This is a genomic window from Brevibacillus sp. AG (genome assembly GCF_028369215.1).
Taxonomy (GTDB): Bacteria; Bacillota; Bacilli; order Brevibacillales; family Brevibacillaceae; genus Brevibacillus; species Brevibacillus porteri.
Window position 1 is genome coordinate 57,672 of sequence record NZ_JAQMYO010000001.1, and the last position, 115,343, is coordinate 173,014.

General features: G+C 47.5%; 72 protein-coding genes and 3 tRNA genes (1 of these 75 only partly in view). 66 read left to right on the plus strand and 9 right to left on the minus strand.

Annotated elements, in window-relative coordinates; genetic code table 11:
- The 10 genes from POF51_RS00275 to POF51_RS00320 all read left to right on the plus strand — a co-directional run.
- A protein-coding gene (locus POF51_RS00275; RefSeq protein ID WP_271753133.1) for a non-ribosomal peptide synthetase crosses the window boundary here: on the plus strand, nt 1–7,923 show its 3' portion. 7,638 nt of this gene lie to the left of the window's left edge; 7,923 of the gene's 15,561 nt are visible here — the last part of the coding sequence; its start codon lies beyond the left edge, outside the window; its stop codon occupies nt 7,921–7,923.
- Between the two features lie 16 nt (nt 7,924–7,939).
- Nucleotides 7,940–12,664, plus strand: coding sequence for a non-ribosomal peptide synthetase (locus POF51_RS00280; protein ID WP_271753135.1), 4,725 nt, complete (start codon nt 7,940–7,942; stop codon nt 12,662–12,664).
- 138 nt (nt 12,665–12,802) lie between these two features.
- Entirely contained in the window at nt 12,803–14,086 is a 1,284-nt protein-coding gene (locus POF51_RS00285) for an MFS transporter (protein ID WP_069844759.1), read from the plus strand.
- Nucleotides 14,087–14,177: 91 nt separating this feature from the next.
- Nucleotides 14,178–15,383, plus strand: a complete 1,206-nt coding sequence (locus tag POF51_RS00290) for an efflux RND transporter periplasmic adaptor subunit (RefSeq protein WP_244521689.1) — start codon at nt 14,178–14,180, stop codon at nt 15,381–15,383.
- Between the two features lie 3 nt (nt 15,384–15,386).
- The gene (locus POF51_RS00295) at nt 15,387–18,428 is read left to right on the plus strand and encodes an efflux RND transporter permease subunit (RefSeq protein ID WP_069844761.1); all 3,042 of its coding nucleotides are present in this window, start codon (nt 15,387–15,389) and stop codon (nt 18,426–18,428) included.
- Nucleotides 18,429–18,877: 449 nt separating this feature from the next.
- Nucleotides 18,878–19,081: a hypothetical protein gene (locus POF51_RS00300; RefSeq protein WP_026043127.1), complete on the plus strand. Its 204-nt coding sequence runs from the start codon at nt 18,878–18,880 to the stop codon at nt 19,079–19,081.
- Nucleotides 19,082–19,211: 130 nt separating this feature from the next.
- Entirely contained in the window at nt 19,212–19,679 is a 468-nt protein-coding gene (locus POF51_RS00305; protein ID WP_069844762.1) for a MarR family transcriptional regulator, read from the plus strand.
- 85 nt (nt 19,680–19,764) lie between these two features.
- Nucleotides 19,765–20,949, plus strand: a complete 1,185-nt coding sequence (locus tag POF51_RS00310; protein WP_069844763.1) for an MFS transporter — start codon at nt 19,765–19,767, stop codon at nt 20,947–20,949.
- 79 nt (nt 20,950–21,028) lie between these two features.
- The gene (locus POF51_RS00315; protein ID WP_069844764.1) at nt 21,029–23,431 is read left to right on the plus strand and encodes an AAA family ATPase; all 2,403 of its coding nucleotides are present in this window, start codon (nt 21,029–21,031) and stop codon (nt 23,429–23,431) included.
- Nucleotides 23,432–23,525: 94 nt separating this feature from the next.
- Nucleotides 23,526–25,799: a S8 family serine peptidase gene (locus tag POF51_RS00320; protein WP_069844765.1), complete on the plus strand. Its 2,274-nt coding sequence runs from the start codon at nt 23,526–23,528 to the stop codon at nt 25,797–25,799.
- A gap of 51 nt (nt 25,800–25,850) precedes the next feature.
- On the opposite strand, the gene POF51_RS00325 is transcribed toward POF51_RS00320, so the two are convergent.
- Nucleotides 25,851–27,488 (minus strand): PucR family transcriptional regulator, encoded by a 1,638-nt coding sequence (locus POF51_RS00325; RefSeq protein ID WP_069844766.1) that lies wholly within the window; start codon nt 27,486–27,488, stop codon nt 25,851–25,853.
- Between the two features lie 132 nt (nt 27,489–27,620).
- Between POF51_RS00325 and POF51_RS00330 the strand changes: the two genes are divergently transcribed.
- A complete protein-coding gene (locus POF51_RS00330; protein ID WP_069844767.1) occupies nt 27,621–29,129 on the plus strand; it encodes a CoA-acylating methylmalonate-semialdehyde dehydrogenase in 1,509 nt (502 codons plus the stop codon).
- A 31-nt stretch (nt 29,130–29,160) separates the two neighbouring features.
- A complete protein-coding gene (locus tag POF51_RS00335; protein WP_069844768.1) occupies nt 29,161–30,525 on the plus strand; it encodes an aspartate aminotransferase family protein in 1,365 nt (454 codons plus the stop codon).
- Nucleotides 30,526–30,688: 163 nt separating this feature from the next.
- Here POF51_RS00335 and POF51_RS00340 read toward each other — a convergent pair whose 3' ends face one another.
- Nucleotides 30,689–31,018, minus strand: coding sequence for a MazG nucleotide pyrophosphohydrolase domain-containing protein (locus POF51_RS00340; RefSeq protein ID WP_069844769.1), 330 nt, complete (start codon nt 31,016–31,018; stop codon nt 30,689–30,691).
- Between the two features lie 95 nt (nt 31,019–31,113).
- Here POF51_RS00340 and POF51_RS00345 point away from each other — a divergent pair, with 95 nt between their 5' ends.
- From POF51_RS00345 to POF51_RS00355, 3 genes are all read left to right on the plus strand, one after another.
- The gene (locus POF51_RS00345; protein ID WP_017249115.1) at nt 31,114–31,695 is read left to right on the plus strand and encodes a TIGR00730 family Rossman fold protein; all 582 of its coding nucleotides are present in this window, start codon (nt 31,114–31,116) and stop codon (nt 31,693–31,695) included.
- Between the two features lie 166 nt (nt 31,696–31,861).
- Nucleotides 31,862–33,163: a hypothetical protein gene (locus POF51_RS00350; protein WP_069844770.1), complete on the plus strand. Its 1,302-nt coding sequence runs from the start codon at nt 31,862–31,864 to the stop codon at nt 33,161–33,163.
- Between the two features lie 186 nt (nt 33,164–33,349).
- A complete protein-coding gene (locus POF51_RS00355; protein WP_083261504.1) occupies nt 33,350–34,609 on the plus strand; it encodes a hypothetical protein in 1,260 nt (419 codons plus the stop codon).
- A gap of 10 nt (nt 34,610–34,619) precedes the next feature.
- Here the strand turns inward: POF51_RS00355 and POF51_RS00360 are convergent, their stop codons facing one another.
- Together POF51_RS00360 and POF51_RS00365 are read right to left on the minus strand one after the other, a co-directional pair.
- The gene (locus tag POF51_RS00360) at nt 34,620–35,048 is read right to left on the minus strand and encodes a hypothetical protein (protein WP_017249112.1); all 429 of its coding nucleotides are present in this window, start codon (nt 35,046–35,048) and stop codon (nt 34,620–34,622) included.
- A 9-nt stretch (nt 35,049–35,057) separates the two neighbouring features.
- Nucleotides 35,058–35,540 carry a hypothetical protein gene (locus POF51_RS00365; RefSeq protein WP_244521664.1) on the minus strand — a complete coding sequence of 161 codons (483 nt, stop codon included), beginning with the start codon at nt 35,538–35,540 and terminating at the stop codon, nt 35,058–35,060.
- A 216-nt stretch (nt 35,541–35,756) separates the two neighbouring features.
- On the opposite strand from POF51_RS00365, the gene POF51_RS00370 reads away from it, so the two are divergent.
- The 6 genes from POF51_RS00370 to POF51_RS00395 all read left to right on the plus strand — a co-directional run bounded on the left by POF51_RS00370 (nt 35,757) and on the right by POF51_RS00395 (nt 43,218).
- Nucleotides 35,757–37,103: an NAD(P)-dependent oxidoreductase gene (locus POF51_RS00370; RefSeq protein ID WP_069844772.1), complete on the plus strand. Its 1,347-nt coding sequence runs from the start codon at nt 35,757–35,759 to the stop codon at nt 37,101–37,103.
- Between the two features lie 15 nt (nt 37,104–37,118).
- A complete protein-coding gene (preA, locus tag POF51_RS00375; RefSeq protein WP_069844773.1) occupies nt 37,119–38,396 on the plus strand; it encodes an NAD-dependent dihydropyrimidine dehydrogenase subunit PreA in 1,278 nt (425 codons plus the stop codon).
- Nucleotides 38,397–38,486: 90 nt separating this feature from the next.
- Nucleotides 38,487–39,872 carry a dihydropyrimidinase gene (gene hydA, locus POF51_RS00380; RefSeq protein ID WP_069844774.1) on the plus strand — a complete coding sequence of 462 codons (1,386 nt, stop codon included), beginning with the start codon at nt 38,487–38,489 and terminating at the stop codon, nt 39,870–39,872.
- A 34-nt stretch (nt 39,873–39,906) separates the two neighbouring features.
- Nucleotides 39,907–40,797, plus strand: coding sequence for a nitrilase-related carbon-nitrogen hydrolase (locus POF51_RS00385; protein ID WP_271753157.1), 891 nt, complete (start codon nt 39,907–39,909; stop codon nt 40,795–40,797).
- Between the two features lie 89 nt (nt 40,798–40,886).
- Nucleotides 40,887–41,399: a hypothetical protein gene (locus POF51_RS00390; protein WP_017249106.1), complete on the plus strand. Its 513-nt coding sequence runs from the start codon at nt 40,887–40,889 to the stop codon at nt 41,397–41,399.
- A 106-nt stretch (nt 41,400–41,505) separates the two neighbouring features.
- Entirely contained in the window at nt 41,506–43,218 is a 1,713-nt protein-coding gene (locus POF51_RS00395; RefSeq protein WP_271753160.1) for a methyl-accepting chemotaxis protein, read from the plus strand.
- 66 nt (nt 43,219–43,284) lie between these two features.
- Here the strand turns inward: POF51_RS00395 and POF51_RS00400 are convergent, their stop codons facing one another.
- The gene (locus tag POF51_RS00400; RefSeq protein ID WP_106833262.1) at nt 43,285–44,775 is read right to left on the minus strand and encodes an NCS1 family nucleobase:cation symporter-1; all 1,491 of its coding nucleotides are present in this window, start codon (nt 44,773–44,775) and stop codon (nt 43,285–43,287) included.
- Nucleotides 44,776–44,998: 223 nt separating this feature from the next.
- Here POF51_RS00400 and POF51_RS00405 point away from each other — a divergent pair, with 223 nt between their 5' ends.
- The 15 genes from POF51_RS00405 to POF51_RS00475 all read left to right on the plus strand — a co-directional run bounded on the left by POF51_RS00405 (nt 44,999) and on the right by POF51_RS00475 (nt 57,637).
- The gene (locus POF51_RS00405; RefSeq protein WP_271753163.1) at nt 44,999–46,609 is read left to right on the plus strand and encodes an ATP-binding protein; all 1,611 of its coding nucleotides are present in this window, start codon (nt 44,999–45,001) and stop codon (nt 46,607–46,609) included.
- Nucleotides 46,610–46,641: 32 nt separating this feature from the next.
- Entirely contained in the window at nt 46,642–47,295 is a 654-nt protein-coding gene (locus POF51_RS00410) for a response regulator (RefSeq protein ID WP_442869501.1), read from the plus strand.
- Nucleotides 47,296–47,442: 147 nt separating this feature from the next.
- Nucleotides 47,443–48,501 (plus strand): tripartite tricarboxylate transporter substrate binding protein, encoded by a 1,059-nt coding sequence (locus POF51_RS00415; protein WP_271753167.1) that lies wholly within the window; start codon nt 47,443–47,445, stop codon nt 48,499–48,501.
- A gap of 47 nt (nt 48,502–48,548) precedes the next feature.
- The gene (locus POF51_RS00420) at nt 48,549–49,016 is read left to right on the plus strand and encodes a tripartite tricarboxylate transporter TctB family protein (RefSeq protein ID WP_017249100.1); all 468 of its coding nucleotides are present in this window, start codon (nt 48,549–48,551) and stop codon (nt 49,014–49,016) included.
- A 17-nt stretch (nt 49,017–49,033) separates the two neighbouring features.
- A complete protein-coding gene (locus tag POF51_RS00425) occupies nt 49,034–50,560 on the plus strand; it encodes a tripartite tricarboxylate transporter permease (RefSeq protein WP_106833259.1) in 1,527 nt (508 codons plus the stop codon).
- A 109-nt stretch (nt 50,561–50,669) separates the two neighbouring features.
- Entirely contained in the window at nt 50,670–51,260 is a 591-nt protein-coding gene (locus POF51_RS00430; protein ID WP_271753171.1) for a GNAT family N-acetyltransferase, read from the plus strand.
- A gap of 94 nt (nt 51,261–51,354) precedes the next feature.
- Nucleotides 51,355–51,771, plus strand: coding sequence for a DUF3054 domain-containing protein (locus POF51_RS00435; protein WP_271753174.1), 417 nt, complete (start codon nt 51,355–51,357; stop codon nt 51,769–51,771).
- A gap of 55 nt (nt 51,772–51,826) precedes the next feature.
- On the plus strand, nt 51,827–51,958 hold the full coding sequence (locus tag POF51_RS00440) for a hypothetical protein (protein WP_017249096.1): 132 nt from the start codon (nt 51,827–51,829) through the stop codon (nt 51,956–51,958).
- An 83-nt stretch (nt 51,959–52,041) separates the two neighbouring features.
- On the plus strand, nt 52,042–52,404 hold the full coding sequence (locus tag POF51_RS00445; protein WP_017249095.1) for a hypothetical protein: 363 nt from the start codon (nt 52,042–52,044) through the stop codon (nt 52,402–52,404).
- A complete protein-coding gene (locus tag POF51_RS00450; RefSeq protein ID WP_069844783.1) occupies nt 52,388–53,011 on the plus strand; it encodes a thiamine phosphate synthase in 624 nt (207 codons plus the stop codon). Before POF51_RS00445 ends, POF51_RS00450 begins: the two co-directional genes overlap by 17 nt.
- 3 nt (nt 53,012–53,014) lie before the next feature.
- Nucleotides 53,015–53,677 carry a thiamine phosphate synthase gene (thiE, locus tag POF51_RS00455; protein WP_069844784.1) on the plus strand — a complete coding sequence of 221 codons (663 nt, stop codon included), beginning with the start codon at nt 53,015–53,017 and terminating at the stop codon, nt 53,675–53,677.
- Between the two features lie 87 nt (nt 53,678–53,764).
- Nucleotides 53,765–54,673 (plus strand): hypothetical protein, encoded by a 909-nt coding sequence (locus tag POF51_RS00460; RefSeq protein WP_069844785.1) that lies wholly within the window; start codon nt 53,765–53,767, stop codon nt 54,671–54,673.
- An 86-nt stretch (nt 54,674–54,759) separates the two neighbouring features.
- Nucleotides 54,760–55,050: an antibiotic biosynthesis monooxygenase family protein gene (locus tag POF51_RS00465; protein ID WP_007727197.1), complete on the plus strand. Its 291-nt coding sequence runs from the start codon at nt 54,760–54,762 to the stop codon at nt 55,048–55,050.
- A gap of 359 nt (nt 55,051–55,409) precedes the next feature.
- Nucleotides 55,410–56,936 carry a two-component system sensor histidine kinase NtrB gene (locus tag POF51_RS00470; RefSeq protein ID WP_069844786.1) on the plus strand — a complete coding sequence of 509 codons (1,527 nt, stop codon included), beginning with the start codon at nt 55,410–55,412 and terminating at the stop codon, nt 56,934–56,936.
- 191 nt (nt 56,937–57,127) lie between these two features.
- On the plus strand, nt 57,128–57,637 hold the full coding sequence (locus tag POF51_RS00475) for a hypothetical protein (protein WP_017249089.1): 510 nt from the start codon (nt 57,128–57,130) through the stop codon (nt 57,635–57,637).
- Nucleotides 57,638–57,648: 11 nt separating this feature from the next.
- On the opposite strand, the gene POF51_RS00480 is transcribed toward POF51_RS00475, so the two are convergent.
- Nucleotides 57,649–58,335, minus strand: a complete 687-nt coding sequence (locus POF51_RS00480) for a response regulator (protein ID WP_017249088.1) — start codon at nt 58,333–58,335, stop codon at nt 57,649–57,651.
- A complete protein-coding gene (locus POF51_RS00485; RefSeq protein WP_069844787.1) occupies nt 58,332–59,567 on the minus strand; it encodes a sensor histidine kinase in 1,236 nt (411 codons plus the stop codon). The genes POF51_RS00480 and POF51_RS00485 overlap by 4 nt, the downstream gene beginning before the upstream one ends.
- A gap of 173 nt (nt 59,568–59,740) precedes the next feature.
- Here POF51_RS00485 and POF51_RS00490 point away from each other — a divergent pair, with 173 nt between their 5' ends.
- The 12 genes from POF51_RS00490 (at nt 59,741) to POF51_RS00545 (ending at nt 69,010) form a co-directional block, all read left to right on the plus strand.
- Entirely contained in the window at nt 59,741–60,073 is a 333-nt protein-coding gene (locus tag POF51_RS00490) for a MarR family winged helix-turn-helix transcriptional regulator (protein WP_007727206.1), read from the plus strand.
- Between the two features lie 128 nt (nt 60,074–60,201).
- The gene (locus POF51_RS00495) at nt 60,202–63,339 is read left to right on the plus strand and encodes an efflux RND transporter permease subunit (protein WP_271753195.1); all 3,138 of its coding nucleotides are present in this window, start codon (nt 60,202–60,204) and stop codon (nt 63,337–63,339) included.
- Between the two features lie 28 nt (nt 63,340–63,367).
- Nucleotides 63,368–64,594 (plus strand): efflux RND transporter periplasmic adaptor subunit, encoded by a 1,227-nt coding sequence (locus POF51_RS00500; protein WP_069844789.1) that lies wholly within the window; start codon nt 63,368–63,370, stop codon nt 64,592–64,594.
- 96 nt (nt 64,595–64,690) lie between these two features.
- Nucleotides 64,691–65,221 carry a DinB family protein gene (locus tag POF51_RS00505; RefSeq protein ID WP_069844790.1) on the plus strand — a complete coding sequence of 177 codons (531 nt, stop codon included), beginning with the start codon at nt 64,691–64,693 and terminating at the stop codon, nt 65,219–65,221.
- Between the two features lie 189 nt (nt 65,222–65,410).
- A complete protein-coding gene (locus tag POF51_RS00510) occupies nt 65,411–66,121 on the plus strand; it encodes a cytochrome c biogenesis CcdA family protein (RefSeq protein ID WP_017249082.1) in 711 nt (236 codons plus the stop codon).
- Between the two features lie 23 nt (nt 66,122–66,144).
- A complete protein-coding gene (locus POF51_RS00515; protein ID WP_069844791.1) occupies nt 66,145–66,678 on the plus strand; it encodes a TlpA family protein disulfide reductase in 534 nt (177 codons plus the stop codon).
- A 172-nt stretch (nt 66,679–66,850) separates the two neighbouring features.
- Nucleotides 66,851–67,048: a hypothetical protein gene (locus POF51_RS00520; protein WP_069844792.1), complete on the plus strand. Its 198-nt coding sequence runs from the start codon at nt 66,851–66,853 to the stop codon at nt 67,046–67,048.
- A 510-nt stretch (nt 67,049–67,558) separates the two neighbouring features.
- Nucleotides 67,559–67,729: a YycC family protein gene (locus tag POF51_RS00525; protein WP_015891498.1), complete on the plus strand. Its 171-nt coding sequence runs from the start codon at nt 67,559–67,561 to the stop codon at nt 67,727–67,729.
- Nucleotides 67,730–67,756: 27 nt separating this feature from the next.
- Complete coding sequence (locus POF51_RS00530) at nt 67,757–68,323, plus strand: thioredoxin family protein (protein ID WP_069844793.1); 567 nt, start codon at nt 67,757–67,759, stop codon at nt 68,321–68,323.
- Between the two features lie 66 nt (nt 68,324–68,389).
- Nucleotides 68,390–68,707, plus strand: coding sequence for a hypothetical protein (locus tag POF51_RS00535; protein WP_069844794.1), 318 nt, complete (start codon nt 68,390–68,392; stop codon nt 68,705–68,707).
- A gap of 92 nt (nt 68,708–68,799) precedes the next feature.
- Nucleotides 68,800–68,884 (plus strand) — tRNA-Tyr (locus POF51_RS00540).
- A gap of 44 nt (nt 68,885–68,928) precedes the next feature.
- Nucleotides 68,929–69,010: transfer RNA gene (locus tag POF51_RS00545), tRNA-Leu, on the plus strand.
- 159 nt (nt 69,011–69,169) lie between these two features.
- Here POF51_RS00545 and edeQ read toward each other — a convergent pair.
- Nucleotides 69,170–69,607 (minus strand): edeine self-resistance N-acetyltransferase EdeQ, encoded by a 438-nt coding sequence (gene edeQ / locus POF51_RS00550; RefSeq protein WP_069844795.1) that lies wholly within the window; start codon nt 69,605–69,607, stop codon nt 69,170–69,172.
- Nucleotides 69,608–69,907: 300 nt separating this feature from the next.
- Here edeQ and edeP point away from each other — a divergent pair, with 300 nt between their 5' ends.
- The 18 genes from edeP to POF51_RS00640 all read left to right on the plus strand — a co-directional run bounded on the left by edeP (nt 69,908) and on the right by POF51_RS00640 (nt 114,473).
- Nucleotides 69,908–74,413, plus strand: coding sequence for an edeine non-ribosomal peptide synthetase EdeP (gene edeP, locus POF51_RS00555; protein WP_271753209.1), 4,506 nt, complete (start codon nt 69,908–69,910; stop codon nt 74,411–74,413).
- A gap of 78 nt (nt 74,414–74,491) precedes the next feature.
- The gene (locus tag POF51_RS00560) at nt 74,492–75,739 is read left to right on the plus strand and encodes a lysine 2,3-aminomutase (protein WP_017249074.1); all 1,248 of its coding nucleotides are present in this window, start codon (nt 74,492–74,494) and stop codon (nt 75,737–75,739) included.
- Between the two features lie 24 nt (nt 75,740–75,763).
- On the plus strand, nt 75,764–82,279 hold the full coding sequence (gene edeN, locus POF51_RS00565) for an edeine non-ribosomal peptide synthetase EdeN (protein WP_271754157.1): 6,516 nt from the start codon (nt 75,764–75,766) through the stop codon (nt 82,277–82,279).
- A gap of 15 nt (nt 82,280–82,294) precedes the next feature.
- A complete protein-coding gene (locus POF51_RS00570; RefSeq protein WP_017249072.1) occupies nt 82,295–83,458 on the plus strand; it encodes a pyridoxal phosphate-dependent aminotransferase in 1,164 nt (387 codons plus the stop codon).
- Between the two features lie 17 nt (nt 83,459–83,475).
- The gene (gene edeL, locus POF51_RS00575; protein ID WP_069844798.1) at nt 83,476–86,766 is read left to right on the plus strand and encodes an edeine non-ribosomal peptide synthetase EdeL; all 3,291 of its coding nucleotides are present in this window, start codon (nt 83,476–83,478) and stop codon (nt 86,764–86,766) included.
- 33 nt (nt 86,767–86,799) lie between these two features.
- Nucleotides 86,800–90,783, plus strand: coding sequence for an edeine non-ribosomal peptide synthetase EdeK (gene edeK / locus POF51_RS00580; RefSeq protein ID WP_271753219.1), 3,984 nt, complete (start codon nt 86,800–86,802; stop codon nt 90,781–90,783).
- A gap of 30 nt (nt 90,784–90,813) precedes the next feature.
- The gene (edeJ, locus tag POF51_RS00585; protein WP_069844800.1) at nt 90,814–93,501 is read left to right on the plus strand and encodes an edeine non-ribosomal peptide synthetase EdeJ; all 2,688 of its coding nucleotides are present in this window, start codon (nt 90,814–90,816) and stop codon (nt 93,499–93,501) included.
- A gap of 1 nt (nt 93,502) precedes the next feature.
- Nucleotides 93,503–102,157, plus strand: coding sequence for an edeine biosynthesis hybrid PKS-NRPS EdeI (gene edeI, locus POF51_RS00590; RefSeq protein ID WP_069844801.1), 8,655 nt, complete (start codon nt 93,503–93,505; stop codon nt 102,155–102,157).
- A 16-nt stretch (nt 102,158–102,173) separates the two neighbouring features.
- Nucleotides 102,174–103,442: an ACP S-malonyltransferase gene (gene fabD / locus POF51_RS00595; RefSeq protein WP_271753222.1), complete on the plus strand. Its 1,269-nt coding sequence runs from the start codon at nt 102,174–102,176 to the stop codon at nt 103,440–103,442.
- A gap of 41 nt (nt 103,443–103,483) precedes the next feature.
- Nucleotides 103,484–106,849, plus strand: a complete 3,366-nt coding sequence (gene edeG, locus POF51_RS00600) for an edeine polyketide synthase EdeG (protein ID WP_271753224.1) — start codon at nt 103,484–103,486, stop codon at nt 106,847–106,849.
- A 43-nt stretch (nt 106,850–106,892) separates the two neighbouring features.
- Nucleotides 106,893–107,936 carry a BtrH N-terminal domain-containing protein gene (locus POF51_RS00605; protein ID WP_271753226.1) on the plus strand — a complete coding sequence of 348 codons (1,044 nt, stop codon included), beginning with the start codon at nt 106,893–106,895 and terminating at the stop codon, nt 107,934–107,936.
- Between the two features lie 25 nt (nt 107,937–107,961).
- A complete protein-coding gene (locus tag POF51_RS00610) occupies nt 107,962–108,198 on the plus strand; it encodes a phosphopantetheine-binding protein (protein ID WP_017249063.1) in 237 nt (78 codons plus the stop codon).
- Between the two features lie 66 nt (nt 108,199–108,264).
- Nucleotides 108,265–109,233, plus strand: a complete 969-nt coding sequence (gene sbnA, locus POF51_RS00615; RefSeq protein WP_271753229.1) for a 2,3-diaminopropionate biosynthesis protein SbnA — start codon at nt 108,265–108,267, stop codon at nt 109,231–109,233.
- Nucleotides 109,234–109,279: 46 nt separating this feature from the next.
- Nucleotides 109,280–110,248 carry a 2,3-diaminopropionate biosynthesis protein SbnB gene (gene sbnB / locus POF51_RS00620; RefSeq protein WP_069844806.1) on the plus strand — a complete coding sequence of 323 codons (969 nt, stop codon included), beginning with the start codon at nt 109,280–109,282 and terminating at the stop codon, nt 110,246–110,248.
- Nucleotides 110,249–110,272: 24 nt separating this feature from the next.
- Entirely contained in the window at nt 110,273–111,034 is a 762-nt protein-coding gene (locus POF51_RS00625) for a ParB N-terminal domain-containing protein (RefSeq protein ID WP_244521691.1), read from the plus strand.
- Between the two features lie 154 nt (nt 111,035–111,188).
- The gene (gene edeA / locus POF51_RS00630; RefSeq protein WP_170831545.1) at nt 111,189–114,248 is read left to right on the plus strand and encodes a cyclic peptide edeine export ABC transporter EdeA; all 3,060 of its coding nucleotides are present in this window, start codon (nt 111,189–111,191) and stop codon (nt 114,246–114,248) included.
- Nucleotides 114,235–114,384 carry a hypothetical protein gene (locus tag POF51_RS00635; protein ID WP_173623567.1) on the plus strand — a complete coding sequence of 50 codons (150 nt, stop codon included), beginning with the start codon at nt 114,235–114,237 and terminating at the stop codon, nt 114,382–114,384. Before edeA ends, POF51_RS00635 begins: the two co-directional genes overlap by 14 nt.
- A gap of 15 nt (nt 114,385–114,399) precedes the next feature.
- Nucleotides 114,400–114,473, plus strand: a tRNA-Gly gene (locus tag POF51_RS00640).
- A gap of 107 nt (nt 114,474–114,580) precedes the next feature.
- Here the strand turns inward: POF51_RS00640 and POF51_RS00645 are convergent.
- On the minus strand, nt 114,581–115,339 hold the full coding sequence (locus POF51_RS00645) for an alpha/beta fold hydrolase (protein WP_069844809.1): 759 nt from the start codon (nt 115,337–115,339) through the stop codon (nt 114,581–114,583).
- Nucleotides 115,340–115,343 lie beyond the last annotated feature (4 nt).

Genomic DNA, 115,343 nt, shown 5'->3' on the forward strand with positions numbered 1-115,343 from the left:
CAGGCTGGTACGGCGACCGAAGAGACCATCAGAGTCATTTGGCAAGAAATCTTGGGAAGCTCCCCGATGTATCTGGATGATAATTTTTTTGAACAAGGCGGGAACTCCTTACAAGCGACTGTCATGCTCAGCAGAATCTACAAGGAATGCCACGTGCAAATTCCTTTGCATCAAATTTTTCAATCGCAGACGATACGTGAATTAGCCAAATATGTAGACTCGTCCAAGCATCAAGCTTTTACACCCATTCGCTCATGCGAGTTGCAGCCATACTATAAGTCTTCTTCTGCACAGAAAAGAATGTACATCCTCCAAGGTCTGGATGGAGGAACCGCCTATAACCTATCCGGCTACTTACAATTGGATGGGGAACTGGAACTCGATCGTCTGATTCACTCTTTGCAGCAGGTTGTACAAAGGCACGAGTCTTTCCGAACCAACTTTGTGATTAGAGATAATGAAGTCGTTCAAGTTTTACATGACGATCTGCCATTGGATATTGAGGTCGAGCAATTGGCCGAAGAGGATGTAAATGAGGCGATTCGCACCTTTATCCAGCCATTTGATCTCAGCAAAGCACCGCTTATTCGGACGAAAATCTTCCAAGTGTCAGCCAAACGCTTCATTGTGGCTGTGGACATGCATCACATTATTTCGGACGGCTATTCGGTCTCTCTGTTTATCCGTGAGCTGCTCCATACGTATAGAGGAGAATCACTGCCTGAGCTCGGTGTGACGTATAAAGATTTCGTGGCATGGGAGCAAGAGAGGGAGCAGTCAGAACAGCTCTTGGCTCAAAAGGAGTACTGGCTTGAGCAATTTAGCCTAGGAGAACTTCCGGTATTGAAGCTACCGATTGATTACCAAAGACCGCCGGTTCAATCCTTTGAAGGTGACCGCTTGACGATGGGGATCGGTGAGGAAGTCAGGAAGCAGTTACTCCAATTGGCTAGGGAAACTGACACGACCTTGTACATGGTATTGCTTGCTGCTTACAATGTACTGCTTTATCGATACACAGGGCAGGAGGAGCTGATTGTCGGTTCTGCTGTGGCGGGAAGACAACACCCTGATTTGGAACGAATGATGGGCATGTTTGTAAATACGTTGGCCATCCGAAACTATCCGACAGGAAGCAAGACCTTTATGGATTTCCTGAAAGAAGTGAAAAATCAAGCCATACGTGCCTTTGAAAATCAGGAGTACCCGTTTGAAAAACTGGTTGATGCTCTTCAATTAAACAAAGATTTGAGCCGCAATCCTCTATTTGATACCATGTTTGATTACCATTATGAATCCTTTGACGACGTGGCCTCAGATGATTTCAACGTCACGACGTATGAATATCCAAAAGGTGTGTCCCTCTTTGATCTCAGTCTTGATGTCCATGACGATGGGACGACGCTCACTTGCCAATTTGATTACAGCACTCATCTGTTTAAACGCGATACGGTTGAGCGAATGGCCAATCACTTTGCCAAGATTCTTCACTCCATTCTGCAGTCTAATGAGAGTTGCCTAGCTGATTTGGAGTACTTGTCCAGCGAGGACGTCAAGCAGGTTGTTGCCGACTTTAATCAAGCGAGAAAGCAAATACCCGCTCCTCTCTATCCAACGTTTTATGAATGGTTTGAGGCAGAAGCAATACGCCATGCAGAGCAAGTCGCTGTCTCTTACGGGGAAGAGCAGATCAGCTATCAGGAACTCAATGCGAAAGCAAACCGCTTGGCACGGACTCTGCGTGATCAGGGTGTAAAGCCAAACAGCTCCGTTGCGATTTTGGCAGAACGCTCGATTAACATGGTCGTCGCTGTTCTGGCTGTCATGAAGGCGGGTGGAGCCTATGTTCCGATTGATCCTCAGTATCCAAAGGACCGCATTTCGTTCATGCTGGAAGACAGTCAGGCAAAGGTCATGCTGGTCAATCAAAATGGACAGAGCGGACTAGACTTCAGCGGCGCTATTATCGATCTGGACGCAGAGGCCAGTTACAGGGAGGATTCGTCCAATCTCGACGCCATCTCCGGACCGAGCGATCTCGCTTATATCATTTATACGTCCGGCACTACTGGCAAACCCAAAGGGGTCATGATCGAGCATCGCAATCTGGTGAGTGTAGCCAATACATGGCGCTATGAGTACGAACTAGAACAGATGAATGTGAATCTCTTGCAGATGGCGAGTTTCTCTTTTGACGTGTTTGCAGGGGATTTGTGCAGAGCCCTGCTGCATGGTGGACATTTGGTGATTTGTCCAAGTGATGTAAGGATTGATCTTCCGGCACTATATCAGTGGTTGACCCGGTATGAAATTTCCTTGTTTGAATCAACACCTGCTCTTGTTCTTCCTTTTATGGAGTACATTTATCAAAATGGATTGTCGCTCACTCATCTGAAACTGCTGATTCTTGGTTCAGATACATGCCAAAGTGAAGCGTTTGTCCGCTTGGTCGAGCGTTTCGGGCAGATCAAAATCATCAATAGCTATGGAGTCACAGAGGCTGCTATTGATTCCAGCTACTTCGAAATGGCTGGCGATACCGAAATGACAACCGGAAATGTTCCGATCGGAAAACCGCTGCAAAACACAGAATTTTATGTGTTGGATTCCCAATGGCGGTCACAGCCGGTGGGCGTGTACGGAGAACTATATATCGGAGGAGCAGGTGTTGCGCGTGGTTATCTGAACCGAGAGGAATTAACCCGCGAGCGCTTCATCCAAAACCCTTTCCGTCCTGGCGAGACCATGTATAAGACCGGCGATATTGTGCGCTGGCTGGCAGATGGAAATATGGAGTTTGTTGGTCGTTCGGACTACCAATTGAAGATTCGTGGATTCCGTGTGGAGCTGGGCGAAGTCGAAAATCAACTGTTACGGCATGAAAAGGTTCGCAATGCCATGGTGCTCCCGAAGACAAGGGGAGATGAATCCGTTGTATTGTGCGCTTATTACACGACGGATGAGGAAGTAAGTACATCCGAAATCAAGGGCTTTTTAGCCGATTCCCTGCCTGAGTTCATGGTGCCAACCTTTATCGTCCAATTGGAAGAGTTGCCTGTGACGCCAAACGGCAAAATCGATCGTAATGCTTTGCCTGAACCCGATCTTTCTAAGCTAATATCCGAGGAATACGTAGAGCCAGCGACAGAAAATGAAAGAAAACTTGCAGGAATATGGCAAGAGGTCTTGGGGATCGAGCGAGTCGGCGCTCTGGATCGATTCTTTGAAATCGGTGGACATTCGCTGCATGCCGCCATTCTTCTTGCCAAAGTGAACAAGGAGTGGCAGGTAGAAATTCCGCTGCGAGCCGTTTTCCAAAATCCTACTGTCAGAAGTTTTGCCCACGTCATTTCTGAATCGACACTGACCGAAAAGCCTTTGATTCAGTTGGTTGGAAAACAAGAGAATTATGAGCTCTCTCCTTCGCAAAAAAGGATTTTCACGGTTCAATCACTCGATGAAACGAGTGTTGCCTATAACATGGCAGGCGCTCTGATTCTTTCCGGGCAGCTGGATTCTGCGGCATTGGAAAACGCATTCCAGTCCCTCATTCAAAGGCATGAGGCGTTCCGTACGTCCTTCGACTACGTAAATGGTGAGCCGAAACAATTTGTCCATGACTCTGTCCGTTTTGCCATCGATCAGGCTCACGCAGAGGACAGTCCTGAGAGTATAGAAAATCTCATACGGACGTTCATTCAACCATTCGAACTGAGCCAGGCACCATTATTGCGAGTCAAGCTGGTCAAACTGGTTGAGGACAAGCATTTGCTCCTGATCGACATGCACCACATCATAGCAGATGGAACATCGGTGAGCATTGTGATTGATGAGTTGAATCAACTGTATAACGGACGAAATCCAGAACCATTCACCGTTCAGTACAAGGATTATTCGGCTTGGTTGAAACAGCTCAAGGCGACGGGGCAGTCCCATAAGCAGGAGAAGTTCTGGGTAGATGAATTCAGCGGGGAGCTACCTGTCATGAATCTACCTACGGACTATCAGCGACCGCAGTTTCAAAGCTTTGAAGGGGGTACGGTCGAAAGCGAGATAGAGGCAGATGTATCCCGTAGCTTGCATGACTTGGCGAAGGAAGCGAATGTCACAGTCTTTTCGATTCTATTGGCGGCGTACAACGTTTTGCTGTCCAAATATACCGGGCAAGAGGACATTGTCGTAGGGACTCCAGTGGCAGGACGTAACCACACCGACGTTCAAAATGTAGTGGGAATGTTTGTAAATACGCTTGCACTGCGAAATTATCCAGCAGGCACCAAAACGTTCCGCGAGTTTGTCCAAGAGCTAAGTGAGAAGTCACTACTGGCGTTTGAACATCAGGATTATCCATTGGAAGACTTGGTAGAAAAGCTTCAAGTTCGACGTGACCCAAGCAGAAATCCGTTGTTTGACACCATGTTCTCCTATGACAATGTGGCAGATACGGCCTTTGATTGGAACAGGGTAGAGGTCAAACTTTATCCATTCCAAACGAAAATATCCAAGTTAGACATCGTCATGAATGTCGAGACGAGAAATGAAAGCTTTTTTGTGGAGTGCGAATATAGCACCAGTTTATTTAAGCCTGAGACGATGGAGCGTTTTATCAGCCATTTTACCAACGTACTGCGGCAGGTAGCTGCTAACATGGATATTCTTGTGGGCGAGATTGACCTCATGTCTCCGGAAGAAGTGCAGTTTATGGAGAAGCTCAGTAATGATACGAAGCGAGATTATCCTGTGGTACAACCGATCCATGTTGCCATCGAGGAATCAGCCAGCCTTTATCCGAATCGCATTGCCGTTTCCTATCAAGGCTCGACAATCACGTACCAACAATTGAACGAGAAAGCCAATGCAGTCGCTTCTGATCTGCTGAACCGCGGTATAGGAAAGGGCAAGTATGTACCTGTGCTGATGGAAAGAAGTCTGGAATTGGTCGTATCGTTATTAGGTGTAATGAAGTCGGGAGCAGCGTTTTCACCATTGGACATTCAGTGGCCTGTCGATCGACTCCAGTCTGTTATTGCCGAGCTGGGTAGCGAGTTCGTATTCGTAGAATCTGACCATTCCTTTACGGAGACGGATTTGGGAGCGAATTTGGTTGCGATTGATCTGGGGCACCTGACAACAGAAACCGAAAATCCTAATTTATCCGTATCGCCGGAAGACCCCATCTATGTCATTTTTACTTCTGGCTCAACAGGCAAACCAAAAGGAGTCGTCGTACCGCATAGAGGGATCGTCAACCGCTTTCTCTGGATGGATGACTACTTTGGACAAGACGCAGCGCAATCTGTCCTTCAGACCACCAACCATGTATACGACAGTGCCATTTGGCAATTCTTCTGGCCGCTGACGAATGGCGGAAAAACGGTCTTGCCTACTACGGGGATGACAGTCTCGGCTGATTACATGGCTGGAATCATAGAAGACGAACAAATTACCTTAACTGATTTCGTCCCATCTGTCTTTAATGTGATCGTAAATCAGTTAGCTGAAAATCTCGAACTGCAGGGCAAATTACAATCGCTCAAAAAGATCATTATCGGCGGCGAGGAAATCGTTCCGTCCGCAGTTTCCAAATTCCTGAAAATATTCCAGTATGTATCACCGACGAATTTGTATGGCCCGACAGAAGCAAGTATCGGATGCATTGCCTATCAAATTACGGGAGAGGAAGATCGCATCCCGATTGGAAAACCGATATTCAACACGAAAATCCTTCTACTCGATGCGTACGGAAAACGAGTGCCGATAGGTGTCCCTGGAGAAATTTACATTTCAGGCATGCCGCTTGGACTAGGTTATCTGCATAATGAGGAGCTAACGAGTCAGAGCTTTGTTGATAATCCATACGCGGAACCCGGCTATGAAAAAATGTATAAGACAGGGGATTTGGCTGTCTATTTACCGGATGGAAACATCCATTTCCTGGGCAGAAGGGATTTCCAGATTAAAATCAGGGGATATCGAATCGAGCCAGGGGAAATTGAAAGCAAGCTGCTTTCGCTGGAACAGGTAAAAGAAGCAATCGTTATCGCTAGAGAAGAAGAAAATGGGAGCAAGTACTTATGCGCGTATATTGTGACAGAGCATGAGCTTGCCGCTGACGAGTGGAGAGACCTGCTCGCGAAAGATTTGCCCGATTACATGATCCCGTCTTTCTTCGTTCGACTAGACGCTATGCCGATTACCGCTGTTGGAAAAGTGGATCGGAAAAAACTCCCTCTTCCTGATCGCTCCCTCTTGGTGGAGGAACACATCGTCGAGCCGTCCGATGAACAGGAGCAGATCATGGTCTCCATCTGGAAGGATGTGCTGGGGCTTGCGCAAGTAAGTGTGACCCACAACTTCTTTGAGCTTGGGGGAGACTCTATTAAAGCTCTTCAGATGATAGCGAGATTGAGGAATCATGGGTATGAGCTCCGATTGAAAGACTTGTTCCAAAACCCACGTATTCGCAGTGCAGCAAGATATCTCCAGACGCTGACCAGACAAATTGATCAAGGGCCTGTAATGGGAGCAGTAGCGTTGACACCGATCCAGATGAACTTCTTTGAACAAAACCATCAGAACCCGCATCATTACAATCAATCTGTCATGTTGTTCAGTGAAGCTGGCTTTGATCCAGAGCTGGTTCAACAAGCATTTATGAAGCTGATTGAGCATCATGATGCTTTGCGAATGAAATTCCAATTGAACGAGTCAGACATTGTGCAGGAACATCGGGAACTATACGAGTGCCAGGTCCCCATTCTGATCAGAGAGTTCCCGGCTCAATCCGTAGAGGATATGGAGCAGGCTGCGCAGCTCATACAGGAAGGAATCCATTTGTCGGATACTGCGTTGGTAAATCTCGGCCTTTTCCGAACAGAAGCAGGAGATCACTTGTTAATCGTGATTCATCATCTCGTAGTCGATGGTGTCTCATGGCGGATTCTTCTAGAAGATTTCCATACGGTGTATGACTCCTTGCAGCAGCAAGAAGAGCCTACTTTGCCTATGAAAACCGATTCCTATCAAACATGGTCAGAAGAATTGCAAAAATATGCGCAAGGAAGCGAGATTCAACAGGAAATCGCATATTGGAAGCAGGTCGAGGGAATGCCATTCTCTCCTCTGGCAAAGGCGGAAACGATTGGGGCACCGCTTATGCGAGATACAACAGATGTCACCATCGAGCTTGATGAAGCCTATACAGAAATGCTACTGAAGCAGAGCCACCAGGCTTATAACACGGAAGTAAATGATTTGTTGCTTACGGCGTTAGGTTTGGCGGTAAATGAGTGGGCGTCGATAGATCATGTGCTCGTCAATCTGGAGGGACATGGCAGAGAAGAGATCGTGAAGGGCATGGATATTTCACGCACGGTCGGATGGTTTACAGCCCAGTATCCATTCGTACTTGATATGAGCCGATCGGAATCCGTTGGCTACCAGATCAAAATGGTGAAAGACAGCCTGCGACGTGTGCCGAACAAAGGTATTGGATACAGTATTTTACAGTATCTGTCTGCGAGACAAACCGAAGTTCCGTTAACGTTCCAGGTAAAGCCCGAGATCAGTTTTAACTATTTGGGACAGTTCGATACAGACTTGGAATCTGGCAGCATAACGACTTCCTCTCTTTCACCGGGCCGAGAAATCAGTCCGTCCGCCATTCGATCCTTTGCGCTTGATGTGAATGGAATGGTGGTGAATCGCAAGCTGACACTTACTTTTACGTATCATCGTGAAGAGTTTGAAGAAGGAACCATTCAGCGCCTCGTGGATGCCTACCGAGAAAAGATCGTAGAAATCATTACGCACTGCTTATCGAAAGAGTCAGTCGAGCAAAGCCCAACAGATTTCACATACGATGAGCTGTCCATTGAGGAATTAGATCATCTTTCCCAACTGCTGGGTGAAAAAATTCAATGATAGATGGTGATGAGGTTTGAATGGTGTTCAGATTAAAAATATATACCGCTTGACACCTATGCAGGAAGGCATGCTGTATCACTTTATCCTTCATCCTGAATCAGAGGTTCACTTCGAACAAACGGTGATTACGATGGAGGAGTCGTTGCGGCTTGATCTCCTTGATCAGAGCTTTCGCGACCTCGTTGAAAGATTCGATATCCTGCGAACAGTCTTTCACTATAAAGAAAGTAAAAAGCCTCTGCAGATCGTGTTGAAGCAAAGAGAAGCAGCTATTCAGATCGAGGACATCTCTGACCTGACTCAGGATGAACAAGAAGCATTTGTGGAGCAATTTCTTGTAAGGGATCGGGGCAAGAGATTTGATCTGGAAAAAGATCTGTTGTTTCGGATTACCGTTATGAAATTGAGCGAATCAAAATACAAGATGGTGTGGAGCTTCCACCATATTATTATGGATGGCTGGTGCCTGGGGATTGTCGCAAAAGACTTTTTCCATATCTATCGCTCTTATCTTCAAAATAAGAAGGCTGAGCTGGCTCCACCGTATTCTTTCAGTACCTATGTCACTTGGCTTGGCAAGCAAAACAAACAAGAGGGACTCTCGTTCTGGCGAGATAGCTTGGATGGATTTGATCAGCAATCTCCTTTACCGGTTGAAACGATTTCAACCGGTAAGGGGTACCAACGAGAATCGATCGTATTTCGCATGGATCGGGAAACGACTGCCCGTTTGGAGCAGTTAGCGAGATCAAATGATGTAACACTGAGCATCGTCTTTCATTCCCTCTGGGGATTGTTGTTGCAACGATACAATTATGCCAATGATGTTGTCTTCGGATCAGTCGTTTCGGGACGTCCTTCTGAGCTCGTTGGCGTAGAAGAAATGGTTGGATTGTTTGTCAATACGATCCCAATGCGAATTCGCAGTGAAGGCAAACAGACATTTTCAGAGTTGCTTCGGCAGGTGCAACAGTTTTTCACTGCTACAAGCAGCTACCAATACTTGTCTCTGGCGGATATTCAGTCCGAAACCGCATTAAAACAAAACCTGATTCAGCATCTCATGGTCTTTGAAAACTATCCATTGACGGAAGAGGCATTCGACGAAGATGGAAAAGGTGGTTTATTCGGAATCACGGATGTCCAAGGATATGAGCAAACCAGCTACGACTTCAACTTGTGCATTATTCCCGGAACGGAATTAGAAATTCACTTTATCTATAATGCATTTGCTTACAGCGATACCTATATGCAAAAAGTACGAGCGCACATGAATCAGTTGATTCAAAGTATCGTCCGTAATCCTGATCAGCCGATTGCAAAAATGCAAATGGTCACAGACGAGGAGCAGGCTCTCATTCTGCAACAATGGAATGACACGGAGATGTTGGTTGATCAAACGCTAACCATTGACCAGCTATTTAAGGAACAGGTCAAAAAGGGGCCGGATTACATTGCCGTGGTCGATCAGGAAGGCACATACACGTATCAGGAATTAGATGACAAATCCGATGCGCTGGCCCACGTGCTGCGTGAGAAAGGGGTAAAACCAGGCAGCATTGTTGCTGTGATGGTAGATCGCTCTACTGCATACAGCCTCGCCATCTTGGCCGTTTTAAAAGCGGGCGGTGCCTTTCTTCCAATTAGTACCGACCATCCGAGCGAACGTATCAGCTATATGATCGAAGATAGCGGGGCCAGTATTGTTTTGGTCCATGATCCGACGGTATCGTATGCAGAGCGTATTCTCCCAGCAGCAACATTGATCAATCTTGATGATAGGAGCGTATACATCGGCGTTACATCTGATGTACAGACCCTTCATCGTTCCAGTGACCTTGCCTACGTCATTTATACATCCGGGTCAACGGGGAAGCCAAAGGGGGTAAGGCTGCACCACGTCGGAATCGCCAACCTCCAGCAGTTTTTCATCAACGATCTCGGGATCACCCAAAAGGACAAGGTGTTGCAGTTTGCCAGCATCTCTTTTGATGCCTCTGTCTGGGAGTTTACGATGGGGGTATTGACGGGGGCGAGATTGGTCATTGTTTCAAAGGATGTCGTACTCGATCCGCAGGCTTTCAGTGAGTATCTGCTACGGCATGAAGTAACAGTCGCGACGCTTCCACCTACCTTTGTTACGTATTTGGAGCCGGAAAATTTCCCGAAATTGAAAACGTTAATCACCGCAGGCTCCGCGGCAAACTGGGAGCTTGTCCATAAATGGAGCGGGCATTGCCGATACATCAATGCATACGGTCCAACCGAAACAACGATTTGTGCGACGACTTGGACGTATGAAGGGCAAGAGAGGCTGCCGCAGCAAGTGCCAATCGGAAAGCCCATTGCCAACACAAAAGTATACGTGTTAGATGCGCACGGTCATTTGCAGCCCCAGGGAATTCCTGGTGAGCTGGCAATCGCGGGTATTAGTGTCGCTGATGGCTACATCAATCGCGAGGAATTGACGAACGAGAAATTTGTGGCAGATCCGTTTATGGCCGGTTCGAGGCTCTACAAGACGGGAGATATGGTGAAATGGCTTGCGGATGGAAGTCTGGAATATTTGGGGCGAATGGACAACCAGGTCAAGATACGTGGTTTTCGTATCGAGCTTGATGAGGTTGAAAACGTGATCCTATCCCAGACAGGAGTGAAGGAAGCGGTCGTGTTGGCCAAAAAAGAGCAGGGAGGAGATGCCTGCTTGATCGCTTATCTGGTCTGGGAACAGCCTGATTGGAACAGAGATTTGCGTCAGGAGCTTTTGGCCACCCTTCCGGCCTATATGGTACCAACGTATATCCACGTCCTTGAGAGAATGCCTATAACACCAAACGGAAAAATAGATCGGAAAGCATTACCTGAGCCTGCCATGATCAGGGAGGCAAGTAAGCAGATGAATCCACCTGTTACAGAGCTGGAGATTAGGCTGTCGGAAATTTGGAAAGAAGTGCTCGACCTACAGGAAATCAGTGTGGATGACCATTTTTATGATCTGGGCGGGCATTCTATCAAAGCGATCCAACTGGTAGCGCGACTTCATAAGGAAGGAATAGAAGTAAAGATTCAAACGATCTTCCAATATGACACAGTCAGAGCGCTAGCAGGATATGTAGATACAGTAAACCGAGTTCGCACCACAAAAGCGCAAGATAATAAAGAGCTGGAAACCTTGATTTACGCTCATTTTCAAGTACGAAGCAATTATGTAGAGTTGCCCTTCGGCAACAAGCATCGAGCTGTTCTGTACGTGGAGGAAAATGCGCGGGACAAACACCAAGAAATACTGTCCGTATTGCGTAAGTCTTGTGATCCTGCAATTCAGCCGCACGCCATTCAATATCTGGATCTCTCGCAAAAAGCATGGGAAAAAGAGAGGAATGATATCCAAGAGGCTGCACTAGATGAGAATGAATCGTTGCCATGGCAGGAGCGACTCGTCAACGACCTCGATCAGAAGCTCCTCCGTTATTCGGAGGCGATCGTCACTCCGCAGATTTTTATCAGACAGCCGCTGTCACCTTCACAGCGCTATCATGTACAGGAAAAGGACATTTCTGGAACAGTGATTCGCTTTGAACGGATGATCGATCCTAAGACACTGGAAAAGGCATTTCGTAAAGTCCTGGAGCGGCATCATTTACTGCGATGCACGTTGGCTTTTGAGGAAGAAGAGCCATATTGGAAAGAATATCCTTGCCCTAGTGAGGTTGCGCTCCCTGTTGTTGATGTATCGAGCGACTCGGATGACAGAAAAGAAGCGGTGCGCCATCTTTTACTGAGCGAATATTTTTACAAGCAGCATGATTCGATCGGTTCTTTGTCTTACAAAGTGATCTTGCTGAAAGAGAGCGAGAAAGAGTACTCGTTCCTATTCCCGGCATCGCATCTCATTTTTGATTTTATTAGCAGTGAGGTTCTGCAAAACGACATGAACCTGAATTACGAAGCGTTGGAGAATGGTACAGAGCTCTCGGAAAATGATCGGAATACGTATTGGGATTTCGTCCAGCAAATTACCAAAGGTCCAATCGGAATCGAAGATCAACAGCTCATGGAGGAATTTGAACTTCACGCATTTGAGAATAGTCTTTTGTCCATAGAAAGACAGCTCGCATCTTCATCCGCTTTGGACGGCTACACGATTGTTACCTGCGAACTGGATATGGACAACCCGCAGGAGACAGAAAATGCACGGATTCCGATTGCTCTTTTAGCCAGATTTTGCGAAAGAAGTTATGCAGTCCAAAAGGCACCCATCTTCCTCATGAACTTTGGCAGATCCTTTATGGGGAACCATTTCTTCGATGTGCTTGGCGAGTGCATCGATCATATTCCGCTTCATATTGATCCAGCGTCGAGTCTGGATGAGTTGGAAACGTATGTGAAAGCTCGGTTGGATCTCGCAAAGGAGAGGAACATTCATTTCACCAATCTCGTGCAAAATCATGATGTAACGGAAAACTATCCTCTTTCTAATCACTCACTCATCCAATCCATGCAGATGACGCCTATTATTTGTAACTTTCTGGGTGAGCAGAACAAGAGTCAACCAAGTGAATACGATCACCTGTTTATAAAAGGAAAGAAACGTATTCTCTTTGAGGCTTCCTATGCATCCATGGGCAAAATGACTATTTTTATGGCTTTGCCATATCGCGAGGATGAAAGGAAGCTGCGAGCAATCTTGGAGGAGGAAGCGAAAAAATTGATAGGATCGCCTCTAGTCATACGCTAAGAATCGCCTAGGAATCGTATTGGAAATCGGCAGATGGATTCCGCTCTATTCCGGATTTATTGTCCGTGGGGTATAGCGGGTTCATCTTGCCGAAATATAGATCTTCACCTAGAGGGATTACTATTCAGGGAGGTTAAGATGGGCAACCAATCATACGGATACGGATTAAATATTTTTCTCTTTTCTTTTACTCGTTTTATCACAGAATTAGGTAGCGGTGTCTACAAATTTGCTCTTGCTCTGTACATTGCGGATGTGACGGGTTCTTCCGCTGCATTTGCAACTGTTTTGGGCTTTTCGTACTTGCCAGGGGTGCTGATTAATATTTTTGCAGGCGCCTATATTGATAGACACAACAAGAAAAAAATCATGGTTGTCACCGAGCTGCTAAGCGGTGCGCTCGTTCTCTTGTTTTTACTGTTTTTCCTTCAGTTTCCCACGAATCTATGGCTGTTTGTCGGATACGCCTTCGTGATCAGTACCATTCAGGCCTTTACGTATCTCGCTTTGCAAGCATCCATTCCTGAGCTGGTAGACGAAGAAAGAGTAGGAAGTATGAACTCTATTTATCAAGCGATCAGTGCCATTCTCAATGTAGCGGGTCCTTTGGTAGGGGCGGTTGCCTATGGGTTAGTCGGGATGGAAATGATTTTGCTGATTGATGGCCTTTCTTTTATCGGAGCAGGGATCATGCAGATGTTCCTCCGTTTCCGCAAGACCGAGGTTGTACAGGAGACAACGCAAAGCTATATAGAAACAATCAAGGAAGTCTTCCAATATATCCGTGAACAGGTCGTCATCAAGTACTTGTTCCTGATTTTCCTTGTGCTCAACTTTATTTTCCCTCCGCTCATGTATGTAGGGCTGCTGCATATTGCCTATCGAGTCGAAAAAGTATCGATGGAGCAATTCTCCTTTATTCAGTCCTCCTGGTTTATCGGGATCATTATCGGAGCGGCTATTGTCTCTATGAAAAAGGTGAGCAAATACGTTGAGAATAAAATCTTCCTTTTGATTCAAGTGCAAGGGATTCTCTTGATGACGTGGATCTTTCCGATTTTTGTTCCGGAAACGAGTAACGCCTCGTGGATCATTACGGGCGTGTTTGTCGGGATTTTATTGGTCTCCGCCATCTTCAACTCCATGGGGAACATCCCGATCTTTACCTTTGTTCAATTGAACACGCCTGAGCATTTGCGTGCCAGCATGTTTGGCGTGGTCGGGACTTTTACCGGAGTGGCCGTACCGTTTGGGATCTGGTTGTACGGTATTTTACTGGAGGCCGTTTATTGGCCGTATCTCTTGTTGGCCTCAGGTGCCGTCATTTTCGTGATCGCCTTGATCGCTCATCTGAACAAACAAGTGAGTCAATACTTTAAGAAAAAAGAAGAACAGGTGGTTGCGACAGACAAGTCTGCTTGAGCAAGGTCACGATAACGAGAGAGAGAATATGATGTCAGCTTCATTCAAAAAGACAATGACAAAACTACTTGGAGGACTCTACGTGAAGAGTATGCACTATGTCGTTTTGACCGTTGTACTGATGTTCATCACGGGGTGTGGAGTGGAAACGAAACAGGAAACGGAGCAAACCAAACAAAAGAACGTGCAAGTGCACACCGTAAAACAGACGGATTCCTTGCCGATACCACTTACTGCTTTCGTTGAATACAAACAGGAGAGCCATTTAGCCTTTGGGGCTTCTGGTACGATTGAACGAATGAACGTAACAAAAGGGGCAAAGGTGACACAGGGCCAGGTATTAAGTTCATTAAATACGAACTATTATCAAAAAGGGCTGGAAGCGGCACAAAGCCAGGTTCAAAGCGCATCTGCGTTGCGTTCAAAAACGTTGCAAGGAGCAAGCGCCGATCTCATCAGCAAACAACGCTTGGCAGTGGACAGCCAGGAAAAGCGCATGAAGGATGCGCAACGGAAATGGGAGACAGCCCAAGAGCTGTTTAAGGGCGGCGCTATTTCGCAGAGTGAGCTGGACAGTGTACAGTCGGAAAAAGAGCAAAACGAGATTTCGCTACAAGAGGCGAGAATTACGTTGGATAAGTTGCTAAAGGGTGCGGAAGTCAACGAGATTGCCAGTGCAGATGCCGATTTGAAACAAGCGGCCAGTGAAGTAGAGCTCGCAAAGAAAACCCTTCAAGAAACGCAACTCGTCGCGCCATTTAGCGGAACGGTCATCGATGTGACCCAAAAGGCAGGTAGTCTTGCCCAGCCAGGTGAAAGTATCATTCACCTGGTTGATAGCTCGGAAGTGAAGCTGAAGGTCGATGTCCCATTAGATGTGATGGAAAACTACAAGCAAGGGGACACGGTGCCTGTGGCAGTGGAGGGAAAGGGCAAAAGTAAAGGGACCATTACATTTATCTCACCTGTACTTAACCAGGAAACGGGAAAGTATCTTGTAGAGATAGCTGTTTCCAATAAAGACAACGTGTTGATAGAGGGGATGGTCGCGACTGTAGAGATGTCACGCAAAGTGAATGGAATGCTCGTTCCTGTCCAAAGCGTTGGGATTAAGGAAACACAGCGCTTCGTCATGGTTGTCGAGAATGGTGTAATCAAGAGACGCGACGTGGAAGTTGGGCAAATTTTTGGAAATAACGTCGAGATTCTATCAGGTCTTCAGTCAGGCAATCAAATCCTAATCTCCGGCATAACGTACTACGCCGAAGGAGAAGTCGTTACGGTGAAAGGGGAGTAACCGATGGACAAGGTCATTCTCTTTTTGCTGAAACGAAAAGTGATCCTCTATTTGTGCACATTCCTCATCGTGCTTACCGGAATCGGTGCTCTCTTTTCCTTCCACGTGGAGCTCGTGCCGAAAACGAATTTGCCTTGGATTGAAGTGAATATTTCAGGAGGAGCGCTGCCACCTGAAGAGATGGTGGAAAAGGTCACGAAAAAAATAGAGCAGGAATTGAAATCTGTGGCTGGCATTAAAAATTTCTCATCGAAAACAGGGACGGGGTTTTCTGGCATCTCGATCCTTGCAGAGGATGGGGAAGGTGAAAAGGTCAAACAAGAGACACAAAATATTGTGAATCGGCTGCGCAACGAGTTTCCCAAAGTAGTGGATACCGTAACGGTTACGCAAACGAATTTAGGTGATGAGGACTTAATCGACTACGCAATGGTGGGTACCGATACACAGACCATGCTCACCTTGCTGAAGACGACCATTAAGGATCGAATAGAATCCGTCCCGGGTGTGAAGGAAGTGGTCATATCCGAGGACGGTTTTGAAAATAAGGTTGCGATAACATTTCTTCCTGAACGGCTTACTGCCTATCGAACGACAGCAGCGGATGTTGTTGGTCAGCTTCAGAGTGCCAATTGGAAAAAAGCAGTGGGGATATTGGAGAATCCGGGGTTCGACACCGTTGTGATGATTGACAACAGCTTAAAAAATGTAGAAGAGTTCAAAAACATTTTGATCAAGACACCCAAGGGCAAGGTTGCACTCGAACAATTGGCAACGGTGAGTGACCTACGCGGAAGCGTGAAGGACGCAATTTCCATGACAGAAGGAAACCTCTTTGTACAAATCAGTGTAAAGCGTGCTGCGGGGAGTGACCTGATCACTACACAGAAAAAAGTCGAGGAAGTTGTGAGGCAAATCAATAATGAGGCGGGCGGAAACTACGAGCTGAGAGTCATGTTTGAATCCGTCTCCTTTATTAAAAAAGCGATCACCAATTTGAGTCGAGATGTTGTCATTGGGGGAATATTGGCAATCCTCGTGCTCTGGGTATTCCTGCGAAATTGGCGTGTGACGATGGTCATTGCAACGACGCTGCCTCTCTCCATCCTGATGACTTTCATCGCTTTGAAAGCTGCCGGATATAACATTGACATGGTGGTATTGATATCACTGAGTTTATCAATCGGATTGATTGTTGACGCCGCGATCGTTGTTCTGGAGAGTATTTATCATTTGAGAGAAAAGGGAATGCAGCTGAAACAGGCCATCGTTCAGGGCTCAAAAGAAGTCATAGCACCTGTTTTTGCTTCCCAATTAACTTTGATTATTGTGTTTTTACCGCTTGTGGTCGCGGATTTTGAACAGTGGCTGAAGCCTATTCTTCATACCATTGCGTTTACCGTTACCTCTACCATTCTTGCGTCAACGATTGCAGCTTTTCTGTTTGTTCCAATTTTTTCCGAGCGTTTTCTTCAACATGATAAACAGTTGCAGTCCCCTAGCGAAAAAGGGAAAAATCGGATTGTTTCTCTCTTTCAGCGATTACTGCTGGTAACCCTTCGTCATCGAATTCTCACATTGCTGGTGGCTCTTGCGGTGTTTGTAGGGGCATTGGGTCTCTTCCCATTGATAAAAATAGGAAATGGCTTGAATGCCAATGAGAATCAAATTTTTGCCACGCTCACGATGCCCGATGGCACTAGCTTGGAACAGGCCCGAACAGCGGCAGTTGAAGCGGAAAAAGCGTTGAGAGAGTTGTCCGACGTCAATCAAGTCTTTTTTACGGCAAAGAAAGAGACCGTCGAGTTAAATATTACATTAGTGACCAAGTCGCAACGAACACAAGAGAAAGAAGAATTTATGCAAGAAGTAAACGGGCGCTTGAATGCCATTGACGGAGTGGAACGGACGAGTTTGACATTTGGCTTCTCAGGTGAATCAGCACCTATTGAGTTGCAGGTCGCGGGCGAAGATTTAGAGGTTTCCCGGTCGGTTTCCACAAAAGTAGAAGAAATGCTGGGGAGCATCCCTGGTGTAGTCAACATTCGGAATGACTTTGAAAGAGGGAAGGAAAAAGTAACGCTGACACCGAATCAGGAGGCAATGTCGCAATTACAGGTTGACTCAGATTCATTGGACAGCCAAATCAGCATGCTGCTTGGGGAGCAATCCCTATCCACAATCAGTCAAAATGGTATCGAAACCTCTATTGTTGCCAGATTTCCAGAGACATGGGTGACACATCCTGATCAACTCCAACACACGATGATTCGAACCGAAACAGGCGCACAGGTGCCGTTACACGAGTTGGTCGATTTTCATTTCAGCAAATCTCCGATCACAATCAAGCATGAAAAAGGAGAACAAATCATCACCGTGTCAGCAGAACTGTTGGGCACGGACATTGGTACGGCGGGCAGACAAATCAATGAGAAGCTGGGCACTGTGGAATTGCCCGCTGGATACAAGATCGAGATCGCTGGAGATTTGAAGGAACAGAATAACACCTTTACCCAGGGAATCATCGTCTTGGTAGCAGTCGTCTCCCTCATCTATGTGATTATGGTGGCGCAGTTTGGGAGATTATCTCAGCCGTTTATTATCATGCTGTCGCTGCCTATGGCCTTGGTGGGAGTCATTCTCGGATTCGTGATCACGCAGCGAACCTTTGGTGAGATGGCGATGATTGGGCTCGTCATGCTGGTGGGAATTGTTGTTTCCAATGCGATTCTGTTAATTGACAGAATCAATCTGCTCCGCTCACGGGGGATGGGGTTGGAAGAAGCGATTGTACAGGGCACGCGCGATCGTGTTCGTCCGGTGATTATGACCAAGCTGACAGCGATACTCGGTATGCTGCCGATGGGACTCGCAGTTGCGGAAGGAGCGGAACTAGAGGCGCCGCTTGCTACCGGGGTAATTGCAGGGTTGATTTTTCACACACTCGTAACGCTAGTTTTGGTTCCCGTTCTTTATTCGATCTTTGAGGGAATTCGTGAAAAGAGAGTAGCTCGAAAAAAAGCGCATCGCATTGCTGATTTGTAAAAAGGGAAACGGGGCACAGTGCTGTTGAACCAGCGTTGTGCCCTCTAACAACTTCCTAGAGCGAATAACTTTTACGACAGGTGAGTCTGTCAAGGGTTCAACACAAAGGAGGAGCAATCATGAGCATAAAAGTAGGGATTATTGGCTGCGGTTTCATTGCAAACGAACGGCTAATCCGGATCGTGCACAGAAGCTGGTTGCAAAGTACGGGGGTACGGTAGCGGCTAGCTGGCAGGAGGTCGTTCATCATCCTGAGGTTCAAGCGATCAGCGACTGCTCGACGAACGAAATGCATCATATCATCACGACAGAGGAAAAGATGGGCTTATCGCTCTTTTGATTATCGAAGCGGCCATGGAGTCAGCTGCAACGGGAAAAACGATTTCCTTGCAACAAAATATTGGATGATTGCCATGTTGCTTGGTCACACTAAGGTGGGAGGTGTAACCATGGAACGAACCATTCAGGTCAATGGTGAAGATTATCATTTCGAGTCAACGTATGATGGAGATTCACAGTATAATGTTCAAGTACGATGCGGCAAGAAAGTAGTATCGAGCTTTAAAATCTCGGCCGGATCGGAAAGTGAAGTGTTTGAGGCTGCTCGTGCTCATTTCAGTGCGGACAAGGAATTGGGCAATCTAAATGGATAGAGACTGGTCTCGGAACGCAGCTTGCGAATGCAGGGCTGCGGTTTTTTCTTGCGCAAAAGGAAATCTCATGATAAGGTTACTTTGTTTCCTTGGAAACAAAGTTCGAAATAGATGAGGAGCTGATGCTGCATTGGACCCGAAAAAGAAGCTTTGGAATCGATGGATCACCTTTCTACATAAACAGGAGGAGCGCAGCAAGCTACGTGAAGAAATGCTATTGCGCGATATCAAAAGCAGCGTACCTGATTACGATAAAGTTGGTAGGCTATCCGTAACAGAGCTCCACGTCCTTCAAGAGGTAGGGGGAAAAGATCGAGTCAATGTTACGACAATTGCACAGCATATTGGGGTAACAAAGAGTGCGATATCCAAAATAACAGTCAAGCTTTTGAAAAAAGGATTACTCGAGCGCTATCAGCTCGAAGACAATCAGAAGGAAGTTTTTTTTCGGCTGACATCAGTAGGAGAAATGGTAAACGAGATTCACGAACACTACCATCAACGACTGGAGATGGACATGTACCGATTTTTGGATAGATATTCTCCAGCTGAATTGGCATTTTTGGATGAGGTCATAAGAGAAGCAACAGAAGATTAGGGGAATTATACAACTGGTGTTCATTATTTTTTTACGAAAATTGTTTCCAAGGACACAATATTTAAGAGATAAGAGGAGAGAAACCATGAATCCAAAAAAAGTACTGTACCTACTTGGGATAACGCTAATGCTAGGTATGTTCGCGCAAAATTTGTTCATGCCTATTTTACCAGCCATGCAAAAAGAGTTTCAGACGAGTGCAACCATGATAAATTGGACCATTTCAATCTTTACCGTCATGCTCGCGATTATGCAAATCATCTACGGACCATTTATCGATCGGTTCGGCCGAAAACGTGTCATGATACCTGCCCTGATCCTATTTACGATCGCGTCAATCGGATGCTATCTGGTCGATTCTATTTATGGGCTACTATTATTCCGGGCTTTACAAGGGGCGGGGTTTGCTGCCATTCCGATCGTAGCCGCAACGATCATTGGTGACATATTTACAGGAATCCAACGTGCATCTGCGATGGGTACTTATCAGATGCTGCTTGCGCTCAGTCCGGCACTTGGTCCACTGTTAGGAGGCTGGATTGGCGGCATCGGCGGACATTCTGCGGTCTTTTTGTTTTTGGCGATCTGTGCAGTCTTTCTCGTCGTCATCAATGCTATATTGTTACCCGAAACGAAAAAGGCTCAAGCTACATCATCAGGCGGTTTTACACTAGGGTCTTTCCGTAATATTTTGCTCCACCCAGTTGGTGCATCTGTCATTTTGATCGGTTTTAGCCAAATGTATGCCTATTATTGCTTCCTGCTGTTTCTCCCTGTGCAATTGACGAACCATTACGCAGTCTCCGTTGAAATAATCGGATTGGTTTTCTTGCTCGTGTCAGTCGTCTTTATTATCAGTAGCAAGCTGTCTGCTGTATTGCAAAATCGATGGGGAGCACGTAAAACATTACTGGTGACGACCGGTTTAAATGCTATGGCGATGTTTCTTTTTATGACTGCTGCTGATGTTTCTTTTCTCCTGCTTGTGGTAACAAGTACGCTGTTTGCCTTAACCTTAGGTGTAGGTATGCCTGCACACACGATTTTGCTATCCGAAGTATTTGAAGCAGAGCGTGCAACGTCCATTGGTGTGTACAATTTCATCCGCTATACGGGGATGGCTGCAGGTCCGGTTGTAGGTGCGATGCTGTTAGAATGGGGCGGGGTCTGGCTTGAATTTGGTATGGCCGGTATCCTCATCACTTGGGCGACCTTGTTCGCGCGTCAAAAGGTGAAAAAAACCGCATCGAGCATGCAAGGGGAGTTCTAATGTTCGGACAGACTTTTCATGTTCGGCTAAATATGCTACAACAGGGATGAAACAATGGAGCGGGAGGAGCAATCAAAAGATGCAGCATCAAGAAGAACGGGACCCGAGGGTACTGATTGCAGGTTTTAGCGAAAATCCGTCCAGCATCCAGTCACTATCCGAAGGCGAATGCCTGACATTCCTGCAAATGCTCGAACAGCATCGCCAAGAACATCCAGGCGAAGAGCTTGATTTGATGGAAGCGATGGTGTTGACGCGAATGTCTGCTTTGCGGATGCACAAAACAGGAGGCCATACGCTGGCAGCTGAATGGGTAGATCGTGCGCTTCAACTAGCCCCTGATTTTCGCTACGCTGGGGAAGTTAAGCTCGAGCTGTACTTTTCACAGTTGCGATCCCATGCCTTTCTCACTGAATTCAAGTCCGTGCGTGAAACGGATAACGTCGTCATGCGCAGGAGAACAGTTGAGGTGCTGGAAGAGCAGGCAACTAATGAGTTGGCTGAAATTACGAAGTGGCGCTCTCTTGCTGAAGAGACGCTACAGGCAGCGCAAAAATGGAACGATGCGGAGGCGGAAGCTACGGCTGCTGGCCTCGTGCTGTTATACACGGAACGACAAAATTTATTAATTCATTTGCAAGAACGTGTTCAAGCGTATGGAGCGTCTTTATCCGGGGTCTTTTACTCCAGTGAAATGCTCGTCCAATTGCAAGAGACGATTCGCGCTTTAACTCACCAGCAAGAACAGAAGGAAAAGCTCCTGCCGCAAAGGAACGAAAAGGTAGAAGATCGCGAAAAAGCGCCTCAACAAGATTTGAGTGCATTAGAGCAATTGGAGCGGTTGATCGGCCTGGACGAGATCAAACATCGGGTTCGGCAGCTAGCGCAATTTCTACAGTATCGCCAGCTTCGCGAAGAAAAGGGCTGGCATATGAAAGACCAGCTCCCTCTTCATCTCGTGCTGATGGGGAACCCAGGAACGGGGAAGACGACCTTGGCTCGCTTGATCGCCAAGCTGTATCAGGAGCTCGGATTGTTGGCAAAAGGACAGCTCATCGAAGTGGATCGTTCTCAGTTGGTCGGCGCTTACGTGGGACAGACAGAACAGCGCGTCATGGAAGCGATCAAGCAGGCAGACGGCGGCGTCTTGTTTATCGATGAGGCATACAGCTTGAAGCGCCCAGATAGCTCCGGCAGTGATTACGGACAAGTGGCGATTGACACGCTTGTATCCGCTATGACGAGTGGCGAGTATGCAGGACGCTTTGTCGTGATGCTGGCGGGCTATCCCGAAGAAATGCGTCATTTTTTGTACGCCAATCCTGGGCTGAATAGCCGTTTTCCAGAGACGGGCCACTTTTTACTGCCGGACTATCAGGCGGACGAACTGGTGCAAATCGCAGAAGAAGTAGCCGTACGGAACGATTTTACTCTGACAGAGGCGGCAAAAATTACGCTGCGCCAGCGCATTGAAAAAGCGCAAGTAGACGAGACGTTTGGCAATGCACGGGCAGTTACAAATATCGTGCTCGATGCAATCTTTGCCAAAGGACGCGAGACAGATGGTAAGGAACTGAAATGGGATGACTTTACGATTCTGAAACCCGAGGATGTCCGTGGCTTCGATCCGCCGCAAAAAGAAAGGAATGCAGAAGCTAGACTGCAAGCGTTGATTGGTCTTGCTCAAGTGAAAACGGAGCTGAAAAAAATCGCTGCGTATGTGTCCGTCCAGCAAGAACGTGCAGCAAGAGGCCTGCCGAAAAGTCCGATTGAGCTGCATGCCGTCTTTACTGGGAATCCAGGCACAGGGAAGACGACGGTTGCCCAACTGTATGCGCAGATTTTGCAAGAAATCGGCTATTTGAAACGTGGTCATCTTGTTACGGCGAGTAGAGCCGACTTGGTAGCGGGGTATGTCGGTCAGACCGCAGCGCTTACTCGCAGAAAAATTCGAGAAGCTTTGGGCGGCGTTTTGTTTATCGATGAAGCGTATTCGCTGCTCGGTGGAGGAGAGCGGGATTTTGGGCAGGAAGCGGTTGACACGCTCGTAGAAGAGATGACCAAACACGAAGAGAATCTGGTCGTGGTCCTCGCAGGCTACCCACTCGAAATGAATTCATTATTGATGAGCAACCCTGGCCTTTTGTCGCGGTTTAAAAAATATATTGCGTTCCCCGACTACACGGTGAAGGAACTCGTGCACATTCTTGAACAGGCTGCATGCGATGTAGGGTATGCGATTGAGAAGAACGTGCTGGAAATGATCTCGCAGTCGTTGGATAAAGCAGTCAGTGATCATCGATTGAATGGCAATGGTCGTTTTAGCCATAATCTATTGCAAGAGGCGATCCAGAACCAGGCTGTGCGACTGATGGATATTCCGAAGCAAGAATGGAATCAAGAAATGCTGATGCAGTTGGCATGGGCCGATTTTCAACCGCTATTACAGTGGACGGTAGAAGAGGATGGGGCAAAAAATTAGTTTTTGTCCCATCTCTATGCCTTCTTACTCTTTTGACAATTCACCCTTTCTCTTATAATGGATAGAAATGGTTACATTACGCCATGGGGGAAGGGTGTTTGGTTTGCGAAAAAAATGGCAGGCAGCTTTATGCACGACACTTGTTCTGACACTTTCGCTGGAAGGCATTCCAGCGGATGCCAAGCAAGAGGGAGAGCGTCGGGGCAATATCCAGATCGAAGTCGATAAGGGTCTTGCACTGGACAAGCTTACGTCGAAAAAGAGAGAGTCCGAGCTCGTCGTTATTCAGTTATCTGGTCCTGTTCGTGAGGAGTGGAAAGAAGAACTGGAAGATATCGGCGTCACGCTTGGTGATTACATACCGGATTATGCCTTCATCGCGAAAATTGAGGATGAACAGGTAAGAAGGGAAGTCGAGGAGCTGTCCTTTGTCGAAGACGTCATGGCGTTTACACCGAAGTCCAAAGTATCGTCAGAGCTTCGCTTTTCAGGAGGCAATAGAGAGCGGGTCGAGGTTGCCGTCATCGGTTTCAATCAACGGGTGGACATGTTTCGAGCGATGACGGAAATGACGGAGGATCAAGATATACGAGACATTCAAACGCCGGAAGATGCTCCGCATATATCTATCGCAAAGATGGATCAGCAAACGATTGAACAAGTGGTCGAATCAGATGATGTTATTGCTGTCGTCCCTGTGCCAGAAAACAAGCTACACAATGATGTGGCAGCTACCATCATTCGTTCGGACAAGCTGACCTCGACAGGGTACACAGGCAAGGGACAAATTGTCGGAGTCGCCGATACCGGACTGGATACAGGGAAGCTTCAAACGATGCATCCAGATTTTAAAGGCCAGATTGGGAAGCTCATTTCAATTGGCCGACCGAATGATGCGAGTGACGTCCACGGTCATGGTACGCATGTTGCTGGCTCCATTGTGGGCACAGGAGAAGCATCAAATGGACAGTATAAAGGAACGGCACCGGGTGCGAAGCTCGTTTTTCATTCGATAGAGAATGCGAAAGGGAAGCTCAACACGGATGTCGAGACGATTTTGCAGGAAGCATACGAAGAGGGAGCCCGCATTCACTCCAATTCGTGGGGAACGAATGATAAGGGAGCGTACAGCCTGTCATCGCTTCTGTTTGATCGCTTTTTATGGGAGCATCCAAATATGACGGTGCTAATTGCGGCTGGAAACGATGGCGAGAAAGGCTATAAAACGATTGGGAGCCCAGCCACTGCTAAAAACGTCATCGCCGTTGGCGCCACGGAAAATATTCGGCCCAACTTGGGGAAGAGCTCCGATAAAGCGGACGACGTGTGGGTATCGAGCAGTCGCGGCTTAACGGACGACGGACGTTTGAAGCCTGATATTGTCGCGCCTGGTTCAGCGATCTTGTCCACGCGCTCTTCACTGGCACCGAGCAAAAATTTCTACAAGCGTTTTAATGAGCATTACGCGTATATGAACGGCACGAGCATGGCTACGCCGATTTTAGCGGGCGGTGTGGCACAAATCCGGGAATTTTTACAGGACGAAGGGGAAAAAAATCCGAGTGGTGCATTAGTAAAAGCCATGCTGTTGACGAGTGCAGACAACTTGGATGAAGACATGCGAGAGCAAGGCTTCGGCCGAGCCAATCTGGAGCAGGCGATTGAAACGAATTACAAGGACGAGAAGGACGGCATTCGCACCCGTGAAAAAGTTACATATAAGGTCAAGGTCTCGGATGATTCCAAGCCTTTGGCAATTACACTTGCGTGGACGGATTATCCTGCTGCCATTGTCGCAAAGCGTGCGCTCGTCAACGATTTGAATCTGAAGGTGACGACACCGAGTGGAGAAAAACTGAACGGCAACGACTTTTTTGAGGCCCCGTACAACGACGAAGTGGACAACCTCAACAACGTCGAGCAAGTATGGATTACCGAGCCGGAAGAGGGAACCTACACCGTGACGGTCGAAGGCTATAACATACCGAAAGGACCTCAGCCGTATGCGCTAGCAACAACGGGAAAATGGCAAAAGGCCGATGACGAGGAAGAGGAAAAGCCGCCAGTTGTAGACAAAGAACCTGCGCGAACAGGGAAACTGACGAAGAAGCAGAAAAGCATGGAGTATTTGATCCGTGTTAATGAGCCTGGTGATTTGGAATTATCCGTAGAGTGGGAAGAGGATGCAAATATTGATTTGTACGTGTATAACAGTCGTTCACAAGAGCTTGCTGCTGCAACAAGCACCGACAAACCAGAACAACTATCGGTGAATCTTGAAAAATCCGGTCTGTACAATATTCGAGTTGTGTTGACGGATGGAAAAGAAGCAAAGTATCGCCTATATATGAAAAAGCCAGGAAAATAAATAACAGACACAACCTTCGTCTTTTGATCGGATGAAAGGTTGTGTCTTTTTTTACTGATGTTGCTCTTCTTTCCTTAACCATTCCCGCGCTCGCAGAGCGATTTCCAGGCAAATCCTGTTTTGCGTTGCCATGTAATCCTCACCGAGAATTTCTTCGATTTTTTCCAAGCGATGATAGAGCGTTTGTCGATGAATGAACAGTTTTTCCGCAGCCTCCTGCTTGGACAGGTTGACATCTAAATAGACACGCAGCGTATGAACGAGCGAGGAGCCGTGTGCTTGGTCATGGGCTAACAGCGGGCCTAGGTAATCGCTTATGAAGGTTTTTAACACAGGCTCACTAGGTACGTGGAACAGGAGTCGGAACAATCCGAGATCAGCGAAAAACGGACTGGATGATTCCTGGCAAAAAGCCAGTGCCTGTTCCGCCTCTGCGAGGTGTCGTCCAGCGTCAGATAACCGTTTTCCGGTTCGACTGACCCCCATCCATATTTGTACATCCGTTCCTAGCATTTGCGTCATGATTCTTTTGACGTCGCGAAAGGCTTTTTCCAGGGTACGACGGGAATCTGCAAGCGGCTGCTGCTCGATTAGCAAAAAGTAAAAGCGATGGCCCATGCAACGTATGAAAGGACGAAAGCGATGACGAGCCAATAGGGAACGGAAGATAGCTGTCAGATCGTGCGGCGGAAGGGAGTCCTCGGCCAGGTTCTTCGGCTTCTCAAACGATAAAAGAATCATGTGATAGGCCGATGCTTTACCGCTGCCTGTGATACCGAGTAAGGAACGCATTTGTTCCTCAGGTATGGAGCGGTTGGCAATCAAATCATCAAACAGCCGGTTTTCGGTAGCAAGCGCCTGTTCCTCCACAAACATTTTCCTCATTAAAATTTGGGCCATCGCGCTGACTGTATTGTCTAAGGTCAGGAGCAAATACTCATCCGGACTGCGTTCATACAAAACAATGCCGACATAAGCGAGCACGTGACCCATTGCCATCACTGGTTGATAGGCAAGCTGCCTGGTCGCAGAGAGAGAAAGGAAGCGGACGCCAGCTTCACTACTATCCAGTTCGGAAAAATGAGACCGCATCAAATCGCTCATCTCCACTGCAACATCATGCGGTACCACCGGGGCAAATTGTGTGGAGCCATCTGGTGCGTAATAGAAGACCTGCGTCTGAACTGCCACCTGAAAATGCTGCAATAGCTTGGGTATGCCCGCAGCCTGCAGGCTGAGCTGTTGCAAACTGCGAGAGTATGCTTCGAGATTGCGAAGTGCTTGCATCTGCGCATGGATCAAATACTCGTGCAAATCTTGCGTGATGTCCACAAAGCGGACGGGCTGATGAAAGACGAGCAACGGAAGCTGGTGGTGGTTCGCCAACTCTAGCATATCTTCAGGGATGGAGGGAATGTAACGTCCCAGCTCGATGCACAGCCCGACTGCTTTTCGCCGAATGAGCTCTGTTAAATACGCAAGTCGCTTTTCCTTTTCTTCGCCAAATCCTAGCCCGGTAGATAGGATCAGCTCTCCGCCATTTAAAAACTGTCCCGTATCGGCAGTCTCCAGGACGTGAACCCAGCGAACAGGTCGGGACAGGCCGCGATGCCCCGCCACCACTTGAGCATGTTGAAACAATGGACGCTTGATGATTTCTGCAATGGTCAGGCGCAAATCGTTGCTCATCAGGATCACCTCTTCCATTTACACTCTGTATGATTAACCCTACGTAATGCGTTACGCTTTGTCTAGTGCTGACAGGCATTGTTTTTGGATAAAATGGAATTGTCAATGAATTGAACGTGAGGAGTTGAAGAGATGAACACAGCTATCGTAGGAAATCCGTTGAAAAACTACATTGGGGGGCAGTGGATAGATTCACTGACGACACGCTTTGAGGATATACCCAATCCAGCAACAGGAGAATTGTTGTCACGCGTGCCACTATCGACGAGAGAAGACGTGGACAAGGCTGTTGCTGCTGCAAAGGAAGCGTTTGTGAGCTGGAGTGCTACGCCTGTCGTGGATCGTGCGCGCATTATGTTTCGTTTTCATAGTCTTCTCGTAAAACACGAGGATGAACTCGCCCGGATGATCACCATGGAGAACGGCAAAAATCTGCCTGAGGCACAGGCAGAGCTATTGCGTGGGCTGGAAATGGTAGAGTTCGCTTGTGGGATGCCGACACTGATGATGGGAGAAACATTGCCCAATATCGCAAACAGCATCGACAGTCAGGTGATTCGTTTTCCTTTGGGGGTAGTCGGCGGGATTACACCATTTAACTTCCCTGTGATGGTCCCGATGTGGATGTACCCGATTGCGATTACCGCAGGAAATACATTTGTCTTGAAGCCCTCAGAGCGTACGCCGCTGTCTTCGATTCGAATTGCTGAACTGCTAAAGGAAGCAGGGCTGCCAGACGGTGTATTCAATGTCGTAAACGGAGCGCATGATGTCGTCAATGGTTTGTTGGAGCATCCGGACGTAAAAGCGATCTCATTCGTCGGTTCGCAGCCGGTTGCGGAATACGTGTACAAGACAGCAGCGGTGAACGGGAAGCGTGTGCAAGCACTGGCTGGGGCGAAAAATCACCATTTGGTCATGCCTGACACGGATTTGAAGCGCGCGGCAAAAACAATTACGAGCTCAGCATTCGGCTGTGCAGGAGAGCGGTGTATGGCAGCCAGTGCTGTAGTAGCTGTTGAAGAGATTGCCGATGAGCTGATAACGCATCTGATCGAGGAAGCCAATGCTCTCGCAATGGGGAATGGTTTGGAGGTGGGCATCGATCTCGGGCCAGTCATCCGTGATTCGCACTTGTCCAAAGTACATGACTACATTGAAAAAGGTGTTGCGTCTGGCGCCGCGCTGGTACGGGATGGTCGCGAGGATGCGAAAAGGCTGCCAGATGGTTACTTCCTCGGGCCAACGATTTTTGACAAGGCAGATGCCGAGATGGTCATTGTCCGAGACGAGATTTTCGCGCCTGTCTTGAGTGTCATGCGTGTGAAAGACTTTGAAGAGGGCTTGGAGACGATTAGTCGATCGCGTTTTGGCAATGGGGCGACCATCTATACGAACAATGGAAAATGGGGAAGAGAATTCGTTCAGCAGGTGGAAGCGGGGATGGTCGGTGTCAATGTAGGAGTGCCTGCTCCGATGGGTTTCTTTGCTTTCTCAGGCTGGAAGCAGTCCTTTTACGGTGATTTACATGCAAATGGAAAGGATGGCGTCCTCTTTTTCACGAAGAAAAAAACGGTCACATCCAGATGGTTCGAAGATGGAGATACCAACATCGGCTCGCAAAAAGTTTTTGTAAAATAACCGCTTACGAAAAAATAAGGAGGATTGCGCGATGGAGCAAGGACAAGTGACGAAAGATTTTGATAAAGAGAGCTTGCTGAATGCCGACCGTTCGCATATGTGGCACCATATGTCCCCCTACAATCCCAATCCGATGATCGTAACGGAAGCGAGCGGGTCGTGGATCACGGATATCGATGGGAATCGGTACCTGGATGGAATGTCTGGCTTGTGGTGTGTCAACGTTGGCTATGGCCGACAGGAGCTCGCAGACGCCGCTTACGAGCAGTTGAAGCAATTGGCTTATTTTCCACTCACACAAAGCCACGTCCCTGCTATTCGTCTATCCGAGAAGATCAGCGAATGGCTTGGCGAGGAGTATCGCGTTTTCTTTTCCAATAGCGGCTCTGAAGCGAACGAGGTCGCATTCAAGATTGCCCGTCAATACCATCACCAGAACGGGGAGTCGGGTCGTTACAAATTCATTTCGCGACATCGGGCTTACCACGGAAATACGATGGGGGCTCTTGCTGCAACGGGTCAATCCATACGCAAGGAAAAATACGAGCCATTAGCACCAGGCTTCCTTCATGTACCGCCGCCTTACTGCTATCGCTGTCCGGCTGGAAAATCGTACGGCAAATGCAATCTGGAGTGCGCCGAATATTACGATCAAGTGATCAATTGGGAAGGCGAAAAGACAGTGGCAGCGGTCATCATGGAGCCGACCATTACCGGGGGAGGCGTCCTCGTTCCTTCGCCCGAATACATGCCAAAAGTGCGGGAAATCTGCGATAAGTACGGCGTGTTGATGATCGTAGACGAGGTCATCTGCGGATTTGGTCGCTCAGGTCAAAAGTTCGGCCACCAAAACTTCGGAGTCAAGCCTGACATCGTGACCATGGCCAAAGGTATTACGAGTGCCTACCTGCCACTTTCCGCAACGGCTGTGCGGGCAGAAATCGCAGACAAATTCAATGAGCAGGGGAATAATCTGCATTTCCGTCATGTCAATACGTTCGGCGGCAATCCGGCGGCATGCGCGCTTGCCCTGAAAAATCTCGAAATTTTAGAAGAGGAAAAACTGGTGGCGAGAGCGGAGGAGCTCGGTGCAGAATTGCGTGCCAAGCTGGCGTTTCTCGCAGATCATCCATACGTTGGAGACATTCGGAGCTTTGGCTTCCTGATGGGGATTGAGATGGTAGAGGATCGCAAAACGAAGGAACCCGCGGCGCCAGCGAAATTAACACAGGTGATTGCCGAGTGCAAGAAGCGTGGGCTAATCATCGGTCGCAATGGCGACACCATTCCGAGCTTCAATAATGTGCTGACACTCTCGCCCCCGTTTACCACGACGAGTGATGATATCGATTTTATTGCACAGGTTATGAAAGAAGCCTTTGATACATTGGAGTAGGAGTAGCTTGGACGAAAAGACGAAAGCAGCGGCAGACTAGGAGATGCGAAAAACCTAGGCTGCCGCTGTATTCATTCAACGATGAAGCTGGAAATGAAAAACAAGATGCTCCATAGCTATCAAGTAGCTGATTCCATCTCGGTCATAATCCTCCTGCATGTTCTTACGCAGTCTCCGATTTTTGATAGCGCTTTTGCAGCTTTGCTCGATGTGCTTCCAATATCTCTTCAAAAGGAACCTCGTATTGGTTTGCCAGCAAGATTAAATTCCCGAGTACATCGCCCAGCTCTTCCACCAGCTCCTGCCGAGCTTCCTCTGCGGGTTTTTCCCCTTCATCAGGACGATCTCGGCCAATTTCAATGGCGCGTACAGCTCTTGCCAACTCGCCAGCTTCTTCCATCAAAAATCCCACACGAATAAACGGACCATACCCAGTCCAACCACGTTCTTGATAAAAATCTCCGACCCATTTTTGAAACTCAGTTATATTCATATGTATCTGTCCCTTCCTGATTTTAGTATAATTATATTACACGCAAAGAAATTCTGGAAAAGCCATTCTACTTCAACAAGTTTTGGGAGGATGACATGAAACGTATTTGTGTTTATGCAGGTTCCAATCCGGGTGTAAATCCACTTTTTGAGCGGTACGCACAGGAGTTGGGAAAAGAACTGGTCGCTCGTGATCTTGAATTGGTCTATGGTGGTTCTAGCATGGGACTGATGGGACGCGTTGCAAATGCAGTTCTGGAAGGTGAAGGCAGGGCAATCGGCGTCATGCCTACCGGATTATTCCGTGGAGAAATCGTACATAAAGGGCTGACAGAATTGCATGAGGTCCTGACGATGCACGAGCGCAAAGCGAAAATGATCGATTTGTCTGATGGCTTCATTGCTTTGCCGGGCGGATTGGGTACCTTTGAAGAAATTTTTGAAGTGGTGAGCTGGGGTCAAATTGGCATTCACCAAAAACCAATCGGACTGTTGAACGTGGATGGCTACTATACGCCGTTGATGCAAATGGTGGAGCATGCGACTGAAGCCGGATTTATTCCCGCTATGCAGGGCGAATTGATCCTGTGCGAGAGTGATCCCGCTATTTTGCTAGATCGTATGCGAGATTACACACCGCCAGTGAAAGTAAACAAATGGTCGGAACTGGAAAAATAAGAACGAGTAAAAAATAACCCGAAGCCTCCAATTGTGGGAGGATTTCGGGTTATTCTAGTTATTGACAGGATGAATGTAGGAGTGTTAATGTAGTTGATTATATACCTAGTAAACACATAGGAATAATATTAATATGATTCGTCTTCATACGTCAGGAGGATTCTTCATGAACAGATCAGCGAAATGGCTACAACTCTCCACTTCAGCTGCTGTACTATCAGCGGCGCTCGTTTTTCCAACTGCAGTTGGTGCAACAACGAAAACAACGGTAGAAGCACACGTAGAGTGGAACAGCTTTTTGCAGCAGCAATACGGTGTGACTTTTGACAAGACGGTAACTCGCGAGCAATTTGAGAAAGCGTTGCTCAAGATTGTATCTACTACTACAAGTATATCGGAAAAAGACTTGTCAGCCAAAACTTTCTTGCCTGAATCCAAAGATGCCTCCAAGCTGGTTGTATGGGAAGCGGTAAGTGCTGCTGCAAAAGCTGCTGAGTTAAAAGAACTCGGGTATACATATAGCGAGGAAAAAGTAGCGGCTGCCTTGAAAAAAGCAGGGATTTCGTATAAAAAAGGCGGCACGCTTACCTTGCAGGCGGCACAAGAGCTGGCTGTAGCTATTGACACGGGGCTTGTGTCCGCCAATGCTTTGAAGTCAGCTTCTGTAGAAGGGGCAGTATCCGCAGAGCTTGCGAGTCAATTGCTAGCAAAAGTAGCAGAGTTCCATGGCTCTGCCAAAAACTATCTGGGCACAATCGCCGATGAAGAGATTTTTGGCAAGCTCGCACAGGCGTGGAACGAATCGCAAATCATTAAAGCCGGTGAATTGCAAGAGCTTGTAGACAAAGGCTTGAAGCAAAACCTGATTACTGGCTACAATCTGAAGGATGCCGCATTCAATCCTCACTTCGATCCACAGCGCACGATTACGTATGGACATAGTGATATCGCTCACGCTATTCAATTAATCGGCCTGTTAAAAAGTGAAGGCGTCAATGCCAAGGTTCAATTTGAGCCGAAAACATCTGCCTTCATTTACTTGAAGGAATGGGGAGAGCCCGTTCAAACAGCCGATTATCAAGTGGTTCAGATTGAAAACGGCAACTACATTGCGTACGCCAAGGAGTACGATCTCAGCCTGGAATTCGACAGTGTAAAAGAAAAAGAGAAGTTCCAGCCACTTGTCTTGAAATATGCCAAACGGGATCAAGAGGACATGAACGGATTGCTTAAGGCTTCTTGGTGGCAGCCGCTTTATCATTCCCGCACGGAGCTGGCAGATTATGCTGTCATTACGAACAACGTGTTAAAAGATGGTCGTTATGTCGTGCAGTCTTTCTCCCTGAATGAAGAATCACCAAAAGTCGTGGAAGGCTTCCAAAAGCTGAATGACAAAGTAAAGGTAGAGACATACAAATTTTGGGTAGATCAACCGTTCTTTCATTATCTCAACGGCGAATCGAAGTAAATATCGTGCATCGAAAAGCGTCCTTCCCTTCACAAAGTCGGGGAAAGGACGCTTTATTCTATTACATGGATAATGGATTGAAAAATCCATTTAGCGGATCTTGTCTATTTCTGGTATAATTTAGGGATAACCGTTGTTTTATGGCGATGGTTGTATAGTCATGCTGATAGTTTGGGAGGGAATGAAGTGAAAAAGAAAGCGATAATGCTACTGTTGTCCAGCTGTTTGTTTGCTTCGACAGCATTCGCAGCAAGCGCATCAACGACATTGCCAAGCACGCCGCAAAGCGGTACGGGAAAATCCGTGCAGGCACCAGCAGATTTGTCAAAAGGGCTGCTCGTGAATACCTTCACTTCCCATCAGTGGAAACAAGATTCGCTTACGAAGCTACTGGGGAAATCCGTGAAAGAATTTGATGATTATGTGTATTATTCACAAGGAATCAGCATGAAGTGGGACGAAAACAAGCAAGCGTTTGCCGTTCTCGTTGAACCTTCCTATAAAGGCGAAGTTGTAAAAGGTATTACGACCGCTACTAGAAAAGACGAGATCGTCCGAGTCTTGGGTAAGCCGCATTTTTCCGATGAAAAGCTTGAGTTGATTGGTTATGCGGAACAGGGCTATCACTTGTTTTTCACGTTTGCTCAGGATAAAGTAAAAGCCATTTCGATTTATCGTCGTGATCAAATCGCTGATACAAAAGTACTTGTTGATATGGCTAAAAATTTGCAAGACTATGGTGAAAAGTTAGGGGCACCCACTCAATATGCTGATTTTTCTATCTTTGGTGCATGGGGTAAGCCGGATTTTTCGTACCACCTCAGAGGAATCGGTACATACGCGTGGGAGTATCCATCCAGAGGGATTGCCTACGATGGCATGCCAGATGATGCAACGCTAACCATCTACAGTAATTTTCCGAGCAAAGACAAGCTCGCTGATTTGAAAAACGTAAAAAACATTGTCTTTTCCAAAGAAGATTCCCTGTTCTTGATCGAAAAACTGAGAATCGAAACGGAAAAAGAAAAAACCGAATTGGCGAAAAAAGCTGGAATCCCATCACCAGACAAGAAAAAAATCGCGGTGATTGATTCAGACAATTTGTACAATACCGCGAATATTCGCTTCTATCAGCCAGACTACACACCGCAAGCCCAACTATTTCCAGGTTATTTTATCGATGAAGTAACATGGCTGGACAACAACTGGATCTTGTATCAGACAATGATGGGTGTGGGAGTTTATCATGTTACTACCCATGAAAAGATAGAAATTGTAGGAATGGAGAAAAAGGCAAACGAGCCGTTTGATATGTTGGATGTCAATACAGTCAAGCCTGATCTGACAAAAAAAGCAATTGTGTTTGAAGTCAGCCTCAAAGAGAAGAATCAGACTTACACGGTTCGCTATCAAATCAAGGGCGACAAAATCACGTTTACCTGGTAGAGAGCAGGGACTATCGTTCTTTTTTAGCGATGATGGGCGTGCTGGCTGCTTCCTTTTCGGCCAGATACGACCGCATGCCTCGAACGAACAACTCACGAAGGACTTCCTGCTGCGTTTTGCTGCTGACGAGAGAGCGAATGAGCTCCAGCTCAGCGACCAATTCTGAATCAAGGTGAACGTTGACAGTCTTCCCTTTGGTTCGCGGGTGCAGCTCGTAGTACTCCGCTGATTTTTTTACGATTCCTTCGATGACAACAGCTTCGTTCAACCATTCCTGGTCGGGGAAATACAAGCATGGTGCTTCTAAAATAATATGGGTCAGTTCTTCGCTAAATCGTATGGCGAGGGTCTGGCCCTTTTTTTTATGCAAGTCGCGGATTTGTCGTGATCTCTCTTGATTGGCAACTGTATTTTCCAGCGTGATTACGGCCAGTTCCATAGTGCCTCCTTACGGGATGAGCAGTTCTTCTTCTGATACCGACAACAATACTTCTCCCGTTATTTCCAATTGGACTTGGTAGGTGAAGTGCTGATCGCTTCGCTCGACGGAGGTAATGATTCCCCAGCAGCATGTGCTATCTCTTGTGAGCTGGACACGATCCAAAACCTCGTAGCTCGGGCGAAGATACCCTTTTTTATATAGATAAGTGAGCACGGATTCTCGAGGAAAAAGATATCGTTTGTTTCCTTGTTTACTGACCAAAAGGGGGAAGGTCTCCCGTTCGTCTATCCAATCCCCTAAATAGCCTTGATCTGCCCAGCGTTTGACGGTAGCCATACTGCCAGCACGACCAGCTTTGGTCTCCAGGATGTCTAGTATTTCACGTGAAGAGAGAAACGCTTTGCGCCTTTCGAGTTGTGTCAGGTAGTTTTTGCGCTCGGTTTCCAATTGGTTGAGAAGCGCATGTGCATCCGCGATTTTTTGTTTCACTAGCCTGATCTCCAGGTCGTAATCCTTCATACGGGACGGCCCTTTCTTCCTTGTTTGTTTTTATCCTATTCGAACATGAAATCATTCATGTCAATCCAAGCAGATTGATTTCGTTTCCTTGCTAGGCAAATACGAAATGTAACAATCATAAAAAAACGATTTCGCACATTGATTAATAGCAAGCATGTTTAGATCTGGTGAGGAGGTTGTGGACAGATGAGCATTCCCAATGAGCTCGCGAAAAATTTCGCAGAAGTCGTGCCTGCCCTAAAACCGATGGAAGCCATCCATGAGGCAAATCGCTGCTTGTATTGCTACGACGCACCCTGTATTAAGGCTTGTCCCACGTCGATTAACATCCCTTCCTTCATCAAAAAAATTGCGACCGGGAATTTGTTCGGATCAGCCCGGACTATCATGGAATCGAATCCTGTCGGGGCGAGCTGTGCGCGCGTATGTCCAACCGAGGAGCTGTGTGAAGGTGCCTGTGTACTAAATTCAGCTTCCAAGCCCATCATGATCGGTCTTCTCCAGCGTCACGCGACAGACTGGGCAATCCAAAATCAAGCAACGCTTTTTTCAAAAGGCGAAGCAAATGGAAAACGGGTAGCCATCGTCGGAGCGGGCCCAGCCGGATTATCAGCAGCACGTGAGCTTGCGCGTCTTGGCTACGCGGTTACGGTATTTGAGGCAAAGGAAAAGGCGGGAGGATTGAACACGTACGGCATCGTTTCTTTCCGTCTGCCGCAGGAAATATCGCTATGGGAAGTAGAGCAAGTAGAGACATTGGGGGTAGAGATACGTACCAATACGCGAATCGGTGTGGATGTAGCGCCAGAAGAGTTATTGGACCAGTATGATTCCGTCCTTTTGGCAACTGGTATGGGCAATGTCCCTCAGTTGCATATCCCGGGAGAAGAACTGAAAGGTGTCCTCGATGCGATCGCACTCGTGGAGGACACCAAGACCAAGGCACTATCAGACGAAATGCTTGGTAAAAAAGTCGTCATCATCGGTGCGGGGAATACGGCGATTGACGCTGCCACCTGTTCGAAACGGCTGGGTGCAGACAATGTTCAGATTTTGTACCGACGGACAGTTCAGGAGATGTCCTGTTATCAGTTTGAGTACGAATTCGCCAAGCAGGATGGCGTAGAATTCCGCTGGCTCGTTGTCCCAACGCGTGTATTGGAGGAAAACGGCCGAGTGAAGGGATTGGAACTAGTGCGAATGGAGCTAGGTGAGCCGGACGAGAAAGGAAGAAAGCGTCCAGTAGAAATTCCAGGCAGTCATTTTGTCATTGAAGTCGATTATGTCGTCAAAGCGATCGGACAAAACAGATATCTGTCATTGATTGAATCATTTGGGCTCCAACACCGAAATGGGATTGTCGAGGTCGAGGAAGGCACCTATCGAACCTCCCATGTCAAAGTTTATGCGGCGGGCGATGTCATTTTTGGTGGAGGCAAGACAGATGCGATGGTAGTCGACGCAGCCAATCATGGGAAACGAGCGGCTCATGCTATCCATCAATCGCTCAGTGATCAAAAACAGCCAGTATAAAGGAGGAGACCTATCATGGCAGATCTCAGCATTAATCTGGCGGGAATCCAATCCCCGAATCCATTCTGGTTGGCCTCTGCGCCGCCGACCAATTCAGGCTACCAAGTACAGCGTGCCTTTGAAGCGGGCTGGGGTGGCGCGGTCTGGAAGACACTCGGAGAGCCGATCATCAACGTCACCTCCCGCTTTGCAGGACTGAACTTCGGGGGACAGCGCGTCTTTGGTTTCAACAACATTGAATTGATTACGGACAAACCGCTTGAGGTCAATTTGAAGGAAATGGATGAAACGAAGCGCCGTTTTCCGAAGCACACGTTGATTGCGTCGCTCATGGTTGAACATAAACAGGAAGCATGGCACGAGATTGTCAAAAAGGTGGAAGCAATAGGCGTAGACGGTCTGGAACTAAATTTTGGCTGTCCGCACGGAATGGCAGAACGCGGGATGGGCTCTGCGGTCGGTCAGCATCCAGATTTAATCCGGCAACAGGTCGAATGGGTAAAAGAAGTCGCCCAAACCCCTGTCATCGTCAAGCTTACCCCAAACATTACGGACATTCGCTTTACAGCGCGGGCCGCCAGCCAGGGGGGGGCCGATGCCATTAGTATGATCAACACCATAAACAGCTTGATGGGGGTTGATCTCGACAAATGGCTGCCGATCCCACATGTAGATGGAAAAGGGGCGCACGGCGGTTATTGTGGACCAGCAGTCAAACCAATCGCCCTGAACATGGTCGCAGAATGTGCACGCGATCCCAAGGTTGGTATCCCGATCTCAGGTATTGGCGGAATCTCTGATTGGCGGGATACCGCTGAATTTTTGCTGATGGGAGCAACGGGTGTTCAAGTATGTACGGCTGCCATGCATCATGGATTCCGGATCGTCGAAGATATGATTGATGGGCTTAACAATTACCTGGATCAGCGTGGAATTGCGTCCGTGATGGATATTGTCGGCAAAGCGGTACAGACGTACTCGGATTGGGGCCATCTGAATCTGAATTACAAGGTCGTGGCGCGCATCCATGAAGAGACTTGTATCAATTGCAATAAGTGTCATATCGCTTGTGAGGACACTTCCCATCAATGCATTGACATTGTTGCTGATGCAGCGACGGGCAAAGAGCGCTTAGTCGTACGAGAAGAAGATTGTGTAGGCTGTAATTTGTGCTCCATCGTTTGTCCAGTGGAAGGAACGATCGAGATGGTCGAGATTCCGAGCGACAAAGCCCCTCTCAGCTGGAATCAGCGGCAGGCTGCTTTGGCTGCGGGTGGCAGCTGCGAGCTGTAAAGCAAGTCATGTTTTCGGCGTGGGGGGCATAGCGTGTACAAGGAAAGGCATGTCTACTCGGTGACGGGTTGAAGGGGAGATGATCAGCGGATGAAAAAATGGATTCGAAATGGCACAGTCGTGACAGCGTCAGACACGTATCAGGCGGACATTTTGATCGAAGGGGAAAAGGTAGTCGCAATCGGCTCCAATCTGGATGGGAAAGATGCCGAAGTCATCGATGCTACCGGATACTATGTTTTCCCAGGTGGGATTGACCCACATACCCATCTCGATATGCCTTTTGGCGGAACGGTTACTTCCGATAACTTTTATACAGGCACGAAGGCAGCAGCATTTGGCGGGACGACGAGCATCATCGATTTTTGCCTGACGAATAAAGGGGAACCATTGCATTCATCCATTTCGACCTGGCACGAAAAAGCAAGGGGCAAAGCGGTCATTGACTACGGATTTCACCTGATGGTTTCCGATGCGAACGATCAAGTGCTCGAGGAATTAGGAGCAGTCGTACGAAATGAAGGGATTACTTCGCTCAAAGTATTCATGGCCTACAAAAATGTGCTGATGGCCGATGATGAGACGCTATTTAAAACGTTGGTTCGGGCGAAGGAACTAGGTGCCCTTGTACAGGTCCATGCGGAGAATGGAGACGTTCTGGATTATATGATCAAGCAGGCGCTTGCAAAAGGGCAGACTGACCCCGTGTACCACGCTTACACCCGCCCACCTGAAGCAGAAGGAGAAGCGACGGGACGTGCGATTGCACTGACTGCACTGGCAGATGCCCAGCTGTATGTCGTGCATGTATCGTGTGCTGAAGCTGTGCGCCGAATCGCAGAGGCTCGCGAAAAAGGATGGAATGTGTACGGGGAGACGTGCCCGCAATATTTGGTACTCGATATTACGGATCTACAGAAGCCGGGCTTTGAAGGAGCGAAGTACGTCTGGTCCCCTCCGCTTCGGGAAAAGTGGAATCAGGACGTCCTGTGGAGCGCGTTGAAAAATGGCATTTTGCAAACGATTGGCTCCGATCATTGTTCCTTTAATTTCTCTGGCCAAAAAGAGCTGGGGCTAGAGGATTTCACGAAAATCCCGAATGGTGGACCAATCATTGAGGACCGGATGCGTCTCCTCTTCTCGGAAGGGGTAGCAAAGGACAAGATCAGCCTTAATCAGTTCGTCGATATGACCTCTACAAAAGTAGCCAAACTGTTCGGGATGTTCCCGCAAAAAGGAACGATCGCAGTAGGCTCGGACGCGGATATCGTATTGTTTGATCCAATGGTGAAGCGCACGATCTCCGTTGAAACTCACCATATGAATGTCGACTACAATCCATTTGAAGGAATGGTGGTGAATGGCGATATCATCTCGGTGCTTTCGCGCGGGTCATTTGTCATTCGCGATCAGCAATTCGTCGGTCAAGCCGGGGCTGGACGCTTTGTAAAAAGATCGACCTTTGCAAAACCGTAATCAATGAGAGCGTAAAAAGGCGAGGAGGGCAACTATGGCAGATATCATTCGCATCGGCTTGATTCAGGCGAAAAACGATATCCATGGAGACGAACCGGTTCATTTGCACAAAGAAAAAGCCATTGAGAAGCATGAGAGGATGGTGCGGGAGGCGGCAGCCAAGGGGGCACAAATCATCTGTCTGCAAGAGATCTTTTATGGCCCGTATTTTTGTGCCGAACAGCAACCGAAATGGTATGAATCAGCGGAACAAGTCCCAAATGGACCAACCGTGCAACTTTTCTCTTCCCTTGCCCACGAGTTAGGAACCGTACTCATTTTACCTGTGTACGAGAGCGTGGGGATCGGTACGTATTACAACACTGCCGCTGTGATTGACGCGGATGGCACGTATTTGGGCAAATATCGCAAGCAGCATATTCCGCATGTCGGAGTGGGCAGTAGCGGGTGCGGATTCTGGGAGAAATATTACTTTAAGCCCGGCAATCTTGGGTATCCCGTTTTTGAAACCGCTTTTGCCAAGGTCGGGGTGTATATATGCTATGACCGCCATTTTCCGGAAGGCGCACGACTGCTGGGCTTGAATGGGGCGGAAATTGTATTCAATCCGTCTGCGACTGTCGCCGGCTTATCTGAATACTTGTGGAAGCTCGAGCAGCCTGCTCATGCCGTTGCCAACGGTTATTATGTGGCAGCGATCAATCGGGTAGGGACAGAAGCACCTTGGAACATGGGAGAGTTTTACGGACAATCGTACTTGGTCGATCCGCGAGGGCAATTTGTTGCCTTGGGGAGTCGGGATCAGGATGAGGTCATTCTCGCTGAAATGGACCGTAACAAAATTTATGAGGTGCGGGATACGTGGCAATTTTACCGGGATCGCAGACCGGAGACTTACGAAGATATGGTAAAGCTATTACCTTAATACAAGAGTGAGGGAGGTGCCGGATACGCGCCTTCCTCCTTTTCACATCATTGGAAGGATTCCATCAGAGTCAAAAGGAGCGTTCAGGGATGAGGCAGATTGTATATCGAGGGGTCGAATACGGTGAGGGACTACGCGTCGTCAAAGCGCAAAAGTATGAGAGGGCAGAACGTCGCCATTTTACAAACGGTGCGAGTGCAAAGGCAGTGTTTGGCGCTGGTGTTTACTTGGTGAGCAATCCGGAAATCGCCGCACAGTATGCGATTTGTCATGCAGAGACCAATGGGGAGAAGGCAGTTGTGTTGAGCCAGCAGCTACATTTGCAGGGTCTCGTTTGTTTGGACGAGCGCTATGGGGAAAATGAACTACGCATTGATGCATTGCGCGCTGCTTATTCAGAAGAGGAACTCGAACAGAGACAGAACGATATGGGCTATGAAGAGTGGCTGGAATGGACAGGCGATAAGGTGCGTGCATATTTGATTGACTGTGGATACCGGGGGATTCGGTATCGGATCAGCCCGGAGCTAACGTATTATATTTGCTATGAGCCTGACGTTCAAATTGAAGAGATTGTGATTCTATCTGTGCTCGATGTGTGAGTAAGCGACTACGACTATCGACTTATTCGACAAACTTTGGTAAGATTAGACAATATTCGCGCTTTTTCTAGCTTACCTATTTGACAGAGGAAGGATTGCCGCAACGATGAGTCTATTACGTAACCTCAGCACCCGAGCCAAACTATTTAGCTTGATTGTGATGATGGCCGTCTTTTTGTGTGCTGTCGGATTCACCGGATTTTTTCATGTGCAAGTCTCAGGTGAACGCATGCAGGCCATGTATGAAGAGCAGCTTCTTCCCGTTAAGTGGATTAACGATTGGAGACAAGAAATCCGCGCGATTGACGGATTGGTCTATAAAATGATTCTCGATCCATCTCCTGCGGTCTTTGCTGAATACAAAACGGAACTGGACTTACGGATGGAAACAGCAGACAAATCGTTCCAATATCTCCAAAACGCGAAGCTGGATGCCCAAGAACAAGAAAGAGTGACGATGCTAAAGGAGCTTATCGAGCAATATCGCAAAGACCAGGGCGAGGTCTTGAAAATGATCCAGGAGGGGAAAGCGGATCAAGCCTATTCGTTTTATCGTGCAACGGATAAGACGCTGAATTGGATTAATCAGGAACAGCTCGAATGGGCGAATTACAAATCTGAGCAGGCAGTCGCCATGCAAAAGGAAAACCAAGATGAGACTCAAGAAGCGATTACATTCCTGATCGTCGTAGGCGTACTGTCGATCTTGATCGGTAGTGTACTGGGGTGGATCATCTCCCGCATGATCGCTGATCCCCTTCGAGTTGTTTCAAGCCGCATGCAGCAATTGGCAAGCGGGAATATGGCGGTTGCTCCCGTCACCTACGTGACTCGTGACGAGGTAGGTACACTTGGTACTGCGTTCAATGAATTGGTAACGAATTTCCGTTCATTGATTGAACAAGTAAAAGTGGCGGGTGAGCAAGTGGCTGCTTCCTCTGAGGAATTGTCTGCGAGTGCGGAGCAGTCCGCTTATGCAACAGAACAATCGATCAGCAGTGTGCAGCAAATTGCCTCTGCCTCCGAAGTACAGACGCAACGTACGCAAGAAAGTGTTCGTGTCATGGAAGAAATGTCGATTGCCATCCAGCGGATTGCCGATACGTCCGGAGCCGTTTCTGAATCATCGGCGCAGGCAGCAGAGGATGCGGAGCAAGGAAGCATTCATATTCAGCAAGCCGTTGATCAGATGAATACGATCTCCGACTCGGTGAATCACGCAGCGGATCTCGTGCAACTGCTCGGCGTACGGTCAGAAGCCATCGGCCAAATTGTTGATGTGATTACTGGAATTGCTTCCCAAACGAATCTGCTGGCGCTCAACGCAGCGATTGAGGCGGCGCGTGCAGGAGAACACGGCAGGGGATTTGCTGTCGTAGCGGATGAGGTTCGTAAACTCGCAGAACAGTCAGAGGAATCTGCGCGCGAGATTGCGAGACTGATTGGGGAAATTCAGCAAGAAACCACGCAAGTCGTGCATGTCATGATGGATGGAACCCAAGAGGCGAAAAAAGGTGCAGAAGTTGTTCAAGAAGCGGGTGTCACCTTCCAACGTATCGTAGCGTCTTCTCAGGAGGTTGCGGGTCAAATTCAGGACGTGTCCGCTGCTACCGAGCAAATGTCGGCAAGCATACAGCAAGTCGCATCTGCTATGGATGAAATGAATCGCCTCGCACAGGAAGCAGCCGTACATACCCAAGGAGTATCGGCAGGGGCAGGTGAACAGCTTGCCAGCATGCAAGAAATCGCCCGTTCCAGCGCGAACCTGAATGAGCTTTCTCAAGAGCTGCAAGAGTCCATCAGTCAATTCAAATGGTAGAGTAAGTAATGAAACGAAAGACTGGCAAACCCAATGGGGCAGCCAGTCTTTTTTTGTAGCTTGCTATTAGGAAGCAATCGTTTGTTTATTGTTTGCTGTAATTTTTTCATAATCCTTGGCACTCAAAATCGAAGCGTCGTTTTTCATCATCCACGTGTAAAGTACGAGTGAAATCAGTAGCCCGATAGTCCAAGCGTTGTCCCAAATAATGGATAATCCCGGAATGTATTTACTTATAAAAGGAATCGCAATCCCGATTAGCATCGCCCAGATGGCTCTGCCATTAAAGCCCGTTTTGTAGGCGTAGATTCCGTTTGTTTTATACAATTCTGTTAAATGAATGCGCCGCTTGCGCACGAGCCAATAGTCGGCAATGGCTATTCCGTCGATCGGGCCTAACAAGGCACCGTACGTTCCGAGCCATAAAAAGATGTAGTTGCCGAAGTTCTCTAGAATGTACCAAGGCTGCATCAAGAGAGACACGACCCCGGCGATGATAGCGCCGGTTTCATACGAGAAACGGCGAGGGGCCAGATTTTCCACTGCTCGGGCGGGAGCAACGATATTGGCCGCTACGTTGGTCGTCAATGTGGCAAGAATAATTCCAATCGTTCCAAGGAAAATGGCGAAAGGCGAGAATTTAGCCAACACGGCAGCAGGGTCCCACAACGCTTCTCCGTAAATCACGACGGTAGCAGAAGCGACAGCAACTCCGATGAACGAGAAGAAACCCATCGTGGTTGGTAACGAAGAGGATTGTCCGATGATTTGTGCTTTTTGACTTTTGGCATACCGACAGAAATCCGGTATGTTGAGGGCCATTGTTGCCCAAAAAGCAATGGCTCCCGTCAATGCTGGGAAGAAGACCTTCAAGAATTCTGCGTTGGTAGTGAATTTCGAAGGTGCTGAGAGCATCGGTCCCCATCCGCCGGCTTTCGTAAGCGCCCAGACGAGGAGAGCCAAACTCATGATGATCAGGATGGGAGCAGCCCAAGCCTCCATTTTTTTGATGGCTTCGGGACCGCGATAAGCGACCCATACGTTTAACAGCCAAAAGCCAAAGAAGGATATCCAGAGATGTCCGGGAACATTCGCCCAGCCTGTCATCGACATTAAGAGTGTATCGATGGCAGCACCTCCGAACCAACAGTTGATGCCAAACCAGCCAGCACCAATCAAACCGCGTGCGACAGCAGGGATGTGCGCTCCTTTGGAGCCGAACCATAGGCGCGCAAAAACTGGATACGGAATGCCAAATTTCGTCCCGGCATGAGAGTTGAGAAGAATGGGAATAAGGACAATACAGTTACCGAGAATGATCGTCAAAATGGCCTGCCACCAGTTCATACCCAAGGAAATTAACCCTGCCGCCATAGCATACGTCGGCAAACAGATCGACATTCCGATCCACAAGCTGGCGAAGTTGTAAGATGTCCAGTTGTGCTCTGCCGTCCTCGTTGGCCGAAGACCTTCATTATAAAGCGGACTGTTCTTGATTGCCTCTTCGCCTTCTTTCGTCAGGGTAACAATTCCATTTGATACCGTCTGCGTCTTCATTTCTTTCCCTCCTTTGCTTTTCAAGATGTCTCGTATTCGGACAAACGCCCTAGTTTGTCTTGAATACAAGTTGTAACATTATATTGGGGGAAAGAAGGCCTAATACCTGATTTTTCGTCGTAAAAAGACAACCTGCAACGACAAGCTTCGCCATTGACAATGGGAATGATTCTACCTTTTTTCCTAATTGGGATGGTAAGATGAAACAAGGGGTGAGCGAGCTGTGACGACAAGCAAAATCCAAATGTCTTTGCAAACGAGAATGATCTTATTGATTACTATTGTAATTATTCTGATTGTTTCGTCAGTTAGCGCGGTATTTTCTTCCATTGTTGCGTCTTCGATCGAAGAGCAGGTGGGCAAAAAAGCATTGAGTGTGGCGAAAATTGTTGCCAGCGATCCTGAACTGCGTAGTGCTTTTTCAAGCGATTACCCTCCTGCGCTCATTCAACCCATTGCTGAAAACGTCCGGATGCAAACCGGAGCAGAGTTTGTGGTCGTGGGGAATCATGAGGGAATTCGGTATGCGCATCCGATTCTGGAGCGGATTGGAAAGGAAATGGTGGGAGGAGATAACGAGCCAGGACTCTCGCATGGTCAATCTTACATATCGAAGGCGGTCGGCAGCATGGGACCATCATTGAGAGGGAAGGTGCCGATCAAAAATGAAAAAGGGGACATCATCGGAATCGTATCCGTTGGGTTCCTGCTGGAAGATATCGAGGAGGCCATTGACCTCTACCAAGACCGCATCCTGATCCTGACTCTTCTCGCCTTGTTGTGTGGTGTGGCTGGTGCGATTGCACTCAGTCGCTATTTAAAGCGCTTAATTTTGGGATTGGAGCCAGAGGAAATCGCATCCTTGTACGTAGAGAGAAATGCTGTACTGGAGTCAGTCCGCGAAGGCATCGTGGCGATTGACCGCAATAAGCGCGTCACGATGATGAACAAGGCTGCCATTCGTATTCTGAACCTACCGGAAGAAGAGTTTCATCGCAAAGATATCGTGGAAGTGCTACCAGACAGTCGTATGCCAGAAGTTCTGGAATCAGGTGAGCATCAATTAGATCGCGAGTCCATTATGAGCGGAAAAGAAATCATTGTGAATCGACTTCCGATCAAGTTCGGAGGGAAGGTCGTAGGAGTAGTCAGCAGTTTTCGTCCCAAATCGGAAATTGACCAGCTAGCTTCTGAGTTGTCCCAAGCGAGGCGTTATGCGGATGTTCTTCGCGCCCAAACACATGAATTTCACAATTTGTTGTATACCATTTCTGGTTTATTACAGCTTGGCTCGATTCAAGAAGCGGTCGAGCTGATTACGAGTGAAACGTCCGCACAGCAAGAGATGATTTTGTTTTTGGCGAAGCAAATTCCAGATCCGTTAATAGGGGCATTGCTGTTAGGCATGCACAACCGGGCCAAGGAGTTGAAAATTCAATTCGTCATCCATCACGACAGTCACTTGAAGGAGCTCCCACCGACGATCAACCGACAGCAGATCGTGGTTTTATTGGGGACACTGATCCAAAATGCGTTGGAAGCGGTCAATGAGCCAAGCGTCGAGTACAAACGAGTGGAGTGTTACTTATCTGACACGGGCGATGAGATCATGTTCGAAATCGAGGACTCGGGACCGGGAGTTGTGGAAGAATTGCGAGAAAAAATATTCGAGCACGGTTTCTCAACGAAAAAAGGCGAAGATCGCGGAATTGGTCTGGCCAAGGCGCATGGAATTATTAACGAATTGGACGGCTATATTCTCATTGGCAAAAGCGAGCTAGGAGGTGCACTTTTCACAGTATCCCTACGCAAAAGAATGGAGGTGGCGTCTTGAGAAAGCTGGAGGTTCTCATCGTAGAAGACGATATGCGGATTATCGATATCAACAAACGATTTGTCAGCAAGATTGAAGGTTTTGAAGTTATTGCTACAGCAACGAATGGGACGGATGCTAAAGAATTGCTTTCTTATACCCGCCCTCAACTCGTTTTGTTGGATGTGTACTTGCCTGACATGCTGGGAACAGAGCTGGTCTGGTTTATTCGGCAACATTACCGCGAAGTAGACGTGATCATGATCACCGCAGCCAAGGAAATGGAAATGGTACAGGAAGCGCTACGTGGCGGAGTATTCGATTACATCGTCAAGCCGCTGGTTTTCGAGCGTTTTCGTGAACGGTTAGAAAGCTATCGGGAGCACGTCATTCGGACGAGAGAAGCTGTCGAGGTGGACCAGGAAGTTATTGACCAAATGCTGACCAGAAGGCTGGTCGCCCCGAAAAATCGAGATGCGTTTGCACCAAAAGGAATTGACCTTTTAACTTTGGAAAAAGTGATCGAGGCGATCAGACAGACGGGAGACAAGGGGGTCTCGGCGGAGGAAATTGGCCGCGAGATTGGAACCAGCCGAACAACGGCACGACGGTATTTAGAATACTTGGTCCTTGAAAAAAAGGCGTGTGCTGAATTGATTTATGGCACAGTTGGCAGACCGGAAAGAAAATATCGCTATCTTCCATAATGTTCCATGAACAATATGAACAAAAAGTGATTAATTTTCAAAATAGACCTTATGCACGAAAACTATTCCCCTAGAGACCGCGGTGGTACATTATGTTCAAGCGTGATAGCGCTTACAAATAAGCGGGTTGAGGGGGATATTTGTTTGATGAAAAGAAAAAAAGTGCTAATCACAGTGTCCACTTTTCTTACACTAGCATTGGCTGCTTGTGGTGGAGGTACTGGAAATACGGGAACAGCAAGTCCAGGAGCACAACCAGCGCAAGCGCCGCAGCCTACCGCAGAGGCATCCAAATACCCAGAAAAGCCGATCGTGTATGTAGCTCCATCCGGTGCAGGTGGGGGCTGGGATAAGACAGCTCGCTCGGTCGCAAAGGTGTTGGCGGAAAGCAAGCTGGTTACGGAAACCATCACGGTAGAAAACAAGCCGGGTGGTGGGGGAACCGTGTTCTTGGCTGAGTATGTAAGCAAAGACAAAGGCAATCCTTATAAATTATTCGTTAGCTCTCCTCCTATCTTGATTAACAATAACAAAAAAGAGGGGAACAGCCCATTTGGCTACAAAAATGTCACACCATTGGCGCAAATGACGAAAGATTTCGGCACCCTCGTTGTGAAAGCGGATTCACCTCACAAGGACATCAAGAGCATGTTGGACGCGATCAAGGCTGACCCCAGCAAAATTACACTGGCAGGGGGCTCTGCTCCAGGATCGATGGATCATCTGATCGGGGTATTGCCAGCAGCCAAATATGGAATTGATCCGAAAAGCGTCAAATACGTATCGTATGATGGCGGCGGAGAAGCAATGGCAGCCTTGTTAGGAGGTAATGCAGATATCATTGCAACAGATGCTTCCAGCGTGGGTGAATATCTGAAAGCAGGTAAAATCCGCGTACTGGGCGTTACTTCTGATGAACGTCTCGGCGGCCAATTGAAAGATATCCCGACGTTAAAAGAGCAAGGCATTGATGCGACGTTCACGATTTGGCGCGGTGTCTTCGGTCCGGCTGATATGCCAGTAGACGCAAAAGCTTACTGGGATGCAAAGCTGAAAGAACTTTCCACGCATGAGACATGGACAAAAGAATTGGCTGCAAACGGTTGGGAAAGTGAGTACAAGGACGCTGCTGCTTTCTCAGCATTCCTGGACGAACAAGATAAGCAGGTCAAAGAACTGTTGACATCACTTGGTATGTCGAAGTAGGGAGAGGAGGGGTATCCCCTCCTTTTTCCACACCGTAGGAGGTATACATGAACCTGATGTTTGATCGTATCGGCAGCTTGTTTTTTGCGCTAGTAGGTGCACTCTTTATTGCTGAAAGTCGCAATATTTCGTCTAGTGCTTACGGAAGTCAGGTCGGACCGAATATGTTTCCATTTGGGCTTGGCGTCATCTTGATCTTGTTGAGCTTGCGACTGTTGTGGGAGACCTACAAGAAGGGCGTGGCAGCTTCCTCATCCGAGTCACAGAGTCCACTGCGATACAAGCGGTTCTTATTCATTTTGGCAGCGACAGTCTTGTATGTATTGGTGTTGGAGCAACTCGGTTATGTCATCTCAAGCTTCGCTTTCCTTCTGTACGCCTTCACTATGATGGGAAGTAAAAACATTCTTAAATCAGGAATCGTTTCCTTACTGTTTTCAGTAGGCGTTTATGTCATCTATGTGCATTTGCTAAAAGGTACGCTTCCAGGACTACCTGCCTGGCTAGGCGTCTAGGGAGGGGATAGATTAGCATGAGTGCATTGCAATTTTTGGCGGATGGTTTTCTCGTTGCCTTACAGTGGCATAATCTTGTCTTTGCCTTTATTGGCGTCCTTATCGGAACTGCGGTAGGGGTCCTTCCTGGCATCGGTCCAATGAGCGGAGTGGCGTTATTGATGCCCGTTACGGCTTCTTTGACTTCTGGCTTACCTCCTGAAAGTGCGGCGGCTAGCGCACTGATTTTGTTGGCAGGCGTTTACTATGGCGCGATGTACGGTGGTTCCACAACATCCATTTTGTTAAATACGCCGGGTGAATCCTCTTCAGTCGTTACGACATTGGACGGCTATCAGATGGCCAAACAGGGACGTGCTGGCGCAGCGTTGTCGATTGCAGCGATTGGTTCTTTTGTCGCAGGGCTCGTGGCGTTGATTGCTCTTGTGTTTTTGGCTGATCCATTATCCGATCTTGCTTTGAAATTCGGCCCTGCTGAATATTTCTCCCTCATGCTTCTCGGCTTGTGTGCGGTCAGCGGACTGGGGGGGAAATCGATGACCAAAGCCCTTATTATGACAGTCACGGGACTCTTGCTTGCGACAATTGGGATGGATACCGTTTCGGGTGTGGCGCGGTTTACCTACGATATTCCCGATTTGTACCAAGGCTTGGAGTTCCTCACGATAGCAGTTGGGTTGTTTGCCCTTGGAGAAGTGTTCAAGACGATTATCGAAGACGATCAATCCACAAAGGAAATTATTAAAGTGGGGCGGGTACTGCCTTCCAAACAAGACCTAAAAGAAAGTGCCGGACCGATTACACGCGGCTCATTGCTTGGGTTTTTCATTGGTGTTTTGCCTGGTGCTGGTGCTACCCTCGCATCCTTCTTCTCGTATATTTTTGAGAAAAAGCTGAGCAAAGATCCTAGCCGCTTTGGAAAAGGAGCGATTGCAGGTGTAGCAGCACCGGAGTCTGCAAACAATGCTGCTTCTGGCGGTGCGATGATTCCACTATTGACGTTGGGTATTCCAGGGTCCGGTACCACTGCTATTTTAATGGGTGCATTATTGATGTATAACGTACAACCGGGTCCGCTATTATTCAGTGATCATCCGCAGATTGCCTGGGGCTTGATTGCCAGTATGTTTATCGGAAATGTCATGCTGTTGATTTTGAACATGCCATTAGTGAAAGTGTTTGCCAAAATCATTGAAACACCGTCCCATTTCCTGATTCCGCTCATTATCGCGATTTCCGTTTTCGGTGTGTACGCTGTGCAAATCAGTACGTTTGATTTGATTTTGCTCGTGATTTGTGGGGTAGCTGGCTATTTCCTGACGAAAAACGATTTTCCACTGGCGCCGCTCGTCCTCGGCCTTGTGTTGGGACCGATGATTGAAAATAACATGAGAAGAGCGTTGACCACCTCGAATGGCGACTTCTCGATCTTCTTCACGAAGCCGCTTTCCGCTGCTTTTCTGGTTTGTGCGCTTCTGTGGTTGCTGATCCCTCTCTTCTTAAAGCGCAGAGGGAAGCAAGTCATTATCAGTGAAGAAGCGTAACACCCTACTATTTGTCTTGACAGTGTCCTCGCGAGCCCGTATCATTGGAAAAATTTCGGGAAACTGTTCTGCTTGATGGATGAAGCAGAACAGTAGAGGAGAGACAGACATGTTAAACATTGAACCTGTTATCTTAGAAGGCAAGCTGGTCCGATTGGAGCCGCTCAGAATGACACATGTGGATGGAATCTGGGAAGCAGGCGCATACAAAGAGATTTGGCCGCATATGTCCGTTACCATTCGAACGAGAGAAGATGCTCAGGCTTTTATTCTGCAAGCTTTAGAAAATGAACATGCCCAAACAGAATTACCATTCGTCATCATTCGCCAAGCAGATGAGCAGATCATCGGGAGCACGAGATTTTTAGGGATAGCGAAAAAGGATCGCGGATTGGAAATCGGGTTTACATGGCTGACCCCATCCGTCTGGAAAACGGGCGTCAATACAGAATGTAAATGGCTTCTCCTGCGCCACTGCTTCGAACAACTGGGGTGTATACGCGTACAGCTCAAAACAGATTCGCGCAATTTGAATTCGCAACGTGCCATTGCCCGAATCGGTGGCATTCGAGAAGGAGTCCTGCGCAATCATATGGTGTTGCCAGATGGATACATTCGCGACTCGGTATACTTCAGCATACTTGACTGTGAATGGCCAGAAGCCAAGCAAAAGCTGCAATTGTTGCTGTTTGGTGAATAAAGGCTTGGATTGATTGAAGGGCGTTCAGCGCATGTGTACAATAGGGGTGAACCAAGAGGGTTTACTCTGACAAGACCCGGAAAAGAGGGTATACATGAGACTGCGTTTGTCGCCACCGGGCTATTTATTGTTGCTCGGGGATCTGATCGCCTTTGTGCTGTTTGTTTATTACGGAAAAATCATTCATAACTACCCTGTTACGGTCATGGGGATTATCGAAACATTAGCCCCTTTCCTGGTGGGATGGATCATCGCGATTCTGCTTTTCAAGAGCTACGGACAGCGAACGTATGAATCTGCGGTTCGACAATTGTTATCTACACTGATTACGTGGACAGTAGCTGCACCAATTGGCTTACTGATCCGTTCCTGGTGGACAGGTGTACCGACTACGCTTATTTTTGCAGGTGTGACTTATTTCATTACGTTGGCCTTTTTGCTCGGGTGGCGTGTACCGTTCGCCATCGGATACGCGATCTACAAACGCAAGAGACTACTCGCAACCAGCTAATAAAGTGACCCGAATTGGTTACGCTATCCTATGAACGACTTAGGAGGTGAATCAATTGGGAAAGAACAACAACAGCAAGGACCTCGGAAAAAACCGTGGCAAAACGCTGGATGAAAAAGATCGCAACACGAATTTACGACAATCGAACCATAATGATCGAAATGAAGGAACTTCAAAAGACCGCTGAGCAATCAGCGGTTTTCTTCATTGATACAGGTCATGATGTGATATAATAGATTTTGTTTTTTTCTAGTGAGTGGAGGGAAACGTATGACGGAACCGATGCAGAATGTACAGCCGGTGACCTTGTCGTCACAGGCGTTTTTACTTTTGTGCAGACTATATGATGGCTGCTATGACGATTTGAAGCAAAATGAGCAGGTTCACGAACTCGTGGAGTCCATCGGTGATATTTTGCTGGCGGGTGTGGAGACATTGGAGAAACAGGAAACCAAACCGAAAAATATTACCTTTCCACTTACCGTGCAGCAGGCATTTTTCTTGCGTCGGCTCGTGGTTGAGCTGTTGGCTCAGTCGCCGACGGACAAAGAAGACCGAACGACGCAATGGCTACAGGAGTGTGTGACAGCACTCGCTGGAGGCGGTGTCCAACCTGATGTCGAGCATTCGTGAGCTGCATGTGATTACGAGCGGTCGGCATTCGCTTGATGAGGCATTGCGAATGGCAGAAGCTGCTTATGCAGGTGGTATGAACTTTTTACACATACGGGAAAAGCAGCGTACCGCAAAGGAATGCATGGACTGGGTAAAGGCATTGGCGAATGTCATCCCCCTTTCGGCCTTGATCGTGAATGATCGGGTGGACGTGGTTGCTGCGTCAGGTTGTGCCGGTGCTCACCTGGCATACCATAGTCTGTCTCCTGCGGAAGCGAGAATGGTGCTGAAGAAAGGTCAAAAAATAGGGCGTTCCGTCCATTCCGTGGAGGAAACACAGCAAGCCATTGCCGCACAAGTCGATTATTTGCTCTACGGGCATATTTTTGCGAGTGGTTCGAAGCCAGGTCTAGCGCCAAGAGGAACAACAGAACTTGCGCAGATAACAGCACGATGGGATACACCGATCATCGGACTCGGTGGCGTCACACCGGATCGGACGGCGCAAGTTTTGAAAGCAGGGTGTGCGGGCATTGCTGTCTTATCGGGGATCACCGATGCAACTGATGCCAAGTCAGCAGCCAGCGCTTATCGAGAGGCATTGGATCGTTGGGAGGGAAAATAAAGCATGCGAGATATACAAAGACTTCGGGAAAAGATGGGTGTCTACTTTGTCGTTGGTACGCAGGACTGCGGGTATTCCAGCGAGAAGACCGTGCAAATTGTGGAAGCAGCATTGCGCGGAGGAGTAGGCACGCTTCAGTTGCGTGATAAAGGAAGCAAGCTGACCGCTGAGGAACAATATGAGCTGGGCAGACAACTGCAACAGCTATGCCGTGACCATGATTCCGTATTTTTTGTGAATGACGATGTAGATCTGGCGATTCGCTTGGAGGCAGACGGCGTTCATGTCGGGCAAGATGACATGGCGTTGTCGGAGGTACGGGCTAAAGTCGGCTCCGAGATGTACATCGGTGTTTCGGCAGGTACGGTCGAAGAGGCGCTCACTGCCCAGAACGGTGGCGTTGATTGTATTGGTGTAGGAGCGATGTTCGCTACCCGTTCCAAGGCAGATGCTGGCGAGCCTATCGGACCAGATGGGCTAGAGGAGATCCGTAAGGCAGTCGGTCATGACTTGCCTATCGTCGGGATTGGTGGCATTACCTTGGAAAATGCTACTGAAGTGCTTGCTGCCGGGGCCGATGGAGTCGCGATTATCAGTGCGATCAGCCAGGCCGATTCACCTGAAGAAGCAGCGCAAGCGCTACAGCGAATTGTACGATCTCGTTAGCACGGACAAAGCGACGATTACATATGGTAGGGTAATAGAAACAAACCAGGATGATGCAATATTGGCGATCAAAAGGAGGTGAAGCCGATGAAAAATCGGATTTACCGTATCGGATATGAATGGGTGAGCAAACGGGAATTGCTCGAGCGATTGTTCATGACCGATTGCATTCTTATTGAACACAAGCGAATGCATCCCCCACCGGAGGATCAAGATACGGAATTGCCACCAGAAAAGGAAGTTCATGCTGTTTTGGTTCGCAGCCAGCGCCGCCCGGGTGAATGGGTGACGTTTAACGGGCTATACGAAATACAGTCGAGAGAGCCCATCCCCTGGATAGATTCACCGCTGGAGTACCATCAATTCGGAGTAGAGTTGATTCCTGGCAATATTCGCAGGGAAAAGGCACCTCAAGGCAGGATACCCGCAAGAACCAAGCTGCAGATCGCAGCAGTGCGACAAGATACGGTATTTGTCACTGTTCCTGGGCATCCATCTCGGCGCTACGAAATGTCAATGGCTCACGCGCGTTTTGCCAAGGATAACCCGACAGAAATGGAAATGAAGCTGCAAGTATACGCTTTTCCTCCACGCAATGATATTTTTGTGGATTGGTTATTGAAAGAAGGGCGTAAAACAGGAATCATTACGCGCCCCAATCAGGAAAGGGTAGAGAAATCAGCTTTTCAGGTGTGGGAGGATCTACGCCAAGAATACGGCATTAGTGTCAGTGCGGCATTGATTGCGATTAAACAGGCACTCATTGTTCTGGATCGTGCTGGTGTCGAGACTGACTTCCCATACCCGGCCCAAGAACGATCGGATTTATCTTTGTTCAGCGAATCGGAGCGAGATGCCTTTTATTCCTACCAATCCGTTCGATGCGCGATGGCCGCTGTCGCTGCGCTTCTGACGCTAGACCCCAAAGATCCATTGCAAGATACACTCTTGATGGATATCATGCTCGAGCAACAAATCAACCGCAGGCGCGAATAGCGTTTGCGGTTATTAGGTTTTTTACCAAAAGTAGTAGTATAATGGGAGCTGGTAGATGAACCCAATGAAAAGGATGTGTGACCATCATGTATGTATCCATGAACAGACTGACTGTACCAGCAGACTACCAATCCCATTTGGAACGCGCATTTGGTAATGGGGGAGAACGGATGAAGGAGGTTCCGGGTTTTTTGGAGTTCCTTTTCCTGGCACCAACGGAAGGTGACGAATACATCGTTTTTACGAAATGGACAGATGAGGAATCGTTTAAAAATTGGACAGAAAGCGAAGCTTTCAAGCGCGCGCATACAGGAACCAACCCAAATAGCCCGGTAAAATCGGATTTGCGCAATTACGCTGTCAAATCCCATTCATAAAGCGAAAGCATTTGTCTCTGCGGGGGCAAATGCTTTTTGGATAATTGAATAATAAACATCCTTTACCATTTTATGCTCGATCGTGATATGATAGAAAATGTTGGGAAAGCGTTTTCAGTCAAACGTGATCAGGAGGTGAAGGGTCCGAAAAAGGCAATAGATAACGCGCGATAATAGGATGCTAGCCGAGATTGTTTGTCTGTAAGGATAAGAAGAGAACCAGATTGGATGGTGTCATTCTCTGCACGAGGATATCATCAAGCCGCTTTACATCTTGTCTCATTTACGTCCATAATAGAGCCTATACATACTTGGAAAAATAGCCTCAATGAAGCACGGAGAAAAGGAGCCAGAGTGTTTTGAAAAATCGAATAAGTAAGTATCTTACTCATTTGGTCCCTGCGGCGGTGGCCAAGACGTTTTCCTTTCTTTCAGATCATCATTACTCTGCTTTGCTTCTAGAAGACCGCGAAAATACAGAGGCTTTGTTTGTTCAGCAAATCACGAAATGGATTGAAGTAGTAAAAGTAATCGACACGTATGCATTCGAACGAGAATTGAGCGAAATTGCGTATAAATTTTCGTTACTCGGAATGAATCTTACGTATTTACAGCAATTTTTGCGCAAGTGTCGAGACGTTATTATGGAAGAAATGAATATCAACTCATTTTCTCTTGCCACGACGGAAATGGAGCGAGTAGAGCTTTTGCAAGGACAGATTCGTCTCTATCAATCGATGGACTACATTTTGCATCAAATGGACGATGTCTTCAACAAAAATTCGCATCAATTTCCAGTTGAAAAAACACAAACTTCTCCTGCAACTTCGGCCAAAGGAGAAGATGTTACAATGCTCGCTGAACAGGAGCTTGTTCAATTGGTTCTGCAATCCAGCGATATTGCCGTCTTGATGATCGATCGCCAGTTAAGAGTCATTGAAGCGAATTACGCTGTCTGTCATTTGTTTGGCGTAGATCGGAATCAACTCATTGGTCAAAACATTGATCATGCCCTCCGCCCGCATATAAGCGAGCGTTTTGTTCAGTGGGTAATTGAACGCGCGCAGTCCGGCCATTATGTTGCGGAATACAGAGGCAAATGGACGACAGTGAGTACGAGCCCCATTTATTACGGTGGAGAGATGTGGGGAGCGATCGCCGTTCTTCGGAATGTTACGGAAAGCAAAAAGTACGAAGAAGAATTGAGCAAGCGAGAAGCGCTGGCAGCCGTTGGGCAGCTGGCTGCTGGGATGGCGCATGAGATTCGGAATCCACTGACAGCCATCAAGGGCTTCATTCAGTTGTTGCGGGAGCAAGGGGAAGCAAATCGTAGTGAATCTTATTTTTCAGTCATCTTAACGGAAATTGAACGCATTGATGGGCTATTGAACGATGTCCTGGTTTTGGCCCGGTACAGGGATGATAAAATCGTATCGGAACGTTTCTTAGTGATGGATGAGTTACATGGAGTCATTCGTTTACTGGAGCCAGAAGCAAATCGAAGAGGAATCAAGCTAGAGCTGGACATTGCACAAGGCGAGTGGCATGTGTTTGGTCATCGTTCGCGAATCAAGCAAGCCATCTTGAACATCTTGAAAAATGCCCTTGAAGCTTTGATGACCCAAGGCAACCTCGTTCAAGTGAAAGTGTACTCATCGCTCAATCAAGTCATCATTGTTGTGGAAGACAACGGACCCGGTCTATCAGATTCTTGCCTCCAAAATTTATTCGTTCCTTTTTATACGACCAAACAAGAGGGAACGGGGTTAGGATTGTCTACGACACAACGAATCATCGCGGATCACGGTGGCGAACTCTATGCGGAAAACTCTCCGAAACTAAAAGGAGCTCGTTTTGAGATTCGTTTACCTCTTTCCATTTCCTAAAAAAACAAAAAGAATTGTGACTGTAGACGGATCGGATATCCGTCTTTTTTTATGTTCGATTAAGCAGATGGTCCTATTCGCGAAAAAGTTGCAAGTCTTTCGAATCAATCTTTTTGTAAGTTGTTGTCAAGGCGTGTCGATCAGTGGAATAATTTACAAAACGGTTACAATTTGAACGGAGTTGAACAACGGTGATTCGGATGCTGAAAAGAAACGAAACGAGGTGGAGCTACTGGGAAGTTTGGTATGAGGAAACGGAGCATCTTTACACCGTTCATTACGGAAATGTAGGGGAAATTGGCGACTATTTTGCTGTAGTAGCGGAGCAGATTGAGGGAAGGCCTGACGAAGTTTTGCAGAACTGGGCAGAAGAGATGAAAGAACAAGGATATCAGGTCATGAAAGAGAACGATTTCCATCCGATGATCATTCGCTTTCCCCATTTGTGTGAGTCAGAGATTGAGATGCGCTATTTGATCGAACAGCTGTTGGACGAATGCTTGGGAAAGACTGGGAATGGCCACAGCGACGGTGGGGAAGACAGCGAGAGGACGTTGGCAGTCATTTGCCGGGTGATCGATACGAAGAAAGCGGCTGCTGCTGTATTTGAAGCGATGTCCAGCGCACAGCTGGTCGGAGGGTTTTCTATCAGCATAAAGCAGGAGGATGGAAACTTGATTCCACTTAGTCCTCCTGCCTAAAATTGTCTGATTTATTTCACGATTTTGTGCCGTAGAGCTTTGGCCACTGCCTGGGTACGATCCTCGACACCCATTTTTTGCAAAATCCGATGCACGTGTGTTTTTACAGTGCCTTCTGATATAAACAAGTTTTGCGCAATCTGATCATTTCGATAGCCATCTGCGATCTGTTGAAGTACATCTAACTCTCGATCCGTCAATTCATCTAGCAAGACTGATTGGGAAGAGGTAGTCGAATCAGGTGTCTCACGTTGACCTAGCAGAGCTTCGGCAAGGGCTTTTGCAGCTGTCACGGTGTGGAAGAGGGCTTCTCCCTGGTGGGCTCTGCGAATGAGGTCAAGCATTTCCTGAGAGTCGGCATCCTTTAGCATATAACCGACGGCTCCAGCACGAATCCCTTCCACCACATAATTGTGATTGTCAAAGGTGGTAAGAATCAATACCTTTGTGCGAGGATGCTGCTGCATGATTTCTTTTGTGGCCTCAATGCCAGATTTGTTAGGCATCTGAACATCCATCAAAACGACATCAGGTGCGAGGGCGCCAATCAGTTCAACAGCTTCCACGCCATCGGAAGCTTCCCCAATTACTTCCATATCAGATTGCATTTGAATGACATAACCCAACCCTTGGCGAATCATGGTTTGGTCATCTACTAGGACCACGCGAATGGCTCCTTCTTTTTGTTTACCGGTCATGTTCGCATGCTCCTTTCAGGTTCAGTCTGGCGAATCGGAAAGCTGAAATCGAGTTGGAATCCGTGAGGCTCTCGAATGCGATACGCGAGAGTTCCGTTCAATAACTGAATTCGTTCAGATATGCCAGTTAGGCCAAAACCAGGTTTGATTTTTTGGTCGCTCGTGATGCTTCCATCGTCTCGAATGGACAACAAAAGGATGTCCTTCTTTTGTTCAATGATGACGAGAATTTCTTTTGCGTCAGAATGACGTAGTGAATTGGTGATCGCTTCTTGCAAAATTCGATAAAACGTTATCGTCATTTCTTGAGAGAGCGGAATGTCCAGATCGGAGCATATCAACTCCATTTTTATTCCTGTATGCTTTTGAGCCTGCGACAAGAGAGCTCGCAGAGGTGTAAGCCCCAATGAGGTTTTATCCAGGGCCAATGTATGGACAGACGTGCGAATATCCTCCAGACTTTGCTTGGCAACACCAAGCATGTTGCGCACGGCTTCTTGTGCGTTGTCAGGTCCATCTTGCAACATATACTTCAAGGCATGTAGCTGGACAATGAGTGAAGTCAAACTATGGCCCAATGCATCGTGAATATCACGGGCAATTCTCGTTCGTTCCTCCAGAACCGCTACTTGAAGGGAATGAAGTGCTGCTTCTTGAAGTTGTAAGTGCGCCTCTTGCAACTCTGTATGTGCTTTTTGCAGCTGCTCCAGGTGCTGTTGGTTGGTTTCGTACGCTTCAGTTTGAATCCGATAGCCACGTGCGCCGATATAGCAACCCACATACGTAAGGATATAAGAGATGATGTGCGTGAATTTCAGGCTTTCTTCAAAATATAAAAAAAGCGTACTGCACGTACCAAAAAAAGTAGCATAAGCCAATGCACGGCGTCCATGAATGTGAAAACCGATAAAAACAGCGAGTGGGAGCATCAAGCCGAAGCCCTCTCCACCCAAGATGAGGGATTTTAGTAACGAGACAATTCCAAGCACGACTGTCACTAATTCGAATTGGAAAGGCTTCCATTTTTTCTTGGAAGTCCAAAATACCACAAGGTAACAAATAAATAGTACAATGGTAAGAGAAAATTGCAACGGAGTTTCCCGTTTAAATGAATCAGGAAGCAAAGCTAATACAATTAAGATGGAAAACCACATGATTAGTAAACGTTTTTGTATGGCTTTCATCATTATCTTCAACAATGAGAAGTCCTTCTTTCTCTGCCGAATAATCACTTAACTTCATTCTAGCATGCGTTGTCGTCTATCTCCAGATAGATAAATCCCTGTCAGAAATCTACCCCTGGGTAGACTTCACTACATATACATTTCAGTAGAATTATTTTTGGGAAATAAACGATTAGTTATGGGTGTGAAGTGGTTAAGTAAGGATGGCAAGGGAGGTTCTCATGAAAGAACTGATTCAGTTGGCAAAACTCCTGCAAGAAGCCAGTGTTTTGTTTACCACGATTTCTGAGCAAGAGCTGGATACAAGCGATGTAACTTGGCAACAGGTCTTGATTCTGGAGCAGCTTGGAAATGGGCCAAAAACGATGGGGGACATAAGTAAGACTGTCGGTCTTTCATACAGCACAACTTCCGGTCTCATTAACCGGTTGGAGCAGGAAAACCTGGTACGCAGGTTCCGAGACCAATCAGATCGACGAGTTGTGTGGGTGTCACTGACAGAGCGTGTATACCAACAGCGAGATGTGAAATGGGGAAATTCACAAACCGTTTAAAAATGGTTTGTTTCATCCCTTGATATTTCGTTAAACGAAATGCTACTACGAGGTTCACCTTATTCATTTCGTCATGCGAACTATTACTCACAAAGAATTAGCAGATATATAAAGAAGAGGTGAGTGGATTGAATCTTTCTGAACTATCGATTAAACGCCCGGTCACCATGATTATGTTGACTCTGGCCATGATGATTTTTGGTTTCGTTTCACTGCCTCGCTTGTCGATTGATCTCATGCCGGATCTTAACTTCCCGGTTGCTGTCGTGGTTACATCCGTTGACGGCGGATCTCCGAGTGAGGTAGAAAAACTGGTAACGAAACCGATCGAAGACGCACTTGCAACGGTATCCGATTTAGATAGTATACAATCGGTATCGATGGAAGGCGCTTCGCAGGTTATCCTCATGTTTAACTGGGGGACAGACCTTGATCAGGCGACTCTCGACATGCGGGAGAAGGTAGATCAGGTTCGTGGCTCTTTGCCTGACTCAGCTAGAGCGCCACGCGTACTGCGCATTGACCCGAACAGTACACCGATCATTGAGTTTGCGGTGACGGGTGAGCAAGATATCAACAAATTGAAAAAGATGGCAGAGGATATGATCCAATCACGCCTGGAGCGTATTGATGGGGTCGCATCTGCTTCCATCAGCGGCGGACAAAGCCGGATCATCGATGTTACAGTCGACCCAGCCAAACTAGCGGCGTACGGACTGTCACTTGACCAAGTTCAGCAAGCCCTCCAGACCAGCAACATGTCAGGTTCCGGTGGAGCGGTACGCGAGGGTGACGCCAAGCTCAACATCCGTGTACAAGGTGAGTTTGCTGATGTCGAACAAATCGCGCTGACACCAATCTCTGTGGGAGGAAACTCCATCAGGCTCAGCGATATTGCCGAAGTAAAAGACACGCATCAAGATGTAACGCAAATGAGTTACGTTAATGGAACACCTAGCTTGGGTATTAAAGTGACAAAAGCTTCTGGCGGAAATACCATTGAGGTAGCAGATGATGTAAAAGCTGAGCTGGAGAAAATCAAAAGCGAGCTGCCAGAAGGCGTAGAAATCATTACGACTCTGGATACATCCATCTACATTAAGGATTCCGTTTACACCACCGCTGAACATGCCCTGTTGGGTGGCGGTATCGGTATGATCTTGCTGTTCTTCTTCTTGGGGAGCTTGCGATCCATGGTCATTGCGGTTATCGTTCTTCCTGTATCGATCGTTGCTACGTTCTTGCTGATGTACATGACTGGACAGACGATCAACCTGATTTCCCTCTCCGGTTTGACATTGGGATTGGGATCATTGATTGACTTTGCAGTTGTTATGCTCGAGAATGTTTTCCGCCATCGAGAACAGGGAAAAGGCATGATGGAAGCCGCCTTGGATGGTTCCAAAGAAGTAGGTACGGCAGTTATGGCTTCTGCTTTGGCGCAAATTTGCGTATTCTTGCCGATTGCCCTCACAGAAGGTATTGCCTCTGAGTTGTTTGGACCACTTGCATTGACGGTTGTTTACTCACATATTGCGGCGCTTGTATTCTCTATTTTGCTCGTGCCGATGCTGAGTTCGAGAATTTTGAACAAAATTCCGTCGCATACACATCATGAGAACTATCGTGGAATCAATCCTGTTACGTGGTTTAACATTGGATTTAGCAAAGTAGAAAAAGGCTACCAAAGATTGTTAAAATGGTCATTGGGCCATCGTAAAACGGTCATGATTTCTTCGGTCGTCATGATGGTGGGCTCTCTCGCATTGACCCCATTGATCGGGGCAGAGTTTATCCCGGCCATGGACCAAGGTCAAGTAAATGTCTCCATCAAAATGCCAAATGGTACCGTTCTGGCTGAAACAGAAAAAGTTACCCGACAAGTAGAAGAAATTGTCAACACGGTTCCGGAGAAGAAAATTGTAGCGACTTCGGTTGGTAGCAATGCATCACCGATAGCGAGCACCTTGTCATCCAATCAGGGAACGATCAGTCTGATGCTGGTAGACCTCGACCAGCGCACACGTTCCTCCAATGAAGTTGTGATGGATCTCCAGGAAAAGCTGAAAGATATTGCTGGACCTGAAATCAAGGTAAGCGCACCATCTGGTATGACTACGGGTTCCCCAATCCAACTGAAGGTTAGCGGGGATGATCTGGACGTATTGAAAGACATTAGTGGTATCATTAAAGGTGAAATTGAGAAGGTACCTGGTACGAGTAACGTAACAACCAGCTTGGAAGAATCAAGACAAGAGCTGGAAGTGAAGATCGATGCTGGGAAAGCGAGCTTGTACGGCTTGACGACCGGACAAATTCTCTCCAGTGTTCGCACTTCCTTCCAAGGTCAAACGGTAACGTATTATCGTACAGGTGATGACGAGATTGACGTCAACCTCAAGCTGCCGAAAGAGTTTCAGGAAGATATAAACTTCTTGAACAATATGCGTATTTCCGCTCCAGGTGGAGCACAGATCGCGCTGACCTCAGTTGCGACTATCAGTAAGGTAGATGTGCCGGTTTCGATTAACCGTGCCAACTCCAGCCGTGAAGTTCAAGTAACGAGCGATTTGGCGGGGCGCGACCTGAGCTCTGTCACACGGGAAGTTCAAGAAAAAATCTCGAAACTGAATCTCCCGGACGGCTACACAGTCGATTTTGGCGGGCAAAGTGAAGAAATGATGGAATCATTCACTAGCCTTGCTCTCGCGATTGTACTGTCAGTTGTGCTTCTCTATATGGTAATGGCAGCGCAGTTTGAATCGCTCTACACCCCATTTATCATCATGTTCTCCGTGCCACCGACGGTTACAGGCGTTCTGCTTGGACTATTGGCGACAGGCACAACGATCAGCGTTGGGGTTTTGATCGGGTACATTTTGTTGATCGGTCTGGTCGTGAACAACGCGATTGTATTGATCGACTACGTGAACCAATTGCGTGCAAAAGGCATGGAGCTGTATGATGCGATCCTGCATGCAGGACCGATTCGTCTACGTCCGATTTTGATGACGACACTCACCACGATTCTGGCGATTGGACCGCTCGCATTCTCTGGCGGTGCCGGATCTGAGACGAATGCACCAATGGCCGTGACGGTTATTTTCGGTCTCGGATTCTCTACATTGATTACACTGGTTCTGGTTCCTGTCGTTGCTTCCTGGTTTGATGATTTAGGGAAAAAGAGACGCTTGAAGAAAAAGTTGAAACTCGAAAAGAAACTTGCTAAGAAACAAAAGACAATCAATCCCGCTTTGGAATCGTAAGACGTTTGTGGGAAGAGGAGGGACATACATGAAACTAAATAAAAAACCCGTCATTTTGGCACTGCTGGCCATCTCGCTAGTGGCAGGGTGCTCCAGCCCGCAAGCGGAAACGCCGCCTACGGAAACAGTGGAAGCGTCAACCCCTGTACAGATTGAAACTGTTGCAACGGGCACAGTGGTATCCGATTCTGGTCTCACGGCAAAGCTGGCGCCGAGTGAGGAAGTGCAAGTCTCCCCGAAAATGGGTGGGAAAATTTCTTCCCTGCCAGTGAAACTGGGCCAATACGTGACAAAAGGTCAAGTATTGTTCAAGCTCGATGAAAAAGATCTGGTGAACAGTGTCAAACAAGCAGAAGCAGCCTACAACGTATCAAAAGCGAGCTTAAACCAAGCAGGCAGCAGCTCTGATCAAGGCTTAGTCCAAGCGAAAAATAGCCTGAAGCAGGCAGAAACCGCACTTCAGGATGCGAAAGTAAACCAGCAGCGGATGCAACAGCTCTTTTCACAAGGAGCGATTTCCGCTCAGCAGATGGAACAGGCAAATTCTCAACTGACAACGGCACAGACCTCTTATGATAACGCGCAGCAGGGAGTGCAATCTGCGGGACAAAAAACAAGTGTGCAAGTTTCCGAAGCCTCTGTACAGCAAGCGCAAGTAAGTCTGCAAAATGCTCGTGAGCAATTAGCGAATGCGACTGTGACGTCTCCGATCAATGGATATATTTCCAGCGTAAGCGGCGCAGTTGGTCAAATGGCAGGTCAGCAGCCGGTTGTAGTTGTCGTTAACACGAATCCACTTCTGGTAAAAGCGAATCTGTCAGAAGCAGACATCACAAAAATAAAAGTAGGAACTACCGTAAAAGTAAACGTACAATCGACAGGAAAAACGATTGATGCCAAAGTAACGGCGATGAGTCCTGTAATGGATACGCAGCTCAAGGCATATCCAGTGGAGATTACGATTCCAAACCCATCCAATGAGCTGAAGTCCGATATGGTAGTGAATGTAACCTTCCCAACGGTTGGGGAAAGTGGAGCAAAATCGATCGTGGTAACGCGCGGTGCGGTCTTTGATCGCGATGGTAAACAGTATGTATTTAAGCTGGAAGGTGACATTGCAAAACAAGTCGAGGTCACTACAGGGAAATCCTCTAGTGATACGATCGAAATTTTGACAGGCTTGTCTGCCGGCGATAAGATCGTGGTAAAAGGGCAAACACTGCTTCAAGATGGCGGCAAAGTCACTATTCAGTAAAAAAAGAATAGCAGAGAAGGGGCGGAGTACATCCGCCTCTTTTTTGTGTACAATGGAAGTATTCGTCTCACTATTTCAAAAGGGGGGTGTATTCTTTTGTACTTCCGCAAACCACAGTCTGGTGATTATCCTGCGCAGTTTGAAACCTATATCAAAATCGCACCTGAAGGGAATCTGAATGAGTTGCTTTGCGCTCAGGAGGAAGAAATACTTGCATGCTTTCGATCTTGCGGGGAGGAACAGAGCATGTTCCGTTATCAGGAAGATAAATGGAGTGGAAAGGAAGTTCTCGGCCATATTATGGATACAGAGCGAATCATGTGCTATCGCTTGCTGTGTGCTTCCCGCGGAGATAAGACACCCTTACCTAGGCATCAGGACATGTATGTCAGTCTTACGAATTTTGACCGTCGACCGCTTGTCGATCTACTCGAGGAGTATCGGACTGTGCGCTCTTCTACTCGAGCACTGCTAAAAGGGCTTACAGAAGAAGAGTTGAGTCGTTCGGGCGTGATTATTCAGGACAAGACAACTGCAACTGCACTCGTCTATTTTATCCTTGGGCATGCTGCTCATCATCTACATGTCTTCCGAGAAAGATACATGTCACATTTGTCACAAATCTGATCTATTTTCTAAAGTGGACCAGATCTATCCATCCAATTGTTACGTTTTGTGCTGAGTTTTAAGACATAATGAATATTATGTAAAGTAAATTGTCACGGATTTAAGACAAAGTGTCATTGCTACTTTTGAAGGGGGAAAAGATTCGATACAATGAGAAGATAGTGGATAAAATACCCACCGGAGGTACATATGACTGGCGATATTACTGTGTTTTTGGCTTTTGCAGCAGGTTTTCTCTCTTTTATTTCCCCTTGCTGCCTGCCGCTTTATCCTTCCTTTTTGTCTTACATAACTGGGGTTACGGTTGATGAAGTGAAGAAAGGGAGAGCTGTTTTTCGCAAGCAAGCCTTCTTGCATACCTTTTTCTTCATAGTCGGGTTTTCGATCATTTTCGTTGCACTCGGGCTGTCTACATCTTGGATCGGAAGCTTGTTCACTGACCAACAGGACTTGATTCGTCAACTGGGCGGTATTTTGCTTGCTATCATTGGTTTGGTTATGCTTGGCGTGTTTAAAATGGATTGGATGATGCGTTCTTTTAAAATCGATTTAAAATCGAGGCCATTGGGGTATACTGGGTCCATACTGGTGGGAATGACGTATGCAGCTGGATGGACACCTTGTGTGGGACCTATTCTTTCTGGCATTATCGTCATGGGTGTTTCCAATCCTGCAAGCGCCTTGGCCTACACATTGGCGTATACGCTCGGATTCGCCATTCCATTTTTTGTCATGACGTTCTTCATCAGTAAGGTGAACGCGATTGTGAAGTATTCCGACCTGTTTATGAAAATCGGAGGAGCCATTATGATTTTGTTTGGTATTCTTCTGTATACAGATAAACTGACGGATATTACACGCGTTCTTATTCAAATGTACGGAGGCTTTACGGGATTCTAACTCAGTAGGGCAGAGGTGACAAAATGAAAAAGCTGTTGCTCGCGGTGCTCGTATTATTGGGGGTCGGACTTGCTGTTTGGGAAAAGCCTCAAGAAACGGCCGCAATCGTAGCAGAGGTTCAAAAACCGGAAGTTGGCTTTGCGGCTCCTCATTTTACACTGACAGGACTAGACCAGCAGACGTACAAGGTAGAAGGAAAAAGGGCAAAACCATTAGTCTTGAACTTTTGGGCTTCCTGGTGTGGACCATGCAAGCTGGAGGCGCCGGATTTACAAAAAGTCTACGAAAAATATGGTGGACAGGTTGATCTCTATGGCGTGAACGTCACGAGCAATGACAGCCCGGAAACAGCTATGGCCTTTGTCACTAACTACAAGCTGACATTTCCGATACCAATGGACGTAGCTGGTACTGTGTCGAACCGTTACAAGGTGATGGCATTTCCAACTACTTACTTGATTGACACAGATGGAATCGTACGAAAGAAGATAATCGGAATGGTTGATGCTCCTACACTGGAGCTAGAACTGCGCCAGTTGCTAAGTCCAAAGCCATAGGGAAGGCTCATAAGTCGCTTGGAGAGAATTCTCCGGCGGCTTTTTCTATTTGTAGACAGGTATGACAAGGCCCATTTTGCAAGTGAATATCTTGATTTTGTATGTTTGCCTAAAGAGCGGGGTTGTTCTCCTTCATAGACTGGAGTGATCTAGGGCAAAGGGAGGAAAACGGATGGCCAAGGGCAAAAAGATCAAAAAGAAGAATTCGCGACAGCACCCCAATCAAGTACAGCTGAAAATCGTAACGTCCCATACATGTCAAGTATGCAAGCAGCAATGTGCACGAGGGTTGGCATATCTGGAACAGATGTCCCAGCCCGGCGCGATCGGCTTAGGTGTACCATGCATCCTCACTAAGCAAAAGCCATAGCTCATCCTTTTCCATGTGCGGAATATTGGGTTTATGAGAGAGAGCCCCTTCGTGTGGCTCTTTTTTCATTTTTTATGAGGAGTTGAGAGGTGAGTAAATGTGACAAAAGTGGTTCAGTAGAGCCAACATGTCACAAAGTACTTGATGACGATGTGTAACTGGTGGGGATGACAGCCATGTGGCTGATAAGGTAACCAAGAAAAGTTTGAGCTTTCTCTGCCCCCAGAATTCGAGCCAGGAAAAGGCTGGTCTTATTCAAACACGTGATACTGGGGATGCTTATTTGGTAAATAAGCAAGAATGCAGACCAAATAAACGACTTTTTCATCTATGTGGATTCGTAAACTCCCTAATTTCATCTGCTGCCTAGCAAGCTAATGTCATTTTAATCCATGATGTTAGCTTGTTTTTTAAAGGCTCCCCAATACCAGGCTTGTATGCTGGCAGGTTTAACGGCTGTGTATTATACTGAAGGGACTGATAAAAGCAAGGGAAAGGGGCAAAAATGACATGCGTCCATTACAAATATCACCAGAGACGGCTGTCAAGCTGGCAGAAGCGCTTCAGGTACCTTTGGAGCGTCTCATGCACATGCCACAGCATATCTTGTTGCAAAAAATGATGGAGCTGGCTAATCAAGAAAAGGAAGCAAACGAAGCAGCAAATAAAAACCAAGAATAGGCGAGCGATACAAAAGGAGGAGAAAAGATGGGGGCAAACGTAGCACATAAATTACGTACGGGGCTCAAGCCACAGGCGTTTGTGGAAAGCATGACAAAAAATCAGGATACATACCAAAATTGGTCGGATGCATTTTCATGGGAGGATGAACAAGACCGTGCGTTTTTTGCTTCGCTCCAGCATCGTGATGACCTCAGATGCTTGATTTTGGCTGCGGACTGGTGTGGCGACGTCGTTCGCAACTTGCCAGTCGTCTTGCATGCTTTGAAAGAAACAGACATGCCCGTGGAAATTATGGTGATGGAAGAACACCTCGATCTCATGGATGAGTTTCTCACGATGGGTGGTCGGGCGATCCCTGTTGTTATTTTCGCGGACACAGGCGGACATGTTCTGGCAAAATGGGGACCGAGACCGAAGCATGTCCAAGCTGTCATGACGGCGTTTAAACAGCAAAACCCGGATCGAAACGCCTCAGATTATGAAGACAAGATCAAAGTGGCACGTGCCGAAATGCTCGAGCAATATGGAGAAGGTACTGGCTACCAGCAAGTGATTGTCAAAGAACTGAGAGAGCTGCTTTCCTCGATCTAATCTATCACATCAATAACAGGGCGGAGTCACGGCTCCGTCCATTTTCATGCAGAAGGGCTGAATAACATGCATTACTACGGGAATGAAACCATTATGTCCTTGGAACAGGTGCTTCGTTTAAAGGCATCGGAAGTTCGAATTCTGGAGTGGGTACGTACCTACGAGTTTTTAGAAAACAGCTATGGGATAGATGAAGCCGTTCCCTACTTCTTGGAGATAAAATGCGAAGAAGAGCAAGTGAAGATTCGTAAAAACCGCATACTTGACTTCCCGGAATACTCCTGTGAGGGAGAAGCAATATTTCAAGAAGTAGACGAGGCACTGCGTGTCTTCCACGAGTGGGCACAGGAGATTTTGGCGAAAAAAGAGAGTCAATCCAAATAAATATATTGACCTCAAACAAAGTTCATGGTAAATTAATAAATGTCGCTTCTGGTTGAAGAAAGTAGACGCAGAAGAAAGACAGCACATATTGTGGGGAGATAGTGAAGTGGCTAAACACGGCAGACTGTAAATCTGCTCCCTCCGGGTTCGGCGGTTCGAATCCGTCTCTCCCCACCATTGATTTTCTATTGATGATGTGCTATTTTTTCATAGTTTTACATGCCGGTGTGGCGGAATGGCAGACGCGCGCGACTCAAAATCGTGAGGGAAACCGTGGGGGTTCAAGTCCCTTCACCGGCACCATATTAAAAACGAATGCACACTAACCATGATGTTTACAGACACATGGAAGGTGTGCTTTTTTCATATACGGAAAACACTTCAAACAGCGGCGAGTCTAAGACTTGATTTTTAGGTCTTAGGTCGCCGCTGTTTCGTTTTTGGGGAACGAAAATAGCTGGCTTAAAAGTTCAATTCTGCAATCGTCTCGCCAAACAGAACCATGCCATTTTTTTGAAATCCGAGTGAAGCGTAAAGGTTTTCGGCTGCGACATTGGCTGGAGCATAACCAATGACAATTTTTTGACAATCATCTTTTGCTTTCAGTATATCAATGACTTGCGAAATCGCAGCACGTCCGTAGCCTTGGCGTTGATAGTTGGCATCAACTAAGAGTCTGTAAATCCAGTAGTTTCCATCGTCGGGGTCAAGCCCATACATGACAAAGCCAACCATCGTGTCCTCATGGTATATGGCCAAAGGGACAAATGTAGTTTGAAACTTTGCTTCGGCTATGGAGTAGAGGTTCGGGGCAACAAACTCACTCTGTTCAGGAGTAGGTTCCAGTTCAATACACTCTTCCCAGTTTTCCAGGGTTACTTCACGAAGTGTCACAGACATCTAATCACATTCATCCTTCCAGGGGGTGTTTTTGCCAATATATTACATTTTATCCTACGTGAAAAGACAGCCAAAATCAATAGCGTGCACAAAATTTTTTCCATTCTATGCAGCGCTAGAAAAAGGAAAAAAGAGATGGAATTCATCTAATTTTCAGAAATAACATTTAATGGAAAATTCATTTGACACTATAGAAGAGTCATCGATATAGTTGGGATGGAAGTATTTGTAATCAATTAGATTTTTTGCCATATTCGAATTGTGATTACATCTGCACAATTCCGAAAGGGGGGAAATGCATTGCATCAGGATAAGAAGCAATGGAATGGCGGATATCCTTTAAGTCATCCACAAAAGCGTATCTGGTATACGGAAAAATTACATCCACAGCTTCCTGTTCATACGTTAGGGGGGATGGTGCGGGTTCAAGGAAAAGTGAAACTGGATGTACTTGAAGCGGCCATTCACCTGTTCATTCAAAAGAACGATGCTTTGCGACTCAACTATCAGGAAGAAGAGACAGTCCTTCAGTTTGTTGGAGAGTACGAACCGCAGCCATTGCAGGTATTTGATTTCAGACAAGAACCGAATGCCCCTGATCGGTGCAGACAATTCCTGCAAGCTTTGTTTGCAAAACCATTTTCGATCGGACAGGAGCCTCTATTCTACTTTTGTCTGATTCAACTGAGTGACGAAGAAGCGGGATATTTTGTAAAGTTTCACCATTTGATTGCTGATGGTTGGTCCATCTCCATTATGACAGAACAAATTGCTCACTATTATGACACGTTGTTAGCAGGCGGTACCGTTCATGTAGGAGATGAACACGCTTATCAAGCTTTTGTCGACAGGGAGCATGCCTATTCTCAGTCTGAGAGATTTGTAAAGGACAAGCGATATTGGCGGGACAAGTTTCAGAGCTTGCCTGTGATCACGACATTAGCAAAGGCAACAGATACGACCGAGGGCAAGCGCAAAGTCTATGCATTCAACCGTGAAGATTCGACAAGAATACGCCAATTTGCAGACCAGATGAAATGCTCGCTAAATTCCTTGTTTGTGGCTCTCGTCAGTCTTTACCTTCAGCGTTGTACGAGGCAAGAAGAGATCGTGATTGGTACGCCGCTGTTGAATCGCTCAAGCAAAGTGGAGCGCAAAATATTCGGGATGTTCACCAGCACTATGCCATTTCGTCTGGCAGTTCCGATGGAAATGGATGCCTTCGATTACGTTAAACATGTCAACAGGGAATTGACTTCCTGTTTTTTTCATCAGAAATATCCGTACGATTTGCTGGCTCAAGAATTGGAATTGAAGAAACATGGCTATGACAGCCTGTTTCAGATTTGTGTAAATTATTACAGCACGCAGCTGCCCTTCACCATTGGTGGGTATCCCGTGACGAATGAGGAGTTTTACAACGGTCACCAGTTGTATTCGCTCCAAGTAATTATCAGGGAATGGGCTACAGATGAACGATTGACGCTGGAAATGGATTATAAGATCGCCGAGTACACGGAAAATGATGTTGATCGAATAGCGGATCATCTCGTAAGGCTGCTCAATCAAATGATCGCGAATCCAGAAGTACCACTGTCCAATCTGAACTTCCTTGCTGACGAAGAGTTGGCACTACAGCTCAAAACGTGGAACGATACAGCTGCTTCCTATTCCAGCGAGAAGACGGTTGTCCAGTTGTTTGAAGAGCAAGTTAAACGCTCGCCACAGGGAGTTGCATTAGAGTCAGAGGGGCGCATGCTGACATTCCAGGAACTGCATGATCAAGTAAATCGACTCTCTCAGTCGTTGCGTAACCGAGGAGTTGGCCCTGGCGTTATTGTTGCGCTTCTGGCAGATCATTCGCCAGAGATGATCATCGGGCTGTTGGCAGTGCTAAAAGCTGGCGGGGCGTACCTTCCGATTGACCCTCAACTCCCTTCTCAGCGCATCGAATACCTGCTGTCGGATTCTGGAGCGGACCTGTTGCTTCGTCACACCTCGCGAACAGACGTTATTTCGTGGTCCAAAGAAATCCTGGAGCTTGGTGATTCGTCCCTGTATCTAAATGATGGGGCAATCCTAGAAGCGGTTAATCAGCCAGAGGATTTGGCCTATGTCATTTATACCTCAGGCTCTACCGGAAATCCGAAGGGGGTCATGGTTTCTCATCGAGGGTTAGTCAACTATATTTCGTGGGCAAAAGACCGTTATCTCTCCTGTCCTGAAGAAGCGTTTGCTTTTTATTCCTCACTGGCATTTGATTTGACGGTTACGTCCATTTTTTGCCCGTTGGTAAAGGGAAATCGGATGGTTATCTATCCGAACTCTGATTCAGAGTTTGTGTTATCGCGCATCTTTAGCGATGGACGCTCCCATGTCGTAAAGCTGACACCTGCCCATCTGTTTTTGCTACAAGAAATCGCTTTGCCTTCTACTACAGTAAAGAGAGTGATTGTGGGCGGCGAGGACTTGAAGGTGAGTTTGGCTGAGGCGATTCATGCGAAATGGAACGGACAAATCGAAATTCTCAATGAGTATGGCCCTACCGAGACAGTAGTCGGGTGCATGATCTATCAATACGATCCAGAGATCGATGTCGAGGGATCTGTACCGATTGGACATCCGATCAGTAACGTGCAGCTCTACATTTTGGATTCATATGGGAAGCCAATTCCGATCGGATCGACAGGAGAGCTTTTCATCTCGGGAGATAGTGTGGCACGGGGGTATCTTAACCGCGAGGAATTGACGCAAGAGCGTTTCCTACCCGATCCGTTTTCGCCAGGAAAAGTGATGTACAAGACGGGCGATCTGGTCCGCTATCGGCAAAATGGAGTCATGGAGTATCTGGGACGGGCTGACTATCAGGTGAAGATTCATGGTTACCGCATTGAATTGGGTGAAATTGAACAGCAGCTACTTGGTCATTCTTCTGTGCGTGAGGCAGTGGTGATCGATCGCATGGATACGTGGGGGCGTAAGTACCTTTGTGCTTATTTGATCACGGAAGCATCTTTTCGGGAAAAAGAGCTCCGTGAAGAACTGGCAAGTCGATTGCCCGCCTACATGATCCCGTCGCAAATCGTGCAGCTTGAACAGTTTCCGCTGACCTCAAATGGCAAGGTAGATCGAAAACAGCTTCCCGAACCTGTCATGGAGCGAAAAGGTGCGGAGGATGAAACCAGTCCTCGTGACGAGTTTGACAAGCTATTGGTAGAAGTGTATGAGGACGTGCTTGGTCGTTCACCATTTGGTCTACATGATCCGTTTTCCCAACTAGGGGGGGATTCGATCAAGGCGATTCAGGTTTCCTATCGATTGCATCAGCGAGGAATCAAGATTCCGGTGAGAGACATCTTGATTTATGACACGATTACAGAACTAAAAGCGAGAAGTGACTGGAGCTGGGGAGTGGAACAGATCTCACAAGAGCCGTGTACTGGCGAGTTGCCGTCATCTCCCATCGTTTCTTGGTTTCTGTCACAACAGTTCCGCAATGCTGATCATTGGAACCAGTCGTTGCTCCTTGAAAGCAAAGAAAAAGTAACGCTGGAGGAGTTTGAAGCGAGTCTATCTGCACTGGTTAACCATCACGATTGTTTGCGACTCAATTACTCTGCAAAAGAGGGGAAGCTCTTTTACAATGAGAGCCACCTTACCAGCCGAGTGTCAGTGACTTGCGTCGACCTTGCTTCCTTAACGCAGGAAGAACAGGAGAGTAACATGCTTGAGGCGATGGGAGCTTGCGCTGTGAGCTTCAAGCTGGAAGAATCTTTGCTGTTTACCGGTTGTCTCTTTGAATTAGGTCCCGATCGACCTCAGCGATTGTTTCTGACGGCCCATCATCTTGTTGTGGACGGTGTCTCCTGGAGGATTCTCCTGGAAGATTTGATGAGTGCCTTGTCCAGTCTTAAACGGAATGAGCCGATCGTCTTGCCGGATAAAACACATTCGATGCAAGCTTGGATAAAGGAAGTCGCCGCCTTTTACCAGTCGGATCAGGCAATCAAAGAAAAAGCATATTGGGACATGTTTTCCATCCCGGAAGACAAACTTCCTACGGATTACGATTTTGGCGAAGACTTGGTAGAATACAGCGCTACATCTACACGCACACTTTCAGCCGAGATAACGTCGCGACTGTTGACAACGGCCAACCGAATGTTCAACACAGGTCCCCAAGACCTATTGGTTGCAGCACTTACCCGGACATTGTGTGATGTGTTTGAAAGGGAGCGTCTCTTGCTGGTAATGGAGTCGCATGGGCGTGAGTCTGCTATTCATACGATGAACGTAACCAGAACAGTAGGATGGTTTACCAGCATGTATCCTGTTCTTTTCGAAACGAATCCATCCAATCGGACTGATCACCTAAAAGCAGTTAAGGAGAAATTGCGTCAGATTCCGATGGGGGGGCTTGGGTTTGGTTGGCTAAAGCCTCATCTGCTCACGGCAGAGGAAAAGTCCCAGGTTCGATTCAATTATCTGGGAACCGTTGATAATCAACTGAGTGATGATCTGGTTCTCATGGGAGGAAACTTGGCTGTTGATGCCGGGGTGGGTAATCATTTGACAGCACTGCTTGACGTGGCTGCTCTCGTTCGACAAGGAGAACTCCAGGTTTCTGTTACGTACAGCTTGCGAAAGTATCGAGAGGAGACCATGGAGAAGTTACTCGAGTTGTTTTTCGATGAATTAGAGCAGCTCATAGATCATTGTTGCCGTCAGGACGTCCCAGAATTTACTCCATCGGATTTCGAAGATGTGGAATTGACACAAAAAGAACTGGATTTGCTGTTTGGTTAACAAGCGAATCACATGGTTGACCAAGTGTTCGAGAAAGCAAAGATGACGAGTGTTTATGAATGAACGGGAGGGATTACATTGAGTGTTAAGGTATTAATGGGAAAAAAAGGATTTGAGGAGTTCGCAACAATTGTCGGCTTTACAGAAGCAGAGAAGGAAGAACGCGGTGCATTACTGGAGCAGTCTTATATGCCATTTAAGGTGACTCGCTATTATGCCGAGTTGATTGCGAGTCAATCAGAGCCTTATCGTACCCAGATGATCAATATCGTGCTTCCGCCACCGGGAGAGAAACCCTATAAAGGGCGCTTTGATCCGTATGGCAACAAGTCGTACCGTCAGGATGAAACAGCTTTCCTGCAACACAAGTACAAAAAGACATTGTTGCTTCACATCGACGACTTTTGTATTGCCAACTGCCAGTTCTGCTATAAAGTGAACGAAATCCGCCATGAGGATATTGGATATACCAATATTATGGAAAAAGCAGAAAGGGCAGTGCAGTATTTGGAAGCTCATCCGTACATCGATAATGTCCTCTTTACTGGCGGAGATCCAGCTTCCTTCCGTAAAAGCTCTGACTTAATCAAGCTGATTAGCACTCTTTTAAGTGTGAAGAGTATTCGACTCGTTCGTTTTGCAACCAAGGCTTTGGCCTATGATCCGGCTCGTTTTCTTGATGGAGAGCTGCTTGCGTTTTTTGACCAAGTTAGACAGACACCCGGCAAGCAGGTAAGTGTGATTTCCCAGTTCAACCATCCCGGGGAAATTAGCGACGTTTCGATCCAAGCAACACAAGCGCTGCTATCTGTCGGTGTACAGATTCGCGGACAGCCTGCCATTATTCGCGGAGTAAACGATTCTGTCGAAACCTTGATCGACTTGCAACGCAAGTTTCTCGATAATCGAATCATTTCGTATTATTTGACAGTGTTTATGCCAGTCAGGGGAGTCGAGCAGTATGCCATTCCACTGGACGAGGCGTTCCGGAATGTGGCCGAGTCCAAACGCAATCTGGGTGGCTTGGAGAAAAAAGGGGTACTCCTTACTTCACACGACTTTGGAAAATTAGAGATTTGTGGTTTTTATCCGACAGCTGAGCGTCCTGAAAAAATTGTTTTGAAATGGCATCAAGCGGTCGGACCAGACTATCTTCCAGAGCGGTTGAAGGAATTAATCCCAACCCGTTCAGAAGACCTGATGATTTTGGACTACAAGCAGGGAGAGATGTATTGTCTCGACCATGTGTTCAAACACAATGGTTTGCCGTACGTGGATGCAGATGGGGAGATCGTGGAAAACCTGCCGAGTGAAGCTGTTCGGTAAGGGAGTCAGGAGAGAAAAATTGTGATGAACAAGATCGACAAAAACAATATAGCTGACATTTTGCCGTTAAGTCCAACGCAGGAGGGCATGCTGTTTTACTACCGACTCCAAAAGGATTCCAATTTGTATTTCGAACAGCATCGGCTAACCCTTCGTGGCAAGTTTCAGCTGGATTTGTTTACGCAGGCTGTTACGATGGCGTTTGAGGCCAATGAAATGCTTCGTACGGTTTTTCGCTGGGAGGGGCTTCAAGCCCCTGTCCAGCTGATTCTCAAGCAAAAGACATTGGAGATTCCTTATTTCGATTGGTGCGAGTTACCATCTGGAGCGCGGGAAAGAAAACTGTCTGTCTTGTTGTCACAGGACAAGCAAACACCCTTCACGCTTGAGTTGGGCAATACCATTCGCATTCAAGTAGTAAGGATGGAGTTGTATCGTTATGAAGTCATATGGTCATTTCATCACATACTCATGGACGGATGGAGTTCCGGCATTCTCCTAAGAGAGATATTTACAGCATATGGACAATTGTGCTCGGGGCTGTCCCCTGCGATCAAACAGAAGGCGAAATACAAGGAGTATCTGCGTTTCCTCAAAGAAGCATCGAAAGAACAATCGTTATCGTATTGGAAAGATTCCTTACAAGGAATTAGCTCTCCTACACCGCTTCCCTATATGCGGGATCGTAACGAAGAGCCGCGGTATTCTTCTTATCATCGTCGGCTCAGTCAAACGCTTACGGAGACATTGGAGGAAACATCCAAGCGTTACCGTGTGACAATCAGCACACTGTTGCAAGCCGCATGGGGTATTTTGTTGCAAAAATACAGCGATACGCGGGATGCCCTTTTTGAAGTGGCGTACGCCGGACGTCCTGCCCATCTCACCGGAGTAGAGGAAATCGTCGGCCTCTTCATCAAGACGTATCCGCTCCGGGTCAAACGGACAGAAACGACAACAGTCAAAGATCTACTGGGTGTCATGATGGAAGAACAGCACCAGATGGCCCCGCATTTGTACGTGCCAGCAGTTGAGTTGAAAAACTGCTCAGAGATGGACGCACAAACCCCTTTGGCGCACAGTTTGTTCGTTTTCCAAAACTATCCGATCGACAAGACGCTGGCCGGATTGGAACTTGACTTCGAGCTGGAGAATATCACTTCACATGAAACAACCGATTATCCAATGGTGCTGGAAGTATCACCAGGTGATGAATGGACAGTCCATGTCAACTACCAGGCATGGAAGTTTCAAGCGAAGGAAATCGAGCGCCTGGCGCTTCACTATCTGAGCCTTCTCGAGCAGATTGCGGCTGATCCGGATCAAGAGATTCGTGATCTTACCTTGCTCAGTGATCATGAGCGGCACGAGATGATCGAGGAACAGATGAAGGTCGTGCCAGTTCCGAGTAACTACTGTGTGCACGAGTTGATTGATCAAGCGGCAGAAAAAACACCGGATGCAGTTGCGCTTGTACAAGGAAAGCAGACTGTGACCTACAAGGAGTTACAAGAGCAAGCCAATCGCCTGTCTTGGGCTCTGCAAAAGGAGGTGACAGATGTAGGTCGACCGATAGTTATCATGTGTGATCGTTCCCCTGAAATGATTACTGCACTGCTAGCTATCCTCAAAACTGGGTGTTACTATGTCCCGCTTGATCCAGACTTGCCGAAAGCGCGAATCGAACAGATCGTAAACCAGATTCAGCCTAGTCTGATTGTGACAGAGGGTAGCTATCTGGAACTCGTCGCTGATTTGCAAACAAGGGTGTTTCGTCTGGATGAACCAGCATGCTGGGCGCAGGAGTTAATTCAAACACCACAGCGAAAAACGGTACCTTCGAGTACTGCGTATGCCATCTTTACTTCTGGTTCGACAGGTACACCAAAAGGTGTGCGTGTAAAGCATGATCAATTAATCAACGCTCTTTGGTGGCACATTGAGTTTGTCGGGTTCGGAGAGCAGACGAGAACGTTGCAGATCGCCACGTTGACTTTTGACGCATCGGTTGTCGAGATTTTCTGCACACTGATCAGCGGCGGTACCCTTTGCTTGTTGCAGCGACATGAAAACAAGTCTCCGCAAAAGCTCGCTGCTGCCATCGAGAGCCAACAGGCAAACGTGATACTCGTCGTCCCTACGATGTATCACGCTTTGCTTGACCACGTGGCTGATGGCTCGATGAATTCGATTCAAAAAGTGCTGTGTACAGGAGAGATGTTGTCTTCTTCGTTAGTAGAACGACATGCAGCCTTGCTACCTCAAGCGCAGATGTACAACTTGTATGGACCAACGGAAAATAGTATCTCAGCATCTGGGTATTGTGTACCGCGACAAGGGCCTTTTGAAAACCCGCTTCCGATTGGACATCCGAGTTACAACGTTCGTGTCTTTCTTCTGGACCAAGATTTTCATCTGTTGCCCAAAGGGGTAATAGGGGAAATGTACGTAGGCGGGATGGGAGTAACGGAAGGTTACATCGCTGATGAGGAAAGAACCAAAGCGTCCTATATCCTGACCCCGTTTGGCAGGCTTTATCGTACAGGAGACTTGGCCTGCTGGACGGATGAAGGGCATCTGCAATATTTTGGTCGTAAGGATTTTCAGATCAAGATTCGTGGCAACCGCGTTGAGTTGGAGGAAATTGAAGCTGTCCTGCGCCGTCAGCCTGGTGTCCGGGAAGCAGCGGTAGTGGCCATTCAGGAGTCAAAACGTGATCCTTATTTGGTTGCATGTCTGGTTGCGATGCATCCGATTGAGGAACACGTTCTGCGAGAAGCGGTGCTGACTTATCTGCCTGACTACATGCTACCTGCCTTTTTTGTCCATCTTGATGCGTTGCCTCGGACGCAGAGTGGAAAAGTAGACAAGACTGCCTTGCAACGTCTGGATTACACGCAGTATCGCACGGGAAAGGAAGAGGCTCCGGCAGATGAACTTGAGCAGCAATTGGCACAAATATGGCGAGAACTTTTGGCAGTCGAAAAACTAAGTGTGCACGATCATTTTTTCTCGCTAGGAGGCCACTCGCTGAAGGCCGCTCAACTCGTGACCAGATTGCAAAAAGAGAGTAAAACAGACATCACGATCAAGGATGTATTCCAGAACCCGACCATTCGACAATTAGCTGATCGCATCAGGGGTAGACAGCCGATATCCTACGCGCCGATTGATCGGGTAAGTAAAGCCGAGAGATACAGGGCTTCTTCTTCACAAAAACGAATTTTCGTGATGCATGGGATAGAAGGGGAAAGCACCAGTTACAACATGTCGGGTGTAATCGCGGTGAACGGTCATCTGGATGTAAGTCGAGTGAGAAGTGTGTTTACGGAAATCATCCAAAGGCATGAAGCATTCCGTACTTCGTTTGCGGTACAGGATGGAGAAGTGTATCAGTACATTAGCGACAATGTGCCATTTGAGATCAAAACCATTCATAGCGACGGCAAGACATTGGACGAACTGATGGAAGACTTCCGGCAATCTTTTGATTTGACGAAAGCACCTCTCCTTCAGGTTTGCCTAGTCGAGGTCACAGACACTCAGCATTATCTGCTGTTCAACTCTCATCATATTATTTTGGATGGCATTTCACTGAATGTGTTAATGGAAGACTTCGCTAGATTGTATGTGGGTGAAGAGCTGCCTGCATTGCCAATTCAGTACAAGGACTACGCAGACTGGCAGTGGCAGAAGCGGGGGAGCGATCAGTGGAATCAGCAGGAAAAATATTGGGTGGATGCTTTCAGCGACCGAGTCCCGATCATGTCTTTTCCGCTTGATTTCCCGCGTCCTTCTGTTAAGACATTCCAGGGGGATCACCATACGTTCTTCCTTACTGATTCTACGTACGGTGATTTGCATGCATTTGCCAAGCAGAACGAAGTGACTGTCCATGCTGTTTTGATGTCAGCTTATTACGTGTTGTTGATGAAATACACGTCTCAGGAAGATTTCGTTGTCGGTTCACTCGTAGCTGGACGAAACCATCCCGATTTGGAGCGAATCGTCGGTGTCTTTATCAACTTCCTTCCGATACGCAATCGTCCTCGTGCCGATCTTGTGTATACCGATTTTGTACAAGAGGTTCAGCGCAGTCTGCTACTGGCCTACGAACATCAGGAGTATCCGTTTGAAGAGATCGTTGCTCGTAGCGCCGCAGGCATCCAGCAAACGCAAAATCCATTGTTTGATACGATGCTGATCTTCCATAACCAGCGGGAGCAAGAAGTGCAGTTTACAGTGGGCGACGCGCAATTTGAAGAGGTTCCGCATGAATCGAAGACGTCGAAGCTTGACTTTAAGCTGGATATTACACCGCTTGCTGATCAATTCAGGTGCGTGCTGGAATACGATACCCAGTTGTTCAAAGCGGAGACAATGGAAGGCTTCGCGGACAACTATTTGCGTGTACTCACAGCGCTTCTGAAGCATCCGAAACAGCGATTGGATGATGTTGAGATCGAATATCACCAAACAGAAAAAGAGGGCGTGATGAACCGCCTTCATCATGTCGGAGTTGCAGTTCCAGAACTGGGTCCGGCTCAGATCATGTATGGCACTCTTGGATTTGATGCAAGCGATTCCCTGCATGATCCAGAACAAAACGTGTATCTCTCGATGTGCATGAAACCGGGCTGTGTGCCAATCGAGCTAATCGCGCCTGTCGATGAAACGTCACCTTGTGTTCGTTTGTTGGAAGAGAAGGGGACGGGTCCGTACCATCTATGCTTTTCTGTTTCCAATATTGATCATTTTTTGAAAAAGTTAGTTGATTTTGGCTTCAAATACGATTTGGTCAGCGCTCCAAAGCCAGCGGTACTTTTCAATCATAGACTCGTTGCCTTTCTCTTTCTGGAATCAGTTGGCTTGATTGAACTTGTAGAGAGCGAGAACATGACGCATGACAAATGGCAAAGCAGCGATCAGCGATCTGCTGTCCGGTTGCTTACTTCAGATGCTGAAAAGGCACTGTCGTTCTATACGTTTATGGGCTACCGTGTTCACGAGAAATATCTGGATCGGCAATCGCAAGCCAGTATTATCACACTTGGCAAAGCGAGAGAGAGCAGCATCCAGTTAGTCGAGCCTCGAATGGAGCACACACAAGAACAACGCGAGCTCATGAAAAGTGGTTCTGGCGTTTACCAAATCGAGGATCGGGTAGCGAACCTGATCGAACGGATCGACACCTTGATAGCATGCGGCATTCCCGTTTCTTTTGCAGACCGGGCAGGAAGTATTCTGCAACTGACAGATGCCCCCTACCTACTTTTAACCGACGGGAAATCAGCTGCAGAAAGACCTAAGCCGATTCTAGGCGAGTTTCATTCGGAAACAACGCCCATCTATTCCTTCGTTCAGGAACGTTTGCTCAAGCAGGAACAAGAAGATGGGATTGTGGCTGTCAGATGTTTTGACATCGAGCTTCGAAGCAGAATCGAACTGTCGTATATGCAGCAAGCATGGCAAACTCTTGTGCGACGTTTTCCTCTGCTATCGCCCCAAGGCTTTTCCGAACCGATTCCGCTTGCGTTATGTGATTTACAGGAGAAAAGCGAGGCAGAGGCAACGATATGGTTGCGAGAACGATTGGCTGCCGAGCAAAAGAGGCCGTTTAAGGACAAAGCAGGAAGTTTGGCTCGTTTTGAACTGATAAAGCTGGCTACTGATCGCTATCGATTGATTGGAAGTCTTCACAGCTCCTTTAGTGATTGGCGAGGTCTCGGACTTCTCCTGGAAGAATGGGAGGCTCTGTATCAGTCGATTGCAGAAGGGCATGAGCCGACTGTGGAAGAACAGCCTCGCTACGAAGCATTCGCTGTTTGGCAGAAAAAAATGCTTTATTACGGGCATCTCGAGGCCCAGCGTCACGAGTGGTTGACAGCAGCAAATCCACATTCTGCTCAACCATTTGGTGCGGGTGGGGTAGCGACGCGACAAGTCGAGCAGTCTATCGACCCGATAGGTCACGCTGATTTGCTGCATGTAGCTACTCATGCCAATCAAGAGCTGGGAGATATCTTGCTTGCCTCCTATCTGCTGTTGCTTCGACAGGTCACCCAATTGCCGAGTTTGACGCTTGGGGTAGTGACAACGAATCGGACGCAAGATGTGCTGGAACAAACGCTAGGCAACTTTGACAACATCGTACCACTCACCGTCGACATGCAGACGATCAGTTCGTTTTCACAATTATTGGATCAAACGAAGCAAGTACGTGCCCGAATGCAAACGCTCGCGTTGTATCCGTCAGAGCACTGGCAAGCGACGACGCATATGGAATGGCCGACACTTTTTGTCAACCAGACGATTCCGTTCAAAGCTAAGTCAGCTACTTGGAAACGTGAAGTCAAACGTTCAGTTGAGCCAGAAATGGCTGGAAGTCCGTTAGTTCTTCAGGTAGCAGAAACTTCGAAAGGTATCCATGTCGTTTTTACCTATGATCCATCTATGCTTCAGACGGCATATGTTGAATCGCTTTCGGATCGCTATGTGAAAATCCTAAAAATGTTAGCAGAAAAATCCAAAATAAAGTAAAAGGGGTAGGAAAATATGGAAATCAGATCCTCTATTAATTTTCACGACGAGCGCTTTTTGATGTTTGTACTGGACCAGATGGCAAATGAGCTTGAGAGAAACGGTGGAGAAGCAATCCGCATGACTCTTGGGAAGTCAGAAATGCCGCTGCATCCCGAAATTATCAATTCCATGCAACAGGCATTGAACAGCTTTGAAAAATATTCGCTCGTGTATCCAGGTGGGCTGCCAGAACTGAAAGATAAGCTCGCGACCCACTATAAAACAAAATACGATGTGTCAATCAAACCGGAGAATTTCGTGATCAGTGTCGGTACCAGCACACTCTTCCGTAACCTGTTCTACCTCCTGCTTAAAGAGGGCGATGAAGTGTTGTTGCCACTTCCGTACTACTCGCTTTACCATTTCTGCGCGCTGCTAGTCGGAGCGAAAGTTCGTTACTACAAAATTGATATGGATACATTGAGACTTGATGTGGAGTCGTTTAAAGAGAATTTTACAGACAAGACGAAAGTGGTCGTGATCAACACGCCAGGAAACCCGTTGGGAAATATTCTTACAAAAGACGAATTGTATACGATCGACAGCATCGTAGACGGTCGTGCGGCTATTATCAATGACGAAATTTATGCGAATACCTACTTCGATGACGAGTGCGAATCCGTGATGCAGCTGAAAAATACCAAGTCTACGTTCATCACAACCGATGCGTTTTCCAAAGCATATCGGATGTATAGCAGACGTGTCGGATATGCGATCGTACCAGATGAGCTGGTACAGCCACTGACGGTCATTCAGCACCACACACTGCTCACAGCTGACCCAGTCGTACAGTTCGGAGCAATGGCTGCGCTTGATTACCAGCATGAGGTTGATCATTTGGTCCAACTGTACAAAGGTCGTCGGGACTACACGATCGATGCTTTCCAAAATGTAGCAGATGTCCGTGCTCTGCCAGCGAGAGGCAGCTTCTACTTCACGCTTGATTGCGAAGCATTTATGAAGAGAAAAGGTATCAGCACCTCGCTTGAGTTGGCTACGCAAATTTTCGAAGCTACACATGTGGCAACCGTACCGGGTTCTGACTTTGGTATCCCGAACACACTGCGCCTCTCATACTCTGCCGCTAAGTATAACGAGGGAATTAATCGTTTGCGGGATTTTTTCACCACCACCTAAAAAGGGGAAGAGTCGCAATGAATGGACGTATGCAACTCGATCTGGATCTGAACGAGTTTAACCTGCTCACTGATGATGAAGCGAACTTGTTAACCCGAGTCAATCAGACAGACAAACCGTATCGCAACAAAGTAACAATCGCTGAACTGTTCGCCCGGCAAGCGGAAAAAACGCCTGATAGAGTCGCTGTGATAGAGGCGGATCGAGAAAGAACATACGCAGAACTACACGCGGAAGCAAACCAGCTAGCCCGTATCCTAAAAGATGCGGGTGTAGTTCCTTCGCAACTCGTAGGAATACTCGCAGACAGGAGCTCCCGTATGGTAGCGGCAGTTCTTGCAATCCTCCAAGCAGGTGGGGGATACGTCCCGGTTGATCCGCATTATCCCCGAGCTAGAATTCGGTATCTTTTGCAGGATAGTCGCTGCAAGGTGCTTGTAACAGAATCCATTTATCTCGATGAGATCATACCCGATCTACCTGACAGCATCGAAACGATCATTTGTTTGGACGAGACTTCCTTCCAGCGCGAAGGATACAAGGTCTATACAGCGCTCGATATTCGCGGTCAAAAGGATGAGGCGATAGCCCCGGCAGGTTCAGAGGATGATGTTGCTTACGTCATCTACACATCTGGTTCGACCGGTGCACCGAAGGGCGTCATGATTACGCACAAACAGGTCCTGAATACGTTGTTTTGGCTAGAGGAGACATTTCCGCTAAGCGAGACAGACGTAGTTGCCCAAAAAACCTCGATTTCTTTTACGGATTCGGTGTGGGAATTGTTTTGGCCGCTGATGGTTGGATCAAAGCTGTCTATTTTGAACGAGGAAGACGGGAAAGATCCGGGAGCGTTGTATGACTGGCTGCAAGAGCAACGCATTACAGTCACCCAGTTCGTTCCAGCGATGATGAATGTGTTTCTGGCTCATGTGCATTCTCGTAATGAACCGGATCCGTTGCCCCATTTGAAGTGGGTCTTTAATGGAGGAGAAGCACTGACGGCTAATCTGGTTGGCGAATGGAATCGTCTGTTCCGTATCGCGCGAATCGCCAATATTTACGGGATGACAGAATCAGCGATATACGCTTCCGTCTATCTTTGCACAGAGCAGCCCGCTGAAGAAACACTCCGAATCCCTATTGGTGTTCCCATTGCCAATACTCATATGTTCATCCTTGGACAGACGGGGGAAATTTGTCCCCCAGATGTCAAGGGCGAGATTTGTATCGGAGGCATTGGCATCACCGACGGATATTTGGGTAAGCCTGAGTTGACCGAGAAAGCTTTTACGAATCATCCCATTACCGGCGAGCGCCTTTACCGTACGGGAGATGTCGGATTACTCAGCGAAACGGGCGTATTTGAATATCTAGGGCGTATGGACGATCAGGTTCAAGTGCGCGGCTATCGTGTGGAACTGAAAGAAGTGGAACGCGCTGTCCTTCAGCATCCTGCTGTGAATCAGGTAGCTGTATTGGCTATAACTGATCAAATGGGCATGACCGAACTAGCTTGCTACTATGTAGGGCAAAAGGATGGTGTTCAGCCAGATGGGCTTCGTACGCACCTGCTAGAGTGGCTCCCCGGATATATGATCCCGAGTTACTTTATGGAACTGTCCGAGATGCCGCTTACCCCGCATGGAAAGATTGATCGTAAAGCTTTGCCTGCGGTAAAGCCCGGCGTCAGTAGTGATTACGTGCCTCCGGCAAATCCTATCGAACAAAAGCTGGCTGAGTTGTGGTCGGATGTTTTACAGATTCCATCTCCTGGTGTACTTGATCATTTTGTCGGACAGGGTGGACATTCGCTGAAGGCCATTCAGCTTTTATCCCGGATTGAAAGTGACTTTCAAGTGAAGCTTTCCATGCGCGACTTGTTTGATGCCCCGACGATTCGTGGTTTGGCGACAAGGCTCACAGGCAATCTCCAAGAGATGGAGCAAAAACCGATCGTCATGCTCTCTGATCAGGAATATTACCCTGTCACGCGCGCACAAGAGCGGCTGTATCTGTTGTGGCAGTTGGAAGAAGATGCTACCAGCTATCATACACCGGGAGTTATGCGGATCAACGGTTCCCTTGATTCAGGGCGTCTTCAAGTCGTTGCGGATCAACTCGTCGCACGACATGAGGCGCTGCGCACCTCGTTTCATTTAATTGAAGGTCAGGTGAAACAAAAAGTACACAGTGACCTGTTTGTACAGATCGAGACATGGAAAGCAGACGAGGAAGCTGTGGAAAAGACAATCGAACGCTTTTTCCGGCCATTCGATTTAAAGCAAGCCCCTTTGCTTCGTATCGGTGTCATTGAGGTTTCATCAGAGGAGCATCTGTTGATTTTCGACATGCACCATATCATTTCAGATGGCATATCGAAGTCCATCTTGCTTGAAGAGTTTTGTACCCTTTACCAAGGACAGGTGTTGCCGGAATTGTCGGTACAGGCCAAGGAATTCGCTTGGTGGCAAACAGAACAAGCTGCCGAGATTGGTTGGGCTGAGCATGAAGCCTACTGGTTGGATGCATTTTCCGGGCAGCCGCAACCGTTGACAATCCCGACCGATTATCCTCGCCCCCAAACCATGACATTTGATGGAGACGAGTTGCTGACAGAGCTGTCTGGAGAGTGGTTGGAAAAACTCGACTCGTTCACTCGTCAGAGTTCTACGACGCTGTACATGCTTCTTTTGGCCGTCTATTCTGTTTTGTTATCCAAATATAGCAATCAGGAAGACATCGTCATCGGCTGCGACATGGATGGTAGACAACGTGCGGAGTTTGCCCCTGTTGTCGGAATGTTTGTTAACACCTTGGCCTTGCGAAACAGGCCGAAGAAAGAATTGACCGTCCAAGAGTATATCGGGCAGGTACGCCAAAACGTGCTAAGCGGTTTTGAGCATGGAGACTATCCATTCGATCAACTCGTAAGCCAGATTCAATTGTCTCGCGATCCAGCAAGGAACCCGTTGTTTGACGCCATGCTGACCCTGCATCATGCAGCAGAGCAGCAAAAGGTCCATCTCGATCAAATCGAGTTTGCTCCATACGAGTTCAGACGCAAAGCCGCCATGCTCGATTTGGCTTTGGAAGTGGTTAAGGCTGAGGATCACATATGCATGCACTGGCAATATAACACGAACTTGTATCACAAAAGAACAATCGAGAAGATGGCTCAAGACTTTGTCATTCTTCTGGAGCAAATGGTAGCCCACCCGAACCGAACCATCGGACAACTTCAGATCGGTCATGGAGTAGTACAAGTAGCACAGGGACAAGTGGACGACGATGACTTTGCTTTTTAAGAAATACATGACGGACAGAAAAGAGGGATTGGCTTGACAACGATAACTGCACAAAACATCTTGCTGGCCAGTGGGCAGTTTGATCGCGAAAAAGACTATTGGATGGAGAACCTCTCTCGAGAGTTTCATTCACTCGACCTTCCAACAGACTCTCGGGCCTCGTTTCAGCGTCAGTCTGAACTTCGTGAGCTGACTATCGTGTTTCCGGACGAGCTGAGCAAGGCACTGATTCATTTGAGCAATGGCTCGGATCAGCGTTTGTTCATGGCTTTGCTGAGTGGATTTGGCATCTTGTTGTCCAAATATACGGGACATCAGGACATATGCGTTGGAACGGCTATCTTCCGTCAAACAGAGCCGGGTGAGTTTTTGAACAAGGTACTGCCCTTGCGTCATCAGGTACTCCCGGAATGGAGCATCAAGGAGCTGCTGCAAGAAGTTCGGCAGATCTTAAAGGTCGCTGTGGAACATCAGAACTACCCAATCTTGCGGTTGATCGAGGAACTGCAAGTACCGCAGCAGGGGAACAGCACACCGTTTTTTGAGGCGACTTGCTTATTGGACGTCCTTCATGATCAGGACAGCCTGGAACAGGTTTCGAGCGAGTTGCAATTCCTCTTTTCTAAAAAGGGAAACTCGCTCGAATTACTCGTGCGTTACGTGGGGCAAAGATACCAACTACCTATGATGGAACGGATGATGGAGCATTTAGTTCGTATCTATCACGTTATCGTAACGCAACCGAATCAGAAGATCGCTGAGATAGCGTGCTTATCTGAGGAAGAGGTTCGGGAGTTAGTTCTTTCATTCAACGACAACCGGGTTGATTTTCCGCGCGATAAGAGCTTTGATCGACTCTTTGAGGAGCAAGTAAAAAAAACTCCTCATCGCAAAGCGGTGACAGACGGAAAAACAACCTTAACCTATCAGGAATTAAACGAGCGATCCAATCGACTCGCGCGCCATTTTATCCAGCAAGGATTACGACCTGGCACGAAAATCGGTATCTATATGAAGCGCAACGTGGATACGCTTGTTGCGATACTCGCGGTGTTCAAAGCGGGTGGAGCCTACATACCAATTGACCCAGACTATCCGCAGCATCGGATCTTGTACATCGTGCAGAAGAGCGAGATTGCAGGGTTGATAACTCAGCCCGACTTGCTAAATGGACTGGAGTCGATTCAAGCATCCTCACCTGAGCTGAAGTATCTCTATGTCTTTGGTCAATCCGATGAATCAGTAGAATCACTTTCGGGAGAGGACATCGATCGGGAAAGTGCGGGAACAGACTTGGCTTACATCATCTTCACATCGGGCACGACTGGACAACCGAAAGGTGTTATGGTGCACCATCGTGGAATGATTAACCACATTTTCGCTAAAATCAACGACCTATCCCTTTGCGAGGATGATCTTGTCGCACAAACGGCTTCCCTTTGCTTCGATATTTCTGTTTGGCAATATTTGGCTGTTCTGCTGGTGGGTGGCTCTGTGCAAGTGGTCGATACAGAGACGGTAATGGATACGCAGGCCCTTCATAGCATACTGCGTTCCAACCGCGTCACCGTAGCGGAAGTAGTACCATCTCTGCTCTCTGTGCTGCTCGATCTCGTTCAAGAATGGCCCGACTCCGAACGTAGCTTCCCTGATCTGCGGTGGATGGCAGTGACAGGAGAGGAGTTGCCTGCTCCTCTGGTACGGCGCTGGTTTGCCTGCTATTCGGAAATTCCATTGGTGAATATGTACGGGCCAACGGAAGCATCCGATGATATTACCCACCACATTATCAGGGAAATGCCGAGCGATCAGCAGATTGTGGTTCCCATCGGCATACCGATCCAGAACACTCATATTTACATACTCGATCAAAATCAGTGTATCTGCCCGCGTGGCGTAAAAGGTGAAATAGGTGTGGCCGGTCCGGGGGTTGGATACGGCTACTACAGAGATGAGGAACGGACGCAAAAAGTTTTTCTAGCAAATCCGTATGCCAGTTGGGTAGAAGACCCTGACTATCATGTTCTCTACCGAACGGGTGATGTAGGCCGGATCACGGAGGACGGATATATTGAGTACTTCGGGAGAATGGACAATCAAGTCAAGATTCGGGGTTACCGAATCGAATTGAGTGAGATTGAACAGGTTATGCGCAGACATCCTGCGGTCAAGGATGCAGTGGTATTGGCACTTTCAGAGGGCACGGGTGCAAAGTACTTATGTGCCTATGTCGTTCCCCTGGAGGAATTTTCCGCCCGAGATGTGCGTGATTATCTGTTTACTGTACTTCCGGAATACATGGTGCCGATGCACTATGTAAAACAAAACGTATTGCCACTTACCCCTAACGGAAAAGTGGACAGAGGCGCTTTACCGATGCCTGGCATACAGGATCGGATAGACACATCTATTTTTGTGTCAGCTACAACCGAGACGGAAAAAGCACTCACCCAAATCTGGGCGCATGTGCTACAGCTCGATCCAAAAACAATCAGCGCCCGGGACAATTTCTTCGCTCTAGGGGGGCACTCGTTAAAAATCAACGCCGTGGCTACGCAGGTTGCACAGCAGTTTGGGGTACAGCTACCACTGCGAACCATGTTTAATCACCCAACTATTCAGGATCTTGGCAAAGTGATTGATGGAGCAGACAAGACGATTATGAAAAGACGCTTCCCGGTCGAAGCCAGATCGTACTATCCTGTTACGGCTGCCCAGCGTAAGTTCTTTATTCTTCAGCAGTTGAATCCGGCTGACACAAGTCTTCACATTACGGCTGCCCGCTTCATCGAGGGTGATTTGAGCCGTGAGAAGGTAGAACATGCTTTTCAAGGATTGATTGACCGCCATGAATCTCTTCGTACCTCGTTTGATTATATAGATGGGCAAGTGGTTCAAATTGTACATGCTTCGCTAGTCTTCCGTCTGGAAGTGAGCGAAGCAAGTGCAGAGCAGTTGGAGGCCAACCTGGCAACGTTTGTACGGCCATTCGATTTGCGTCAAGCGCCCTTGCTGCGTGCAGGGCTAATCAGGATTGCACCGGAAAAGCATCTCTTGTTGTTCGACATGCACCATATCGTTTCAGACGGTGTATCTATGGACATTCTTGTAGAGGACTTTGTTCGTCTCTATGCCGGCGTGACGCTTCCTGCATTGGAAGTTCAGCAAAAAGAGTTTGCTGTTTGGCAAGAATCTGCACTCGAGTCAGGGGAGCTTCAAGCTGACTATTGGGCAGACTTGTTTACCAGCCCGGCTCCACTTCTATCGATTCCGACTGATTACGAAAGGCCAGAATCTATTACGTTTCCTGGTGAGACGATTGAGTTCGAGATATCGGCAGAGGAGAAGCAGCGGTTGCAGGACCTGGCAGCACAGGAACATGCGACACTTTACATGGTGCTGTTGTCGGTTTACAACATGTTGCTTGCCAAATACAGCGGCCAAGAGGATGTTGTTGTCGGAACTCCAGTAGCTGGGCGTAAATTTGCAGAGTTTGATGAAGTAATCGGAATGTTTATCAACACCATTCCCCTACGTAATTATCCAAAAGGCGAGAAAACGTATCGCGAGTTTCTTGCAGAGGTCCGTGAGCATACGCTAGCCTCTTTTGAACAAGCGGATTACCCGATTGATCTATTTGTCCAGACTCTTGGTCTTGAGCCAAATACAGGTCGTCAGCCCCTTTTTGATACGATCTTCGTCCTGCAAAACATGGACAATCCGGAAGGGGAGCTGGAGCTTGAGGACATGATCGTCAAAAACTATCCACTGCAAAACAACACGGCTAAGCTTGACCTTCATCTGTCGGCTTATCCTGTTTTTGACAGACTTACATGTAAGCTGGATTACCGCAGTGACCTGTTTAGAAGAGAAACGATGGAACAGTTTGTGAATGACTTCAAAAGCTTGTTGCAGCAGGTGATGGAAGATCCCGAGCGCCTCCTGCATGACTTTGAATTGACCCGTGAGGTAGCCCTTATTCAAGCACAGGGCGTCGATTGGGATTTTGAATTTTAGAGCAAGCGGTGAGTAAGAGGGGGAGGGCATATGGAGACTACTATTTCGCAAAACATTCTGCTAACCAGTCGAAAATTTAGCCGGGAGGAGCACTACTGGCGCGAGAAGCTACAGGGGGAGTGGACGCTCTCCCTCCTTCCAACCGAAGGGACGGAGAAGGAGGGCGATGGGGAGGAGACAAAAGAAATATCTTTTGTATTTCCAGATGATTTGAACGCTGCCGTTGCGGCCCATTGCGATCATCATCCGATGAAGCTCTACCTGTTCCTTCTGTCGACGTTTCAAATCATGCTGAATCGGTATAAGCAGACAGACGACATGATCATTCTCACGCCCGTCTTTCAGAATCCGCTTCCCCCTAATGCTTGGAATCGGGTACTGCCGCTGCGTGTACGGATGCATCAAGAAGCTACTTTTGCAGAAGTGGCGAAAGAGGGTAAGCAGCTGGTCAAAGAGGCAATTGAGCATCAGAACTATCCGTTTTCGCAAATGATGCAATGGCTTGATCTATCCGACACCGATCTGATGACACTGACAGATACTGCTTTCGTACTAGAAAACATGCAAGATATTGCTGCTTTGGAAGGCCTGTCCCTGCAAGTGGTGTTTGCATTGAAGCAAACAGAAGATGGAATCACAGGTCGCGTACGGTATGCGGGCGAGCAGTTCCAAGAGGCTGTCATCGAACGCATGATCAGCCATTATCTACAAATTCTTCGTGAAGTGGTCGCCGATCCCAAGCGGTTGGTTCGCACAATCGATATGTTGACAGAAGCAGAGCGGACTGATCTGTTGTATACCCGCAATCAAACAGATGTTCCTCATTCTGCTCCAAAGCCGATTCATCAACTGATTGAAGAACAGGCAGCGCGTACTCCTCACCTAACAGCAGCTGTGTTTGGCAACAAAACCCTTACCTATGCTCAACTTAATGGGAAAGCCAATTGCCTAGCACACATGTTGAAGGACAGCGGCATTGGAAAAGGAAGCTATGTTCCGGTCTTGATGAATCGTAGCTTGAATTTGGTCATTTCCCTGCTAGCCGTGATGAAAACAGGTGCGGCATTTGTCCCGCTAGACGTGCAGAGTCCGAACGAACGGAAAAAGCAGCTACTGGATGAATTGGATTGTCCGGTGACGCTGATCGGGCCAGAAATACGTCAGGAACCGTCATTCGTACAATTGACACGTGCTGTAATCGTCGATGCGGATGAATTCCGGGAAGAAGGGGACTTAAATGTCCAGGTCGATGTGGACGACCCGATTTATGTGATCTATACATCTGGTTCCACCGGCAAACCAAAAGGTGCTGTCGTTCCTCATATCGGTATTTTCAATCGGTTTCGCTGGATGGATGAACACTACGGTTGTACGGAACAGGACGCCATTTTCCAGACGACTCTCCATCACTACGACAGTTCGGTCTGGCAACTTTTTTGGCCGCTCTTGCATGGTGGCCGTACGGTATTGCCGATTCCTGAATTTGAGATGACGCTCGATCAAGTGTTGCACGCCATTTCAACCTATCAGATTACGATTACCGACTTTGTGCCGTCGGTCTTCAACCTGCTGGTGGATCAAATGGAAACACGGCTGGACATACACGATTCACTTTCTTCGATTCGCCACCTGATCTTGGGGGGAGAGGAAATTACGGCTCACACCGTGCATCTGTTTCTTCAGCGGTTTCCCCACGTTCGTATTACGAATCTGTACGGTCCGACGGAGACGTCTATTGGTGTCATCTACTTTGAGATCGACCATACCCATCAGGGACCGATACCGATCGGAAAGCCGATAGCCAATACGAAAATTCTGCTGCTGGATTCAAATCGCAAACTAGTTCCGGCGGGACATCAAGGGGAGATTTATATAACAGGCTTGTGCTTGGGACACGGTTACTTGCACGATCCTGAGAAAACAGCAGCCAGCTTTGTTGACAACCCTTATCCGGAAATTGGTTATCAGAAGCTTTACCGGACAGGCGACCTTGGGCGTTATCTGCCGAATGGCAATATCAAGTTCTGCGGTCGCATCGATCATCAAGTAAAAGTACGCGGGCACCGAATTGAACTTGGCGAGATTGATGAGGTTTTATTGTCCCACCCGCTAGTAAAAGAGTGTGCCGTGCTATTTCAAGAAGAGAAGGCTCGATTGTGCGCTTACTACGTACCGAATGCTCAGGAATTGACCGCAAGTGACTTGCGTGGTTATCTCAGCGAACGGCTTCCCGATCACATGATCCCTTCCTTTTTTGTCAGCATTGAAAAAATGCCGTTGACAGCAGGGGGCAAGATCAATCGCAAGCTACTGCCAGAAGTGGATGAACAACAGGCGTCCGATGCTGAATATGTAGCCCCACGAAATGAGAACGAAGAACAGCTGGTTACCATCTGGAAAGAAATCTTGGGAATCGAAAAAGTGGGGGTACACGACAGCTTTTTCCAGCTGGGAGGGAATTCCCTGCTGTTGCTCAAAATGCATGCGCAAATTGTAAAACAAGTGGATAGCGGGATTAGCGTCGCACATTTGTTTTCCTACTATACGATTGCTATGTTTGTGGATTTTCTCGAACAAAGAAAACAGGATCAGTTTGCATCAATGGAAGATCAAGGCGATGATGATGAATCTCTTTTGGAATTGCTGAGGGAGGTCAAGGAGGGAGTTCTCTCCGTAGACAAGGGTGCCGAACTGATCGACAAAAGGAAGGGGAAATAGGATGAGTTTGCTAAAAAAATACATCTTGCAGCAAGTGGCTGCTCATCGACTGCAAGAGAAGGAAGCACTTCCTTTGCTGAAAGAACTGTCCTCTGCCAACGTAAACACTCGCCAAGATATCGCGATCATCGGTATGGCTTGTCGTTTTCCCGGAGCCAGCAGCCTCGAAGAATACTGGAACAATTTGCAACAGGGGCACGATTCAATCAGTGATATCCCTGCTGCAAGGCGTCCAGATGTCGAGAGGGTAGCGAGAGAATTTTTTAACGACACAGATTTTACGTATGAGCGGATGGGTTATCTCGATCACGTGGATTTATTTGATCATGCGTTTTTCGAGATATCACCTGCAGAGGCTCGAACCATGGATCCTTATCAACGGATGTTTCTCGAGTTGGCATGGGAAACATTTGAACATGCCGGGTATAGCGAGAAGATGATCAGCGGTTCTCCTACAGGCGTATTTCTGGGATATTGTGACAATGAATCACAATACCAGCGTGTGCTGAAAAACGTTGATTCGTCCTCGCTGGCTGGCAACGTTGCAGCAATTATTGCTTCACGAATTTCCTATTTGCTGAATCTGTCAGGTCCGAGCCAACTGATTAATACATCTTGCTCTTCCTCCTTGGTCGCTCTGCACCAAGCATGTCAGGCCATTGGAAATAACGATTGTCGAATGGCTCTCGTAGGTGGAGTGAACCTTTCCCTGTTTCCGATTCAACAAGATACTGATTTTGGCATCGTATCTGTAGAACGCAAAACCAAAGCATTTGATGACTTTGCTGATGGAACAGTATGGGGAGAAGGTCTTGGCGCTGTTCTTTTGAAGTCATACGATCAAGCAGTCAAGGACAACGACTATATCCATGCCGTGATCAAAAGCACAGCGGTCAATTGTGATGGCCGTTCTACTAGTATTACAGCGCCCAATGCGATTTCCCAGTCTGCTTTGTTGCGAACAACGTGGGAGCGGGCGCGAATCAATCCGGAGAGCATCTCCTACATTGAGGCACATGGGACCGGGACCAGATTAGGCGACCCTGTCGAGATTGAGGGGATCATGCATGCCTTTCAGAAAGTTTCAAAACGTAAGCAATTTTGCGCAATAGGCTCGGTCAAAAGCAACATCGGGCACACGATAGCGGCATCCGGTGTAGCTGGGATCATTAAGACGGCTTTGATGATGAAGCATCGTCAGATTCCGCCGACGCTGCATGTAAAACGTCCGAATACCTTAATTCCTTTTATAGATTCGCCTGTTTATATAAATGATGTGCTAAAGGCTTGGGATGTAGAGGCTGACCAACCTGTGAGGAGAGCCGGCATAAGTGCATTCGGCCTGAGCGGGACAAACGCCCACGTCATATTGGAAGAGCCTCCTAAGCGCGAGGCGACAGCCGTTTCAGAATCTGGCAATTACCTATTTACGTTATCTGCCAAGACAAGTGAGTCACTATGGGATTTGCTTGAGAAATACCAAGCATTTTTATCAGCGCCTTCTGAGCATTCCCTTCTTGATATGTGCGCTACTGCTAATACTGGGCGCGGACACTATCGGTATCGCCTTGCCTTTATTATCAACAGCAAAGAGGACCTTTTGCAGAAGATCCATGGCCTGTGCGCGGGAAAACGGATGGAGGACGGTGCTCCGCTTGTTGATGGGAACCAGGTGTTCTACGGGGTATTGAATTCCCGTGGTGAAAGTTCATTGCCGATCAGCATGCAATTAGACAGCTCTGACCCAGTAGAAATGGCGAAACAGTATGTGCGAGGGGTGCCAATCAATTGGCATGAATACTACCGTCCAGTTAAATGGAAAAAAGTACCTTTGCCAACCTATTCCTTTGCCAAAACCCGCCACTGGGTGCAATCGGATCAACCTGTAAGCGAAACAATTGAGCGGTCCGCTGCTGTAGCTTCTGAGGCGGCACATGAGAACGCAACTGCTGATGTTCATAAAATTGCTTCCACCTTCTTTACGTTTGGGGAAACTTTACTGAATCAGGTGAATGTCCAAAAGCAAACAGGCTTGGAAGAGGATGAGACTTTTTATTCCGGCTTGTCATCGCTTGAATGCTTCAATCAACTGGGCGTTTTCCACAAGCAGAGTCAAACGTATACGCTGGAAGAATTGCGTGAAGCTGTAAGGTTTTATGGAAGGAATGAACACCTCTTCCAACTCATGCTTGGGCTCGTCGTTCAAGCGTCCCTTGTTGAACAAGTTGCAGGAACATATCGACTTGCTGCTCAAGCAGAGGGTCTCGATGCGGAAACGTTTTATCAGGATTGTCTGGATCGTTATCCGAATGAGCGAGAGACGTTCACCCAATTAAAAGCGTGTTTTGCCCATTACTCAACCATCATGACAGGGCAGAACGTACTTATGTCGGACAATACTTCTGATTTTTGCAAGCTGTATGCGGATCGCATTACTCTTGGAAACCCTTCTGGACTTATGGCAGTGGAAACAATTGCCCAATACATCCATTCGTTTAGCCGTCCTGTCCGTATTCTGGAGGTTGGAGGCGGTTCAAGCAGTCTTGCACGCCTCTTGCTGCCGAAGATTGAAAATCAAGCAGTCACTTATCTGTTTACGGATAGTGTCCAAGGGACTCTCGATGAGACAGAAAAAGAGTGCAAAGAAGTGTATCCATTTGTGGAGTTCCGCCTGTTCAACATGGAGAAGGCCCCAGCCGAACAAGGATTCGATCTACACGCATACGATGTGATTATCGCTAATAATGCAATACACAAGACGAAGGATGTTCGGGCATCCTTATCGATTTTGCATCAGTTGCTTGCAGAGCAGGGCGTGCTGTTTGCGATTGAGCTCGTGAAAAATCGTTCAACGGCAAATGTGATCGGGGGGCTTGCCGCAGACTGGTGGCAGTACGAAGACACCGATCTGCGACACCAATCCAGACTGATGGATGCCTCACGCTGGGAAAAGGCTCTTCGGGATACGAACTATCAATCGGTTGCCATGTATCCGTCGTCAACAGCGCTGCTTGATCTGTCTGATTCAGCGTTATTGGTCGGGCACTCAGCATATACGCCACAAGAGTATCGAGAGTGGCTCTACCAGATCAATTGGCAAACGAAAGAGCTAACAACCAATCATCAGTCCCAGCGTTCAGGGATCTGGTTAGTGTTTCAAGATGAAGGCGGTGTAGGAGAAACTCTTGCTGACGCGATGGCATCGGAAGGACATGAAGTGTTCATACTTCGCAGTGGTGAAGCTTTTGCCTCCGTTTCTTCCCACGAGTTTATCCTAGACCCCAGCCAGCCAGAAGATCTGCGGCGTGTGTTCGAGAGACTCGGGGACAAAAAGGAAAAGCTGACTGGGATTATCCACTTATGGAGCTTGACCTCGGGCGTCCAACAGCCAAATGGTCTCGGAGAGCTTGAAGCTCTGGAGTCAGCGCAACATCTTGGCGTTTACAGTCTGTTCCATTTAACACAAGCGTTGCTTGAGCTGGATCTGAAGCAGGTGCTAGATTTACGGATCGTTTCGAACTACGCACAAGCAGTAGATGACAACGGCCCTGTTTTTCCAGAAAAGGCTCCCTTGTTCGGTCTTGCCAAGGTTATCTCGCAGGAAAATCCAAAACTGCAATGCTTTAGCCTGGATCTCGCAACAGAGGGGCGTTCAACATCGCAGTTGGCTGGTCAGCTTCTAGCGGAAATTCGTTGCAATCGGGATGACACTTTGGTGGCTTATAGAGGAAATCGCATCGTACCAGAAATGAATCGCTGCGATATCGATCAAATTCCGAAACGGCCTGTAGAGATACGTGAAAATGGCGTTTACTTGATCGCCGGAGGTACCGGAAAACTGGGACTGGCATTTAGTAAGCATCTGGCCGCTCAAAAAAATGTGACGCTCGTGCTGATTAATCGTTCTCCACTTCCACCTAACCACGAGTGGCAGGAGCGTTTACAGCATCCAGACTGCAGTGCTGCTGAGGCACGAAAGTTGAGAGAACTGATTGAGCTAGAGGAAATGGGAGCGCAGGTAGTCTGCTACGCAGCCGACGTGTCCGACCGTCAGCAGATGGAGGATATTTCCGAGCAAGTCCGCGCCCGCTACGGACCGATCAACGGTATTATCCAATCCGCGGCGCATATCACCTTCGAGACGATTCAGACGAAGTCGTTTTCCCATTTTCAAAATGGTTTGAAAGCGAAGATGGCGGGCACAGTCATACTCGATCAAATAGCTGAACCGGAGCATCTGGATTTCTTTGTGATCTTCTCATCACTTGCTTCGATTTGGGGTGGAGCGACTGGCAGTGACTATGTCTCGTCCAACTGCTTCCTGGATGCCTATAGTGCAGCTCGCAACCGAACGGGAAAACCAACGATCGCTTTGAACTGGTATGCGTTTGAAGGCATAACAGGTCCTGGTTTTATCGGTTACATGCCAATGGATGGAGCGCTTCAGGCCTTTGATGCATCGCTGTCTTGCCAAACTGAGCATTTGATCATTGGACAATTTGATTTGCAAGTGCTGAAGGAATGGGCACCGTCGCTGAAAGTAAAGCTCGGAGACACGATCTTTGCAAGCGTGAAATCTCATAAAGAACGCGAAGTACCATCCGCAGTGACCATACAAAACCGTGTTGTTTTGTCTGGCAGGGAGGAAGGCGATCACTACACGTTGTTGGAGCAAGCCTTGGGTCAGATTTGGTCCGATGTGCTGGGTTACTCCGAATTGAGCATTGACGACGACTTCTTCAGGCTGGGTGGCGATTCTCTTTTGGCAATCGGTATCGTTTCCCGTGTCACCAAGCAGTTGCAAAAAGAGATGACAATCACCGACCTGTTTCAGACTCCGACAATCCGTCAATTGGCTGTGTTACTGGCTCCGAATGAAGAATCAGCTGTGTCAGCGATTCCTGTAGCAGATTATCGGGAAGCTTATCCCGCCACATCGTCTCAGCAGAGAATTTATGTATTGGAACAAATGCAGGAAGGGGCAGTTGCCTACAACATCCCTACAGTCATGATGCTTGAAGGCGAGCTGGACAGAATGGCCTTCGAACGTGCATTTGTCTCGCTGGTGCAGCGTCATGAGTCGCTGCGCACCTCATTTTCCATCGTGGATGGAGTTTTGATGCAAACCGTTCAACCAAGCGTAGATTTTACGTTGGCGTATTGTGAAGTCGACGAGAACGAGGCAAAGAAAACAGTCGAACAATTCATTCGACCATTTGACTTGTCAAAAGCTCCGCTTGTTCGCGGTATGCTCATTCGCATGGATGTCAACAAACACTTGTTGCTGTTCGACATGCATCACATTATTTCCGATGGTGTATCCATCAACATTTTGATCCGCGAGTTCTTCCAATTGTATCAGGGGCTCGAGTTGCCCGAGCTGCGGATTCAATATAAAGACTACAGCGTGTGGCAAACAGAGCAGCTGGGCAATGGGGTATTGGCCGCTCAGGAGAAATTCTGGCTAAAAGAGCTAGATGGAGAACTTCCTGTGCTTAATCTGCCTACGGACCACCCTCGACCGTCCGTCCAGAGCTTTGAGGGAGATGTCCTGACCTTTGAGATTCCTCAAGAGATGACAGAGAAGATACTGGCACTGGCAAAAAACAATGGTTCAACCTTGTACATGACGCTACTGGGAGCGCTCACCATTACGATGTCGAAATACGCTGGCGAAGAAGACATTATCATTGGATCGCCAGTGGCTGGCCGTCATCATGCGGACCTGGAAAACATCGTTGGTGTCTTTCTGAACACACTGGCGATGAGAAACTTCCCGCGAAGCGATCGAACCGTGAAAGATTTCCTTCAGGAAGTAAAAGAACGGGCACTGGCGGCGCTCTCTCATGCCGATTATTCGTTCGAAATGCTGGTTGATCGTCTGACGCTGCCCAAAGATACGGCGCGCAACCCACTGTTTGATGTGATGTTCATTTTGCAAAATACCGGCGATGCGAAGGGAAGCATGAGTGCAAATGGGTTGACGCTCTCTCCATATCCATTTGAACAGCGCTCTGCCCAGTTTGATCTGACCTTTGACATCATTGAGCGAGAACAGCGCCTGATTGTCGATATCGAATACAGCAATAAGCTGTTCAGTAAAGAGACGATCGAGTCGATGTCCACACACTTCCAGAAGATTCTGGAGCAGATGGTGGAAGATCCTGAACAGTTGATCGGCAAGATGTCCATGCTGGCAGCAGAAGAACGCTTACTTCTGATAGAGCAATGGAATGACACGAGTTTGGAATACTCTCGTGAAAAAACAGTCGTCCAGCTCTTTGAAGAAGTAGTGGCAACACAGCCGAACGTGTTAGCTGTCACATGCGGAGATAAGAAAGTCACCTATGCGGAATTAAATCAGCGGGCAAACCAAGTAGCTCGTTTGATCAAGCAACACGGCGTCACTGCTGATACTTGCGTGGGCCTTTTGACGAATCGCTCTGTGGAAATGATGGTCGGACTCTTGGCGATCTTGAAAGCAGGGGCTGCGTTTGTTCCGATTGATCCGCAATATCCAGAAGAACGTATCTCCTACGTTTTGGAAAATAGCATGACTCGTCTCGTTTTAACCCACGATTCTCTGGCAGAGAAGCAGTGGGGAAGTGTTGTCCGAGTGGACGTAAATGATTCTCGGTTGGAGATGGAAGACGACTCCAATCTTCCGCCACAGGCTACACCTGACGATCTCGCCTATGTCATTTACACATCGGGTTCTACAGGCAAGCCTAAAGGCGTTATGGTTGAGCACGGCAATTTGATGAACTTCTGCTCAGGGATCGGGGAACACATCGATTTTGCCAGCGCAGACAAAATGCTGGCTGTGACAACGATTTCGTTTGATATTTTTCTGCTTGAAACGATTGTACCGCTGACAAAAGGGATGACCGTAGTCATTGCAACGGAAGAACAACAAGCAGACCCGCAAGTGCTCAAGGAGTTGATTTTGCAGGAAGAAATCACTTTCCTTCAACTGACGCCATCCCGTTTACAGCTCATGCTGGAAGAGAAGAGCAACTTGCACGCACTTGACTGCCTGAAAGCGATCCTGCTTGGAGGAGAAGCCCTTTCGGCGACTTTGTTCCAACGGCTTCGCACACAGACCAAGGCGAGACTTTACAATCTGTATGGTCCGACGGAAACAACGATTTGGTCTACGGTGCAGGACTTGACCGACGCAGGGGAAGTAACGATTGGCGCACCTTTGCCCAATACACAAGTCTACATCCTCGATGAGCATCTGCAAGTGCAGCCGATGAAGATCACTGGCGATCTTTACATTGCAGGGGATGGGGTAACGAGAGGCTACTTCGGTCAGCCAACACTGACGGCTGAGCGCTATATCCCTCATCCGTTTAAACCTGGTCAACGCATGTACAAAACAGGTGATCTCGCGAGATGGCTGCCGAATGGACGTATTGAATATGTGGGACGATCCGATTTTCAGTGCAAAGTACGCGGTTATCGCATCGAATTAGGTGAGATTGAAAGTGCCCTTTGCCAGCATCCGGATATTACGGAAGCGGTAGTCAGTGTGCGAGATACCGCTAGCGATCCTTACCTGGCTGCGTACTATATGGCAACTCGAACGTTGGACAGCGATGAATTGCGAGCGATGCTGAGCAAAAGTTTACCCGATTACATGATTCCACATTTCTATACGCATATGAGTGTGTGGCCGCTGACACCAAACGGAAAACTGGATCGCAAATCATTGCCAGAGCCTGATGCCCTTCAAGACAAGCACACCGAATATCAAGCTCCTGCTACCAGACTGGAAGAACAGATGGCTGACATTTGGCGGGAAGTGCTTAAGCGTGAAACGGTTGGTATGCAGGATAACTTCTTCCACATAGGCGGTAATTCGCTTTTACTGGTGCAAGTTCATGCCAAGCTTGAACAGCTTTACCCTGGACGGGTTCGAATTGCCGATTTGTTCGCCCATCCTACGCTGTTTGGCCTAACCAACTTTTTGAAGAACACCGCTTTAGATGTAGCAGATGAACAAGAGGAAACCGATACGACCACTTATTGGTTGAAGGAGTTGGATCGTGTCTCGCTGATAGAGTTGCCGTCTCAGTATTGGGCTAGTGGAGAAGCGAATTCGGACACAAACTGGGTCCAATTCTCACTTACGGATGATCTGTTTGAAAATGTGCAGCAGGTAAGTCAAATGGAGGCTGTTGAGGTTAGAGACGTCCTGCTTTCGATGTATCTATACCTCATGGCTGAATTGACAGGACAGCAGGATCTTTATATGGAAGTGGCTGTCGCCAAGGAGCTGCAGATGATTGCCTATCCATTCCGGGTGAACATGTCAGAGGTCAATACCTTCTTCGATCTATTCAAGCAGGTGCAGCAGAAGCGACAGTTCATCGAGAAAATGACGGGAGAAGCCTCGTTGTGGCTAAAAAAATTGCGGACGGATCGCAACGACGGAACCATTATTCCATTCTTCGGCAGTGTTAATGAGTTTACAGATGCATCATTCACACACCTTGAACATGAGCTTACTTTCTGGATCAAGGAAGGAAAAGACGTGATTGATATCGTGTGTGCATTCGACCCAGATTGCCTCCGCGCAGAAAAAGTCACGGAGATGACTCAGGATTACCAGCAATTGCTCAGGATGCTAGTGAATGAATACATGACGTAGAGAAGGGTGATCAAAAATGGACAAAATCGCACTCTTATTCCCGGGACAAGGTTCGCAATATGTTGGAATGGGCCAAGCATTATGTGAGGCCCATCCCATTGCCGCTCGCACCTTTGAAGAAGCAAGTGATGCGCTTGGATTTAACCTGCAAACCCTTTGTTTTGCAGGGGATGTACAAGAACTGACCAAAACAGAGCATGCACAGCCAGCAATCCTGACGGCAAGTGTCGCAGCCTTCCGCGTTTATTCACAGGAAATGAACATCGAACCGAAGTGGGTGGCTGGTCACAGTCTGGGCGAGTTTACGGCCCTGACTTGTGCCGGTGCCATCCAGTTTGCAGATGCCGTCCGCCTTGTCTATCGCCGAGGTCAGTTCATGCAGGCGGCCACACCGCAGGGTGTCGGAGCGATGTCAGCAATCTTTGGGTTGAATGCTCAACTTGTCGAGGAGATTTGTCGGGAACATTCTCGTGACGATGCGATCGTCGTGGTCGCCAACCATAACTCCGCTGATCAAATCGTCATCTCCGGACATGCACATGCGGTGCGGCAAGTAGAAGAAGCGTGCAAGCAGCATGGATCGACTTCCGTAGTCAGCCTCAAGGTGAGTGCGCCTTTCCATTCGCCACTCATGGTGCAAGCAGCCGAACAATTACATGAAGAACTGAAGCGATACACGTATTGCGATCCCAAATGGCCTGTGATTTCCAATGTGACAGCACAACCCTATGTCCATGCTGATCAACTTGTCGATTTGCTCATAGCACAGACAACCAGCCCTGTTCGCTGGCAATCTACGATGGATTACTTGGTAAAACAGGGAGCGAATATCGTAATTGAGCTCGGCCCTAAAAATGTACTGACAAATTTGGCCAAAGGATATCCCCTTCGCGCCTTTGCCTTTGACAAGCAGGGGGAGATCAATCGTTATCAGCAAGAGCTTCAGGATGCCAAAGCGCGTAATCAAGCAGCAATTGCCCAACTGGTCGATTCTTGCATTGCGATTGCTGTTTGCACGAAAAATCGCGGTCTTGATGAAGAAGCGTACCAGCAAGGGGTGATCGCTCCCTATCAAGCGCTACAACAACTGAGACAACAGCTGGAACAAGGAGAAAAAGAGGGGGGCTATGGAGATGTACGCGAAGCTTTTTCTCTGCTTCGTTTGATCTTCCAAACAAAAAAAGCTCCTGACGCGGAACAAGCCATGCGCTTTGATCAGCTGACCAGCAAATCGGACTTGCAACAGCGATTTCCTGAGATCGGCAACGAATGGCAAGCTAGCTAAGCCAAACCAGGCGAGCAGAGGAACCAAGGAGGAAGAATGCAGTGAGCAAGCCATTAGGACTGAACCGAGTCAAACTGAATAAACAGCAGACGGATGCTCATTCAACAGACAGCAAACCCAATTCACACGATATTGCGGTGATTGGTGCTGCTTGCCGATTCGGAAGCGCAGAAAACCCGGCAGACTTTTGGCGTCTGTTGCAAGCTGGTCAAGATTGTGTGCGAGAGCTTCCCAGAGAGCGCCAGAACGATTTGATTCCTTTGTTACTCGCCAAAGGCTTGACGATGGAACAAATTCAATTTCGAGAAGCTGCCTACCTGAATGAAATTGATAAATTCGATCCGCAATTCTTCGGTCTTTCTCCGAAGGAAGCCAGCCAGATGGACCCGAACCAGCGCTTATTTTTGCTGACATGCTGGGAGGCGATTGAGGACGCGGGGTATGGTGGAACGATGCTCGCTGGCAGCCGTACAGGTGTATATCTGGGGTTTAGCAGTGATTTTGGTGAAGAGTATAGACGAATGATTCGAGAGCTGGAACCAGATGCGCTGTCCACCTCAATCATTGGCAATATGAAATCGGTCATCGCTTCTCGCATCTCCTACCTGTTGGATCTCAAAGGTCCGAGCATGCTTGTGGATACGTCCTGCTCCTCATCGTTGATGGCCGTTCATCTGGCATGCCAAGCAATTCGTCGAGGAGAATGTGAGATGGCGCTGGCCGGCGGTGTCAAGCTCATCTTGCTGTCTTTACAAGATGGAAGCAATGATTTGGGAATATTATCGCAATCTGGGCGTACTCGCCCTTTTGACAATGATTCAGACGGTACAGGTGTCGGTGAAGGCGTTGGCGCCGTTTTGCTAAAACCGTTGGCAAAGGCTCTTGCAGACGGGGATTCGATTTATGCCGTGATCAAGGGAAGCGCCGCCAATCAAGACGGCCATTCTTTCGGGCTTACGGCGCCTAATTCATTGGCACAAGCCGAAGTGATTCAGCAGGCATGGAAAGACGCGCAGATTGACCCCGAAACCCTTTCCTATATCGAGGTGCACAGCATAGGCACTAAGCTGGGTGATCCTATGGAGATGGACGGGTTGGAGAGAGCGTTTCGCCCCTACACAAACCGTCGCCAATTTTGCGGGATCGGCTCGGTAAAAACGAACATCGGTCACACCGACCACGTAGCAGGTATGGCTGGTCTTTTCAAGGTGATCCTGTCTCTAAAACAAAAGCAGATACCTCCGCATTTGCACTTTCAGCGCGCGAATCGGATGATTCCTTTTGAACAATCTCCCATTTACATCCATGACACATTAACAGAGTGGGAACCAGAGCAAAGTGTGCGACGGGCTGGAATCAGTTCGTTTGGGATGAGTGGAACGAATGTGCACCTCGTAGTAGAGGAAGCACCATTCATTCAGCCTCCCAAGCAAGACGAAGGGTTTCAGGCAATCGCTTTATCCGCTAAAAGCAAGGAGAGCTTGCTCAACCTGTTGCTCCGCTTTCAGAAGTGGACCAGCAAGCCTGTGGAGGAACTGCCGACATTGAAAAGTCTCAGCTTTACGGCAAATACGGGCCGTAGTCACCACGGCTACCGCTTGCTGCTGATTTGCAGGGGCATGGATGATTTTTTTACAAAAATCTCCAAGTTGTGCGCGAGCGACTGGACAACACTTTCTGAACCAGATATTTTCTTTGGCTGGCACAAGGTAATCTCGCAGGAAAAAGCGGATAGAGAGCCTGGGATACTGACTGAGGCAGAACAACAAGCGATGAATAAGGCAGCTAATGCACTTTTGCAAAAGCTTTTATTGGCGCAGAGCAAAGAGTTATCTGATCTGAAAGAGCTCGGCGAATTGTATGTGAGTGGGGCAGATGTACGCTGGAGTGCCATGTATACGTTTAAAAAGCCGCGCCGCGTGCACCTCCCTGTTTATCCGTTTGAGCGTAAGCGTTGTTGGCTGGACATCTCTTCTCTTCATTCTTTTGACAAGGATGCCGGGAGAGAAAAAGACAATGTTGCACCGCAAAAATCTGGAGAAGCAAAGCTCCCAAACGTGGTGGTACGTGGGAGAAAACAGGATGCCTACACCGTTTTAGAGCAAGAGCTGGCGCACATTTGGGGATATGTTCTGGGGCTTGAAGAAGTAGATGTCCATGACAATTTTTACGAGCTGGGCGGGGACTCGATCATCGCGATTAGAATGATCAGCGAAATCTCAAAGCGGATGAACCGAGAAGTAGAAGTACAAGACCTGCTTACCCATTTGACGATTTCCGATTTTGCTGCCTATCTCGATGTGGCTGGGCATGAAGAAGAACAGGTTGCGAAAGCAGAGGCAGCTGCTACTGCAGTCCAAACGGTTCAACAACGAAACACAAAATCATTGCATGGTACGCAAATCAAACGCAGCTCGTATGCCGATGTCAGTCATTTATCCTGGCGTCAATGGAATTGTTATGATCGCGGTCTCGCTTTATTAATGGAGGAGCAGGATGCCCATCTGATTCCGTATTTTAAGCTTTTTCTCGGGTTGAAGCGCGGCTATCAGCTTGATGCTGAGGGGTACCCCTATTCGTATCGGGAGCATGCTGAGGTTATGGGATATTTGTCGGATGAGGAGATGCTTTACAAATTTGGCTATCGAGTCAAACTCGTGCCTGTCGCTCGTCTGGATGAATTGCATGAGTCGATCATACACCAGTTGGATCAAGGCAAGCCCGTAATGGTTGCATTTGACGAGTACTACACCTTTTACACGCCGCAATACCAGAAGGAACATACCGATCATCTCACTGTTATCACTGGCTATGACCATGACAAGCAGGTTTATACGATCATCAATCACAATCATTTGACTCGAGGGCAAGCTCAACGAATCCAGTACGATAAATTTTCCACCACGTATCAAACGCTTGAGGAGATTTATACGAATTTAGAGCCGCAATCACGGCTGATCATGGTGCTCGATCGCGTTACAGATGACGAAGCAATCTTGCGTACCAGCGCGGAACAGGAGTTGCTGTGTTTACTAAAAGCGGTCGAGAGTAAACAGCAAGTTGGCCGTGAGCTTACGCTGTTGCTGTCACTAACGGAGCAGCCAGACAACTATTTTCATGAAGCCAATTTAAACGAGCTCTACGTTGAATTAGGCGGGAAAGAACTGTGGATGGAAACATTAGTGGACTGGTACATACCACAGGCGGATCAGTCTGTACGCGAAATGGCGGAGGAGATTTTGCAGGCATCCAATCACGTGGTGAATCGCTATGCTCTTAGCTTATACAAAGAAAAAATGTTGAAGCGATCCGATATGGAAGCTGCTGTCGATAAGGTGAGGTCTCTCACTAGTCAATTTTTGCAACAAGTATTTGCCTTGCGAGAACGTGATTCGGATATCCGATAGTCGCATGTGTTTACCATTACGATAGACAGGAAGGAGAGTGCTCATGTCACTCACCGAGATTCAACCGAGCAAGCATCCGAACCTGGATTGCATCGGTGCTTCTATCTACACGGTTCTGAAATACCTGAACTTTTCCGCCTTGGAAACAGCATGGAAGCAGTGCGGTGCCATCTATCTTAAAACGCAGGATTCGCCTTATGGAGATATAAACGGTCAATACATGAGAACAGTCGATGAGTTGAAGTGGATTCACAATATCCGCGTAGAAGGACGGGCTGAACCGGAAGACGACCTATTTTTGGCAAATATACAAGATCGTTTGGAACGGGAGGTACCGACAATCGTCCTCTGCAATATGGCAGAACTCCCGTACAACCCTTATTATCAGGACCTGCCAGAAATGCATAGCATCATTGTCACAGGAAGAGAAGATAACCAGCTTCTGATCGTCGATGATTACTACCGCTACAAAGGACTGTTGCCCATCGAGCAATTTTTACAGGCTAGTAACTCTTCCTATCGGGATGCAGGTACAGGTGAATGGTATCCACTCCACAATCGTTCATTTGAATTGGTACTTTCCGATTCCCTGCATCCGACGCCCGATCAGTTGATAGAAGCAGTCAGGAGCAATCTCAGCGTACTAGAGGGTCGTTGCGAAGTAAGTCAAATCAAGCGGGAGTTGGATGTACCCGACGATGTCAACGTCGAGGTTGGGTTGAAATCGCTTGATCCTTTTCTCAAAGACGTAGAGGCTTTTCTCGCTAGCAGAGTGGAGATTACAGACGATCATCTCGATATCCTTAACCACAGCTTGATCAGCATGGCCCAAACACGAGCGATGTACGCGAATGTCCTGCAGGTGATCAGTGAGAAGTACCAAAACTTCGGAGAACTTGCCGAGCAGTATCGCAGTATCGGACATCAATGGAAAATTACGACCAATATGATTCTTAAGGCTTTTGACAGTAATCGCAGTGACATGGTTCATCGCGTTCTCCAAAAAATCAGCAGCATACAAACGCAGGAATATGAAGCGGTCGTTAAAACAAGAGAAGTACTGGAACGAGTTGGCGTTGTTGTGTAAGCATCTACCACTTGGAGGGACTCCTATGGAAAGGGAAAACGAAGTATACGAGACGCTCCTCCGGTTGTTTTCTGAGTACGTGAACGAAAGCGGAGAACTTACGGAGTACATTGATTCATTGACCTTTATCAAGTCGGTCGTAAAGGTTGAAAAGGAGTTTGGCATTGAATTCGATGATGACATGCTCCATTTGGAAAACTTTCAAGATATGAAAACCTTGGCAGGTTACATCCAGCAAAAAATGGATGAAAAATCTGCTTGATCGAAGGGCCAATATGTATATAGTCGATCGGACGAAGACGGGAAAAATCGGGAGTGAGGGCTCAATATGCTAACAAAAATGATGGCCATAAGTCACATGATTGGCAATACGCCTTTAAACAAACTTGAGCATGAGCACATCAATCTGTTTTGCAAACTGGAATACAACAACCTCATGGGAAGTGTAAAAGTGAGGCCGGCCTTTTACATATTACAGGAGGCGATCAAAAGAGGAGAGATCACGGAGGAAACTACTGTAATCGAATCTTCTTCGGGAAACTTTGCTATCGCATTGGCGACTTTGTGCAAGCGACTCGGAATTAAATTTATTCCAGTCATCGATCCAAACATCAATCCCGTCTACGAGAACTTGCTCAGGGCATTTTCCCATGAGGTCGTAAAAGTAACGGACCGTGACGAGACAGGAGGATTTCTCCTAACGCGCATCCAAACGGTCAATCGCCTGCTGAATGAGACGAATAACTCGTTCTGGACCAATCAGTACGGAAATCCCGATAGCGCCAGAGCCCATTACTACGGACTGGGAGCCGAGATCGCAGACAGCTTCGAGACATTGGACTATGCTTTTATCGGCGTTAGCTCTGGCGGCACGATTACTGGAATTTCGCAGCGATTGAAAGAACGTTTTCCAGACATCAAAATCATTGCTGTCGATACAGAAGGATCCGTTATCTTTGGACAAGAGCCGCAAAAACGATACATCCCGGGAATTGGATCGAGCATGCGGCCTGACATACTTAAGGGCGCGATTATTGATGAGGTCGTCCATGTCTCGGAGGAGGACACAGTCAAGGCTTGCTATCAGCTGTACGCTGAGCATGGCATTTTTGCTGGAGGATCTTCTGGGACTTCCTACTGGGCGATTGAAAAGTATTTCAAAGATCAAAAGCACGTAGTCAAGCCAAATGTTGTCTTTTTATGCCCAGACGGCGGTATGCCCTATGTCAATACCGTATACAACCAGGAATGGGTTCAGTGGTTGCACCAGCAAAAGCATTCTTTCGTTGGCAATTAAGCAGTGTCTAATCAAATCTACTACGATAAGCAGGGTGGGATGCACGGTGTTATATCTAAACACGAGTGATATCGAGAAGATCGGCAAGAATTGGAAGGAAACCATTGATGTAATTGAACATGCTGTGCATGCCTTACAAAAGGAAGATTATGCGCAGCCGATTAAACCTTATTTGCGATATCATGACATGTCAAACCGCATTATTGCCATGCCAGCATTTGTAGGCGGAGATACCTACATGGCGGGAATCAAGTGGATTGCCAGTTTCCCGAAAAACCTCCAAGAGGGTATCCAACGCGCGCATTCGATTACCATCCTGAACGAAGCCAGAACGGGTAAGCCTGTGGCAACGATTAATACGGCTCTGGTCAGCGGCATTCGAACTGCTTCTGTTTCCGGTCTTCTCCTCAAGCATTACGAACAAGTACGCCCCCTGCAAAATGTAACGGTCGGAATTATCGGATTTGGTCCGATTGGCAGACTTCATCTGCAAATGGTAACGGCCTTGTTAGGAGAGAAGATCACCAAGGTGGTTCTCTATGACATTGCAGGTATCCAACAGGAGTATATTCCGGCTGAGATCAAAGAGAAAACGGTTATCGCGCAAACGTGGGAAGAAGCATACTGCGAAGCAGATGTGTTCATTACGTGCACGGTATCACCGCATGGTTTTATTGACAAGCAACCAAAACGTCATTCCTTGTTGTTAAATGTGTCGTTACGCGACTTTACACCAAAAATTCTCGACTATACCCGCTCCATTATCGTAGACGACTGGATCGAAGTTTGCCGTGAGAACACGGACATCGAGATCATGCATCTAGAGAGAGGGTTGCAAAAAGAAGATACCAAATCCATCACAGATATCGTCTGCCTTGACCAGATGAAAGACTTTCCACAAGATGAGCCCATCATGTTTAATCCGATGGGGATGGCGATTTTTGATATCGCCATTGCTGGCTACTATTACAAACAAGCACTCTCGCAGGGGATCGGAACTCACTTGCAAGACTAACTGGAGGTTACCATTTTGTACGATGTGCTGGCAAATCTAAAACTGGTAGAGTCATCTCGAATTTGTTTGCACGAGTCACATGAATACAAGCGACTACACAAGACCAGACAGATCATTGAGGAGGAAGGGATTTTGCGCCATCCTCCGCTGGCGATTCTCATGCAAAACGGCCAGTATTTGATCATTGATGGTGCACATCGGACCTTTGCTCTTCAAGCGCTTGGGTGCAAACATATCCCCGTACAGGTAGTGGAGCATGAGGATTTTCACTTGGATATGTGGGATCATATTGTGCCAGTCGCTACATGGTTGCAATCAGTGGAGCAAGATTCTGTGTTTCGATGGGAAACAGAGCGTTTACGAGAAACGCCTGTGGCAGAAATGAAGATAGGGAACAAGAAACGCTTCTATCTGTATCCAAATGAGAATCGGCACGATGATGAGTGGCGAATGACGCTATGGCGTCAATTAGTGGACAGTTACAACTATAGCCACCAGGTACATCGTCTGCCCACAGGGATGCTCGAATGGCCGGAAACAGGAGCCGCCTTGATACGATTCCCGCCAATCAGTCTGGCAGAATTGGAGCGTATCGTATCGGAAGGGCATGTTTTGCCTGCGGGTGTTACCCGTTTTGAAATAGATGGGCGTCTATTAAACTTGTGTATTCCGATTAGCCTATTGAAACAGGAGCAAATCGAGCTAGAACAGTGGGAGCGATTGGTTAAAAAATGGAGAGAAACCTTGCGCCTCTACTCGAAACCCGTGTATATGTGCGATGCGTAATAGGAAACCGTGGCGAGTTTGATTCGCCACGGTTTCTATCCAATCCCAATTACATCACGTACTGGTTGCGGTCTTTCCCACAGACGCAGTGCCTAAAAAGGAGTGGATCATTCTGCAAAAGATCATAGATGAGTCGAGACGAAAACTAGGGTTCTTGCTGATGTGTCTGGTTCTCGTACTTTCCGGCAGTATGCCCGTGTACGCCGAAACGAGCGTTCGACAGGATACGGAAATCACAACGGCAATCGAACAGCTAGTCAATAAAACCATGGAGTCGGAAAAAATCCCGGGTGCAGCTGTTGTGGTCGTCAAAGAGGGGAAAACCATTTACAAGCAATCGTTTGGTTTCTCTGACACCCAGAAGCAAGAGCGGGTTACTGCTGACACATTGTTTGAAATCGGATCGAACTCCAAAGCCTTTACGTCGCTAGCTGTTCACCAGCTTGTCGAGCAAAAGCGACTTTCGCTGGACGATCCGGTTCAGAGCTATATCCCGTGGTTTCGCGTTACCTATAAAGGACAACAGCAACCGATCCTGATTAAGCATTTGCTGTATCATACCAGTGGGATTCCTTTTGAAAGCATTGGCTCCATCCCTATTTCTTCCAGTGAGAATGCAATCGAAGAAACCGTGCGAGCGATCAATCATACTGAACTGGTTCGCCAGCCGGGGACCGAGTATGAATACGCCACCATTAACTACGATATCCTGGGCTATGTGGTCGAGAAAGTTACCGGACAGTCCTATGAACAGTATGTGCAGCAACAAGTCATTGCTAAATTGGGACTAACCCATACCTTTTTGAAGGCACAGGCACCCGTGGCGGAGATGGCAAGAGGGCACAAAATCGAACTATTTTCCCCACGCGTGTATGATGCACCGGAATATCGTGGAAATACGCCAGCCGGTTATGTCGTTTCCAATTTAAACGATATGGAACGATGGTTGCAGATTCAGTTGGGGTTGGAGGCATCTGCATTTCGTCCTGAGCTGGTGCGTGCTTCCCATCTTCCTGATCGTTCGGTAGCTCCTGCTGGAGATGGTTTTTCGTATGCATCAGGCTGGATGATTTATCAGGATGGTGGAGGGCAAATTTCGCATGGCGGCAATAACCCTGCATTTTCTTCGTACATGGTATTTCGTCCAGAGGAAAAGCTGGGCGCCGTCGTTTTGACCAATATCAACTCGTTGAACGCATCTGTTATCGCAGAGGGGGCCGTCAATCTCGTACTAGGCAAAGAAGCTCCCTTAGTCGTGTCTGACACCAATCTTCAAGCGGATCGTATGGCAAGCATTTCTCTCGTGATCCTTGGTATCCTTTTGTTGGTACTTGGTGGGGCGATCGTGCAGATTTTCGTGCAAGTATATCGAGGCGAACGAAAACTCGCCGCGAATGCGGGGCGAATCTGTCTGGCATCCTTCGTTGCATTTGTTGTCATGGGAAGTGTTTTGACAGCCGCCTTATACTACTTGCCAGATGTTTTTTTTATGGGCTTACCATGGTCGTTCATCGAGGTTTGGCTTCCCATCACCATTTTTTACGCTATGTACGCATTGGTGGCAGGACTCGTTCTGTTTAATGTCTACATCACACTCACCCGCTTGTTCCCGAAATCGCAAGAAACATCCATGACCTCTATTGTCATACAGGGGCTGATCAGCGGATTTGGGAATGCGCTGATTATTTTTATGATCAATCTGGCGCTCACTTCTACAAACAAGTTTCATGCATCCATTTTCCTGTATTTTCTCCTGGGTATCTTGTTGTATATCGTCGGGGAGAAAATGATGCGTAGCCGATTGATTGTGATCACAAATGAAATCGTATACGAAAAAAGAATGGAACTGATCCGCAAAATTTTTCGGACCCCTTATCAAAAGTACGAGACACTTGATAACGGTGAAATATATGCGGGGTTAAATAATGATACGGAAACGATTAGTACGTTCGCCAATAGTGTCGTTGTGGCACTAACTAGTGCGGTTACACTCGTGTTTTGCTTCATTTATCTAGGCTCGCTGGATCTATACGGATTTTTGTTTTGTCTGGCTGTCATTTTTGTGGCGGTAGGCTTGTATACGCTGGCAGGTCGCTTTGCAAACAAAGTATGGGAGGAAACCAGAGACATCCAAAATGTGTTTTTCTCCTATATTACCGATATGATCGGGGGCTTCAAGGAGCTGTATCTAACGCAGGCGCAACGAAAAGAATTCGAAGAAGACATGGAAAGAAGCTGCTCTGACTATCGACATAAGAAATCAGCGGGCCAATTTAAATTTGTGAACGTGTATTTGATTGGGGAATTGCTATTCGTCGTGGTAATCGGTACGGTTGCCTTTTTATTCCCGGTTCTCTTCCCTTCCCTGCAAAAAGAAATGCTGATTAGTTATGTGTTTGTCTTCCTGTATATGACAGGGCCCGTTCACGGTATTTTGAATGCGGTACCGGAGCTGATTCGGATCAAGATCAGCTGGCAGAGATTGAACGCGCTGCTTGATTCGTTATCAGTGGAAACGAGAAGAGAAGAGGAAAGCTTGGCTGAGCGGAACACGCAAGACTTTGAGACATTTTCAACTGAACAGGTGCGTTTCCGATACAAAAACAAAGAGGGCGAAGAGTTTTCCGTAGGCCCGCTGGACTTCTCCTGCCGAAAAGGGGAAATCGTCTTCATTGTTGGTGGGAACGGTAGCGGGAAGTCAACGTTTGCCAAGCTGATTACCGGATTGTATGAGCAAGATGAGGGCGAGTTTTTCATGAACGGCCAAAAAGTGAATGCTGATCAACGCTGCGAATTCTTCTCCGCGATTTTCAGTGATTTCTATCTGTTTGAGAAGATGTATGGAATCGATTACCAAGCAAAGCAAGAAGAAGTGAGCAAACATTTAGAGGTGCTTCGCATCGCTGACAAAGTAGAAGTGGATGAAACGGGAACGTTTAGCACGACGAAGCTGTCTACGGGGCAGCGTAAGCGTCTTGCCTTAATGCTCAGTCTGGTCAGAGATCAGCCGATTTTCCTCTTTGACGAGTGGGCTGCTGACCAAGATCCAGAATATCGTCAATTCTTTTACGAATCCTTGCTGCCAGAAATGAAAAGACAGGGCAAATGTGTAATTGCGATCACACACGACGATCGCTACTTCCATCTTGCTGATCAGGTAGTGAAAATGGAGAGTGGGCGAATTATTTCGGAGCAAACACTTGCGCATGCCTGATGGCAAAGCATGCAGAGAAGACCGTACGGGGATGATACCCGGCGGTCTTTTCTTGCATGAGTGGCACGGCTCCATTCGATTGGATGTACTAGACAAACAATTCAGACAGTTATATAATTGGAAGCAGTTGGAATGAATGCGATAACATCATGCGGGTGTAGTTCAATGGTAGAACTCCGGCTTCCCAAGCCTGCGGCGTGGGTTCGATTCCCATCACCCGCTCCATATGAAATGGTAGAAAAGCCTTTGCTTACAAAGGCTTTTCTTTTCTTGTTTGTTCAAATAAGTTTTAGACTGATCCGATCAAAGAAAACACTGATGAACGAATGACCTCAATTACTTTGAGCTTTACATAAAAGTAGCATGTCTTTAACGATATCGACTACAACATTGGGCTGATCAATATGAATTGCATGACCGGCATTTTTAACAATTATATGCTTACTACGGGTTGATAATTTAGTAAGCTCCTTATGTAATGCAATCCAAGCAGACATAGATTTAGGATTATGATGAGGTTGTAATGTACCTGATACGACAATGAGCGGATTGTTACCAAGTGATTTAGATTTTCGAGCTTGATCAAAGCTTTCTTCAATTTCTTGAATAGAGCCTTCAAGAACAAACTGACTATAGTACTCTGCCTGAACTTCTTCCGAAAATAAAGGAACCATGATTCTATTTTGATCTTCATGACATGGATCTAATAAAATCACTCCGGCAACTTCTTCTGGATATGTACTTGCATATAGTCGAACATTCAATCCCCCAAAAGAGTGCCCGACTAAAACATAAGGGGGGGACACGTTTGCTTTCTGAAGTAAGCTTCTAAGATTCTCAATGATTTGCTGACTATGTCGAGGTCTCTCATCACTTTCACTTTCACCTATACCTGCTCTATCATAAATGAACATCCTTGTTTGGTTTGAAATTTCAGCACTAATGGAACTCCAGTAGTTTAATGTGCACCCATAACCAGAATCAAAAACCACCGTTGGAAAATCACTTATTTCACCATAATATTTAAAACATAGTTTAACTCCGCCTATGTCGAGTTTTTGACTCGTTTCATTTATTACCATGTCACTCATTTTA

What these genes read in the sequence shown, in the direction of transcription:
- POF51_RS00310 (WP_069844763.1), top strand. Translation starts at nt 19,765, where the DNA reads ATGAATCCAAAAAAAGTACTGTACCTACTTGGGATAACGCTAATGCTA.
- POF51_RS00450 (WP_069844783.1), top strand. Translation starts at nt 52,388, where the DNA reads ATGTCGAGCATTCGTGAGCTGCATGTGATTACGAGCGGTCGGCATTCG.
- POF51_RS00460 (WP_069844785.1), top strand. Translation starts at nt 53,765, where the DNA reads ATGAAAAATCGGATTTACCGTATCGGATATGAATGGGTGAGCAAACGG.
- POF51_RS00610 (WP_017249063.1), top strand. Translation starts at nt 107,962, where the DNA reads ATGGAAAGGGAAAACGAAGTATACGAGACGCTCCTCCGGTTGTTTTCT.
- edeL (WP_069844798.1), top strand. Translation starts at nt 83,476, where the DNA reads ATGAATGGACGTATGCAACTCGATCTGGATCTGAACGAGTTTAACCTG.
- POF51_RS00515 (WP_069844791.1), top strand. Translation starts at nt 66,145, where the DNA reads ATGAAAAAGCTGTTGCTCGCGGTGCTCGTATTATTGGGGGTCGGACTT.
- thiE (WP_069844784.1), top strand. Translation starts at nt 53,015, where the DNA reads ATGCGAGATATACAAAGACTTCGGGAAAAGATGGGTGTCTACTTTGTC.
- POF51_RS00535 (WP_069844794.1), top strand. Translation starts at nt 68,390, where the DNA reads ATGCATTACTACGGGAATGAAACCATTATGTCCTTGGAACAGGTGCTT.
- POF51_RS00570 (WP_017249072.1), top strand. Translation starts at nt 82,295, where the DNA reads ATGGAAATCAGATCCTCTATTAATTTTCACGACGAGCGCTTTTTGATG.
- POF51_RS00435 (WP_271753174.1), top strand. Translation starts at nt 51,355, where the DNA reads ATGAGACTGCGTTTGTCGCCACCGGGCTATTTATTGTTGCTCGGGGAT.
- POF51_RS00500 (WP_069844789.1), top strand. Translation starts at nt 63,368, where the DNA reads ATGAAACTAAATAAAAAACCCGTCATTTTGGCACTGCTGGCCATCTCG.
- edeQ (WP_069844795.1), bottom strand. Translation starts at nt 69,607, where the DNA reads ATGTCTGTGACACTTCGTGAAGTAACCCTGGAAAACTGGGAAGAGTGT.
- POF51_RS00530 (WP_069844793.1), top strand. Translation starts at nt 67,757, where the DNA reads ATGGGGGCAAACGTAGCACATAAATTACGTACGGGGCTCAAGCCACAG.
- edeI (WP_069844801.1), top strand. Translation starts at nt 93,503, where the DNA reads ATGAGTTTGCTAAAAAAATACATCTTGCAGCAAGTGGCTGCTCATCGA.
- POF51_RS00490 (WP_007727206.1), top strand. Translation starts at nt 59,741, where the DNA reads ATGAAAGAACTGATTCAGTTGGCAAAACTCCTGCAAGAAGCCAGTGTT.
- POF51_RS00360 (WP_017249112.1), bottom strand. Translation starts at nt 35,048, where the DNA reads ATGGAACTGGCCGTAATCACGCTGGAAAATACAGTTGCCAATCAAGAG.
- POF51_RS00350 (WP_069844770.1), top strand. Translation starts at nt 31,862, where the DNA reads ATGAACAGATCAGCGAAATGGCTACAACTCTCCACTTCAGCTGCTGTA.
- POF51_RS00430 (WP_271753171.1), top strand. Translation starts at nt 50,670, where the DNA reads ATGTTAAACATTGAACCTGTTATCTTAGAAGGCAAGCTGGTCCGATTG.
- POF51_RS00390 (WP_017249106.1), top strand. Translation starts at nt 40,887, where the DNA reads ATGAGGCAGATTGTATATCGAGGGGTCGAATACGGTGAGGGACTACGC.
- POF51_RS00395 (WP_271753160.1), top strand. Translation starts at nt 41,506, where the DNA reads ATGAGTCTATTACGTAACCTCAGCACCCGAGCCAAACTATTTAGCTTG.
- POF51_RS00420 (WP_017249100.1), top strand. Translation starts at nt 48,549, where the DNA reads ATGAACCTGATGTTTGATCGTATCGGCAGCTTGTTTTTTGCGCTAGTA.
- POF51_RS00415 (WP_271753167.1), top strand. Translation starts at nt 47,443, where the DNA reads ATGAAAAGAAAAAAAGTGCTAATCACAGTGTCCACTTTTCTTACACTA.
- POF51_RS00645 (WP_069844809.1), bottom strand. Translation starts at nt 115,339, where the DNA reads ATGAGTGACATGGTAATAAATGAAACGAGTCAAAAACTCGACATAGGC.
- fabD (WP_271753222.1), top strand. Translation starts at nt 102,174, where the DNA reads ATGGACAAAATCGCACTCTTATTCCCGGGACAAGGTTCGCAATATGTT.
- POF51_RS00330 (WP_069844767.1), top strand. Translation starts at nt 27,621, where the DNA reads ATGAACACAGCTATCGTAGGAAATCCGTTGAAAAACTACATTGGGGGG.
- POF51_RS00410 (WP_442869501.1), top strand. Translation starts at nt 46,642, where the DNA reads ATGCGGATTATCGATATCAACAAACGATTTGTCAGCAAGATTGAAGGT.
- POF51_RS00465 (WP_007727197.1), top strand. Translation starts at nt 54,760, where the DNA reads ATGTATGTATCCATGAACAGACTGACTGTACCAGCAGACTACCAATCC.
- POF51_RS00290 (WP_244521689.1), top strand. Translation starts at nt 14,178, where the DNA reads ATGCACTATGTCGTTTTGACCGTTGTACTGATGTTCATCACGGGGTGT.
- POF51_RS00425 (WP_106833259.1), top strand. Translation starts at nt 49,034, where the DNA reads ATGAGTGCATTGCAATTTTTGGCGGATGGTTTTCTCGTTGCCTTACAG.
- POF51_RS00335 (WP_069844768.1), top strand. Translation starts at nt 29,161, where the DNA reads ATGGAGCAAGGACAAGTGACGAAAGATTTTGATAAAGAGAGCTTGCTG.
- POF51_RS00480 (WP_017249088.1), bottom strand. Translation starts at nt 58,335, where the DNA reads ATGACCGGTAAACAAAAAGAAGGAGCCATTCGCGTGGTCCTAGTAGAT.
- POF51_RS00510 (WP_017249082.1), top strand. Translation starts at nt 65,411, where the DNA reads ATGACTGGCGATATTACTGTGTTTTTGGCTTTTGCAGCAGGTTTTCTC.
- POF51_RS00340 (WP_069844769.1), bottom strand. Translation starts at nt 31,018, where the DNA reads ATGAATATAACTGAGTTTCAAAAATGGGTCGGAGATTTTTATCAAGAA.
- POF51_RS00385 (WP_271753157.1), top strand. Translation starts at nt 39,907, where the DNA reads ATGGCAGATATCATTCGCATCGGCTTGATTCAGGCGAAAAACGATATC.
- POF51_RS00315 (WP_069844764.1), top strand. Translation starts at nt 21,029, where the DNA reads ATGCAGCATCAAGAAGAACGGGACCCGAGGGTACTGATTGCAGGTTTT.
- edeJ (WP_069844800.1), top strand. Translation starts at nt 90,814, where the DNA reads ATGGAGACTACTATTTCGCAAAACATTCTGCTAACCAGTCGAAAATTT.
- POF51_RS00605 (WP_271753226.1), top strand. Translation starts at nt 106,893, where the DNA reads ATGTCACTCACCGAGATTCAACCGAGCAAGCATCCGAACCTGGATTGC.
- edeN (WP_271754157.1), top strand. Translation starts at nt 75,764, where the DNA reads ATGAACAAGATCGACAAAAACAATATAGCTGACATTTTGCCGTTAAGT.
- POF51_RS00370 (WP_069844772.1), top strand. Translation starts at nt 35,757, where the DNA reads ATGAGCATTCCCAATGAGCTCGCGAAAAATTTCGCAGAAGTCGTGCCT.
- POF51_RS00520 (WP_069844792.1), top strand. Translation starts at nt 66,851, where the DNA reads ATGGCCAAGGGCAAAAAGATCAAAAAGAAGAATTCGCGACAGCACCCC.
- POF51_RS00345 (WP_017249115.1), top strand. Translation starts at nt 31,114, where the DNA reads ATGAAACGTATTTGTGTTTATGCAGGTTCCAATCCGGGTGTAAATCCA.
- POF51_RS00295 (WP_069844761.1), top strand. Translation starts at nt 15,387, where the DNA reads ATGGACAAGGTCATTCTCTTTTTGCTGAAACGAAAAGTGATCCTCTAT.
- sbnA (WP_271753229.1), top strand. Translation starts at nt 108,265, where the DNA reads ATGCTAACAAAAATGATGGCCATAAGTCACATGATTGGCAATACGCCT.
- POF51_RS00300 (WP_026043127.1), top strand. Translation starts at nt 18,878, where the DNA reads ATGGAACGAACCATTCAGGTCAATGGTGAAGATTATCATTTCGAGTCA.
- POF51_RS00525 (WP_015891498.1), top strand. Translation starts at nt 67,559, where the DNA reads ATGCGTCCATTACAAATATCACCAGAGACGGCTGTCAAGCTGGCAGAA.
- preA (WP_069844773.1), top strand. Translation starts at nt 37,119, where the DNA reads ATGGCAGATCTCAGCATTAATCTGGCGGGAATCCAATCCCCGAATCCA.
- hydA (WP_069844774.1), top strand. Translation starts at nt 38,487, where the DNA reads ATGAAAAAATGGATTCGAAATGGCACAGTCGTGACAGCGTCAGACACG.
- POF51_RS00445 (WP_017249095.1), top strand. Translation starts at nt 52,042, where the DNA reads ATGACGGAACCGATGCAGAATGTACAGCCGGTGACCTTGTCGTCACAG.
- POF51_RS00285 (WP_069844759.1), top strand. Translation starts at nt 12,803, where the DNA reads ATGGGCAACCAATCATACGGATACGGATTAAATATTTTTCTCTTTTCT.
- POF51_RS00325 (WP_069844766.1), bottom strand. Translation starts at nt 27,488, where the DNA reads ATGAGCAACGATTTGCGCCTGACCATTGCAGAAATCATCAAGCGTCCA.
- POF51_RS00400 (WP_106833262.1), bottom strand. Translation starts at nt 44,775, where the DNA reads ATGAAGACGCAGACGGTATCAAATGGAATTGTTACCCTGACGAAAGAA.